Consider the following 115,343-nt stretch of genomic DNA (forward strand, 5'->3'; position numbering starts at 1 on the left):
AACAAACCTGGCGTTTAACCGGGCACACTATTACGCCCGGCTGCATCAACAACTGATGACAGGGCAAAAGTGGCTTAATTATCGTTTTTGCAGAATGTTTAAAGGATGGCGCAATATGTCAAAAAGTCGTTTTCACTAAAAACATTGTAATGGAATGGTAATAATAATTACAGCGTTGCAACGATACTTATCATTTGCAATTAAAATTATAACGAATAGCGTAGTAACTACGCACCAATGAGATCGGACTGAGAAGAATTTCTCCAGGGAGGGCTATAGGCTTATAAAGGCGTTTGACGGTATTTACTGGGACTGGTACCGCATTGTTTTTTGAAAAACTTGCTAAAAAAGAACTGATCGGCAAAGTTGAGATAAGCAGCAATCTGGGCTATGGTTAACGAGGGGTCGTTAAGGGCGACTTTAGCTTCCAGGATCACAATCTCGTCAATGAACTCGCCCGCGGTTTTGCCAGTTATTTCCTTTACAGTTTGCGAAAGGTATTTAGGGGTGATATTCAGCATGGCAGCATAAGCCTGTACGCTTCTTTCTTCCTTAAAATGCTGCGGAAGGATTTTTAGAAACCGAAAAGTCAGTTCCTCCTTTCGTGTACCCTTTACTTCCGCTATTTTTTGTTGCTTTTGATATAGCGCGCCTATCTCATAAACAAAACCGGTAAAAATGCTTAGCACAACTTCATCCTGGAATGCCAGATCATTACGATTATCCATTTTACTTTCAAGGATTTTCATAATTGATATAAGATTATCGGCCGGCTCCTGATCAATAACCAGTAACGGATTTACCTGCGATGATAAAAAATCAAACGCTTCCACATTTTTTGTGTGGATACTGGTAGCAGATAGATAAGCCGAGGTAAATATGATCGAGGTAAGCCTGCAATCTGGCGAAACATTCAGAAACTGGCGAACGGTATTGGGCGCTACCATCAGGATGTTATTCTTTTTTAAGTTGTACTCCAAAAGGTTGGCATTAATTGATAGCTCACCTTCATGAACAAGCGTTAAAAAAAAATGGTCTGACCGGAAGGGATGCAAAATAGGCACCTCAATATCCCCCGGATTAAACGACATAATATGCAGGCCTTTATACTGATTGGTAACACCAAGCGGAGCAAGCAATTGCTCCATGGTATGCATCTGTACAGGTCGGATATCTTTCGGCATAGGGCAATAATAACTATTATTTGCACGAATTATTACGCCTCGTCCGGGCATTCGTGTATATCAGCTCATTGACGGGAACGAAATCCCCTTAATTTTTCTGAACAACTCAACCGCATACAGATCGGTCATGCCCGAAACAAAGTCAAGAACGGTCTGGATCTTTGAATAATCGTCGTTGGCTTTGGTTAAAAACTGTTTAGGGATCAGTTCGATCAGTTTCTCGTGGTATTTTGAATTATTTTTTAAATAAGCAGGGACAAACTCTTCCAATAAACCACCCATTACCTTATAACCAGCAACTTCCTTTTGCACTACCGAACTATAGTTGTAGATCTTTTTTACAGAAACCTTTTCGATTGCTTTCATGGCAGACCGGAGCGGTTCTTCAATCGCATCCATCAGCGCCGAATTAAAATCACCGTTCATGATCTCTTCCTGTTTGTCATAAAACAGATTTGAACATTGATTTACCAGGGTATTTATTGCTATTGCCCTCAAATAGCCAACTTTGGCATCTGTATCATCAAACTCTTCCAGTCGCTCTTCCATCCGGGGAATAGTACACAATGGCATTAGCAATGCTTTCACTTCCTCATAGGAGAGTATTTTAAGGCGATGGGCATCTTCCAGATCAACGACATTGTAGCAAATATCGTCAGCCGCCTCAACAAGGTATACTAATGGATGCCTTTTGTAAATAAGCTCATCGTCCTCTACCCTGATCAAACCCAAATCATTGGCTATCTTTTCAAAGTCCTGCTGCTCGGAAGCGAAAAATCCATATTTCTTTCGGTAGATGATACCCTTTTTATGCCCGGCTACAGATGAACACGGGTATTTTGCAATAGAAGCGATGGTTGAATAAGTTAATGCCAAACTCCCCCGGCCTTTACCGGCAAACGGATGTGTTAATAATCTCAAAGCATTAGCGTTACCCTCAAAATGAGTGAGATCTTCCCATTGCTGCGCGGTAACAGTGTCTTTATAATCCTTACCTGCTCCTTCTGCAAAATAATGTGAAATGGCTGATTCGCCCGAATGGCCAAAGGCGGGATTACCCAAATCATGGGCTAAGCAGGCGGCAGCCACCATATTGCCGATCTCACTGATCAGCGGATATTTCTTTTCAACCTCGGGATCTTCTTTAAGCATCCTGTTAAAATGCATCCGCCCTAACGAGCGGCCCACACTGGCTACCTCCAAACTATGGGTAAGCCGGTTATGTACAAAAATGCTTCCGGGTAAAGGGAATACCTGGGTTTTGTTTTGCAACCTCCTGAAGGGTGATGAAAAAATTATCCGGTCGTAATCCCGCTGAAACTCCGATCGTGCATCGATATGGTTTGCAATATATTTATCCTCGTAACCCCAGCGTTTTGCCGATAACAGTTGATCCCAGTTCATTATAGTTTGATGTATATAGAGCGGCAAAAGTAGCCATTATGCATGAAAGAAATAATAAGTTACACCACCTCAAAATGCTGCCTCAGCTTTTCTTCTTCCAAATCAAGCAGGTCTAATTGCTGCTTTACAATATCGTCGCTGATATTTTCTTTCTTATTCAGCGTAAGCAGTAAGGCACGCTGCTGATCCATCACGTCATTCAGGATCATGCGGTAATCATGATAAAAATTATCGGCGCGTTGTTCACTGCCATCTTTTTCCCAGTCTTTCAGCAGTTCCATATCGGCACTCAACCTTAGCCTAAATGCCTTGACCATATCGTTACCGTCTAATCTGTCGGCATATTTATCTTCAAGTATTTGTAAAGCTAACTTCGATAACTTTTTCCTGACCAACTGCTTTTGCTGCTCCGGCGAAACGGTATAGTCGCGATCGGGCATATTTACAAACTTCACCAATAAGGGCAACGTAAGGCCCTGAACCACCAGGGTAAACATGATCACCACGAATGTGATAAACAAAATAAGGTTGCGTTGAGGAAAGGCAGCACCGGACGGTAAAAGTTCGGGGATACTCAAGGCAGCGGCAAGTGAAACCACACCCCGCATCCCTGCCCAACCCAGCAATAACGGCCCCTTCCAGCCCGGGCTCGGATCGGCAGTGATAATGTAACGGCTAATGAATACGGTAAATACAGAGGCACCAAAAGTACTGGCTAAACGGGCCAGTATCAGTACACAGGTTATAATGAGGCTATAGTTTATCGCCGGTTTCAGGCCTTCGGGCCCAAGCGCCTTGATAATTACCGGAAACTCTAATCCTATCAGGATAAACACAAACCCGTTTAAAACAAAAGCTACCGTTTCCCAAACATTAACTCCCTGCAACCGGCTGCGGTAACTTAATATCACGTGCCGTTGTGACGACAGGAACAACCCGCCGCTTACTACAGCCAGCACTCCCGAAAAGTGGAACTCTTCGGCCGCCATATACATGGCATACGGTGTAATAAACGTAAGGATAATATCAATATTAGCCGTAGTTGGCAGCCAGCGGTGTATGGTATAAAAAACCAAACCTACAGCCAATCCAATAACGATACCCATTACAATTACCAGTACAAAACTTAGCGTGGCTTGTCCTAATGCAAATTTGCCGGTAACAACCGCGGCAAGCGCAAACCTGAATATCACCAAGCTCGATGCATCGTTCATCAAGCTTTCGCCCTCAACAATGGCGATAAAGCGTTTAGGTATTTTAATATTTTTAAGGATATTGCTTGCTGATACGGCGTCAGGTGGTGAAATTATTCCCCCGAGCAAAAAACCCAGGGGCAGGGTAAAACCCGCTATCAGGCTGTTTGACACAACCGCGATTAAACATGACGTTAAAATAACGATCAAAAATGCAAAACTGGAGATCACCCTGCGCCATTTCCAGAAATCCTTCCAGGAAGTGTTCCAGGCCGATTCATACAACAAAGGCGGCAGAAAAATAACAAAGATCAGATCGGGCTGTATTTCGATACCTTTCAGAAAAGGAACGAAACCAAGAGGTAAACCGACTAAAACCAATAATATGGGATAAGCTATTTTGATTTTTTGCCCAAGCATTACCACAAAAAGGATAACTGTTAACAGGCAGGCACATTGAATAATAACGTGATGCAGCATGTAGCTAAAATACAATTATTCGTTGAGTAAAGCTTGCAAACTATATTATTAGGCAGTATTAAGGAAGCATGAACAAATAACCGTTTTTGCTGTTATGAAAGCATTAAATAAAAACTACCGAAGTAAAAATTGAGTTATAAAAAGATAAAATCCTAAAAAACAGCAACAAAAAATAAAAATAAAGTCATTTTATATCAAAAAAAATACAAACCTATTTCGATAGCTTCAAATATTTTAGTATTTTCGCAATCATGGCGCCGACGATAAAAAAAATATTCTTCGCATTATTTTTTTTCCAGCTTGCAATAGCTGTAGCCCCTGCTAACGCCGAATCAATTTTAACCCATTACAAAAAATCCGGCCAGGCTGCCGATTTAATTTCCCGTACCCATCAAAGGATCATCGGTCAAATTCAGCAGCAGGAGGTTCAGGATGATTCACCTGATTCAGATACTAACGAAGCTCATCATAACCGTACCATCATACGCTTTTTACCCAGCCGGGTAAATTATTCATCAGCACTAATGCCTGGTCAGCAGGCCTCACTTGCAGATGTTATATCATTAGTCGAAAAACGACAAAACCAGAATAAATCCATCAAAGGCTTTTTGCCTGCGTATTACAATTTCCTTTTCAGGCTCAGCCCGTTCTGATCCTTTTTCCGTTTCAGATGCCCTTTGCGGCAAATCCATGTTTTTATAAATCAAATTTTAACATTGGCTAACAGTACGTGATTAGCACTGCTATGCCTATAATCTATCCGGAAAAAAATGAAAAGGATCATCATTTATATACCCCTGCTGGCCATGGCCGCCGGCATATTTGTCACGGGTTGCTCAACCAAAGCCAAAACCAATAACGAAGCTGCCGCTTCCGATACGCTTCAGCTGCCTGTACTTACGTTAAATACGCAGGATACCGTTCTTCAAAAATCATACGTTGCCGATATCCAGGCACAAAAAAACATCGAGATCCGTTCGCGTGTTCGCGGCTTCCTCGAAAAAATATACATCGATGAAGGAAAGCAGGTTAAAAAAGGCCAGCTTTTATTTAAGCTTAACGACCAGGAATTTAAAGTAAACCTGTCAAAAGCTAAAGCCGCGTTAAGTAATGCCGTGGCCGCAGCCAAAGCAACCGAACTTGAGGTAGCAAGGGTTAAACTACTGGTTGACAAGAAAGTAATATCTAAGTCTGAACTGGAAGTTGCCGAATCAAAGATGAGTGCCGATCGGGCAACCATTGAAGAAGCACGCTCTATGGTACAAAGCGCCGAAGACCAACTGGCTTATACCTACATCCATGCGCCGTTTGATGGCATCATCGACAGGATCCCGCTTAAGTCGGGTAGTTTGATTGATGAAGGCACATTGCTTACCAGCCTGTCTGATATCAGCTCCATGTACGCTTATTTTAGCTTCCCTGAAAATGAATACTTACAATATATCCGCAAAAAGGAATCAGCTCCCGGCCAAACAAGTGATAAGGTTAAGCTGGTATTAGCAGATGGCCTGGACTTCCCCTACCAGGGCGAAATAGAAACGGTAGAAGCTGAAATTGAGCAAAAAACGGGCTCAATCAATTTCAGGGCAAAATTCCCTAATCCAAACAGGTTATTGAGGCATGGTGCTACCGGTAAGCTTTTCATATCTACCAAAGCCAATAACGTAGTCATGGTGCCGCAGCAGTCGGTATTTGATATCCAGGATAAAAGTTACGTATACATAGTTGATAAGGATAATAAACTGCACATGCAGGCCTTTTCGCCGCAAACCCGTTTTTCTACCTATTATATTGTAAAAGACGGCCTGAAAGCGGGCGACAGGATCTTGTACCAGGGAGCGCAGAACGTACGTGACGGCATGATCATTAAACCAAGGAAAATGGCAAAAGATTCGTTGCTGGCAATGAAATAATTATTGCCAAGGTTTCCTTTTTCCGGCCGCGTAAAACGCGCGGCGCGGGTTTATTGTACACTTACCCTAACAAACTATGTTCGAAACTTTTATAAAGCGACCAGTGCTGTCGCTTGTTATCTCATTGATAATTACCATGCTGGGTGTGCTGGCGTTGATAACGCTGCCTGTTACCCAGTTTCCTGATATTGTACCGCCATCGGTAACAGTAACGGCCAACTACACCGGTGCCAATGCCGAGGTATGTGCCAAAGCCGTAGCAACTCCGTTGGAGCGTGCCATTAACGGTGTGCCGGGGATGACCTACATGTCGACCGTTTGCAGTAACGATGGCTTAACGGTGATCCAGATCTACTTTAACGTTGGGGTTGACCCCGACCAGGCCGCGGTGAACGTTCAAAACCGCGTAGCCACCATTATTGACGAAATGCCGGAAGAAGTGATCAAAGCCGGTGTTACTACAGAAAAAGAAGTAAACAGTATGCTGATGTACCTGAACATCATGAGCCAGGACACCAGCATGGACGAAAAATTTATTTATAACTTCACCGATATCAACGTTTTACAGGAACTTAAACGAATTGATGGTGTAGGCCGTGCCGAGATCATGGGCGCTAAAGAATACTCTATGCGCGTATGGCTTAAACCCGACAGAATGATGGCCTACAAGGTATCAACCGATGAGGTGATAGATGCCATCCGTGCCCAGAACGTAGAGGCCGCGCCGGGCAAAACCGGCCAAAGCTCGGATAAAACCCCGCAAATGCTGCAATATGTATTGCGCTACCCGGGCAAATTTTTTGAGCCTAAACAATATGAAAATATTGTGATCCGCGCCGAGGAAGACGGTTCGGTATTAAGATTGAAAGAAATTGCTGATGTTGAATTCGGTTCCCTAACCTACAGTATGGTTTCCAATACTGACGGCAAGCCTTCGGCATCAATCATGATAAAACAACGCCCCGGTTCTAATGCCCGCGAGGTGATCAATAACATTAAAACCCGCATGGCCGAGCTTAAGGAAAGCTCATTTCCGGCCGGGATGACCTTCAACGTAAACTATGATGTATCGCGCTTTTTGGATGCATCAATACATGAAGTATTACGTACGCTGGTTGAGGCTTTCATCCTGGTTTTCATTGTAGTATTCATTTTCCTGCAGGATTTCCGGTCGACACTGATCCCGGCTTTGGCGGTCCCGGTAGCCCTCATCGGTTCGCTGTTTTTTATGCAGATGCTGGGGTTCTCCATCAACCTGCTCACGCTCTTCGCATTGGTGTTAGCCATCGGTATTGTGGTGGATAACGCAATTGTAGTAGTGGAAGCCGTACACGTAAAAATGACCGAAAACCACATGAACGCCATGGATGCCACCGTAAGCGCCATGCGCGAGATCAGCGGTGCTATTGTGGCTATTACGCTGGTCATGTCGGCGGTGTTTGTGCCGGTTGCCTTTATGTCGGGGCCTGTTGGGGTATTTTACCGGCAGTTTTCGCTTACGCTGGCTATTTCCATTGTGATATCGGGCGTCAATGCTTTGACGCTCACTCCTGCCCTTTGTGCTATCATGCTGAAACATAGCCCTGCTTCAAAAAAGAAAAGTTTGATGCAGCGCTTTTTTGGCGGTTTCAATAAACGGTATGATGGGTTGCAGAACAGGTATTCAACCTTCATGACCTACCTGTCGCCGCGCAAGGGAATTACTTTGCTATTATTGGCAGGCTTCTTTATCCTTACCTGGGGAACCAGCGCTATTTTGCCAACGGGCTTTATCCCAACTGAAGACCAGGGTATGCTTTACGTGAACGTAACCACCCCGGCAGGTGCTACAGTTGAGCGTACCGAACAGGTATTGAAAGAGATTGAAGCCAAAACCAAATCGATGAAATCTATCGAATCGGTTTCAACCCTTTCGGGTTACAGTTTGGTGAACGAGATTGCCGGTGCGTCGTACGGCATGGCCATGATCAACCTTAAACCATGGGATGAGCGCAGTGAATCATTGGATGATATTATTGCCGAGCTGACCGCAAAAACCAAGAATATCGGCGATGCTTCTATCCAGTTCTTCCCCCCGCCTACCGTACCGGGCTTTGGTAACGCCAGCGGTTTCGAGATAAGGGTACTTGATAAAAGCGGCCAGGGCGATTTGCAGAAAGCTGCCGATGTAACTAAAAACTTTGTAAATGCGCTTAACGCCTCACCGGAAATTGCCGGAGCTTTCACCAGCTTTGACCCTAACTTTCCGCAGTATATGATCTCTGTCGACCAGCAAACAGCGGCTCAAAAGGGCATTACGATTGATAAAGCAATGTCGACCCTGCAAACATTAATGGGGAGTTTCTATGCTTCCAATTTCATCCGTTTCGGGCAGATGTATAAGGTGATGGTACAGGCCTCGCCCGAATACAGGTCGCGCCCCGAGGATGTTTTAAACCTGCAGGTTAAGAACGATAAAGGCGAAATGGTGCCGTTCTCCACATTCATTAAAATGGAGAAGGTTTTCGGCCCCGAACAGCTCACCCGCTATAATATGTATACGTCGGCCATGGTTACCGGCGATGCAGACAAAGGCTTCAGCAGCGGCGATGCCATTAAAGCCATTGAACGTATCGCTGCCGAAAAACTGCCGAAAGGTTACGCCTTTGAATGGTCGGGCATGACGCGAGAGCAGATCCTTTCGGGTAACCAGGCTATTTACATCTTTGTGATCTGTTTGATCTTTGTTTATCTGCTGCTGGCTGCCCAATACGAAAGCTTTTTGCTGCCGCTTCCGGTTATCCTTTCATTGCCTACCGGTATTTTCGGCGCGTTCTTCTTCCTGAAGATCACCGGGCTCGAAAACAACATTTATGCCCAGGTGGCGCTGGTAATGCTTATCGGCTTGTTAGGTAAAAATGCCATCCTTATTGTTGAGTTCGCTATCCAGCGGCAAAAAGAAGGATTGAGCGTGCTAAAAGCCGCTATTGAAGGTGCAGTATCCCGTTTACGGCCAATCCTCATGACCTCGTTGGCGTTCATAGCCGGTTTGATACCGTTATGCGTGGCCAGCGGTGCGGGCGCTATGGGTAACCGCTCTATCGGTACCGCTGCTGCCGGAGGTATGCTGATGGGAACTATTTTCGGATTGATCCTTATTCCGGGTTTGTATGTCATCTTCGCTGGTTTGGCCGAACGCAATAAAAAGCAAAAACCAGCCACAGAAGTAACTCATCATGAGCTGGATATCGTTAATAATTAATCAAGATCTGCAATGCTAAAAAAAGCAATTTTCTATATACTCCATACGGCACTTTTGATGGTAATCATGGCCGGCTGTAAAAGCTACAAACCGGTCACGGGCCAGGAAGTGGCTGCTAATCTGCCATCGTCATTCAATAACAGTACTGATACGGTAACAATTGCGGCCTTACCAATAGGCCAGTTTTTTGCCGATCAGAGGCTCGTTAACCTGATTGACACAGCCCTTAAAGCAAACCCCGATTTGTTAAGCGCCCTGCAAAGGGTTGAAGCCGCGCGGGCCAATCTACGGTTCAACGCCTCAAAGCTTTTACCTACCATAAACCTGGCCGCCAACGCAGGGGTTGAAAAATATGGTGATTATACCCAAAACGGCGTAGGTAATTACGACACCAATTTTTCAAATAACATCAATAGCGATCAGCATATCCCCAATCCTGTACCTAACTATTTCCTGGGTTTTCAAAGCTCATGGGAGGTTGACCTGTGGGGTAAGCTGAACAATCAGAAAAAAGCCGCCTTTGCCCGTTTCCTGGCCAGCCAGAGCGGCTATCGCCTGGTAACAACAGCCCTCACTGCCCAAATTGCCGGGCTTTATTATCAGTTACTGGCTTACGATACCGAATTAGGCATCATCAAAAAGAATATTAAGCTACAGGAACATGCCCTGGAGATCGTTAAAATCCAAAAACTGGGTGGCCGCGCTACGGAGTTGGCTGTTCAACAATTTGAGGCCCAGTTAGCCCGCACCAAAGGATTAGAATACACTACCCGGCAGCAAATTACCGAGACTGAAAACCAGCTTCGTTTTTTAACGGGAAGTTATTCGGGCACGGTAACACGGGATACTTCTATCATGAAAACGAAACTACCGGTGGTTGTTGGCACAGGAGTTCCATCGCAAATGTTACTGAACCGCCCGGATATCCGAAGTGCGGAGCTGGAGCTTACCGCCATGAACGCGGACATTAAAGCGGCAAGGGCAAACTTTTTCCCCACTTTAACTTTAACTCCGTATGTTGGCTATAATAGCTTCAGGGCAAACTTGTTATTCGATCCCGCTTCATTTACTTATGGTATTTTAGGAGGTATCACCGCCCCTATTTTTAACCGCAAGGCTATCAAAGCAGAATATGAGCGGACTATAGCCGAGCAGAAAATAGCGGTGTACAATTATCAAAAAAGTATCCTTTCAGGTTTCCAGGAAGTAAAGAATAATTTGAGCGGGATAGAGAATTTTAACCGTGCTTTTGAATTTAAACAACAGGAGCTGCAATCGCTAAACAATGCCCTGTCTGTAGCTAACGATTTATACCTTGTTGGCCGGGCCAATTACCTTGAAATTATCACCGCGCAACGCAGCGTACTTGATGCCGAACTTGAGCTGGCCGGTATTAAACGTGACATATTTTTAAGCTCGGTTAATTTATACCAGGCTGTTGGTGGTGGTTGGAGATAAATAGATAGTTAACATTAATAGAAAAAGGGTACTTATTTAGGTACCTTTTTTGTTTCTATGGGTCATCAAAAGCGTGGAATTGTGCGATTCCCCTCTTGAGAGGTGTAGGGCGTGTTTCAGCATTTTTTCTAAACACGTAGCAAAAACACCCTTGCCGTCGCTCTTTTCCTGCGCGCCGCCTCTCTACCCACAAAATTGTTGTCGTATAATCAGCAAGGCGTTTGTTTTGCCCCTCTGGGGCAAAGGATATTTCTATTTTTCATGCTACAAACCTTTTGCACCTCTGGTGCACCTGTTTTTAAGCGCGTCTAAAGTAATACCAGTCTATTAAATTGTAAAAGTCCCCCAGAGGGGGAAAAGGTTTGTAGAATAGCATCCTATCCTTATCCGAACCCCAGAGGGGTTCAACTAACCTGATTACTAAATTGGCAACAGCTATTTGACCATTATTTTGCGGGTTAGCTTAAACTTTCAGGGAGGGAATTGAAAAATGCACCCACCCGTCACAAATCCGTTACACAAATCAAATTACATCGCAACAATATTAACCAGTAGTATAAATTGCTTAATATAGTGGTTCCGGTGTTTACAAAAGAAAACATCGGTTGACTGACTAATACTTAAACAATTAACACAAATGATCAAACTTTTAAAGCACGCATTGATCACTCCATCAATTGCTGTACTGGCGCTTAACGCGGTTGCCCAAACCGCCGCGCAACCAAAGCTTATTGAAAAGGTTACCCGCAAGGGGACCGAGCTGGTGATCCCCTATGAAAAATATGTATTACCTAACGGATTAACGGTTATTTTAGCCGAAGACCACTCCGATCCGCTTGTTCACGTTGATATCACCTATCACGTAGGCTCGGCCCGTGAGGAGATCGGTAAATCGGGCTTCGCCCACTTTTTTGAGCATATGATGTTCCAGGGATCAGATCATGTAGCCAATGGCGATCATTTTAAGATCATCACCGAAGCAGGCGGTACCCTAAACGGTTCAACTAACCGCGACCGTACCAACTATTATGAAACCGTACCCGCCAATCAACTGGAAAAAATGCTTTGGCTGGAGTCGGACAGGATGGGCTTCCTGCTCGATGCTGTCACCCAGCAAAAATTTGAGGTGCAGCGTGCAACCGTAAAAAACGAACGCGGGCAAAACTACGATAACCGCCCATACGGTTTAGTTAGCCAGTATGCTTCAAAAACACTTTATCCATACGGCCACCCCTATTCGTGGCTTACCATTGGCTATATTGAGGAGCTGAATAAAGTAGGCGTAAATGATCTTAAAAACTTTTTCCTGAGATGGTACGGCCCTAATAATGCCACGCTAACCATTGGCGGCGATCTTAACCCAAAACAAACCCTTGCCTGGGTGAGCAAATATTTTGGAGGGATCCCAAGAGGTCCTGTGGTAAAGAATATGTATTTACCTGCACCCGTATTAAAGGCCGACAGGTATGTATCCTACACGGATAATTACGCCAAGTTCCCCTTGTTGTCTGTAAGTTATCCCGGCGTAAAGATCTATGATAAAGACATGTCGCCTCTTGATGCTTTATCGGCCATCATCGGGCAGGGCCGTAACTCTATCTTTTACAAAAACTTTGTAAAAACCCGTAAGGCGGCACAGGCCACCATGAGTTCATCCAATACCGAACTGGCCGGTGAGATCAGCATGCGGGTTATACCTTTCCCGGGGCAAACTTTGGCTGATGCCAAGAAACTGGTAGACGAGTCATTAGCCGAGTTTGAGAAAAAAGGTGTAAGTGACGATGACCTGGCCCGCTTTAAAGCCACCGCCGAAGCCGATTACATCAACAGCTTATCGAGCGTAAGCGGTAAAGTATCTGAACTGGCACAGGCGCAAACTTTCACCGGTAACCCTAACCAGATCGGCCGCGAACTGGCTGCTATCCGGGCGGTAACCAAAGAGGATGTAATGCGCGTTTATAACCAGTACATTAAAGGTAAACCGGCGGTAATATTAAGCGTATTGCCTAAAGGCGGTAATCTGCAACCTGTAGCACCCGATAATTTTACTGTTGATACCACAGGCTACAAAGCCCCCGATTATGGTTATAATGGTTTAACCTATCACAAGCCTAAAGATAGTTTTGATCGTGCTGCAAAACCGGGCGTTGGCCCTAACCCGGCCATTAAAGTTCCGGCTATCTGGTCGGCCAATACATCAAATGGTATCAATATCATCGGCACGCAAAATAACGAGATCCCATCGGTATCCATGTCGATCTCTATTAAAGGCGGCGGCTTGTTTGCCATCAATGATCCATCAAAAGCAGGTTTGGCAGGTATTGTCGGCCGTATGATGAATGAAGAAACCCAGAAATACACTGCCGAAGATTTCAACTCCGAACTGGATAAACTGGGCAGCAGTATTACTTTTTATGCCAGTTTAGATCAGATTGATGCTGAGGTATCGTCGCTCACCAAAAACCTGGGCAAGACAATGTCCCTGCTCGAAGAAAGGTTATATCACCCTAAATTCACCCAGGACGCGCTCGACAGGATCAAGAAGCAAACTTTGGAAGGCTTTAAACAAGCTAAAACCCAACCTGCAGGCGTAGCCAGCACAGTTTACAGCAAAATCCTTTATGGTACCGATAACGTACGCACTTACGCTGCAGGCGGTAATGAAGAAACTGTTGCGGGTATAACGTTGCAGGATGTTCAGGACTATTACGATAAAAACTTTTCACCATCGTTAACCAAAATTGTTGTGGTAGGCGATGTTAGCGAGACATCTGCAAAAAGCGCGCTCGCTTTCCTCAATACCTGGAAGGATAAAAAGGTGACCATCCCGGCTCCTGCTGAGGGTAAAACATTTGATAAAACCACTTTATACCTGGTTGATATCCCGGGCGCGGCACAATCTGAGATCCGTATCGGGTATCTGGATAAACTAAACTATGATGCAACAGGCGATTATTATAAGCTGAATATAGCCAACTACATTTTAGGGGGCGCATTCAACAGTCACATCAATCTTAACCTGCGTGAGAAAAAAGGCTGGACATATGGTGCCCGTTCATCTTTCAGTTCGGGTAAATATGGCGGCGACTTCACCGCTTCGGCCGGCGTATTGGCTACGGCTACCGATAGCTCGGTGGTTGAGTTTATGAAGGAGATCACCAACTACCAAAAAAACGGGATTACACCCGAAGAATTGAAGTTCACCCAAACTTCTATCGGCCAGAGTGATGCCCGCCGTTATGAAACCAACGCCCAAAAAGCGGCGTTTTTATCGCGCATCCAGGAGTACGGCCTTAAACCTACTTTTGTTGACGAACAAAGCAAGATACTATCGACCATTACTCCCGCCGAGATCAATGGCCTTGCTTCAAAATACCTCAATCCCGACAACATGATCATTTTGGTTGTTGGCGATAAGGCAAGGATCTATCCGGGCCTGCAAAAACTGGGCTACCCGATTGTTGAACTTGATGCCGATGGCAAGCCAAAACAATAAATTAACATAACAACTGGCGGATAAAACCCTTATACCTTAACCGGTATAAGGGTTTTTATTTTAAAAATCAATCATTTATAATAAAGCTACAACCCTACGGGTGTTGTTTATACCATTGCTTTGCAACTGAAAAGTTACTATTCAAAACCTATTTACTAACATTGATTTAACCTAAATTGAATACATAAAGTTCAATTTTGAAAGGTTGATATGGTGCTTATGGCAACTGCCAAAGCCGGTGGTGTTAATATTTAAGTTTTAACTATTTGAGTGCAAGCAGTGCACCGGCCTTGTAATGGCACAATAATATCCCAACAGGAGCATGTGAATGCGTATTCCTGTTTCTTTTAGTTCTCCTAAATCTTTCCGGTTTTAAAATTTACGCAGCGTAAACGCATTTGCTATGCATTATCTATCTATCATAAAAAACAACATTATGAAAATTAACAACCTACTTATTGGCCTGGGTTTAGCTTTAACCCTTGCCGGATGTTCCAAAGACCTTAAAAACTCGCCTATCCCGCCCAAAACCGGCGATACTACAGCAAGCCCTCCTGCCCCGGTTCCTTATTCCATTACCGAAGGTTTTGAACAGGGCAGTAAAACCGCCTACGCAGCAGCCGATGTAACCCTAAGCACCGGAAGCTGGAATTTTAGCGATGCCCTGATAGGCAATCTCGCTGCCGACCTTAAAGATGGCAGTAAATCTGTAAGGCTGCGTACCGGGGATATCGCGATGAATTTTGATATCAAAGGCCTTACTACTTTATACATTAAACACGGTAAATATGGCAGCGATGCCACATCGACCTGGCAGTTGCTAATGTCGACCGACGGCGGGGCGAATTACACGCAGGTAGGCACTGATATTACTGAAACCAATACCACCCTGGTAACCGACTCATTTAAAGTGAGCGTTACGGGTAAAGTTAGGTTTGAGATCAAAAAAGCAGGCACAACCCGCATTAACATCGATGATATTACCTTTAAAGGTACCGGCGATCCGGGCATAACCGTTGGCATACCTGATACGGGCGGCAGCGATACTACCGGCACATCAAATTCAGCAACACCAAGGGACGTTACTGCCGGCGCAGACGCCCCGCCTGCAAGCGGCGATAATAGCAACCTGCTTTTTGGCAACCCTTCAAACGCCCTTTCAACACTGGCATCTAAGGATAACTACCTGATAGATCAGAAGTATTATGTAGAATCATACAACGCCACCAAAGGCGAACCCAACTGGGTAAGCTGGCACCTTGACGCGACCAATACCACCAACGCGACTGGTCGTTTGGATAATTTTGCAGGCTGGAGCGGGATTCCTGCCGGCTGGTACCAGGTAGAAAGCAACAGCTATTCGGGCAGCGGGTTCGACAGGGGACATAACTGTCCCTCGGCCGATCGTACCAGTTCAGCCAACGCTAATTCCTCAACCTTCCTGATGACCAATATGATACCACAGGCACCGCAAAATAACCAGCAAACCTGGGCCAATCTTGAAAATTACCTGCGCGAACAAGTGGCGGCCGGTAACGAGGTTTACATAATTATGGGCAGCTATGGTACAGGGGGAACAGGCTCAAACGGGGCTGCCAGTACCATCAATAATGGCCACGTAAATGTACCGAGTAACGTTTGGAAAGTCGCCCTGATCATCCCCAAAGGTGATGGCGACGTTGCGAGGGTTACCGCTTCAACAAGGGTTATCGCGGTAAATACCCCTAATGTTAACACCATCAACTCCGACTGGACCAAGTACATAACAACTATCAAAGATATTGAAACAGCAACCGGTTATACCCTGCTCTCAAGCCTGCCAACTGCGGTTAGGACAGCGCTTGAAGTTAAGGTAGATACCGGAGCCTCGGGAACATAAGAAATTGGTAATTGAAAAAGGAAAGCCGGGAGTATATAATATTCCCGGCCTCTTTGTTGGCTTTTTCGCGGGTGTTCAATTTTTGAAAAACGGGTGTTCAACTTTCAGAAGCCAAATATTACAACACATTGAGTATCAGCACTAAGATGTTCAAATTTCGCTATTGAACATTTCTTGATATTTATAACACATTGATTATCAATTGATAAAATTCAGGCAAAAACAAGAAGTGTTCACACTTTTAAAAATTGAACACCTGGTGTTTGTCTTGCTAAATATTTAAATCCTGTGAACTCCAAAGGTGAAATGACAAAAGAGGCCTGTCAGTCTGAGCTTGTCGAAGACTCGCGCGCAGAGTCCCGCCCACCATGCTTCGACAAGCTACCCATGAGATAATTAAATTAAGGATGCTCCCGTCAGCAGGTAAGCTTCGGGTGAAAGCGGGCAGAACAATGGTGGTCTTGAGCGCAGGAAGGGGCATAGCAAGTTTTTGCAGAAGCATTGGGAAAGCGCGAGCGTAGCGGGGCAAAATAATTGCAGCCCGTGGTTCTGCCCGTTTTGCAGGGCAAAGGCCCGCGCGACGGGCTGTGGAGTGGGTGAGCGCAAAGAAGCCTCCCTGCTGACTTGATTTTTTGGGTACTTTTGTATCAAGACAAAAGTACCTGGCCCCGCGCGGCCAAGAGCGCGACAATGCAAGTTCAATACCACTAAGCACCTTGTCTGCCGATAAAGGGATTGCTTCGTAACTCAGCAATGACGTGGAAGAGATGTCATTGCCTTCAGACTCCAGCGGATTTAAATCACTCAGGATGACCCTTACTTTATTTTGTCATGGGTATACTGATAGTATAGTGACCGGATCAATCCACTCCTTTTACATTCATTTTAAAGGTGTAAACTGCCTTTGATGCGGTTATAAATAATACATCTTTGTTTTTTCCGCCAAAACAGATGTTGGCAGTCCACGGTTCATCGATATCTATGTGGCCAATCTTTTCGCCTTTAGAGTTAACTATGGTAACTCCTTTACCGCACATATAAATATTGCCATGTTGGTCTATTGTCATACCATCGCAGCCCATAGCGATAAACAGGGTGCGGTTGGTTAATGTACCATCTTTATTGATATCGTAACGATAGGTTTTGTTATCGCCGATATCGGCTACATACAAAGTCTTACCATCCGGAGTTCCGATGATGCCGTTAGGACGCACAAACTTATCATCAACCATAACAGCCGGTGCCTTGCCTTTGGCCAGGAAGTATAATTTTTGTCCGTCAAGATCAGGTTGCTTGCGGGTCCAGTAATCACGTTGATAGTATGGATCGGTTATATAGATGCCCCCGTCCGGGCTTACCCAAACATCATTAGGGCCGTTAAATTTATGTCCCTGGTAATCTTTCAGCAAAACGGTTACTTTGCCTTTCGGGCTGATAGACCAAAGCTGATCATCAGCATCGGCACAGCTAATGAGATTCCCTTTTTTATCAAAATACATCCCGTTTGAGCGGCCCGCACTATCCAGGAAAACAGAAAGCTTGCCATCGGTATCATACTTCCAGATCTTGTTGTTGGGCTGATCTGTAAAAAACACATTGCCTTTTTTATCGACAGCCGGGCCTTCGGTAAACGAAAATTGCTTGGCAACTAATTGAGGTTTGGTATTGGGGTCGTAAAGGCTTGCATCCGTTTGGGCAAATGCCTTAACCGACAGGGCCGATATCAATAGAATAAGAGCAGGTAGTTTTTTCATCGCTTTTGGAGTGTTATAATGGTTTTGCTAAAGTAACACGTTTTTAAGACCGATTATTTTAAAGGGGTAAAATATTTGATACAAGTAGCGGTTTTGTAGGATTGAAGAGTTGACTTAACTTTCATTTACCACTATTCAAAATCTCTTTAAAAAGAACTCATTAAAAACGCTATTTTTGCACCTTTATTAAAATACCGTACATCACATGAGTATTGCATTATCCGAACAGGAGATCATTCGCCGCAAATCTTTACAGGAGCTACGTGCACTGGGAATTAACCCTTACCCTGCCGAAGCTTTTAATGTTAACGCCTGGGCACAGGATATAGCTGATAATTTTAAGGATAAACCCGAGGCCTACCAGGATGTTGTAATTGCAGGCAGGATCATGACTCGCCGCATTATGGGCAGCGCTTCGTTTGCCGAACTGCAGGATTCAACCGGCCGTGTGCAGATCTACCTAAAACGCGATGATATTTGCCCTGACGAGGATAAAACTTTATATAATACCGTATTCAAAAAACTACTGGACATTGGCGACTACGTTGGCGTAAAAGGCTATGTGTTCCTTACTCAAACAGGCGAGATCTCTGTTCACGTACGTGAGCTGGTTGTGCTTTCAAAATCTCTGAAACCGCTACCAGTTGTTAAACGTGAAGAAGACGGAACTATCCACGATGGTTTTACCGACCCTGAACTGCGTTACCGCCAGCGTTACGTGGATTTAACCGTTAACCCGGATTACAAACAGATTTTCATCAACCGCTCAAAAGTGATCAGCGCTATGCGCAGTTACTTTAACACCCAGGGATGGATGGAAGTGGAAACTCCAATCCTGCAGCCTGTTCATGGCGGTGCGGCGGCCCGTCCGTTTGCAACGCACCATAACACGCTGGATATGCCCTTGTTTTTACGTATTGCCAACGAGCTTTACTTAAAAAGACTTATCGTTGCCGGTTTTGACGGTGTTTATGAGTTTGGCAAAATGTTCCGTAATGAGGGCATGGACCGCACCCACAACCCGGAGTTTACCGCCATGGAAATTTATGTAGCCTATAAAGACTATATATGGATGATGGCCATGGTTGAGGAATGCCTGGAAACTGTTGCCAAAGCAGTTCACGGAATCCCGGTTGTACAGGTTGGCAGCAATGAAATTAACTTTGCAGGCCCATACGAAAAGCTATCGATGTATGATTCGATCCTTAAATATACTGGTATTGATGTATCGGCAATGGACGAAGCAGGCTTGCGCGAAGTTTGTAACGAACTAAAAATAGAAATAAACCCAAGCATGGGCAAAGGCAAACTGATCGACGAGATTTTCAGCGCTAAAGTTGAGCATCACCTGATCCAGCCTACTTATATTACCGACTATCCTATCGAAATGACGCCGCTTGCCAAAAAGCACCGTACTAAAGAAGGTTTGGTTGAGCGTTTTGAGTTATTCGTGAATGGCAAAGAGATAGCAAATGCTTACTCGGAGCTGAATGACCCTATCGACCAGCGTGAGCGTTTGGAAGAGCAGCTGATCCTGGCCGGTCGTGGTGATGACGAAGCTATGGCCATGGATGACGATTTTCTACGCGCGCTTGAATACGGTATGCCGCCAACATCTGGTTTAGGTATCGGTATCGACAGGCTGGTGATGCTGATGACGAATCAGAGCACCATCCAGGAAGTATTGTTCTTCCCGCAAATGCGTCCTGAGAAAAAAGCCAAGGTCGCCACTGCGGAGGACTTTATAAACATAGGTGTATCTGCTGAATGGGTTCCTGTATTGAATAAAATGGGCTTTAATACGGTTGAAGAATTAAAAACAGCTAACCCCAACAAGGTATTTAACGATCTTGGCGGGATGCGTAAAAAACTAAAACTGGATATAACCATGCCAACCAAAGAAGAGGTAATGGCTTGGTTTAAGTAAAACCTTGATTTATGGGATTTTAGGATTACCCTGATATTTAATAATGGCCTGCTTCGTGCAGGCCATTTTAGTTTATGATCTATCAAGAAATCTTTTAATCAAGAAAATCAGGGTTCTCGATAAGAAAATCAACGCAATCAGCGTAATCCCTCCATTCAGCGGTTATAATTTCTTAACAAAAGCTTAAAAAAAATAATACTTTCATTTAAAAAGAGTTAGCTATTATTGTAATAAACATATATTACAAATATCATGACCAACTCAATATTAGAGATCACCGAAAACGAATACCTGATCAAACTTAACAGGAGCAATTTTAACCTGTCGTTCATCAGGAGTTTATTGAAACTTGTTGAAGTGGCCAATCCGTCTGAAGAATCTGAATATTCATCATACACAGACAGCTACGTTCAGCCTTATCAAAACCATTCAGCAACGCCTGATTATTTCAGCGCCATTGAAGAAAAATAAAAGGGACGCGGTTTTCGCGTCCCTTTTATTTTTACCCCTTTTTCTATCTGTTCTTTTTCTTAGAACTGACGATATCCACCTCTTACTACTTGCTTATCCATTTGGGCTAATTGGCCTTTCATCATTTTAATTTGTTCGGTAAGCAATTTGTTCTTATCATCTTTTGAAGCTTCCGACAAATACATTTGTGCTTCGCGCTTGTTACGTTTTGCCATTGAGATACCGGCCAGGCTCAACTTCGCCAAAGCTATATTGTGCGACATTTTCATACCCAGCGACAGAGCTTTCTTAAAATATTTCTCTGATTTCATTGGCGCCTTGCGTGATTCGATCAAACCGATCAGCAAGTTGTAGTAACCATGCTGGTTTTTGTGCAGCTGTTTTTCGTAATCGGTAATTTTCAACAACCATACTTCCGACTTTTCAGAATTTTCCTTACGTAAAAAATACTGGGCGATGATCATATTCTCGTTAAAGAAGAAGCTAAGCAGTATAATACCGCCCATTAACAGAACAAAAATACCCCATCCCCAAAAACCGAATGCACAAAGGGCAACTGCCGCACCCATCACTACACAAGCAATAACTAACCGAACAATATTTGACATAATTTGTGATACTAATATTAGCGCAAATATCTGTTTATTTGTACGCTAAACCAACTTCTATATAAATATTTATGGCGATTGCATTACCACCATCATGGCTTGAGGTTTTACAGCAGGAATTTGACAAACCTTACATGATAAAACTCAAACAATTTTTAAAAGAAGAGCAGCAATCAGGGCAAGTTGTTTATCCTAAAAACGGCGAAATCTTCAACGCTTTCAATACTACGCCTTTTGATGATGTTAAAGTAGTTATATTAGGGCAGGACCCGTATCATGGCGCTCACCAGGCCCATGGTCTTTCCTTTTCAGTACAAAAGGGCATTGCTATTCCCCGATCATTGATAAACATTTACAAAGAGTTGCAAAACGATATTCCCGGATTTAAAATCCCCGCACATGGCAACCTCGAAGAATGGGCTAAACAAGGTGTATTGTTACTGAACGCTACATTAACCGTTAGGGCAGGCAATGCAGGTTCGCATCAAAAAAGAGGATGGGAAGAATTTACCGATGAGGTAATCAAAACCATTTCCGATAAAAAAGAAGGCATCGTGTTTATACTGTGGGGAGCCTTTGCCCAATCAAAAGCGGTTTTGATTGATGAGAAAAAACATTTCATTATTCGCTCTCCCCACCCCTCGCCTTTCTCAGCCGATCGCGGTTTTTTTGGCAGCAAACCATTTTCAAAAACTAACGAGATCCTGAAAAAAGAAGGTAAAAAAGAGATTGACTGGCAAATACATTAGGGGAAAGAATCAAGACGGCAAGAGTCAAGAAATCAAGATTTAAAAAAGTCTGAAACTAAAAAGAGTCAAGAAATGAAAGATATTTAATCCTTCTTCTTGACTCTTGATTCTTATAGTCTTGACTCTTATCTAATACTCCAGCGGCACTATAGGCTCTTTTTTACTGGTAGACATGATCATCATGGTTTGGAATGTTTTAACCACAGTAATGCGGCTGATCTTTTCCATGATGAGTTGCTCGTATGATTTGATGTCGCGTACGTATACCTTTAACAGAAAATCACACTGCCCGGTGACGTGATGACACTCAGTTACTTCTTTAATATTCTTGATCTCATCCAAAAAAGTTTGAATGGTATTTTTTTGATGAAAATCAAGGGAGATCTGGATAAAGGTTTTGATTCCTAATCCTAACTTCTCTTCATCTACCAGTGCATGATAACTTTTTATGTATTCGGCGTTCTCAAGTTTACGCACGCGTTCAAGAGTAGGTGCTGGCGAAAGCCCTATCTCGTTAGACAACTGGAGGTTGGTTATCCTTCCGTTTTCCTGTAAAATCTTGAGTATTTGTAGGTCTATTTTATCTAATTCGGCGGCCATAGTTGTATGCAAATATAGTATTTTCCTTGCTTCGCAAAATTTAATTTTTCGTTAAAGTACTTCAACGAAAACATATTTCCTAACGTTTATTTTTTTAGATTAGTCTAAATTTTTTATTAGATTTGTTTAAATGAACACTTTAGCCGAGGAAAACTACTTGAAATCCATCTATCATCTCTCTGTAAATGATGGAAATGCAAGTACAAATCAAATCGCATCCTCGCTAAATACCAAAGCGTCTTCGGTTACCGACATGCTAAAAAAACTTGCTGAGAAAGCGCTCATCAATTACACCCCTTACCAGGGAGTAAGCCTTACCCCTTCCGGCGAGAAAATAGCGATAAGCATTATCCGCAAACACCGGCTGTGGGAGTACTTTCTTGTAGAGAAACTCAATTTTAAATGGGACCAGGTTCATGACCTTGCCGAAGAGATGGAACATATCTCGTCTGAAGAGTTAATTGACCGCCTTGACAAGTTTATGGGTTATCCAAAACATGACCCACACGGCGACCCTATACCTGACTGTAACGGCCGTTTTAACACGCACGAGTTAAAACCGGTTTCGGCAGTAACAGTTAATCAAAGCGGTATAATTTCAGGCGTCCGCGACCATAGTTCATCCTTTTTACAATACCTCGATAAAAAACAGCTTACCATCGGCTGCAAAATAATGATCACTGATATTATTGAATATGACCATTCGGTAGTGGTACAAACCGGCAATAAAGAAGTGCATATCAGCCGCGAAGTAGCCAACAACTTGCTTATAGCCCTATGAACAATACACACAACGAATCTTTAGGCAATGTACACGGATCAGTAACCACCGAAAACAAAAACGGCTGGCGTAAGCTAATGGCTTTCCTGGGCCCGGCTTACCTGGTGAGCGTAGGCTATATGGATCCGGGAAACTGGGCAACGGATATTGCTGGCGGCAGCGCTTTTGGATACAAGCTGATCTGGGTGTTGTTTGTATCAAACATGATTGCCCTCCTGCTGCAATCACTGGCAGCCCGGTTGGGGATAGTGCGCGGGCTTGATCTTGCACAGGCTTCTAAAAATGCCTATCCTCGTTTTGTAAACTTTTGCCTGTATATACTGGCACAAATAGCCATTATAGCCTGTGACCTGGCCGAAATTATCGGCATGGCCATTGGTTTAAAACTACTGTTTCATCTTCCATTAATCTGGGGGGTATCGCTTACCATTACCGATACCGTGCTAATGCTCTACCTCATGAATAAGGGTATGCGCAAACTCGAAGGTTTTATTATTTCGATGATCTTTATAGTCGGGCTCTCTTTTTTGGTCGAAATGTTTATCGTTAGACCCGATGTAATAGAGGTAGCAAAAGGTTTCATTCCCGGCAACCTGTTTAAAGGTGATAAAATAAGCCAGCAAATGCTTTATATAGCTATAGGCATTATTGGCGCTACGGTAATGCCACACAACCTGTATCTGCATTCATCGCTGGTGCAAACCCGTCAAATAACACGTACCGAAGAAGGATTCAGGGCGGCGATTAAGTTTAATCTTTTTGATACGGTTATAGCCCTTAATCTTGCTTTTTTTGTAAATGCGGCTATTTTGATATTAGCAGCAAGCGCCTTTTTCAGAAACGGCTATTTTGAAGTAGCGGAGATTCAGGATGCATTCAAGCTGCTGGAGCATATTTTCGGTGCAATTGCGCCTACTTTATTTGCCATAGCGCTCATTGCCTCGGGGCAAAGCTCAACCATTACCGGTACGCTTGCCGGGCAAATCATTATGGAAGGGCACATTAACCTGCGGATAGAGCCCTGGTTACGCCGCCTGCTTACCCGTGTATTGGCTATTGTACCGGCAGTGTTCACCATACTTTTTTATGGCGAGGAAGGTTTAGGAAAACTCCTTATCTTAAGCCAGGTTGTATTAAGCCTTCAGTTGGGTTTTGCGGTAATCCCCCTCATCCATTTCACCTCCGACAGGAAAAGAATGGGCAAGTTTACTATCAATTTCCAAACAAGGGCATTGGCCTGGGCAAGCGCCGTGTTAATCGTTGCCTTAAACGCCAAACTGGTATACGAACAAATTGGTGATTGGGTAAATAGCACATCGTCACCAGTTTGGATCTATGCTATTGTGGTTCCGATTGTTATCGGCATAGCGATATTACTGATCTATGTGTTTATACGGCCATTATTATTTAAACATCACGACAGACCTGCTATTGTACCGCATGGTATAGCCAATGCCATTACCGAACTCGATGCGATAACTTACAGTCACATTGCCATAACTATAGATTTTTCAAAGAATGATACTGATTGCCTGCGCCATGCTATTATGCAGGGAGGTAAAAAGGCCGATTATACATTGATACACGTTGTTGAAACTGCCGGTGCGCGTTACTATGGCGGCCAGGTGCTGGATAATGAAACCCAAATTGATTTTAACAACCTTGACAAATACGTTTGCGCTTTAAAAAACCTTGGCTACAATGCCCAGGGACAAATTGGTTACGGCAACCCGGCCAGTGCTATTGCCGAAATTGTGAAAGACGAGAAAATTGATTTCATTGTCATGGGCTCGCACGGACACAAAGCTTTGAAAGATCTCATATTTGGCACCACTGTAAATTCTGTAAGGCACAAGGTTAACGTGCCTGTACTGGTGGTAAAGCCACAGTCAAACTAATTTTGTAAGTTTACGGCTGAATAATTATGAGCCAGGATAACATCTATATAAAAAATAAAAAAGCCTACTTTGAGTATCACATACTTGATAAATATGTAGCAGGCATACAGTTGCTCGGTACCGAAATCAAGTCGATAAGGCAGGGTAAGGCTAACATTAATGACGCTTTTTGTACATTCATTAATAACCAGTTATATGTACGCAACCTGCATATCTCTGAATATTCATTCGGCTCGTTCTATAACCATGAGGCCAAGCGCGACCGCATCCTGCTGTTAAATAAAAAAGAGCTAAAAAAACTCCAGACCCGTGGCGAAGAACGGGGGTTGACCATAGTCCCCCTGGCGTTATTTATCAGCGAACGGGGATTTGCCAAACTTGAAATTGGCCTTGCACAAGGCAAAAAGACATATGATAAACGCGAAACCATGAAGGAGCGCGATACTAAAATTGAATTGGACAGGGTGATGAAAAGGTAAATTAATTTCGGAATTGGGATTTTAGATTTCGGATTTACTTTTAAATTCTTCCCTTCTCAAGTCCGAAATCAAAAATTCGAAATCCCAAATCCCTACCAGGCTTTATCCCCTACCAATGGTACAAACCTAAAGGTGTCCAGCACAATCTTTTCATAATCGTTATCTCCCACTTTTAGTATTGTAACCATTTTTTGGGTTTCCTCATCACCAACCGGGATAACCAGGATACCGCCTATTTTTAATTGCTTTAACAGCACGTCGGGTACGGTAGGTGCTCCGGCGGTAACAATGATCTTATCATAAGGTGCGTGTTCGGCTATCCCAACAGAGCCATCTCCCAGGAAAAAACGGGCATTGTAGCCCATTTCATTGGGCAGCACATATTTGGTGCGGTGATAGAGCTTTTCCTGACGTTCAATAGTGTAAACATTCGCTCCAAGTTCAAGCAGGATACAGGTTTGATACCCCGAGCCTGTGCCTATTTCAAGAACTTTATCCCCTTTACGGATATGCAGTAATTCGGTTTGATAGGCCACAGTATAGGGTTGCGATATCGTTTGCCCTTCGCCTATCGGGAACGCAATATCCCTGTAAGCCTGGTTCCAGAAAGTTTCATCAAAAAAACAATGACGTTTTACCTTACCAATAGCCTCTAAAACGTGTTCGTCGCCAATTCCCTTCTTTCTCAAAACATCCACCAGCCTTTTACGGGCCCCCTGTTCGCGGTAATTATCAGTATACTTGTAAGCCATTTTCAAAGGCAAAGTTAATACGAATTTTCACAGCATTTGGGGCTTATATATGATTTAAGCGGGTTTTAATGCCTGGAGCTGTTTATGTGCTTCATTCATAAAAATTTAAAATTTATTTTTTAAACAGCATGATCCTAAAACAAGGAAGACCGGGTTAATTAACCCGGTCTTCCTTGTTTTATATAGTAAAGAGTTATACCTCTCTGCTATTATCCCACTTTTCCAAATAGTCAGCCACACGCCGCACAAACGAGCCACCTAAGGCACCATCTACAACACGGTGATCATAAGATAATGAAAGGAACATCATGTGGCGTATGGCAATCATATCGCCTTCTTTTGTTTCAATTACAGCCGGCTTTTTCTTAATAGCCCCAACAGCCAAAATAGCTACCTGCGGCTGATTAATTATCGGGGTACCCATTACGTTGCCAAATGAGCCAACATTGGTGATAGTAAATGTACCCTCCTTTACGTCATCGGGCAGTAACTTGCCGTTACGCGCACGGTTTGCCAAATCATTAACGGCCTTAGTTAGACCAACAAGGTTTAGCTCATCAGCTTTCTTTATTACCGGCACAATAAGGTTGCCGTTTGGTAAAGCCGTAGCCATACTGATATTGATCGCGGCTTTTTTAATGATTTGCGTGCCGTTAACCGAAACATTGATCATCGGGAAATCCTTAATGGCTTTCGCCACCGCTTCAATAAATATAGGTGTAAAGGTTATTTTTTCGCCTTCGCGCTTTTCAAAGCTATTTTTTACTTTTTCGCGCCATAATACCAGGTTGGTTACATCAGCCTCAACAAACGAGGTAACATGAGGCGATGTTTGCTTGCTCATTACCATGTGGTCGGCAATCAAACGGCGCATCCTGTCCATTTCTATGATCTCATCGGCACCAGATACCGAAGCGGCAGCAGGCTGTTGTTCAACAGGTGCAGCTTTTGGCGCCTCTGTCTTTGCAGGCCCGGCAGCAGGGGCCACAGGTTGAGGTGCTGGTTCGGAAGTCCGCACAGGCGCTTTTTCTGCTTCTTTAACCGGACGCACTTCTTCCGCAGGCTGAACATTAACCGGCTCAAACGACGGTTTAGCGTGTTGAGCAACAGTTGAGGTTTTTGCCTGCAAATAATTTAGCAGGTCATCTTTGGTTAGGCGGCCTTCAGAACCGGTTCCGGGAATACTATCAAGTTCATTAATACTGATACCTTCCTGCGCGGCGATATTTCTCACCAATGGCGAATAAAATCGCGCCTCAGATTTAAATGAAGGGACAGCAGGCGAACTTTTTTTCTCAAGCTGATCAATACCAGGGATATTGGATAAATTTTCGGGCTCAGGAGCTTTTACAGTTTCGGTAAACGGAACGGTTTCGTGATAAGTTGAGTTTGCTATTTTCGGTTCTTCGGGAGGTTGTGGCGCAACCTCTTCAGACTGGGCAACTATCGGTGCAGTTTCAGGCTCATCAGTTTCAATTATAGCTATAACCGCGCCTACCTGTACAACATCATTTTCTTTATACAGTTGTTCAACTAACTTACCTGCTACAGGCGAAGGTACATCAGAATCGACTTTATCGGTAGCGATTTCCATTACCGCGTCATCGGCATTTACCTTATCACCCGGATTTTTAACCCATTTGATAACGGTTGCCTCAGCAACGCTCTCCCCCATTTTTGGCAATAACAGCTGGTATCTGGCCATACAGTAGAATATAGTTTAACCCCAAAATTATGTATTTAAATCTTTACTTTTTAATTTCAGTAAGCAAAGTATTCAACATTGACAGCGTCATCACAGCACTTCGCTCAATATTTTGCCTGCGTTTACTGCCAAATGTATATTTCTTTATGATTGATTTCTCCTTTGCGGCAACTGCAATCCACACAGTACCAACGGGTTTATCCTCTGTGCCGCCGCCCGGACCAGCTACACCGGTAATAGCGACAGCCAAATCCGACTTGAAATTTAACAGTGCGCCTTCTACCATTTCCGTTACCGTTTCTTCACTAACGGCTCCATGTTGCCACAAAGTTTCGTTCTTTACTCCTAAAATACTCTCCTTTAACTCATATGAGTAGGATACAGCGCCTCCTAAAAACACCTGTGATGAACCAGGATGCTGGGTAAACAAATGGGACAGATAGCCTCCGGTACAGCTCTCGGCTACTGATAAAGTGAGGCCGTTTGCTTCCATCCTGTCAAGTATGGCCTTTTCAAGCGGGATGTCCTGATCAATAACAAACGGTGAACCTATGCGTTCAATTAAACGGGAGGCAAATGCATCCACCTCTTTTTGCAAAGCAGTTTCATCATTGCCAAAAGCGCTTAAGCGTAAACGCACCTGGCCTAACTTGGGCAGATAGGCCAGTTTAATATGTGATGGCAAATCATCTTCGATATCCGCAATGCGTTCGGCCAAAAATGATTCACCTTCGCCAACGGTAAGCAGTGTTTTATGTATAATTGACGGAAGGTTGAAGGTAGCCTTAATTTTAGGCAATACCTGCTCTTCCATCATATACATCATTTCAAAGGGAACACCCGGCATAGACATATAGATGACACCGTTGTGGTTAAACCACATACCCGGGGCAGTGCCATTTTCATTCAATACAACCTCGCAATTAGCCGGAACAAGCGCCTGCTGTTTGTTGATCTCCAATAACGGGCGGTTATATTTGGCAAAAATGCGTTCTACATTAGCAAATGCATCCTCGTTTTCAACAAGTTCAACCCTAAAGTATTCAGCTAATGTTTTTTTAGTGATATCATCTTTGGTAGGGCCAAGTCCACCGGTAATAAAAATGATACTGGCCCGGCTTGCTGCTTCGGCTAATGCCTTCAGGATATGTTCTTTATCGTCGCTTATTGATGAGATCTGCTTTACCCTTATCCCTATCTTGTTAAGTTCGGTAGCCATCCAGGCCGAATTGGTATCAACAATTTGTCCGATAAGTATCTCGTCGCCGATGGTAATTATTTCTGCCAGCATTATTATATTAATAAAAAGATGATTGTGGATTGTAATCGCTTTTCTTGCTTAGTTTCAAATCCTGCAAAATGGAAGCTTTAACCTTTAAAGTTACGTTATACATTTTGTATACACCGAAAGGAATCCATTGAAAGGCCAAATCCCAGCAATGCAAATCGCGGTATATTGAAAACGAGGTAGCACTTGCAAATTTCGCCGCCTTGATATCATACGTAGTAGAATATTGGATCTTCCACTTTTGCGTAAGGTTCACATCGCCCGAGATCTGGAGTGTATTACTGGTTGTTTTGTTGTTTAAGTAGTTTTGATAGCTAAAACTGTAATTGAGCGAGATATTCCACGGCACGTTAAAGTCAACGTATGCATTCGGATCGCTATTTACCAGGGCCAGTCTCTGAGCTTGGGTGGGATTCATGGTTGCGATAGTATTCAGGGCGGCATTTCCCGGAGTTGCTTTAGTTGAATTCAAACTCCCACCCATAGAGATGTTTAAACCTGATAAAGTTGGGAATTTGCCGTCCTGCCAGGCATACCTGTTTATATAACGGCTTGTTCTTACAATCTGATTATTAGAGATTGAATCGCTTACCTTGGTTACGTATGGGCTAAACACTCCCGAAAAACTGATACTTAATTTTTGATTGAAAATAGCGGTATGCCCCGAAAATGAAATATCAGAAAGTTTCATTGAGTCGGCTGCAAAATTATAAAAGGTGGAGAACGACAAACCTTGTAAAATCATGATTTTTCGGTCGGTGCCGGATGTGTCCGTGCTTTTAGCTTTTACCTTAGCTTCTATCGTGTTATCTACCGAAAAGTTTAAACCCGCCTGCTTACCTGCTGAGGGGCCGCCGTAAACTCCGTTCTGGAAAATAGAATATTTTTGATAGGTATACGGATAAGGAACAGTGGCTGTACTAACAGCTGTTTTGTAATAGCCAAAGCTTGGGTCGCTGAAGTCGGGACGATAGCTAAAACTTATTGACGGAGTTGCCACGTGCCTAATTGCTTTCAGGTTACCATGTTTAAAGTTTATGGTACCGTACAATTTAGTTGATATACCTGTACTGATGCTATACTCCCCGGCACGCTTAAACCCAGGTATAGTATCAATAATTAACTGATTTGAACCGGCAATGCTTCCCCTTTCAAATCTTTCATTAATGCTTTGAAAATACCAGCGTTCGGTATAGTTAACACTGTTATTAAACTGAAAGTACTTTAATACGTTTAAGCCCAAACTAACCGGGATGGTATGCTGAAAACCATTTTGTAACCGTTTTGATAAAGTTTCGCCTTTAAATAATTGGGACTCGGGTATATCGTTAAGCTTGTTGGTACCTACTAAATTATAGCTCACGGTAATTTTCTGATACCATTTTTGTTCGCCAACCCTGTTTTTAGAGTCGAATGGGTTTATCGACGACATACCGAAGGCAATAGTGGGCAACTCGATATTCACCGTTTTACGGGCTATATCCTGGCTATGCGAAATGCCTACACTTAAGTTAAACGGTGTACCTGCCCAGGTTTTACCATAAGCGATACTTGAGCGTAAACTACTTTGAGCAATGGAGTTAACATTATAGTTACTTGCCGATGGCGTGTTCCTAAAAAAACCGGAAGTACCTGCATCAACCGAAGCACTGAAAGTTGAACCGGGATTAGCATTGGCATCCTGCACGTGCGACCAATAAATATGCGCGTCTTTAGTGGCCGGGTCGCCCTCAAGGCCATAGTTATGCGAGCCGAAGCTTAGCGTAACGTTGCCTGTATATTTATAACGTTTAAGATATCGCGCCGTGCTGCTTAGTTCATACGAGCCTTTTGAGTAGATAGACCCGGTTGTAGTCAAATCTACATAATCACTTATGCCAATATAGTATCCAAGCCCTTTTAAATAGAAACCCAGGGTGTTGTCCTCACCAAAAGTTGGCAAAATAACACCTGATGTCCTGGTGTCCGGCTTAGGGAAAAAACCAAAAGGAATGGCAAGCGGTAAGGGGACCCCTTCAATCTCCAGGTAGGCGGGCCCGGATATAATGCGTTTCTTTTCGCCGATGCCACGTGTAATCACTATACCAAAGTGTGTATCTGGGTAAGGCAAATCGCAGGTACTGAAAATAACGTTACGGTATGCAACCTCATCGTCATTGAGTTTTTTTGCCTGCCCGCCCGAAATAAAGTTGCCTTCCTGCTCGGATGCAGGATTATATATCTTTACTTTTTTTGTTTGATAATTAAAAATCAGCGAATCGGATGCTACGGGCTTATCCGTTTTTTGCTTCATAATAGGCCTGCGGACATATTGGTGTGTACGCGGGTCAATGCTTCCCCGTGCAAATATGAGGTGGTTTTTATCATCAACCCTGATATAGTCTGCGTCAAGCTCAAAATCTTCATAGGTTACACGGGCCTTGCCGTAAAAATAGGTAACCTGGTGCTCCCGGTCTGAGTGGGTCGAGTCCTCGGCAGTTGCCTTTACTTCTGATTGCAGACCGCCTTTATTCTTTTTAGTGGTATCATTTGCAGGTAAAGAATTTACCGGCTTACCGTTTCTCAACGGCGTTATTGAGCCGGATTGTTTACCTTTAAGAAGTTTCTTATCACGAAGCGAATCAAGTTTGATAATAGTATCAGTTAAAGGCCTCCTGCCATGGCTGTTATTTAAAACAGTGCCGGCATTAGCAGCAAGTCCGTTTACTATTAATATAATTGCAAGCAGAAAAAAAAAGGTTATGAATTTCAAAATTGATTATGAATAGTATTTTTGCAGATATAGTTAACAGCGTTCAAAAATAATGAAAAATAAGGCATTGAAAAGATTGATTTATAGTTTGTGGGTGTTGCTGGTTCTCCTTTCATTTTTTCCCTTTAAATCATACAGTTCTATTTTAACCAATAGTCGTCCTCGTCAAACAGACACTGTTGTCAACAGTACCGGTTTTAAGATTAAAACCATTATTATCGACCCCGGGCATGGTGGTAAACCATCAGCCTCTACAGGTCATTATTCACACGGTGCATCGGGCTCTTATTCGTCAGAAAGGAATGTAACGCTGGCTATCGGCTTTAAATTGCAAGCCGCTATAGAAAAAGAATTAAGCGGTGTTAAAGCTGTAATGACCCGTACTACCGAAGATGATGTTTCGTTTGAACGCAGGGCTGAAATAGCCAATGAAAACAAAGGGCAGCTCTTCATTTCCCTGCATTGCAATTCGCTATCCGACAGAACAATTCGCGAAAAAGTTGGCACCAAACGTCATAAAGCGGTATACCGTACCGTTAGGGTTCCGGACAGGTCGGGCAAAGGCGTACTGATTTTAGTTTATGGTTTACACCGTACCCGCGAAGAGGAAAACGCCATTCAAAAAAACCAGGTTGGCGAAGAGACCGAACTCGACGGCGGCGCACTGGACCCGAACGACCCCATGACCATTATTTTAACAAACGAGTACAAAAGAAAGTTCAGGCAGCAGAGTATCAAGCTGGCTACTTTAATTAACGGCGAATTTGTTGATACCGATGGAAGGCGTAGCGAAGGGATCAGGGAGCAGGGCATTTACGTACTTTGCCACAGCGCAATGCCATCAGTATTGGTTGAAACCGGCTATATCAATAACCCCGACGATGAAAAGTACCTTAATTCAGAAGAAGGACAAAATGAGATTGTAGCTTCAATTATCCGTGCATTAACAACCTATAAAAAAGAGATGGAACAGATTTCGCAATAATTATAAAAGCCAAACTGTTACCTTCCTTGTAAATAAAACGTACATCATAAAACATATAAGCCTGGTTGCAGGTTTATAGCCTTAAACACGATTAACGCATAAACTCTACTTAATGAAAATCTCTAACGAAACCAAAATTGGTGCACTTACGGCAATAGCAATTACCATACTCATATTAGGTTACAGTTATTTACGCGGTAATGATGTTTTTTCAGGATCAAATAAATACTATGCTATTTATAACAGCGTTGAAGGTTTAACCGTTTCAAAACCAGTATTGGTAAACGGTTACCAGATAGGCCGCATCTCTAAAATGAAGCTTCAGCCAGACGGGCGTACCGTGGTTGAATTTAAAATTGAGCCAGATGTGGTTGTGCCTAAAAACACCCTCGCCAAGCTTGAAAGTACCGATCTGCTGGGCAGTAAAGCCATTGTTTTTGAGTTAGGTAACAGCAATGTGCCCGCCGAAGACCAGGATACACTTAAAGCCGATATCCAGGGCAGCCTTGCGGAAAGCCTGCAGCCCATACAAAAAAAGGCAGAGATGCTGATGTCTAAACTCGATTCGTCACTGAGCGCTGTTAACAAGATCCTGAATCCTAACTTTCAGAAAAACATCGACCGCAGCTTCATGAGCATTGCCAACTCATTGCAAACACTCGAAGGTACTACCAAAAAAATAGACCACCTGGTAGGTTCACAAACCGGCCATATCGATGCCATACTTACCAATGCCGAGGAGGTATCAGGCAGCTTAAAGACAAGCACAGCCCACCTAAACGGGATGACAGCGAACTTTGAAAAAGTAAGTAACGACGTTGCTGCCGCTAACCTAAAACAAACACTTGATAATGCAAACAAGGCTATGGCCGATTTGCAGGCAACTATTGCCAAAATCAACGCAGGCCAAGGTTCTTTGGGCCTTTTGCTTAATGATGATAAAATGTACAAAAACCTTACAGATGCATCAAACAACCTCAATAACCTGTTTATTGATTTGAAGGCACATCCAAAACGTTATGTAAGCTTCTCGGTTTTTGGCGGTAAAAAGGATTAAGGAAAGGCCGAAAGCGGAACGCATAAAGCCTAAAGCTATATGTGGAGTTAATCAATAAACTTTAGATAATTTAGAAGCTTTCAGCCTTCGGCTTTAAGCTTTCAGCTCGCTACTCTATAAAAAAGGTTTTCCCCTCAATTGCAAGTTCAGTTGAGGGGAAATTTATTTTAGCCTCATCCAATAACTCGTTCAGTGTTTTATAGCGGGCGGAAAAATGGCCTATGAGCAGTTTTTTAGCCTTGGTTTTCAGGGCTATCTCTCCGGCTTGTAATGCTGTGGTGTGATGGGTTATAACTGCCCTGTCAAGCATATCATTTAAAAAAGTAGCCTCGTGATAAAGCAATGTGGCGTTGGCGATTTGGCCAAAATAGTTTTCATTATACATCGTATCGGAGCAGTAGGCATAGGTTTTAGGCTCTGCCGAATCAATGGTTAGCTCCTCATTTTTGTAAACTTTGCCTTTTTCATCAGTATAATCCCCCCCTTTTTTCAATACCGAATAATAGGCAACCGGGATGTCGAGACTTTCTATTTTCTCCTTAATAAGTTTACGAAGTCTTTTCTTTTCCTTAAACAAAAAGCCGGTACAGGCAATGCGGTGATCAAGCGGTATCGTTTCAACTACAACATCACTATTATTGATCACCACTTCACTTTGTTGGGCATTGGTAAATGTATATTCAACAGGGAATTGCAGTTCGGTATCTGAATATCTTAATTGCAGATCAATTATTTCTTTCAACTGCACAGGGCATACCAGTTTAAGCGCCTTTTTACGACCGTTAAGGTGCATGGATGATAATAAACCAACCAGGCCTAAATAATGATCGCCGTGAAGATGACTTATAAAAATATGATCAATGCGACTGGCTTTGATATCAAAACGGAGCATTTGTTGCTGAGTGCCTTCGCCGCAGTCTATTAAATACAGGCGCTCATTGATATTGAGCACCTGTGAAGTAGGATTTCTGTTAAAGATGGGGGTTGCGGAGCTGCTGCCAAGTATTGTTACCTCAAATTTCATAATAGGTAAACAATCAAATGGTTTATCTTGCTTCCTTTTTTAATTCCTTTTCAATCTCTTCCATAAAAATAAGATCGACGCCCTCTTCGGCGGTTGGGACAATGGTTAATACATTATCCAATTGTGATATGGTTATTAAACGCGCAACTGCGTCATTTAAACCCGCCAAAATAAATGAACCCGTAGCATTTTTACACAAGCGGTGACCAACCAACAAACTGCTTAAGCCTGATGAATCGGCATATTTCACCTGCGACAAGTCGAGAATGATGTTGCGCTGCCCCTCTGTATTGATCAAAATCAGTTCTGATTTTAACTGAGGCGTTACTATTGAATTTAATTTTGATTCATTAAGTTTCAATAATATATATTTCTCATGTTTATCTACAGTAAATTTCATTCTTATTAAATTTAATAAGCTAAGATAAATATTTTATGGATATTTTAAAATTACATAACGCTCAACGCGTTATTAATTGCTGTTTCAACGCGGGCTAATACGTTCCCTTCGGCAGGCTTAACAAATGGCTCGCCGATAATCTTTTCGTAAAGCTCTATATAACGCTCAGATATCGAATTAACAATCTCTTCGGTCATAACCGGCACAACTTGCCCTTCTTTACCCTGGAAGCCATTTTCGATAAGCCATTTGCGTACAAACTCTTTAGAAAGCTGTTTCTGCGGCTCACCTTTTTGCTGACGTTCCTCGTACCCTTCTTTATAAAAATATCTTGAAGAATCAGGCGTGTGGATCTCGTCGATCAGGTAAATCTGACCATCAACTTTACCAAACTCATATTTGGTATCTACCAATATTAAGCCTTGTTTCGCTGCAATCTCAGTACCACGTTTAAATAGCGCCTGGGTATAGGCCTCAAGCTTTACATAATCTTCTTCCGATACAATGCCTCTTGACAGGATCTCCTCGCGTGAAATATCTTCGTCATGCCCTACTGATGCTTTAGTGGTAGGCGTAATGATAGGTTGAGGCAGTATGTCATTCTCTTTTAAGCCTTCAGGCAAAGCCACTCCACATACATGATGCCTGCCTGCAGCGTACTCGCGGGCAGCATGACCGGCCAGGTAACCACGGATCACCATCTCTACCTTAAACGGCTCGCAAATACGACCAATGGTAACACTTGGGTCCGGAACAGAAATAACCCAGTTCGGAACAATATCGGCTGTAGCCTTTAAAAAACGGGCTGCTATTTGGTTAAGCACCTGTCCTTTAAACGGAATAGCTTCAGGTAATACAACATCAAAGGCCGAAATCCGGTCGGTAACAACCATGGCCAGGTATTTATTATCTATCGTATAAACATCGCGTACTTTCCCTTTGTAAAAAGCCGTTTGCCCCGGAAAGCTGAAATGTGTTTCTTTTATTGAGTTCATTGTTTTTAGTTCATGGTTGATAGTCCATAGTTCATAGCCGATTTGCATTATTACCATGAACCATCAACTATGAGCTATGAACTAAACTTAATTACTGTATATCCCCGTAAGCTTCTAATATCTTACGTACTAATTTATGCCTTACTACGTCTTCGCCGCTCAAGTATACTATCTCGATACCTTTGATATCGGTCAGGATCCTTAAAGCAGTGTGCAGGCCGGATTGTTGTTTTTTTGGCAAATCAATCTGTGTTACGTCGCCGGTTACAATAAATTTAGCTGATGGCCCCATACGTGTCAGGAACATCTTAAGCTGCATATCGGTGGCATTCTGGGCTTCGTCCAAAATAACAAAACAGTTGTCAAGGGTACGGCCGCGCATAAAGGCCAGCGGTGCAATCTCAATGGTGCGGTTCTCCAGGTAAACCTTCAGTTTTTCGGCCGGGATCATATCATCAAGCGCATCATATAAAGGCCTCAGGTATGGGTCGATCTTTTCTTTAAGGTCGCCCGGTAAAAAACCAAGGTTCTCCCCTGCTTCAACCGCCGGGCGGGTTAGTATAATGCGTTTAATCTCTTTGTTTTTAAGTGCCCTTACGGCCAATGCCACCGCAGTATACGTTTTACCGGTACCCGCAGGCCCGATTGCAAAAAGGATATCGCTTTTGTTAATACTATCAACCATGCGGCGCTGATTGGTGGTACGCGCCTTAACCATTACGCCGTTAGGCCCAAACACAATCACTTCGCCACTCGCAAATTTATCGGCAGTAACAGGTTCAGATGTAGCTGCATTATTAACCTTCGAACCAAGGATCCGCTCGAGATCAGTTATGTTGAGATTTTCAAATTTCTCAACGTGATTTATCAGATGGGAAAATTTTTCCTGGAAAATATTCAGTTCGTTATCATCGCCCAAAACCTTCACTTCACTGCCGCGAGCAACTATTTTAAGCTTGGGGTATTGTTTCTTAATGATCTCAAAATGATCATTATTAGGCCCCCACAGTACTGCAGGGTTTACGTTTTCAATTGATAGCTTAAGTTCGTTCAATACTAATTTGATTTTTTAGTTACGGATTTTTATGAATTAAAAATTGAATATTTGTAGCTTCAAATGCTACTACAAGATTAGCAATAAATATTTATAAAATTAATGGCAATTATAACATTAACTACTGATTTAGGCGATAAAGATATTTACCAGGCTGCGTTAAAAGGCAGTATCTACAAATTGTTGCCTACAGTAAATATTGTTGATATTACCAACAGTGTTGCGGCCTTTAATGTACAGCAGGCCGCTTTTATACTTAAAAACAGCTTTCATTATTTCCCGGAAGATACCGTACACCTTATCGGTATTGATACCGTTTATAATGACCATACCAAATACCTCGCTGTCCGCTACAAAAAGCACTACTTTGTGGGGGCTGATAACGGTATTTTTTCGCTGATGTTTGACCAGGAGCCCGAAGAGATAGTTGAGATCAACATTATGCAGGATCTTAAATTCCTTCACTTCCCACTGGCCGATATCTTTGTTAAAACGGCCTGCCATTTAGCCAAAGGCGGCAAACTGGATGAAATAGGCCTGCCGGTGAGCGATATTGAAAACAAAATGAATTTGCAGCCTGTTATTGAAAAAAACATGATCAAAGGTGTTGTAATTTATATCGATTCATTTCAGAATGTGATAACCAATATAACTAAGGAGTTTTTTAACAGTGTGCAGCAAGGCAGGCGTTTTGTGCTCAATTTTAAGCGCAACGAAACCATAAACCATTTAAGCTGGCATTATAATGAAGTACCCGTTGGCGAAAAACTTTGTTTATTTGGTATCAGCGACCATTTGGAAATTGCCATAAATAAAGGCAATGCAAGTGGCCTTCTAGGCCTGAACCTGAATGATAAGGTGATTATTGAATTTCAATAAGGCAATTTATATAAATGAAAAAAAAAGTACTGCTTTTTTTATTTTGCTTGATAACAACCGGTTGGGCATCGGCCCAAAGCCCTGTTAACTCCGATTCGGTAGCTTACCAGCTTCAGCGTAAAAAAATAAATAATATGCTGGCTGCCCGTAAACAAAAATTCGGGCAATATGAACAAAGCCTGGGTCAGCATACCGGCATTTTCGGCTTTCAAACCAAAGGTGATGTCCGACGTTCGGCCGGCATCCTGATGGATATCGCCAAAACAGACGATGCTATTTTTAAAGAGCTCAAGATCCTGCTTGAATATCGTGATTTTCAGCAACGGCAGATCCAAAGTCACAGCAAGGAGGCAGAAACTACAGCTGCCGGTTATATACAGGTAATTAACAGGTTAAGGCAACAAAATGCGCGTCTTAAACAACAGTTAAACAATTCAGAAGAACACTTCAAAACCCGGCAAAACATATTTGTATTAGTGATACTTTTCATGATTGCGTCAATTTTATTTCTGCTTGTTAAAAAGAACCGTGTTAAAGCGTAAATTCGCGGCTTATAACATTCAAACGCATACATGGCAAGAGGACGACTGAACAGTGGCAGCAAGGCCGAAGCAGAATTACCTAAAGCAAAAATAAACCGGAGCAGCCTGCGCAACGTAGCTAAACTGCTCACTTACTTAAAACCTTACCGGGTTAAATTCATAGCCGGATTAGTTTTCCTGTTTTTGTCAAGCCTGGTAGGCCTGGCATTCCCCGCCATTCTGGGCGCATTGATTGATGCAGCACAAGGCATTTATAAATACAAGTACCTGCCGCATGGCTTAAATGCCATTGCCATCATGGGTTTTATTATATTATTTGCACAGGCTTTTGTGTCGTTTTTCAGGGTGGTTTGGTTTGTGCAGGTGGCCGAAAAATCTTTAGCCGACATCAGGCGTGATACCTATTTTAAGCTCATTACCCTACCCATGAACTTTTTTGCCAACCGCAGGGTTGGTGAATTGAACAGCCGTATCTCTGCCGATCTTTCCCAAATCCAGGATACATTGACCACCACTTTTGCCGAAATGATCCGCCAGTTGGTGATCATGATAGGCAGCACTACCTTACTGGCAATAGTGTCTATCAAACTTACACTTGCGCTATTAGCTATATTGCCATTCCTGGTTGCATTCGCTGTATTCTTCGGAAGGTATATCCGTAAGCTATCTCGCGAGGCTCAGGACAAATTAGCCGAATCAAATACCATAGTTGAAGAAACGCTGCAAGGTATTGCTAATGTAAAGGCATTTGTTAACGAGGCCTACGAAGCTAATCGGTACGACAAGATTTTACGCAAAGTGGTGAACATCGCCGTTCGCGGTGCAAAGTTCAGGGGAACCTTTGCTTCGTTTATCGTATTTTGCTTGTTTGGCACATTTGTAGGCGTAATTTGGTATGGCTCGGTGCTGGTAGCTAAACATGAAATATATGTAGGCGACCTAACTACTTTTATCATGTACTCGATATTTGTAGGCGCCGCCATGGGTAGCTTTCCTGATCTGTATGCCAATCTGCAAAAAGCGGTTGGCGCAAGTGAGCGTGTACTTGAGATCCTTCACGAACAGGGTGAAGATATTTCCATTATTGAAAGTAAAAACGGCATTAAACAGCCTATTAAAGGTGATCTTGCTTTTGATAATGTATTGTTCGCATATCCCTCTCGCCCTGAAATCACCGTATTAAAAGGTATTTCTTTTAATGCTGATGCAGGGCAGCGTGTTGCTATTGTTGGGCCAAGCGGTTCGGGAAAATCAACCATGGCTTCATTAATCCTGCAGTTTTATCACCCACAAAACGGCAACATCTTATTTGATGGCAAGCCAGCAGATAACTATTCTCTTACCGATATCCGTAACCAGGTGGCCATTGTTCCGCAGGATGTATTGTTGTTTGGGGGCACCATTATGGAAAACATTGCCTATGGTTGTTTAAATGCCTCAAAAGAAGATATCATCCAGGCTGCCAAACGCGCTAACGCCCATCAATTTATATCTTCCTTCCCAGAAGGCTATGAAACCGTTGTTGGTGAGCGTGGTGTTAAACTTTCAGGCGGACAAAGGCAACGGATTGCCATTGCGAGGGCATTGCTAAAAAACCCTTCGATATTGATACTTGACGAAGCCACATCATCGTTAGACTCTGAGTCGGAACGCCTTGTACAGGAGGCGCTTGAGGAATTAATGAAAGATCGTACGTCGATCATCATAGCTCACCGTCTGTCAACTATTCGCGAAGCAGATAAGATCATCGTACTTGAAAAAGGCCATATAGTAGAAAGCGGTAGCCACGTCGAACTCATTGGCAATGAACAAGGTCTTTATAAATACTTAAGCCAGCTTCAGTTTGAAAGCAACCAGGCTTAGTAACACTCCTTAAAACTTATTGGTTTCTAACTAAACTTATAAAGCATTAATACGTTTACACTCGCAATAAAGCGGGTGTAAACCGTTATATTCACAAACTGAAGATTACTTACAACGTAATATAATTATCGATACCCGCTTTAGCACAGGTATCACTTATAAAAATGAAACTAACTATACACGGGGCGGCCCGGCAGGTAACCGGGAGCATGCATTTGCTCGAGGTTGGACAATATAAAATTTTAGTGGATTGCGGACTTGATTATGAAAAGGACCGCAGTATCATATCTAACGAAAACTTTCCTTTTCGGCCCGAAGACATTGACTTGGTAGTACTTACCCACGCTCATATCGACCATTCGGGCAACCTGCCTACCCTGATCCGCTTAGGTTTTGAGGGGCAGATCTTATGCACCCCTCCCACGGCAGACCTGACTGAATTATTGCTGCTCGATTCTGTAAACATATTCATGCGCAAAGCGGCAAGCAAGGGCGGTCATCATAAACGCGGCAGAGGCAAATTTAACACCCACGCACAGCCCCTATACATGCAAAAGCATGTTATGGACACAGTAGAGCGCTTCGTTACCATAGGATTCAACAAACCGTTTAAGATCACCGGCGATATCGAGCTAACTTTCGTACCTGTTGGTCACCTGTTAGGCGCGGCAGCAGCGGTGTTTAAAGTAAATGATAAAGGTGAGGAAAAATCAATAGCTTTTACCGGTGATATAGGCAGGAAAAATTATCCGGTTTTAAATGATCCGCAACCGTTGCCTCCTGTTGATTTCCTGGTATCCGAAGCTACTTACGGCGGGCGCTATCATAGCAAGGACAAAACCGTTGAGCAAACCCTGATAGAGGTTATTGAAAAAGCGTGTATTAAAGAGCAGGGCCGTTTAATTATTCCGGCGTTCAGCATCGGCCGCACACAATCCTTAGTTTACTCTTTAAACAAGATCTTCAGCACTGGTTTACTGCCGCCGGTTAAAGTTTTTGTTGATAGTCCGATGGCTACCCAGGCTACCGAAGTATTCAGGAAATTCCATAGCCATGTAAACCAGGAGGCCCAGGAGTTTTACCAAAAACGTGGCGATGAATTTGAGTTTGATAACCTCACCTATGTAGAGACATTGAAGGATAGCAGACAGATTTCCAATTACTGGGAACCCTGTATCATCATCTCATCCGCAGGAATGCTTGAGGGCGGCCGCATCCAGGACCATCTTTTTTACAACATCCAAAACTATTACGCCACCATTCTTTTCATAGGTTACTGCGCCAAAGGCACGTTAGGCCATCGTTTATTGAGGGGAGATTCTATAGTACACATCAAAGATCGTGAATTAGCTGTTTATGCAACTATTAAACAAACCGATGTCCTCAGCGCCCACGGTGACCATGACGACCTTATGAATACGGTAAAAGCCATTGATAAGGAAAAATTAAAACACGTATTCCTGGTACATGGCGAAGGTGAAAGCATGCAACTATTAGCCGATGATCTTGAGAAAGAGGGTTATGGCGTTACCTTGCCGGAGAAAGGTGTTTCGTATATTATATAACACGAATACTTCCGAATTAAATCGAACTGCACGAATTCGCTTACTATACAACAAGAGGCACTGATCTTACCGATCAGTGCCTCTTGAAAAGCATTCGTGTAATTCGCCCTGATTAGAGCAAATTAGTGTTAAACGTTTTTGAAATGCTCAATGATCAGGCTTGCAAGCTCTACGCCAATCCTTTCCTGAGCTTCGTTGGTAGCAGCACCAATGTGCGGGGTCAGGGAAATTTTTGGATGGGTTAAGATCTCAGCACGAGGGGTTGGCTCATTGTCGAACACGTCAAGTGCTGCAAATGAAACCTGGCCGCTGTTTAGAGCGTCAACCAAAGCAAGTTCATCAATTAAACCACCGCGTGAGATGTTTACCAGGCCAACACCTTTTTTAGTTTTAGCCAATTCCTCAGCACCAAAAAGGGCTTTGTCGATAAATGGAGTATGTAGGGTAATGAAATCTGCAGTAGTGATGATTTCATCAAGAGTAGCTTTTTTAACAGATGCTTTAACAGTGATACCACCGCCTAAAACAAGATCCAGCTCGGGGTTAAAATCAAAAAGGTCATAAGCTAAAACATCCATGCCAACACCGATAGCTATTTTAGCTACTTCTCTGCCGATACGGCCAAAACCTACAATACCTAAAGTTTTGCCGCGAAGCTCAACGCCTTTAGCGTAAGCTTTTTTTAGGTCGTTAAATTTGGTACCGCCATCAACCGGCATTTTACGGTTGCTATCAGGCAAAAAGCGAACAGCTCCAAATAAGCTGGCGAATACCAATTCAGCAACTGATAATGAAGAAGATGCTGGCGTGTTGTAAACACCAATGCCTTTTTCTTTGGCATAATCAACATCAATATTATCAACACCTACACCACCGCGACCAATCAGTTTAAGATTAGGCGTAGCGTCAATTAATGCCTTACGTACTTTAGTTGCACTGCGCACGGTGATAGCATCATAGTTTTTCAATTTTTCAGGAAGCTCTTCCTGTGGGATATTGTTGGTATCTACAAAAAAGCCGGCATCTTCCAGCATTTTTTTTCCTATCGGGTCGATACCGTCATTAGCTAATATTTTGATCATCTTATTTGGTCATTGAGTCATCAGGTCATTGAGTCATTGCCATAAAAATGACATAATGACTCAGTGACCTAATGAAATAAATTATTTATTCTTTTCAGCAAATTCCTGCATTACGTCAATCAGCACATAGATGCTGCTTATTGGCAATGCGTTGTAAATAGAGGCGCGGAAACCACCTACGCTCCTATGGCCTTTAATACCTACTATACCGCGTTCTTCAGCAAGTTTCAGGAATGGTTTTTCCAACTCAGGGTTTTCCATTACGAAGCAAACGTTCATTTTTGAACGGTCTTCAACAGCAGCCACAGCTTTAAACAACGGGTTGCGGTCAATTTCTTCGTAAAGTACACGAGCTTTGGTAATGTTTTCCTGCTCAATTGCCGGTACACCGCCTTTTGCTTTTAACCATTTAAGGGTAAGCATTGATACGTAGATAGCAAATACCGGCGGGGTATTGTACATTGAACCGCCTTCAATTTGAGTTTGATAGTTAAACATTGCAGGGATCTTACGACCGGTTTTACCCAGCAAATCGTCCTTAACAATAACCAAAGTAACACCTGCAGGGCCCATATTTTTTTGAGCACCGGCATAGATCAAACCAAAATCGGCAACATTAACCACGCGGCTGAAAATATCTGACGACATATCGCAAACCACCGGAATTGGCGATTTAAAGAACTCCTGTAACTGCGTACCGTAAATGGTATTGTTAGAAGTAATGTGAATATAAGCAGCATCGGCCGGAATTTCGAAATCCTTAGGGATGTAAGTAAAGTTGGCCTCTTTTGATGAAGCTACAATTTGTACTTCGCCAAAATATTTGGCTTCTTTTAAAGCTTTGTTAGCCCAAACACCGGTTTCAACATAAACAGCTTTGCCGCCTTCTGGTAACAGGTTGTAAGGAGCTAAAGCAAACTGAGTGCTGGCGCCACCTTGCAGAAACAATACCGAATAACCTTCAGGAACGTTGAACAATTCTTTTACCAGGCTTACAGCTTCGTCTAAAACGGCCTCAAACTCTTTTGATCGGTGCGAAATTTCAAGCAAAGAGAGTCCAGTACCATTAAAATCAATAACTGCTTCTGAAGCTTGCTTTAAAACTTCGTGTGGTAGAATGCCAGGTCCGGCACCAAAATTATGTTTCATAATATTAACGAATTGTAGGTTCTAAATACACTATTAGGAAGTTTGTATTTTGCTGGGCCGAAGTTAATTAATTTGACAAAATATATAGACATTATTTACATTTTTTGAAAAAATATACAATTAATCAACAAACGGGCCTTTGATTGCAAATAATTAAACTAACCCTACAGGGCTGGTTTAATTATTATCATTATAATAACTTTTAGGGATGTTTGAGTTTTGAAATTGCGGCCGCCTGGTTGGCCGACGAGAACACTGAAGTGCCCGCAACAAACACATTTGCTCCGGCTTCTATCAGTTTTGCGATATTGTTAGCATCTACCCCACCGTCAATCTCAATTAACAGACCGGGATTTATTTCGGCACTTAGTGTACTGAGTTCTTTGATCTTTTTGTAGGTATTTTCAATAAAATGCTGTCCGCCGAAGCCGGGGTTAACCGACATGATCAAAACCATATCCAGATCAGCAACAATATCCTCCAATAAAAAAACAGGTGTTGCCGGATTAATAGCCACGGCGGCTTTGCAACCTAATTGCTTAATAGCCTGAATAGTGCGGTGCAAATGAGGACATGTTTCCTGGTGAACAGTAATACTATCGGCTCCGGCATCTTTAAACGCTTTCAGGTAACGATCGGGGTCAACTATCATCAGGTGAACATCGAGTGGTTTAGTTGCGTGTTTTTTTACCGCGCTAACAACCGGGAAGCCAAAAGAGATATTTGGAACAAACATGCCATCCATAATATCAACGTGGATCCAGTCGGCTTCGCTGTTATTGATCATTTCAATATCGCGTTGCAGGTTGGCAAAATCGGCCGCTAAGATAGATGGTGCTATGAGGTGATTCATATGCAAATATATAAAAGCAGGTAATCTATGGGACTGATAGTGTAATTATTTTTATGGGAGAATTGTAAAAAAGTGCCTGTCCCAAAATCGCCGTTCTCCATAAAAAAATGAAATCATGCAGACACCGTTTTTTAACTGTTCCATTTTTTGAGTGTAAAAACACGAAACGCCTTAAAAATGAAACAAACTGAAAATCAATGATTTAATATATCGCCCGAAACGACACTAATAACTGATAATCAATGAATAAAACTCTTAAGAATAAAAAATATGCGTTTCCAAAAGCACTTTATTTACCCTTGTTTTTTGGTGATTTTTGGGTTGTTTTTTTGATTTTTTCGCTCAAATCTAAAATTGACAGGAAGGTACTGACAGAACAGAGCCACCAAAAAATGCGGTTAATTTAGTTAAAGCCGAAAACTTTAACCATGCTTACCACGGTTATGCTGCGCTAAACCCGCGGCTATTATGCAGCTATTTTAAAATCTAAACCCAATAGATATATAAGGCAACGATCCTTCTTTTGAAAAGCCCATTACGGCTTCAATCAGCACCAATTGCGCTGGAATAATATACAAACCGCCGCCATATCCATCGTGCCACCTGTCAGATAATTCGCCGGGGACCCATACCCTGCCTACATCATTAAAGCCGATCAAACCAAATGAGCCGGGAAGCAGGTACGATGTGAAATCCATAACCTTTAAACGTAACTCGAGGTTATTATAAGCGATTGTTTTACCGGTAAACCTATTGGTATGAAATCCCCTAAAATTTTGCGAGCCGCCAAGTTTCATCTGCTGAAAATATGCTGCATTACCTACCGTAGTACCTAATCCCGTGCGGTTAGCTATTACCAATACCGAATCCCTGTCGGGATTTAGATAGAAACTAAACTCAGATAATACCTGTCCGTAAGTATTGTGACTACCTGAACCACCGCCGCTAAAGCCGCTTACAGTAGTCGTCCATAAAACACCTTGCGTAGGTATAATTAGTCTATTCCGGGTATCAATGGTTGCATTGGCCGTTAAACCTCCGTAAACTTTAGTACCAAAAACTGCCTCGTTAGGGAACGCGGTGTTATAGTCATTCAAAAACCTTTCAGTATTGTTTGATGCCTTGCTGTTATAAAACTGCCCTGCAACGCCGGCGCTTACATGCCACGTTCCAAAGTCACGGTGCAGGGAAACGTCACCGGTAACATAATCGTAGCGGTTACGATAGTACGAGATCTTCCTGTCGTCCTTATTTTCAAAAACCGTGTTATTCCCAATTCCGAAAAAATTGCTCAGGTTGCTTGGCCCGCGCGAAAGCAGGTTGATCTTCAGGTCGTTTTCACCGATGGCTTTTTTCCAGTCGGCGGTATAGGTAAACAAAAATGATTTACGCCCCAGTGAATAATTGGTCAAAAATTCTTCGCGGAAAGCATATGGTTCCTTACGAAACCCGTGCCGCTCGTATGAGAAACCTCCAATCAGCAAAATGCCAATATCATTACTGTAATTAGCCAGGATAATAGGCTCAAACCTGTCGAACTTAAAGGCAGTTTTATCATAACTATTTACCGCCGTGTCTGTTGATGTACGGTTTTTAGCCAGCGATGAAGGAGGAAGTACATTTTTTTGATCCGAACGGTCATAAATATAGGTTTTGCCTTTATTATTTAAACTGCTGTCAACTGCAAAGGTGTCCATCCCCTCCCCACCTATCATCCGCACAGTTATGGGTGATGGCGTTGAGCCCGTCACCTTAAATAAATCATCGCCATCAAAACCATACATCCTGATCTCTTTGGTAACATCGGGTTTAAAGGTACGCTGGTAGGTAACCTTATCAACGCTGCCGTCTTTCTTTATCTTATTTATAGTAAGCGTGATGTCACCATTAGTTTCATGAGCCACAGTAAATTTGTCCGTTTTATCACTCGCTGGTACATCGACATATATGGAGATGAATTTATAATATTCGAGTGCCTGTTTTTGCAGGATGTTACGCCTCGCTATCATTTTGCTGATGATCTCAGGTCCCGAAAGTTTGTAGATGGTATCGGGCATTAAATGCACCGCTTTTTTGATCAGGGCATCGGTCAGTTTGCTTTGCACATAGGCTATCTGCTCTTTCCAGTCATCTTCGCTCAACTGGTTCAGGAAATAGCGGTCGAAATAGCGGGCATTGAAATTCCATCCATTGATATCCCTGATCTCGTCGCTGTAACCCTGAAATTTTGATTTAAGCCATTGGTGCGCTACTATCCAGGGCAACACACCCGAAGTTTTATAGTACACCTGGTCACGATCGCGTGGAACAGGTTCATAAACGGTTTCATGTTTTCCGTCGATCTTTTCCCAGCGCCATTGGTCTTCATGCCTGTCCCAATCGCCTAAAAGCATATCCAACAGGCGGGCGCGCAGCACAATCTTCTGGTCAACCCGGTTATCGTTGTCATCCTGTAGTTTACGCTGTACTTTTTCGGTGTTATCAGTTTTTTCGGCGTCGAGCGGTTCACGTTCTTCAAATAAAAAAACCTGGTTAGCAAAATCCTTTTGATACTCGCCAAAAGCAGGATCATCAGGAATATAAACAATTTTAGGGTTTGAATGCGGAACGCCTAATGCTTCGGCCAGCGGGGGTACCGTAAGCGCCGAAAAGGGATGAGCGGCCGATACCTGGTCTTGCAGAATATCTTTAGCCACCGTAGGCCTTAAATCAACAGGCAGACCTTTTTCGGGATATTTTTGAATAGTACGCAATACCCATTGCTGCCCCGTAGGATCCTGCAATCGCAATGATTTGGTTTGCTTGCCCCCGCCCCTTTGCAATATTTTAAGACCGCCTTTTTCTGTGGTAAGATGGAATACAGGCAGTGTGACAGGTGCAGCCCAAAGTTTACGGTAATTATCGCCTAAAAAAAATTGGTGGGTACCGCTTACATTATTATAAGATGGTTCGATGGCCAGTTTAATACTATCGGCATGGGTTTGAGCATATGAAATATTGCCGGCTAAGCACAAGCCTGCCGTTAAAAAAAAGGATAAAGCTTTGAACAGGTTTTTACCGCTCATGAGGTTTTGTAAGTAATGCGTCAGTAGAATAATGCATATTACAAAATAGTTTTAATTATACACAGGGAAATCACGCTAAAAATGTATGCTGGGGAGAAGCGCACAAATAAAAAATTTCCACACTAATTTTCCGAATTAATCGAATTGCACGAATTTCAAATTTGCGTTATTGAAAAATTCGTGTAATTCGATTAATTGTGGCAAACATAAAAAAGCAATTCGTGTGAAAATTTCTGATCTTAATTATTTAAAACGTGATGATTATCTCGACTGATTAATCAGGACATGCATTACCTGGTCTTTGAGCTGCCTGCTGATCGGCACCTCAAATGTGCCTATATGCAGCATATTTCCTTCTATCGATGTAATTTTATTATTGGCTACAATGTATGACTTATGGGTTTGCATGAATTTACGCGGAGGTAGCTTTTCGGCAAAGGCCCGCAGGGTACTGTGGGTTATGATCTTACGCGCCGGGGTATAAACCTCTACATAGTTTTCCATGCCTTTAATGAACAACACTTCGTCAAAAATTATCTTCTCGAGCTTACCATTGCTTTTAACAAACAGATAATCTACACTATCTGTATTGTTCCTTAAATCAAAGTAATCCTTAGCTTTAAAGGCTGCCTTCATAAAACGCTCAAAAGGTATAGGTTTAAGGAGATAGTCGAGCACATCCAGGTCGAAACCATCAGTAGCGTATTCTTTAAACGCGGTAGTAAAGATCACTTTTGGCGGGTTAGGCAGCGAACGAATAAATTCAACGCCGGTTAAATGTGGCATCTGGATATCCAGGAACAGCAGGTCTACAGGTTGCTGCGCTAACAACGCTCCTAATTCCATAGCGTCTTCACATTGTGCTTTCAGGTCAAAAAAACCGGCTTTTTTAACATAGCCTTCCAGGCCCTTACGGGCAAAGGGTTCATCGTCGGTAATAATGCAGCTAATTAACGCCATCTTTTATATATTCAATTCAAGTACTGCTGTGTAGTGATTTTCTTCGCGGCCCGCGATTAGTTTATGTTTATCCGGATAAAGCAATTGCAATCTGCGGCTTAAGTTTTCCAAACCAATACCGCTGTAATTATCGGGCGCTTTCATATTCGGCGGCACATCGTTATAAACTTTAAAAACAAATCTATCGTCAATAATGCGCCCTTCAATGGCTATTTTATATTCACCGCCTATATACTTAAAAGCGTTTTCAACCAGTGGCAGCAAAAGCAGCGGATAGATGAGCTGATCCGTTAAACTTCCTTCAAAATTAACACTCAGCCGCATTTTGCTGCTCGCCCTGATCTGCTGCAGGCGGATATAATTTTCAAGATACTCCAGCTCCTGCTTAACGGGCACTTGCTGGTGTTGGTCATAAAGCTGATAACGCAACAGGCTCGATAATAACTCGGTACTTTTTTTAGCACCCGGAACATCATCATCCATCTGGAAATAAATAGTATTCAGGGCATTAAATAAAAAATGCGGATGGTATTGGGCTTTTAGAAACTTCAGCTCAGTTTCCAACTGATCGTTGGTGAGCTTTTCCAGTTGCATCTTATTATTTACATAAGCCTTCAGCCAGGTACTGCTGCGGGCGATGCCATAATAAACAATAGCGTACAAAGTGGGGATCATATTAATATCGGCCACGTCTGCCCAGGGCATCAGCTCATCTATGCCCTGGCTTACGTGCAGGGCCATGACCATCGGAACAAATACAACGTTCACTAATATCAAATTTGCTCCCACCAATATGGCCAACTCGCGCACTACGGCCCGGTAGGATAACTGTACAGTCTGGTGCCTGTCATAGTAAGTAAAAAGCCGTTCAAAAATATAGATTGCCAAATAGCCCACCAATATTGAACAGGCCATTTCAATGCCATTAACATAAAAATCCCTTTCCCAAAAATGCTGACCAATGTCAGTATCATGTAACAGCCTTATGGTAAAATATACCAATAAGCCATACAATGCCGGAAAAATGTACTTCCTGAAAAATTTCATATCAGCAAATTACAAATTTAAGGCAGAAAGGACAGGTTCGGGTTTTGTCTCTACTATCTCCGGGATCGGCACAGTTTTGAGTTTTTCCTTTGGTTTCATACCAAATAAAAACCGGGTTAAAGCGTAAGGGCGTACTAACAAATGATAGGTAAGCACCGTTACAAAAAAGGTAATGCCTACAGTATAAATATATTTTGATAGGATGCTTTCATTTTGCGTTTGCACAATATAATAGGCAATTAATACAATAACGGTTTGGTGCAATATGTAAAACGGGTATACCGCCTGGTTTAAATAATTAAGCGCGTTATGAGGCTTATTTAAATAATGTTTGCCATAGCCAACCAGCGCCAACACCCATCCCCAGGCAATGATTGGGCGCAATGCGGTAAAAGCATAGGAGAATGCGATATTTTGAAAAGGCCAGTGAGGATGCAAAGGTTCGATGCCGTTCCAGCGCATTACCTCCCACATCATCAGGCTTAAAAAACCGATGGTTAAGGCAAAACGGCGATTGCGCTCAAGGCTGTCCATCAGTTTAGGCTGCAGGATGCAGATAAAACCTGCCAGGAGGAACAATAGCCAGTAAACAAAGTAACTGCCATCATGGATCAGGTCATTGGTTTCGGGGAGGTCCCAGCTGGTGAAGGTAAACCACAGGATTCCGGGCAGCATCAATAAATAAACCCATTTTCCCCGGGCCAAAATAGCAAGCTTTTGTTTAAAACCATTGCTTTTGGGCGAGATCATCCAGGCAAATAAAGGCGCGAAGATGAGGTCATAAAGAAACAGATAGGCAATAAACCAAAGATGGTGCCAGCTGAAATTGCCTTTGGGATATGGCTGAAAGTTAAATGTACTGGGATAAAAATCCAGGAATGAGCCTTTGTAACCATTGGCCAATCGTTCCATGTAGATCTGCGGCGGCACTATGATGAACATCCCCACCAACAGCGGAATAAAAAGACGGCGGAAACGCAAACCGATGAAATTGAGTGTAGAACGCCGCTGCATCATGTAGTAACTCACGGTACCTGAAATAAAAAAGAGCAGCGGCATGCGAAAAAGGTGCAAAAAATGATTCGATTCCATCATCAGGTTGCTGGTTTCGTGGTTTTTGATGTGCCAGCCATCCTCGGCAACAAAAGGCATTGCCGAATGAAAAAATAACACCCCCAATATGGATAAGATCCTCAGCCAATCGAGGTAGGTTTGACGTTGTGTGGTTTCCATGATTTCTTTTTTTATCAAAAGAAGTCACAACTCATCGCCCCATAAAATTACTTTGACCAATGGTAAAAAACCTTTGACCATTGGTAGAAAACAAGAACATTCCCCACGGCGGCCAGAGGCCGTTTGATAGTTGCCACCCGGCTGGAGCCGAGCGGCGTTCGGAAGATTTTTAATTCCCTCCCTTGGGAGGGGTGTGGCTGGAATGTGTAGTGGCAGGGAGGGGTTTATCCGCCATTTCAAAGGAATAGGCAAAACGATGAAACCCCTCCCTACACCCTCCCAGGGGAGGGAATCGCACAATCCTGCGCCTTTTTTAAACAATTAACTCGTCACAAAACAATCAACGGTCAGCCGCGCATAAACGGATTAAAATTCCTTGTACCAATTTCCATTCCGGCAGCCCGGCAGATGGTTTTATCGCCGAACTTGAAATTGATCTGATCCATGGCCTGGTAAAGTTTGATGCGTTCTTCATTATCCTCAAACAGGTTGATCTGGTAACTCCCTGTGCAAAGATCACTCAGCCGTACCCCTATCAACCTGATGGGCCGGTGCTGGTCCCAGGCCATTTTAAGCAGGTTCTTTACACCGGGGATCAGAATATGTTCTGCCGCGGTAAGTGCTATCTTTTGCTGTTGGGTATGGGTTTCAAAATTACCGTATCGCAACTTAATAGCCAGGCATGATGAAAGCTTGTTTTCCCGACGTAATTTGGACGATAGCTCTTCCGTCATGGATACTAAAATAGTTTCAAGTGTGCGGTGATCAGACACATTAGTATGGAAAGTATGCTCGGTGCTGATGGATTTTCTGTCGGAATGCGGAACGATTTCGCTATGATCGATACCATTGGCTTTTTCCCAAAGCGAATGCCCGTATTTACCAAAAACAGTTTCGAGGAAGCGGATATTGGTGCGCTGCAGATCACCAATTTTTTCTACGCCGTATTGATATAACTTATTGCGGGTACTTTCGCCCAGGCCGGGTATTTTACCGATGTTAAGTGGTGCCAGGAACTTCAGCTCATCTCCATGCTTTACAAACATTTGTCCGTTGGGCTTGGCCTGATTGGTGGCCATTTTAGCTATGGTTTTGCCTGATGCCATACCGAAGGATATAGGCAGGCCCGTTTCTTTGATTACCTTCTGCCTAAGCCTAGTGGCTTCATGGTAGCAATCAAAAAAGCGGTCCATCCCGGTATAATCTATATAAAACTCATCAACCGATGTTTTTTGATACAGGGGCACTGTATCGTGAATGATCTGCGTAACCTCGCGTGAGGCTTCGCCATAGCGCCCATGCGAACCGCGGATAAGAATGGCATGCGGACAAAGCTTAAGCGCTTGCTTGGTAGGCATTGCCGAATGCACACCAAAAGCCCTTGCCTCATAACTGCAGGAAGCCACAACTCCCCTTTCGGCCGAGCCTCCTATGATCACAGGCTTACCGATCAGTTCAGGATGAAACTTCCGCTCTACCGAAACGAAAAACGAATCAAGATCAATGTGTACAATATGACGTTTAGCTTCCACATAACAAAAATGCTAATATTTTTTGTATTTTGCTAATTTTATTAGCATATTTAACATGTAGAAATTGTGAAGCAAATGAGTATATATGAAGACTACCTGCTGTTATTATCGCCTCCCGACACGGTGAAGCATGAGATTGCGCGTTACAAAAAGGCATCGGCGAGGCTTATTGGCAGTTACAAAAGCATGGATTCGCCTGCTCATATCTCTATACAACACCTGGAGAGACAAAAGCCCTTTATGGCCGATAAAAGCCTGGAATTGATGGAACAGGCCCTGAATACCATGCCACCGGTATTGCTGCATATGGATGGTTTTTATCATTTTACCCACTTGCACAGCCGCATGACCATTTATGCCAACATCCGGGCAACACCCGCTACCGACGAATGGTTTAACACCTTAAAAAAGAAGCTGCGCATTAAAAAGAATCTTATCCCACATATAACGGTTGTGCGTGATATTGCCGAAAAAGATTTCGACACACTTTGGCCGCATTTTAAACATAAAAAACTGGTGGAGCCTTTTTGGATCAAAGAACTTACCATATTGAAACGCGATACACTTGACGCCTTTGCCAAATGGGATAAGTTTAAGGTTTTTGAATTTAAAAACATGACCGGCCCGGGTTACACCCGCGATGAACTGGAACTGCTTAAAGCCGGCGACCCTGATCAAATCAATTTATTCATTTAAAATTTAACAATCATGGACTATGCATTTTATCATTTTATCCTCCCGATACCTGATCATGTAGATGTTATGATCCGGAAATTAAAAAGCGAAGCAAAACGTGTTATCGGTAATTATCCCAGCATGCATGCCCGGTCGCATATCACCATAAACAATTATCCGCGCAAACCGCTTGATGTGGACGTTCAGGGCTTCTCGTTTTTGAGCCGTAAACTTAGTTTGCTGCCTCCCGTTGTTTTTGAAACAGATGGATTTGATTGCTTTAATGAGAGTAATGACTATAACAAAACCATTTTTGCCAGGCTTAAGCTCACCGAACAAAATAAATATTGGATTAAACTATTGAAGGGTATTGTTGGCGATAGCAGTACCATACCTCATATTACCATAGCAAGGGCCATAACGCCCGAACAATTTAACCTGCTTTGGCCCTATTTTCAAAAAAGGGAAATGAAGGTAAAATTTGTTGTGAACCGGCTTACTATTTTGAAAAATCTGCTGCTGGATCTTGATCAACATGCCAAAACTTATCGCGAATTTGAATTTCGGGGAGATGAAAACGTGTTAACGAAGTACGATAACCTGGCTATAGCAGGGCAAATTAAAAATTATCCATCTATAAATCAACAGATAAGCCTTTTTTAACATTTTCTTAACCATAAACGCTACCTTTTTCTATATTTGCGCCGGGGTAAGTCTTTTACGGCCAGCTCCTCTTGAACTCCCCCAGGGTGGGAACACAGCAAGGGTAGAGAGTTGAGCGGTGCGATAAAAGTAGCTTACCCTTTTTTATTTTCTTATTTTTGCCGTACCGGCAAACGTGCCCCGAACCTGCACCGGTTCACAATTTCTTTAATTTCTTAACTGTATATAAATGCTCGATATATTCATTATTGGTGGTGGCCCGATAGGTTTAGCTTGCGGACTTGCCGCTCAAAAAGCTGGTTTAAGTTTTGTAATTGTTGAAAAAGGCACACTTGTAAATTCATTATACAACTACCCTGCTACCATGACTTTCTTTTCTACATCCGAGAAGCTGGAAATTGGCGGGGTTCCCTTTGTTACCGTACATAACAAACCAACCCGCAATGATGCTTTGGAGTATTATCGCCGGGTAGCACTTTCAAATAACCTGCCTATTCACCTTTTTGAAGAGGTTACCGAAGTAAAGCCGGAAGATGGCTTTTATACCATCATCACAAAAAAGGCAACATACCAGGCTAAAAAAGTGATCCTTTCAACCGGCTTTTATGATATCGCGGTAAACCTTGATATCCCCGGTGAAAACCTGCCCAAAGTAAAACACTACTACCAGGACCCCCATTATTATACCCTGCAAAAAGTAGTTGTAGTAGGCTCGAGCAATTCGGCAATCGACGTGGCGCTTGAAACTTATCGCAAAGGCGCCGAAGTAACTTTGGTGATCCGCGGCAGCGAGGTAAGCAACCGGGTTAAATATTGGGTAAGACCGGATATTATTAACCGCATCAAAGAAGGCAGCATAAAAGCCTATTTCAATTCAAACCTCGAAGCCATCCGCGAAAATGAAGTCGATATCAAAACACCGGAAGGATTAATCACTATCCCTAATGATTTTGTAATGGCGATGACAGGCTATAAACCCAATTTTGAGTTCCTGAAAAAGCTCGGTATTATTCTTTCTGAAGATAAATTCATCCCCCAATATAACCCCGAAACCATGGAAACAAATATGCCCGGTTTATACCTTGCCGGGGTGGTTTGCGGCGGCCTTGATACCCACCTTTGGTTCATTGAAAACTCCCGCGTTCATGCTGATATGATCATCAATGATATTGTGGCTGGGAGGTGAATGGTTGACTGAGTTGATTAGGTGAATAGTTACTGCTGTAAATCTGCAAGTTATCGCAATAAACCAACTACTCACTCAATAAACTTAATCAACCACTCACCCAACATCAAATAATCACATTTTTTTCTTGTATAAATAAAATTTTATAGCCTAATTTGCAGCAAATTAAAAACACAGTAATTCAACAAAAAAATGAATACACCAAGCTTAAATAAGCCCGCCACAAGAGCAAGTTTTGCTCCGGTTGCTGCTGCCTTGGGTTCAACTGTTTTTTTAAATTGCCCTCTCCGACGAAGGACCTACATGCCACGGGTTTGAATTAATTTTTCTCCTGTCCACACAAAAAGAGTTTTTTAAACGTCTTTTTAAAAAAACCATCTAATTATTTAAGGCTTTAAAGGCCGATTAATTTCACGGTAATTATCTATTTAAATGACAATACAAGATTTTGATATTCAGGTTGCTACTGCACAGCATGTAGATTATGCCACTATGATTTGCGATGAGATGGCCGAATCGGCCAAGGCGCGCGGAACTGGTATAGCTACACGCTCGCCCGAATATGTTGCTAATAAAATGCTGGAAGGCAAAGCTGTTATAGCCCTGCATAAAGACGGTACCTGGGCCGGTTTCTGCTACATCGAAACCTGGAGCCACGGCGACTTTGTTGCCAACTCCGGCCTAATCGTTAACCCACAGTTCCGCAAGGCGGGATTGGCAAAGGCCATCAAACATCGCATTTTCCAGTTATCGCGTACCAAATACCCCGATGCAAAAATATTTGGCCTTACAACAGGCTTAGCGGTAATGAAGATCAACTCGGAGCTTGGCTACGAGCCGGTTACCTACTCAGAACTAACCCAGGACGAGAACTTTTGGGCGGGCTGCAAAAGCTGCGTCAACTTTGACATTCTGACAAGCAAAGGCCGTAAGAATTGCATGTGCACAGCCATGCTGTTCGATCCTGCCGAAAAACAGAAAGAGTACGAAGAAAAGATGCAGCGTATCACGCATAAAGCGACCTTGCTTGAGCGTATTGAGAATGCCATAAAGAAACGTATAAAACACGATGTTTAGGATTTAGGTAAAAGGCGAAAGGTTAAAGGTTAAAGGTAGCTGCAACATAATGAGAGATTACAAAAAGCTTGATGTTTGGAAAAAGGCGCATTTGCTTACAAAGCAAGTGTATGCTAATATACTGCCCATAATGCCCCGTGAAGAACAATTTGCCCTAACCAACCAGCTACGTAGATCCACCTATTCTATCCCTTTAAATATAGTTGAAGGGTGTGGTAAAAACACTGGTAAAGATTTCACTCATTATCTGGATAATGCGTTGGGGTCTGCACACGAAGTAGAATATACCGTTTATCTGATTTATGATCTGGGATTTATTCCAACTGAAATTTACGATAAAACAAACACCTCGATTAACGAAGTGAAAGCGATGTTAATTGGGTTTATAAAATTTTTGAGAAGCGATAATTAATATAAAACGTACAAGGCGAAACCTTTTAGCTTTAACCTTTCGCCTTTAACCTTAAAAAATGAAAAAAGTAGTATTAGCTTATAGCGGAGGTTTGGATACCTCATTTTGCTGTATTTATTTAACACAGGATCTTGGTTATGAGGTTCACTCGGTTATTGTAAATACCGGCGGTTTTAGCGAGGAAGAGTTAAAAGGCGTTGAGGAACGCGCTTATAAAATGGGCGTTACTTCGCATCATGTGGTTGATGAAACCGAAAACTTTTACAACACCTGCGTACGCTTTTTAATTTATGGTAACGTATTAAAAAACAATACCTATCCGCTATCTGTAAGTGCCGAGCGCGTAAGCCAGGCAACTGCTATTGCTAACTACGCTAAAGAAATTGGTGCCGAATTTGTTGCCCACGGCAGCACCGGGGCCGGTAACGACCAGGTGCGTTTTGATATGATCTTCAATATCCTTGTACCGGAAGTAAAGATCATTACCCCTATCCGCGACCTGAAACTGAGCCGCGAAGAAGAGATCGAATACCTGAAAAAACATGGTGTTGACATGAACTTCGAAAAAGCCAAATACTCCATCAACAAAGGGATCTGGGGTACATCAGTAGGTGGTAAAGAAACTTTGACCTCAAACCTTGGCCTGCCAGAAGAAGCATGGCCTACCCAGGTAACTGCATCTGAAGTAAAAGATCTTGTGCTTACTTTTGAAAAAGGCGAGTTAGTAGCCATCGGTGATGAAAAATATGATCACCCAACCAAGGCTATCCAGGCTTTACAGGCTATTGCTCAGCCTTATGGCATTGGCAGGGATATTCACGTTGGTGATACTATTATCGGTATTAAAGGTCGCGTTGGTTTTGAGGCCGCCGCTCCTATGGTGATCATCAAAGCTCACCATACTTTAGAGAAACATGTGCTAACCAAATGGCAGCTTTCATGGAAAGATCAGTTATCATCTTTCTATGGCAACTGGCTGCATGAAGGTCAGTTCCATGACCCGATCATGCGCAATATCGAAGCTTTTTTAACCGATACTCAGAAAAACGTTACAGGTAAAGTATTTGTTCAGTTACACCCATATCGCTTCCAGGTAGTAGGCATTGAATCACCATACGATCTGATGTCGAACAAGTTTGGCAGCTATGGAGAAATGAACAACGCCTGGAGCGGCGAAGACGTTAAAGGGTTCTCCAAAATATTTGGTAACCAGGTAATGATCTATCATAAAGTAAATGCCGCCCCCCAGCCCCCTGAAGGGGGAGCAAATGCTCAATAAAGAAAGAATGGCTAATCCAATCAATGAATCCAACGTTCCGGTTCCCCCTTTAGGGGGCGGAGGGGGCGTATTTTCAAAAGGTGACTGCATAAAGCATTATAACTGGGGCGATGATTGCCACGGATGGACTTTCATTGACACCGAAGCTTTATCCGTTAAGCAGGAGCTGATGCCGCCAGATACTGCCGAGCAATTGCATTACCACGAAAAAGCCACACAGGTATTTTTTATTTTAAAAGGGCGGGCTACATTTTCGATAGACGGCGAGGTTACGGTATTGAAGCCCGAACAGGGTATCGAGATCCATCCGGGTCAAAAGCACTTCATCAGCAATAACGACCGGAGCGACCTCGAGTTTATTTTATATTCATATCCATCTACAAATAATGATCGGATAAATTTAGCCCCCTAACCCCCTAAAGGGGGAATAATTGTTAAAATTATGACTGAATTTAAAGATAATAATGACGCTACTCTTGCTCCCCCTTCAGGGGGCCGGGGGGCGATACGTGCAGGTATAATTGGCGGAGCAGGGTACACCGGTGGCGAAATGCTCCGGATCCTGATCAACCATCCTACGGTGGAGATAGCTTTTGTCCACAGCAACAGCAACGCGGGTAACTATGTTTACCAGGTACATACCGACCTGTTTGGTGATACCGATCTGAAATTTGCGGCCGAATTATCTACAGATATTGATGTACTTTTCCTTTGCGTTGGCCACGGTGATGCCAAAAAGTTCCTGGAAGCAAACGCTATTCCTGATTCGGTTAAGATCATTGATTTAAGCCAGGATTTCAGGCTTAATCAAAACTCAACTTTAAACGGCAAAAGCTTTGTTTATGGCTTACCAGAATTAAATCGTGAAGCCATAAAAACAGCCTCTAATATTGCTAACCCCGGATGCTTTGCTACCTGTTTGCAATTGGGCCTGCTTCCCTTGGCTTCAAAAGGTTTGCTAAACAACGAAGTACACGTTACTGCTACAACAGGCTCTACCGGTGCGGGACAAAGTTTATCGCCGACCTCACACTTTACCTGGCGTAATGATAACCTTTCTGTTTACAAAGCATTTAGTCACCAGCATTTAAATGAGATCGGTCAGTCATTAAGGCAGTTGCAAACCGGGTTTGATAAGGCTATCAACTTTATTCCTTACCGTGGCGATTTTACCCGTGGCATTATTGCTTCAATTTATACTGAGAGCGATTTGAGCGAGGAAGAAGCATTAGCACTTTACCAAAGCTACTACGATGGGCATCCTTTTACGCATGTAACCAATCGCAACATTGATTTAAAGCAAATTGTAAACACTAATAAATGCTTTATCCAGGTAAAAAAACACGACAACAAAATATTCATTATCAGCATAATGGATAACTTACTTAAGGGCGCTTCCGGCCAGGCAGTACAGAACATGAACTTATTGTTCGGGCTGGACGAACGCGCAGGCTTACGACTTAAGGGAATAGCGTTTTAGCCCCCCTGCCCCCTAAAGGGGGAGTAATTGTTTAATATTAATTTTAATTGCCTTTGAGGCTTCAATAATATGAATCTGTTCGACGTATATCCTATAAATCCGATCAACATAGTAAGAGGACAAGGAAGTTTAGTGTACGATAATCACGATACTGAATACCTTGATATGTATGGTGGTCATGCCGTTATTTCTATCGGTCATACCCATCCGCATTATGTTAAAAGATTAGAAGATCAATTACACAAGCTTGGCTTTTACTCTAACTCTATCGAGATTCCTATTCAAAAAGAGTTAGCGCAAAAATTAGGTAAGGTTTCGGGTAAAGAAGATTACCAATTATTCCTGTGTAACTCCGGTGCTGAAGCTAACGAGAATGCTTTAAAACTGGCTTCTTTTTATAATGGTAAAAAGAAAGTTATTGCTTTCAGCAAATCATTTCATGGCCGTACTTCTTTAGCGGTTGCTGTAACCGATAACCCGAAGATTGTTGCGCCTATCAACGAAACTGATAACGTGATCTTTTTGCCTTGGGCAGATGAAGCCGCACTGGAAGAAGCTTTCAAAAACAATGAAATCTCTTCGGTAATTATCGAAGGCATCCAGGGTGTGGGTGGTATCCAGGTTGCACCTGAGGGCTTCCTGCAAAAAACCCGCTCGCTGTGCGACCAGTATAATGCCGTTTTCATTGCCGATTCCGTGCAATGCGGTTACGGTCGTACCGGAAAATTCTTCTCACATGATTTTGCCGGTGTGGATGCCGACATCTACAGCATGGCTAAAGGCATGGGTAATGGTTTCCCTGTTGGTGGTATTATCATATCGCCTAAAATACAGCCGGCTTATGGCATGTTGGGTACTACATTTGGTGGTAACCACTTAGCTTGTGCGGCAGGTTTAGCTGTACTTGAAACCATTGAGCAGGACAACCTATTACAAAATGCGGCTGAAATTGGCGGCTACTTAATAAAGGAGCTTAACAAGCTGGAACAGGTTAAGGAGGTTCGTGGTCGTGGTTTAATGATCGGCATTGAATTGCCTGAGGAATTGGCCCATGCGCGTAAAGAATTGCTGAACAAGCACCATATATTTACCGGGGAAGCTAAACCAAACGTGATCAGGCTGTTACCCGCCTTGAATTTAACTAAGGCCCATGCTGATAGGTTCCTGGAAGCCTTTGTTAATGTATTGAATCAATAAGACGCCCCCTCTAAATCTCCCCTTTAGGGGAGATTTAAAAAAATAGATAACAGAAAACACACTAATTAATTGTAAAGTTCATGAAACTATTTTCTTCTGTTAATGATGTTGCCGATGTTAACGCACTTGTAAAAGAGGCATTGGCGCTTAAGCAGGATCCTTTTGCTCATCAGCAGCTTGGCAAAAATAAAACGCTGGCCCTGGTGTTTTTAAACCCAAGCCTGCGTACGCGTATGAGTACACAGAAAGCTGCCCTTAACCTGGGCATGAATGTAATGGTGCTCAATATCGATAAAGAAGGCTGGGCACTTGAACTGCGCGACGGCGTGATCATGGACGGCACTACTGTTGAGCATATCCGTGAAGCTGCAGGCGTTATGGGACAATACGCTGATATTATCGGTGTGCGTTCGTTCCCCGGCTTAAGGAACCGCGAGGAAGATTATAGTGAGATGATTTTTAACAAGTTTGTTGAGTTTTGCAAAGTGCCGGTTGTTAGTCTGGAATCAGCAACCCGCCACCCGCTGCAAAGTTTGGCCGACTTGATCACTATTGAAGAACTGAAAACAACAGCGCGTCCTAAAGTGGTTTTAACCTGGGCGCCGCATATCAAACCTTTGCCGCAGGCTGTTCCTAACTCATTCTCGGAGTGGATGTGCAAGGCGGATGTCGACTTCGCTATCGTGCAGCCTAAAGGATATGAGCTTTGTACCGATTTTACCCAGGGTGCAAACATCAGCTATAATCAGGATGAAGCTTTGGCCGATGCAGATTTTATCTACGTAAAAAACTGGTCGGCTTACGAGCCTTACGGTAACATATTAGGCAAGCATGAAGAATGGATGCTTACTAACAAAAAGCTGGAGCAAACCAATAATGCCAAAGTAATGCATTGTTTACCGGTACGCCGTAACTTGGAGCTCTCTGACGAAATATTAGACGGGCCAAACTCAATTGTGGTACATGAAGCCGGCAACCGTGTTTGGGCCGCGCAAGCTGTGCTCAAACAGATGCTGGAAAGTTTGTAGCTATAACTGGCCATGAATAAAATATACGATATCTTACTTGGTAACACCAAAATCGGAACAACTGCATTTGAAAATGCGGATCCTCCAATGGGTGTTGTACTTGGTAAGATATCGTTTGCAGATGAAAGGTTTGACTATTCCTTTTTTAAAGATTACTGTATAAAGAATAATGTAGGCTTCCAGGAGGACATTGATCTTAAACTTATCGCCACCGTTAATATTCCTGATTTACATGTCTTTGATTTAGCGGGTCTGGAGATTAAAGGATTGGCTGCAACGATTTCAGGCATGGACGATGACGAGTATTTAATCTCAGTAGAAGGAATCCCCTATCCATTTTATGAAGATGAGTTTGACCATCATTATAAATCATATTTTCAAAGGCCTGGCAATCATTAACTAAATTTTCTCAAGATGTATACGCCAAAACATTTTCAGTTAACGAATGAGCAGGAAGCAATCAGCTTTATGCAGCGCTATAGCTTTGCAACGATTATAACAGCTACTGATAATGTTCCATTCGCTACTCATCTGCCCTTCCTGGTAAGTAAACGTGATGATAAAATCGTTTTATCGTCTCATTTCGCCAAGGCAAATCCACAGGCTACGGAGATCATCGGGAAAGATGTGTTAGTGATATTTACCGAACCACATGCCTATATCTCACCCAAACATTACGAAAAGGAAACCAACGTACCTACCTGGAATTATATCGCTGTACATGCCTACGGCAGACCAACAATTTTATCAGAGGGAGAGCAAACTGCCGGTTTATTAGTGCAGATGATCAGTAACTACGAGGCTGACTATCTAACTCAATGGAATAACCTCCCTGATGAATATAAGCAACGAATGATGAAAGGGATTGTAGCTTTTGAGATCATCGTTGATGATTTGCAGGGCAAACAAAAGCTTAGTCAAAACCGGAGCGAAACGGAGCGGGAAAATATCATAAACGAATTAAGTAATAGTGGCGATACGGTTGAAGCTGAGATTGGCAAATATATGTCGCGCCTTAAATAAGTTAACTACCGCGGGTTTAGCGCAGCGTAACCCGTGGGGCATATCGGTTAAGTTTCCAACTTAACCGATGAAGTTGAAAACTTCAAATATCGTTTACCACGGGTTACGCTGCGCTAAACCCGCGGCAGATTACAGAATGTCTGAATCTCATTCTTCTATCTTTTTGGATGCGCTGTTGATCATTGCATTTAACGTTAATCCCTGTACAATTACCGAAAATATCACAATAAAATAACTTCCCGACAGGATCAGATGCCTATAAGGGGTATTAGGAAGTGATAAAGCCAACGCGATAGAAATACCGCCACGCAATCCCGCCCAGGTCATAATATTGATATTACTGTAGTTTACCTTGAGGGTACGTCGTAAAAAGGTAAGCGGCAGCATGATACTCAACCAGCGGGCTACTAAAACCGTAACGATAGAGACGCTTCCTGTTACCCAGTAATTATTTACAAAAGGCAGGTTAACCAATTGCAGGCCTATCATCACAAATAAAATAGTGTTCAGGATCTCATCAACCAGTTTCCAGAATTTCTCTAACGCCTCGTGCGACTTTTCTTTATTGTCCTGATTAATGGATTGACCGCCGGCAAATAACCCGGCAATAACAACCGATAGCGGAAGCGAGAACCCAAGCAATACGGCCAAAACTGATAGCGCCATTACCAAAGCGAGCGAGATCAATACGATAGTCTGAAAATCCTTAACCGAGCGCATCAACCGGTGAGCGACATAACCTAAAATGACGCCGGCCACTATCCCACCAATAATTTCTTTAACAATAAGCACTACAACCTTAGCCAGTTCAATTTTCTCTTCCCCCACCCGCGCCACCTCCAGGATGATCACAAACAGGATCAGCCCAATTCCGTCATTAAAGAGGGATTCGCCCGAAATAATGGTTTCAAGATTGGCAGGTAACTTTGAATTACGGATAATGGCTGCAACCGCCACCGGATCTGTAGGCGAAATCAAAGCCCCGAATAACAGGCAATAGATCAGCGGCATATGGATATGAAAAAATGGGGCTACATAAAACAACAGGCATCCAAACACCGCCGTCGAAATGATAACCCCCAATGTGCTCAGCACAAATACAGGTCGCATTTCTCTCTTCAACTTCCGGCCATCCAGGTTAAATGAGCTTGAAAAAAGCAGGAAACCAAGCAGCACATTCAATACCGCTTTTGAAAAGTTGATATTTTTGGCAAGTGTACCCAGGTAATCCGCTATCGACGAATCAATCTTATCTACAATAAGTATGGTGATAGAAGTAATGGTTGCCAGTAGCACAATGCCAATAGTGCCCGGCAGCTTAATAAAGCGGGCGTTAAGGTACGAAAATATCGCGCTGACAATAACCAGCAAAGCTATTACAACAAACAGATCCATAAATACTTACAGGTAAGGATTTAAAAGGATTATTGTTTGTTTTTATCTCGATTCGGGGTCCGTCATTCGGGTTTCGGTATCAAAATAGCGTACGATGAGTCGGTTGTCGCTGTTTTTGGTGAAATAGTTGATGGCCCAGCTAAAAAATATGATGCCCTTATTGGTAAAGCCTGCAAGCGACATGATGTGTACAAATCCCCATACCAGCCAGGCAAAAAATCCCTGGAAATGAATTTTCCCCAAGTCGGCCACGGCTTTATTTCGGCCTATGGTTGCAAGCGAACCTTTATCCCTGTATTTAAAGGGCACCAACGGCTTACGGTCGAACATTCGGTAAACGTTCTCACCCAGATTTTGTCCCTGCTGGATAGCTACCGGTGCAACACCTGGATGCCCGTTTGGATACTCCTCGGTGATCATAGCGGCAACATCACCTATGGCGTAAATATTTTCGTAGCCTTTTACCTTATTAAATTCATCAACCAGGATTCGGTTACCCCGCGCTATATTATCGGCAGAAATACCTTCAGGAAATTCCCCCTTTACTCCTGCCGCCCAAAGTACATTACGGGTTAACAGTGATGTGCCGTTATCTATCTTTAGTTCATAGCCATTATAGCTTTCCACGTGTGCGCTGTTATAAATGGTTACGTCCATATCCTGCAAAAACTTTTTGGCCTTGGCCCTCGCCCCCGGCGAAAACGCGGCCAGCAGCTCCGCTTTACCTTCAACAAGGTAAACACTCATGCTATGTTTACGTAAGCCATGGTAATCCTTCATTAATATCAACTCGCGCATTTCGGCAAGGGCACCGGATAGTTCCACACCGGTTGGGCCCCCTCCTACAACCACAAAGGTCATTAGCGCCGCTTTTTCTTCCGGGTCTTTAGATACGAGCGACATTTCGAGGTTTTGGAGGATCAGGCTCCTTAAATTTAAGGCCTCCGGGATATTCTTCATCGGCATAGCAAAATGCTCTATCTCTTTATTACCAAAAAAGTTGGTATTGGAGCCGGTAGCTATAGCAAGGTAATCGTAATAAATGGTACCGATATCAGTATCAAGCGTATTAGTTTCGGGATTGATCTTCTGCACCTCTGCAAGCGCGAAGCGAAAATTCTTTTGCCTGGTGAAGATCCTGCGCAATGGAAAGCCAATTGAATCGGCAGCTATGGAGCCCCCCGCCACCTGGTACAACAAAGGCTGAAACGTGTGATAGTTATGCTTATCAATCATCAATACATCAACGGGCGCATCTTTTAGTTTTTTGGCTAAATGGATCCCGCCAAATCCTCCTCCTATAATTGCCACCCGCGGCCTGGTATTCTTTTTTTGCTCCATAGATAGTTATAAGCAAGGATAATGCCTTAAAGTTTTCCAATATTACTAATTCTTTCATAATCAAATTGTAAACTTAAACTGCAAGTCCCATTATTCATTTTTAAATCAATTTTTGAAAAAACACGCTATATTTTCGTAATTTTAACAGTTTTCCGCTTAAAAAAGTGGAAATTTGGCACTAAAAGAGTTATATTAACAGCTGGAATGAATAAAATTGATACAGATCATATCAAAACGGGTAAATTACCATCAAATAAGAGCCTTTATATAATCAAAATAGGTGGAAACGTTATTGATAACTCTGAAAACCTATATCATTTTTTAAAGGACTTTGAAGCGCTCGACGGCCTGAAGATCCTGGTACACGGAGGTGGAAAAGTGGCCACACAAATGGCCGAAGATTTAGGTATTGAATCAAAAATGGTTGATGGCAGGCGCATCACTGATATTGAAACGCTGAGAGTGGTCACCATGGTTTACGGAGGCCTCATCAATAAAAATATTGTAGCCCAGTTGCAGCGTTTTGGCAACAACGCCATAGGCCTCACCGGTGCCGATGGCAACTTTATTAAAGCGGTTAAACGGCCGGTAAAAACTATTGACTATGGTTTTGTGGGCGATATTGTTGAAGACTCTATCAACCCCGAAAATATAAGCCGGTTGATGGAAGCAGGCTTTACCCCCGTTTTCTGTGCTATAACGCATGATGGCGAAGGGCAGCTGCTAAATACCAATGCAGATACCATTGCTTCGGCACTGGCGGTATCGTTATCGGGATTATATGAAACCACCCTCATATATTGCTTTGAAAAAAAGGGCGTGCTAAAGGATATTAATGACGAAGAATCGCTGATTAGGGAAATTAACCCGCAGCACTACGAGGAACTAAAAGTGGAAAGGATAATACACAGTGGTATGCTACCTAAACTTGACAACGCTTTTACCGCAATTGCTTGTGGTGTAAAGGCAGTAATTATTGGCAAATCAGATGATTTGGGCCAATTGAAAGATAACAAACCATTTGGAACACGTTTAACAAAAAGCGCATGAACGCACAACAGCACATTTCAATATTAGGCTCCGGTAACATAGGGCTGTCATTAGCCAAAGGTTTAGTTAAAAAGGGTATTTGCAAACCCCAGCAAATATCATTAACCCGTCGTAACGTAGCTGCGCTGGCCCAATATGCCGAGCAGGGGTACCATGTGTCAGACAATAACCTGCGTGCCGTGCGCAAAGCCGATATTATTGTGCTGGCCGTACTGCCGCAACAACTCAATAAACTGTTAGATGAGATCAAACCTTCGTTAAAGCCGGATAAGCAATTATTGATCTCAGTTATCTCGGGCGTTAGCTGTGCCGATATCCGCCAGCACCTTGACCTCAATGTACAGGTGATCAGGGCAATGCCGAACACCGCGATTGCGATAGGCCACTCCATGACCTGTATCGCTACAGATAACGGCACCAATAAAAATATCAACATGACCAAATCATTGTTTGATACGGTTGGTGTAACTATCCAGATCAATGAAGAATTGATGACCTCAGCCACAGCTCTTTGTGCCTGTGGTATCGCTTTCTTTTTAAGGTCGATCCGCGCTGCTTCACAAGGCGGAACGGAGATTGGCTTTCACGCGCATGACGCTTTAAAGATGGCAGCCCAAACCGCTAAAGGTGCGGCCGACCTGCTATTACAACTGGCATCGCACCCTGAACAGGAAATAGATAAGGTAACTTCGCCAAGCGGCTGTACCATTGCCGGCTTAAATGAAATGGAGCACCACGGTTTCAGCTCGGCCATGATCAAGGGCATTCGTTTATCTGCCGAAAAAGCAGGTGATTTGTATAAAAAGGATAGTTAATTAAGCGAAAAGCTTAAGGCCGAAGGCTCAAAGCTTTTAATCATTATATTTCAATCGTTTTGATAGCGTATATCAAAATGAGTTATTTTTAAAAAAGCAGTTCAGATACAAGCTATTTACATTCAACCAATTAATAAATAGCTACAACAATTGGTATGGTTATGGTATTTGACTGTCGATCTTTCAATATAAAATGTTAACAGTAGAAAAAATTGGCGGTACATCCATGACCGCTTTGGGTGATGTGATCAAAAACATTATCCTGTTTGAACGCAGCGGGGAACAACTTTACAACCGCATATTTGTAGTATCGGCATTTTCAGGGGTAACCAACCTCCTGCTCGAAAACAAAAAGACAGGCGCGCCGGGCGTATATCACAAGCTTGCCAATTATAAGGACTTCCATACGCCGTTAAAACAATTAATTACGCGTTTAAAGCAGATCAATAAAACTTATGAAGGCCTTGGTTTGAACATAGCCGAAGCCGATAGGTACATTGAAACAAGGATCAACGATGCACAAACCTATCTGGAGAACCTGGCTAATATTCTGGCATCAGGGTATGTAGGTAAAGAAGGTATTTTACAGGCCGCGAGAGAGATCCTGGCCTCAATAGGTGAAAGCCACTCGGCTTTTAACTTTACCAATATCCTGCAAAATATAGGTATCAATGCTACTTTGGTGGACCTGAGCGGTTTTCATGACCACCGTGCATTAACCATTGATCAACGCATTAAGAAAGACCTTGCCCATATTGATTTTTCGAAAACCATTACCGTTGTCACCGGCTACGCCAAGGGCACGGAAGGTATTATGCGCGAGTTCGACCGCGGCTATTCGGAAGTTACCTTCAGTAAAATTGCTGTGGCAGTACAACCACAGGAAGCCATCATCCACAAAGAATACCACCTTTGCACTGCCGACCCTCAATTGGTTGGCGTTGAAAATTGTTTCCCGGTGGGTAATACCAACTATGATGTTGCCGATCAGCTGGCCGATGTGGGCATGGAAGCTATCCACCCAAAAGCGTCAAAACCGTTGGAAATAAATGATATCGACCTGCGGATCAAAAACACCTTTCAACCGGAACACCCGGGTACACTGATCACCCGCGAATATATTTGCGATAAAAAGCGTGTTGAGGTTATCACCGGCACCGATAAGGTGATCATGATCGATATTTATGACCCATCAATGGTTGGTAATGTAGGTACCGATTTTCATATCATGCAGTTGTTTTACAAGTTTGGCGTTAGCTATAGCTTCAAGGCCACCAGCGCTAACAGCATTTCTATAGTGATATGGGAGAAGGACTACAATAAAAAACTGATTGGCGAACTGGAAGACAATTACGAAAAAGTTGCTGTTGAAAAAATGGCGATGGTTTGCCTGATAGGTTCCAACATGGATCAGCCTGGCTTACTGGCCAAATCCGCAACAGCACTGGCCCAAAAAGGGATCAATATCAAAAGCTGTGGCTTTGCACTAAGAATGGTCAATATCCAGTTTTTGATAGCCCGCGAAGATTTCGATGAGGCGATCCGCGCTTTGAACAAGGCGATGTGCTAAGGGAGGCAAAAGGCGAAAGGTAAAAGGATAAAGGTTTTTTGTTTTCTGCTTAACCTAATGCCTTTCACCTTTCACCTCAATTGTAACTTTACAGTAACTAATTTCTTTTAACCATAAGTTTTCAGCATATTTAGGTTTGACATCTTTCCTGTATGCGTAAACTTTTACTGTCAGCCTGCCTGTTATTAGCTATTGGGGTTCATGTATCTGCTCAAAAAAAAGCTAAAAAACCTTTAGATCATACTGTGTTTGATGGATGGCAAAGTATAACAGGCCAACGCATCAGCAATGATGGTAAATGGATAGGTTACGTCATAAAGCCGCAACAGGGCGATGCCGAACTGATTATAAAAGACGCCAGGAACGCTACTTTGGTAAAAATTCCGAGAGCTGACACAATTAAGATAAGCAGCGATTCAAAATTTGCTGTATGCCTTATCCGTCCGTTTTATAAGGATACCAGGCAGGCCAAAATAAAGAAGAAAAAACAATCGGATTTCCCTAAAGATACTTTAGGTATAATTACTTTAGGATCATCATCCGTAAGGAAAGTCCCGGCCATCCGTTCATTTAAAATAGCCGAAGATGCAGCTGTTATAGCCTACCTGGCAACGGCCGATACGCTTAAAAAACCAGCACCAGGCGATACCTCAAAAAAAGCTGTGGCTGCAACTGTTGCCCCGCCTACGCTTGAAGGTGCAGACCTAACTGTTAAAAAATTAAAAACCGGCATCGCACGAACTTTTAAATATGTGACCGAATACCAGGTCAGCAAAAACGGCAAATGGGTAACGTTTGCTGTTACAGCCCCGATAAAACAAAAAGAGACTGTATCCGGTCTGTATCTATTTGATTTGGAAAAAAACTCGGTCAAACGGCTAAGCACCGGCAGGGGTAATTACCATAACATCAGTATTGATGATGCCGGGCGCCAGGTAGCTTTTACTGCCGAGAAAAATCCGGAAAAGGCATTGGTAAAACCATTTAAGCTTTATTACTACAACACTGCAAAAGATAGCGCGGAAGTTATTGCCGCTGTCGGATCTGCAGGCATACCCAATAACTGGGCGGTAAGCGGCGATGGCAAAGTAAGCTTTAGCAAAAGCGGCAATAGCCTTTTCTTTGGCACTGCACCTATCCCCAAACCTGCCGATACCACCCTTGCTGATTTTGAGGTAGCCAAGCTGGATATCTGGAACTACAAAGATGATTACCTGCAGCCCCAGCAGCTCAAAAACCTGCAAACCGAGTTGAAGCGTAGCTATCTTGCAGTGATAAAACCTGAAGAAACGAATGCCAAAATTATTCAATTAGGTAGCAAGGCCATTCCCGAAATATTAACTGCCGAAAATAAAGATGCCCGCTATGTTTTAGGGCTTACAGATACCGGCGCCCGTGTATCGGCCCAGTGGGAAGGCAGTACCAGGCAACAAGCCATTTTAATTGATACCCGGAGCGGCAATCACAGGTTTATTAATGCCTCTTTGGGCCGTTATTATATCTCTCCGCAGGGCAATTATGTACTATGGTTTGATGCTAAAGATCAGGCATGGTACCGCTATACTATTGCTACAGGGCAAAAAATAAACCTGAGCAAAGCAACCGGCACTAAAATGGGCGACGAACTGAACGATGTGCCCGGCTATCCTTCAGCTTACGGCGTGGCAGGCTGGGCGGCTGGCGACAAGGCCGTATTTATTTACGACAGGTATGATATCTGGCGTTTTGACCCGGCAACGGGCGACGCGTTTAACTTCACCAAAGGCATCGGGCGCAAAAACAAACTGATCATGAGGTATGATCAAACCGATCCGGAGCAAAAATTCATCCCCCTGAAAGAGCCGATGTGGCTGTTAACTCAAAACGAAGAAACCAGGCAATGGGGATATTTCAGGAAGTTTCCCGAGACTAACAATCTGCCCGAAAAAGTGACCATGGCCCCAATGAGTTATGATAACCTGCTGAAAGCTAAAAATGCCGATGCTTACATCTACACCAAGGCAAGCTATAAACAGTCGCCTGATTTGTACTTTTCATCTGATCTGAAAAAAGAGCTTAAGCTAAGCAATATCAACCCGCAGCAAAGTGAATATAACTGGGGCACTGCCGAACTTGTGAGGTGGATGACACCTAAAGGCTATCAGTCGCAAGGGATCCTGTATAAGCCTGAAGACTTTGACCCGGCCAAAAAGTACCCGATGATAGTTTATTTTTATGAGAGACTTTCTGACGGGCTTTTTAACTATATAGCACCTGCTCCTACCCCTTCCCGCCTGCCTATCTCATTTTTTGTGAGCAACGGTTATCTTGTGTTCGCACCTGACATCAGCTATCAAACCGGCCATCCGGGGGCATCTGCGGTCGAGTTTGTAAATTCAGGTGTTGAGGCTTTAAAGAAAAACACATGGGTTGATGCTGCACATATTGGCTTACAGGGCCAGAGCTGGGGTGGTTACCAGGTGGCTTACCTCATTACCCAAACCAATATGTATGCCGCAGCCTGGGCAGGCGCCCCGGTAGCTAACATGACTTCGGCCTATGGAGGGATCCGTTGGGAATCGGGCCTGAACAGGCAATTTCAGTACGAAAAATCACAAAGCCGCATTGGCGCCACGCTTTGGGAAAAGCCCGAGCTGTATATCGAAAACTCGCCCTTGTTCCAGTTGCCCAAAGTAAAAACACCGGTAACGATCATGAGCAATGACGCCGACGGCGCTGTGCCATGGTACCAGGGGATTGAAATGTTTACAGCTTTACGCCGTTTAGGTAAACCTGTTTGGTTACTGCAATACAATGGCGAGGCTCATAACCTGGTACTGCGCCAAAACCGCAAAGATATTACTATACGTGAGCAGCAATTCTTCGATCACTTTTTAAAAGGCGCGCCAATGCCGGTTTGGATGGATAAGGGAGTACCTGCGGTTGATAAAGGGAAAGACTGGGGCCTGGAGCTGGAAAAATAAAAGTTTATATAGAAATTAATTTCACATAAAGTAACAGCATGAATAATCTATAGCTCCTTCAAAAAGCCCAGCAGCGCAATGGTCACACCGGCCAATACCGCCATCATTTTACGCATATTGAAACGGTGATCAGCACTCGATTCAAAAAGGATGGTAGTGGAGATATGCAGGAAGATGCCGATAACAACGCCCATGATCCTGTTAAAATAATGCTGCAGGTTACCGATGTTTCCGCTGCTTAACGCATCGCTGAAAAAATAACCTGCCGGTGCCATTACCGCGAATACCGCCACAAAAAGTATGGTTTTGTTTTTGCCTTGTTTGTTTGTGAGCAACACTGTAGCCAGTGCGAAGGCCGCCGGGATATGGTGCAAGGCAATCCCGTAAACTAATTGGTCCTGGTTGCCCTGGGCAAGCGGCATTCCCTCCAAAAAAGCATGCAGGCAAAGGCTTGCCATGATACCAATCGGGAAAACTGCCAGATCATGCGGGTGTTTGTGCATGTGGCCATGCTCAATCCCGTCAGAAAATTGTTCAAGCACAATCTGGAACAGGAAGCCGACCAAGATGAATACGCCAACATAGTTATCATTACCATGATAGGCATCAGGAATCAGGTGCAAAACGGTAATACCAAACAGGTAAGCTCCACTAAACGACAGTACCAGCTTCAGTGTTTTGTGGTTATCGCCCTTAAATAAAAATACAGAAGTACCGCCAAAAAAGGCAGCAAAAAAAAGCAGCAGAATTTTCCAATATCCCATTAAAAGGCAGGTTGTAATTTTTTAAACAATAATGAAAACAGCCATCCAACAAAGGTCCCATATAAAGCGCCGCACAATACATCTACCGGGAAATGCACCCCCACGTATACCTGTGCAAAGCAAATGCTGCCTGCCCAAGGTATCGCCCAAAGCCATACCCACCTCCATTTTCTGAAAAACACAAAGCTAAGGAATATCGCCATGGCAAAATGATCGGTGGCGTGGGTTGATGGAAAACTGTACCCGCTACCACAAGGCACACGGCTGATGTCGGTTGCAGATACAACCGGATCACGGCAAGGGCGAAGCCGCTGAATATTGTGCTTGATAATAACCCCGCTGGTGAAATCAGCAATGCCCGCCGATGCCGCCAGCAGCATTATAATAATAGCGCCTGTTTTTTTATATCGCCATAAACAAAAAATAATGATGAAAATATACAGCGGGATCCAGAATTTGGGGTTACGCAACAAGGGCATGATCCAGTCGAAAAAAGAATTGGACAGGTCATGATTAATGAAATAAAATAAATGCCGGTCGAGGTTTAAAAGATAGTCGGGCATTGTTTTTTACTATAGGTGTTTGTTTGCTGTAATTTCCAAAGTTATCAAATAGCTTAAAAAATCCTTTAAATTTTAATACTTAGCAGCAGCATTATCCCGTTAAGCATAAAATAATGCGCAGGGATGACAATTGAAACCACTCTGCATCGTACTAAAAAACAATAAATTAGCCGTAACCTTATATGCAAGCGTTTGCGTAAATCCTTAAAACAATATCATTTGTAGCTTATATTTTTTACTTTTACCACACCAAAAACTTCGCATTTTGACATTAATAAAATCTATTTCAGGAATACGCGGCACCATAGGCGGTGCTGTTGGCGATGGTTTAACACCGCTTGATATTGTAAAATTCACTTCGGCCTACGGATCATGGGCTGTAAAAAAATCAGGGATTAAAAAGATTGTAGTAGGCCGTGATGCCCGTTTATCGGGTACTATGGTAAACAATCTTGTTATTGGCACACTGCAGGGTTTGGGGATTGATGTTATTGATCTTGGTTTATCAACTACGCCGACTGTTGAGGTTGCCGTTACCGGCGAGCAGGCAGCGGGTGGTATCATCCTTACCGCAAGCCATAACCCAAAACAATGGAACGCCCTTAAATTGCTCAATGCAAACGGGGAGTTCATCAGTGATGCCGATGGCAAAGAAGTGCTAACAATTGCCGAATACAGCGACTTTAATTATGCTGATGTAAACGATCTGGGTAAAGTTACTCATGATGATACCTGGCTTCAAAAACACATCGACCTTGTACTGGCCTTGCCGCTGGTTGATGTTGAGGCTATAAAGAAAGCCAACTTTAAAGTGGTAATAGATTGTGTTAACTCAACAGGCGGTATTTTTGTACCGGCCTTGCTGAAAGCTTTAGGCGTTGAAACCGTTCACGAACTGTATTGTGAGCCGGATGGCAATTTCCCGCATAATCCTGAGCCGCTTCCCGAAAACCTGATAGCTTTATCAAAAGAGGTTGTGGGTAAACGTGCCGATTTGGGTATTGCTGTTGATCCGGATGTGGACCGCCTTTGCTTTGTTTGCGAAGATGGTAACATGTTTGGCGAAGAATATACGCTGGTTGCCGTAGCCGACTATGTTTTGAAAAACAATGTGGGCAACACGGTATCTAACCTGTCATCAACCCGTGCGCTGCGCGACGTAACTGAAAAAGTAGGCGGCGAATACCATGCGGCTGCGGTTGGGGAGGTTAACGTGGTTAACAAAATGAAAGAAGTTAACGCTGTTATTGGCGGCGAAGGTAATGGCGGGGTTATCTACCCTGAGTTACATTACGGTCGTGACGCTTTAGTTGGTATCGCGTTGTTTTTAACTCATCTGGCTAAATATGGTAAGTCGGTTTCAAGTTTGCGTGCGTCATATCCGGGTTATTTTATTTCAAAAAACAAGATCACGTTAACGCCCGAAATGGACATAGACGCCCTTTTGGCGAAAGTTGAAGAAAAATACATCAAGCAGCCCCACTCAACAATTGATGGCCTGAAAATAGAATTTGATAAAGAATGGGTACATTTGCGGAGGTCAAACACCGAGCCCATTATCAGGATCTACTCTGAAGGCAATTCTGAAACCGTGGCAAACGGTTTGGCCAATAAGATCATCATCGATATTAAGGAGATCTTACAACTGAAAGGTTAATTTTACCGGTATTAAAAATAGCAGGCAACCGGCGGTAAATACCGTTGGTTGCCTGCTTATATATAATTACCGGGCATGTGTTTTGATTTACTGATCCATTAATTTATAAATTTTAAAAAAATGCGCGTTTATTTTGATAATGCCGCCACTACACCGCTTGATCCTGATGTAATGAAGGAGATGTATAAGGTGATGGAAAGCCAGTTTGGTAATCCGTCGTCAATACATGCCCACGGCAGGGAAGCCCGTACTTTAATTGAGCGTTCGCGGAAAACGATTGCCGGTTTACTGCACACCTCGCCCGCCGAAATCTTTTTTACATCAAGCGGTACGGAGGCCGATAATACGGCTATCAGGTGCGGGATCATTGATCACAAAATCACCCATGCTATCACCAGCCCTACCGAGCATCACGCAGTGCTCCACACGCTGGAAGCAATGGAAAAATCGGGCATTATTAAATTGAGCCTGGTAAACATAAACAGCAAGGGCGTTATTGATTATGATCATCTGGAAACATTATTGAAAGAAAATGAACGCAGTTTTGTTTCATTAATGCATGCCAATAACGAAATAGGCACCCTATCAGACATGGAACGTATTGGTGACCTGTGCGAAACATACAATGCCATTTATCATTGTGATACTGTGCAAACCATGGGCCATTACCAGCATGACCTGAGCAAGCTTAAAGCTCACTTTGTGGTATGTGCCGGTCATAAATTGCATGGCCCTAAGGGAGTGGGTTTCCTGCATATCAATCATAAAATCAAAATAAAACCATTTATTTACGGTGGCGCCCAGGAACGCAACATGCGCGGCGGTACCGAAAATATTTATGGTATAGCTGGTTTGGCCAAAGCGCTTGAACTTGCTTACGACGAAATGGAACAGCACCAAAACCACATTCAGGGCTTAAAATCATACATGATGGAGCAACTGGTTGCTAACGTACCCGGTGTAAGCTTTAACGGCGAAACCGACCCCGAAAAAAGTTTATATACAGTATTGAACGTGGCTTTCCCCGAGATGGAAATGAGCGATATGCTGCTGTTTAATCTTGATATTGCCGGTATTTCTGCTTCGGGCGGCAGTGCCTGCAGTTCGGGCAGCGATATTGGTTCTCACGTGTTAACTGCTATCGGGGCCAGCTCTTCAAGGCCATCGGTTAGGTTCTCGTTCTCAAAGTATAATACAAAAGAAGAAGTTGATTTTGTAGTAGCTAAAGTTCGCGAGCTTTGTGCTGTGAATGTGTAAACTTTGAAAGTACTGATATTATAAACGCCTTAAGGACTCTGTTCTTAGGGCGTTTATATTAAAAGACGTCATTGCGAGGTACGAAGCAATCCCCAACTGTACAGGGTCGCTTCGAAAATCAGTTAGTTATTCTTTTGTTAAATCTTCATACAGATCTTTCCATTCAGGATTCAATTGATTTATAAGATCAACTTTCATCTGTCTATTTCCACCTTTTAGGGCCTTTTCAGCAGCAATAGCCTCTTCGATATGGGAATAGAAAATATAATACACCAATTTATTACAGTTGTATTTAGCAGTAAAGCTTTGGGGATAAGTTTTGTTCTTGTGATCCCAGATCCTGCCGATGATATCTGATGTAACCCCCGTATATAATACTGAATGCGTTTTATTTGTGACGATGTAAGTACATCCGCCGCGTTGCATAACCATTTTATAAATATATTCTTTAATCTTTTGCTAACGCGAAAAAAGTATAATTTCTCTGCCAATTAGGGATTGCTTCGTGCCTCGCAATGACGTGGTGGAGAATGGCTTTGATAGTTTTTTTGTAAATTGGGATTACTTCGTGCCTTATAATGTCGTGATTACAAGGTGTTGATTATCAAATATATTTTTTACACATCATTGCGAGTAACAGATGTCTTTTGAAGAATCTCTAATCTACAACTCCTTCCTTAACCTTGCCACCGGGATGTTCATTTGTTCGCGGTATTTGGCTACGGTACGGCGGGCTATGTTGTAGCCGGCATCTTTAAGAATCTCGGTCAATTTTTCATCAGCAAGCGGATGACGCTTATCTTCTTTGCCGATATGCTCTTCCAAAATCTTTTTAACCTCTTTATTGGATACTTCCTCGCCGCTCTCGGTTTGGATGGCTTCAGAGAAGAAAGATTTCAGCAGGAAGGTACCAAACTCGGTTTGTACATACTTGGAGTTGGCTACACGGGATACCGTTGAAATATCCATGCCAATCCTGTCGGCAATGTCTTTCAGGATCATCGGCTTCAGATTTTTATCATCACCGGTAAGGAAAAACTCATACTGGTACTGCATAATGGCATTCATGGTTTTGAGCAGCGTTTGCTGGCGCTGTTTAATGGCATCAATAAACCATTTGGCCGAATCAAGCTTTTGCTTTACAAATTGCACTGCTTCCTTCAGTTTTTTATCCTTTTGGGAAGCCTTGTCATAATGCTGAAACATTTCCTGGTATGAGCGGCTTACTCTAAGTTCGGGGGCGTTTTTTGAATTGAGGGTAAGGATGAGCACACCATCATTGTTAGTGATATGAAAATCAGGGATCACCTGCATTTGCTTGGTGTTGATTTCGTTTGAATCGCCGGGTTTGGGATTGAGTTTCAAGATCTCATTGACCACCGCACGCAACTCAACGGAGTTCATATTCAATGATTTTTCAAGCTTATCGTAATGTTTGCGGGTAAACTCATCCAAATAATGTTCAACAACCTGTATCGCTTTTTTGATGATAGGGTCGTTTGCATCTTTTTTGCGAAGCTGGATCAGCAGGCATTCCTGTAAGCTGCGCGCGCCCACACCGGGAGGGTCAAAGCCCTGGATCACCCTGAGCATCTCTTCTACTTCGTCATCCTCAGCCAATACATTTTGTGAAAATGCAAGGTCGTCGGTTAGCGACATGATGGGGCGGCGCAGATAGCCGTCGTCATCAAGGCTGCCTATGATCTGCTTGCCGATCATGAAATCTTTATCACTCAAAGGAAGCAGGTCTAACTGGGCTTGCAGGCTTTCAAAAAATGAGCTTTGCACAGCAATGGGGATCTCTTTACGCTCATCCTCATCGTCACCATTTTGATCATAGCGCGATCCGTAATCATTTACGTTGTCTTCCTGCAGATAGTCGTCAATATTAAATTCATCCATCTCGCCCTTTTCCTCGTCATTGTTATAATTATCTTCGTCGGGGTCGCGGTCAGGATATTGTTCTTCGGGTTCGTTTAGGTTGGTAAGGCTCAGATCTTCAAGTGCGGGGTTTTCTTCCAGTTCTTCTTTTATCCGGGTATCAAGCGAAACAGTAGGCACCTGCAGCAATTTTATAAATTGTATTTGCTGGGGCGAAAGTTTTTGTAAAAGTTTTTGTTGAAGGTTCTGTTTAAGCATAATTAAGATGTAGCCAAAAATACATCAAATTAATATTAACTAAAAATTACTTGAGGTATCTGCTTTAAAGTTGTTAAATGTTTTAGGCATGCCAATTGTTTTAGCGCTATCAAAAAAACTATATGAATTGATAGTTTATGTAATATTATTAACTTTAAGTAACCAAACTTTAATTTATGGCAATAGTAAAAGAGTTCAAAGAATTTGCAATGCGGGGCAACGTGGTTGACCTTGCTGTAGGTGTTATCATTGGCGCTGCTTTTGGTAAAATTGTTACCTCGCTGGTTGCAGATATTATTATGCCGCCTATTGGCATGGCAACCGGGGGTATTGATTTTAAAGATTTAAAGTATGTACTTAAGCCAGCTGTTGATAAAACACCCGAAACCGCAATTAATTACGGTTTATTTATCAATAATGTAATTGATTTTTTGATCGTTGCTTTTTGTATCTTTTTAATTGTTAAGGGTATCAACTCATTGAAGAAAAAAGAAGAAGCAGCCCCTGCAGCACCACCTGAACCAACTAAAGAAGAAGTTTTACTTACAGAAATCCGCGATTTACTGGCTAAGAAAGCTTAAGTAATTTAGTTCGTAGTTGATGGTTCATAGTTCATGGATCATGGTTCATAGTCGCTGGACCATGGATCATAGTTCATGGTTTTTGTGCTATATGGCTATGTATGAACCATCAACTATTTCTTAACTATCAATCATGGTTACCAAATTTTATGGTTCGCGGTTTTTCTTAATAGCTATGAACCATCGACACTAAAAACTTTTCGGCAGCTTAGGATCAGTTAAAATGATATAGTCGGCCATGCCGACTAATTTGCTCCAGTCGGGCTTGTCAAAACTATCATCCATATAGGTTGCTATGTTAAGCACACGTAATTTGGGTGCGTATTTTTTAAGCTGAGCTACCGCGCCCAGTTTTTCTTCACTGTGAAAGCCGCCGTTAAGCTGCAATACTTTAAAACCGGAATGGTTTTTCAGGAATTTCGCTATCGACCAGCCCATCGTAGCATCCCAAAGGTTTTGCGATTGGTAAATCTGCATGCCCGGCATTGAGGCATGACCTCCCATTATTTTAGCAAATTTATCATAATAAGCTCCGGTAGCGGTATCAATTGGCAGTGGTGCAAGATAGCTTTTAGCCTGGGCATCAAGCTGCTTTAAAGCGTCAAGTCCACCGCGTGTAACCATGTTAGTATAGCGGGTTGGGGCGTTGGCTGCTATTACCGGCAGATGATTGGATTTGGCAAGTTCAATAAGCGGTTTGTAATCCTTATAATTTGGCCAGGTACGCGCATCTGTTACCAGATTTCTTTCGCGAATAAGCCCCGCGAGATATTCATTCAGCACCAGCTGACAGTCAGTTTGAAACATCTCCATGGAAAGCGCTGTTTTCTGCGGATATTTTTCCGAAAGCTTTTTGAACAAGCTAAATTCCAGGTAGTGCGCTGTTGAATCATTATGCTCTTCGCCAAAGAAAATCACGTCGGCATTGGCCATATCATTAACAATATCGTCGGGCGTGATAGTCTTTTGCGCGGATGTGCTGTAAATTTTATAATGTGTTGCAGGTAGCTCCTGCGCTATGGTAACGGCCGATAGAAATATGAATATTACGGAAAGGATTAATTTCATTTGTTAGGATAAGCTGTTGAATTTACACTTTGTTAAGTTAATGATTCGGACCTGTTTATTCAGCTTTTTTTAATAAATGCACACTTCGCGAGTGCACATTGTTGCAAAATCTGAATCTGTAACAAATAATTAATGTTAAATTTAACTTTTTATTTAATTTGATTTGGAATGATAGCTTGCCGCTGTTATTTAGTTCAGATAATGAACAGGATTTCGAATTTAATTATTGCGCGTACAATTAGTTTTCCGAAAAAAGAGCCGCTGATTTACAGCCGCCGGGCGGCGGTACACATGTTATTATAAATAAGAAAAATAGTGTTTGAATTATTAAATAAAATAACTACATTTGCGCTCTTGTTTTAAAAAGACGAATAGAATAAAATATAGCCATGAAAAGAACGTTTCAGCCTTCTCAAAGAAAAAGAAGAAATAAACACGGTTTCCGTGAACGCATGTCAACTGCTAACGGTAGGAGAGTATTAGCAGCCAGAAGAGCTAAAGGCAGAAAAAGGTTAACTGTTTCTGACGAAGGCAGGCACAAAGCATAATTGAGGTTGCCCTACCCTATTTATAAGGGTTTGGAACCGCTTATCTGCTTTATCCTTCGGTTCAAAAATGGCAACTATGTATACTTTTAAAAAAGAAGAACGGTTATGTAACAAGAGGCTTATTGACAAGCTTTTTCATAACGGTTCTTCTTTTTTATGTTATCCCTTCCGGGTATCCTGGCTTGTCAATCCCGAGCCACAGCCCTATCCTGCGCAAATTCTTTTTTCCGTTCCTAAAAAGCGTTATAAGCACGCTGTCGACCGTAATTTGGTAAAACGACTGATGCGCGAAGCGTACAGGCTCCACAAACAGCAGCATCTTTATGATATTTTGCAGCAAGCGGATAAAAAGATCATTGTTTCGGTAGGCTATGTAGGCAAAGAAATTGAACCATACCTTTTCATCGAAAAAAAAATGCTGAGGATGCTTGCCCAGCTTTCCGGTGAGTTAACTGCTGCAATACCCGTCACAGCTAATTAACATGAATGGGCTTATGGATACAATCGCCAGGTTTTTAAAAGCATTAGTTGGGAGAGTTTTCATCATCCTGATCAAATTTTACCAATATTTTATATCGCCGCTTTCGGCTGCATCATGCCGGTATACACCCACCTGCTCGCAGTACGGTGTTGAAGCTATCAGGAAGTATGGTGCTTTTAAAGGTGGTTGGTTAACCATAAAGCGCATTGCCAGCTGTAATCCCTGGGGTGGCCATGGGCATGATCCGGTACCATAAATTTATAATATGAGCCTCATACTTCAAATAGAAACAGCAACAACATCCTGCTCGGTAGCACTTGCCCGCGATGGCAAGGTTTTGGGCTTTAAGCAAATAAATATCCGTAATATCCATGCTGAAGTTATTACTTTATATATCGATGATTTGCTGAATAACTCGGGATTAACTTATAACGAGCTTGATGCTATTGCTGTAAGCAGCGGTCCGGGGTCATACACCGGTTTACGGATAGGTGTATCTACCGCCAAAGGATTGTGCTTCGCCCTTGATAAGCCTTTGATAGCAATTGAAACGCTTGAGGCTATGGCTTATGGCGTTATTAACAGCCTGGGGGATGCTGCTGATGGTAATATGCTGTTATGCCCGATGATAGATGCCCGCCGGATGGAGGTTTACACAGCATTATTTGATGCTGCCGGCAACAGAGTGCGTGAAACAGCTGCTGATATTATAGAAGAAAACAGCTTTGCCAACTATTTGAAAGATCATCAAATCCTGTTTTTTGGTGATGGTGCCGAAAAATGCAAAGGTGTTTTAAGTGCAAGCCCGAATGCCTTGTTTTTGGATGATTTTGTAAACTCGGCAACATATCTTACCCAAAAAGCATCTCAAAAATTTGCTGATGGCGCATTTGAAGATGTAGCTTATTACGAGCCTTACTACCTTAAGGATTTTATAGCCGGGAAAAAAGCGCTTTAATTATTGGTTTTAAAAATACGGCCAAACAAGCGGCCCAAAAACCCTTTTTCGCCCATGGGGATATAGCTGGAATTCATGGGATGTTCAATTACCCGTCCAAATTTCAATGAAAAGCCCAGGAAAATATCCGCCCCGCTATAGTTGCCTACCCTATTTATTTGATTGGTATTATTCAAAGCGGCCAGAGTAAGGCGGCCTGTATTTAGTAAGCGTTCGGAACCTATAAAAAATTCGACATTAGGGGATTTTACCATAATTTGTGCGCCGAGATTAAATAATTTATAATCGTCATAAGTGGCCGTTAAGGTAGCTATCAGGTTGTTTTTCTGTACCGAGTTAACCATTGCTCCGGTGAAACCGGAAAAGAACATTTCTTTTTGGGCTACAACTGTTGGGAAATATCTGTATGTTTTTTCATCATCAAGCCAATAGCTTTTGGATACGCTCAATTCGGCTTTGGCATTGGTTTTTGTGTTAAATGAAGTAACCATTCCGTTGCCCCTGACCAATTCATATACAGCGTTATATATATTCTCATCACGATGCTGGGATGTAATATCTGTTATATTTGTTGTGTTATTAAAATCAGTAATGGTTGAGCGCTTGTTCCAGTGAATAAAGCCAAGATCTTTTATATTACCTTGTATCAGGATCCCATCCTCTGTTCGGTAAGTTGCACCCATTGATATCGCCGCACCTGGGTTGCGAAACGTTGGTAAAAAGTCACGCCCATCCAGTCTGCCGGGCACATAGCTCCTGTAATACCGTCCCCTCATATAAACGTCGGCATTGTCATTGTCAGGATTTGCCGGGTCCCGGTTAATCTGCAGGCTCGACTCCTCCACATCTATTTTGTTATATTGAACACCAGACAGGTAGCTCAGCTTAAAGCCTAAGGAGAGTTGTTTATTAACCTGCTCCCGGTAGATATAACTTAACTGGTCATACATCTGCATCCTATAATGGTTGTTGAATATATTATCATAATTATCACGCGCAAAATTTGACGGTCCATCAAGAAAAGCTATAGACTCATCGGTGACCAGGCCTTTACCTTCTACTTTGGTTTGGGCCGAAAAGCCCATTTCAACATTGCCGTTTAAACTGGTGAAAAGTTTAACCATTACCGCATATGCATTGGCGTTTACATTGAAATGATTTAAAGCATTTTGACCGATGCGCAGTGATGAGGTATTATAATAAGAAGGGCTTGCAAATGCGCGGCTTTTTAGCGGCCGTTGTATATCGCCGGTTATATAGAAATTAGCATTAAAATTCGGGATTAAAAAATTGAAAGCTATTTCCCGGCTCGAATCGGGGATAAAGGCTCTTTGTGAAGGGTTTTCAAATGAATCATAAAGGGTGCCGGTGTTATATTGCGAAAACTGTTGAGCCGATACACATAAAGAAGAAAAGATTAAAAAAAGAATAATAAAGATCTTGTTCATATTATAGCTCACATACCTTTACTCTGAGACTATCTGAAAGATAACACAAAGTGATACAGGTAAATTTATTACAAATTTCTGATTGTATTGTTTTACGAAATTGATTGGGTATTGTTTGTAACACACAATAAATTTATTTTTTCACAGTACTTGTATCCGGCATATTCAGGCGCATACAAAAATTGGTATAAAAGTTTTTGTCGGATGCGGTGAGCTGGAAGGCAGCACCATAATAATTTTTCCAACCGGGGTCGCTGTTTTCAAAAGCATCGTAAAAGGGCCTTTTTAAATCGCGCTTTAATACAGGCTGCATGTTTTTAAAGTTAATAAAAAAGGCCACATTGCTCCTTTCGGCCAGCAAATTATCAAACTGGGTATACTGATCGGTTTTGCCTATGAATTTGCGGTTGAAGTAGGTGTCGTTATAACTTTCTAACTCGGATACCGACGTGGCAAGTATGAGATAATTATCAATGATCATAAAGTAAGGTTTCCGAAAAATGCTGAATGCATCACCCAATAAAAAGAAAGGCAGTTTTTCATAATTAAACTGGCCAACTTTATCAGTAACCATATTACTGATGTTCATCATCACCGGAAAAAGCTTTGAACCATCTTTAACAGAAATGATGGCAAATTTTTCAAAGTACCGCGTGGTAACTATCGCGAACTCGTTACCGAGCAGCTTTTCAAACTCAGGTTTTACAAACAGCCCTGCTTCTGATTTTACCTTGTTCAAAAGTTCATTCTTTTCCCTGCCCACTCCCGCTTTATCATGCCATTGTGAAAGGTCGGCCTCAAACTTTTTAGGATCTGAAACGGCGAAGCTTGTGCTGTAGGCAGTTGTAGCCGGGAAAATATCTTTTAAATGATTCTCGACAGGTTGCTGGGCCGAAAAAATGTTTAAATAACTGGTTGCATTATTTCGTTTAGTGGTGAACCCGTTAAACATCAAAGCATCGCTTTTATAATTTAAGTTTAATGCCGCATAGGCCGGCAGCATTCTAAAGCCCTTAAAAAGATCGGTAGTTTTATTAAGGAACAGCTGATCAAAAAACGGGTTAAGCTGGTTGTAATTAATATAAAGATTGGCAAGTGAATTGGCGTTTTGCTGCTCAGGCAACGGTACAAAGCCATTATGGCCTTTATCCTGCTGGTAGATGGCGCTATGATCAACCAAATCTTTTGAAAAACTGCCCGAAAATATATTGTCGCCGGTTTTAATGAGGTAAAAATGTTTGTTGAGCGGCTTGACGTATATATTATAACCCTGGCTTGCCGCTATTTGCATAGGTGCTATTTGTAAAGCGCTTTTGGCATTGCCTGTTAAATGATTAAACATGGTTGCCGAAAAAGCTTTTGATGCCGAAGTGGTTACGAGCAAGTCTATATTATCATTATTTGCAGGATGAAGGGAAACGAAAATATTTTGCCCTGTAAAAAATTGATCAAGCTGTGAAGAGGCAATAAGCAACTTGCGTAAGGTGTCAAGTTCATGTAATTTGCCGGGGCCAACAAAAGTGCTCAAGAGCTGGTTGCCGGCAAAAATATCATAAAATCCCTTTTCATTACCAAACTCAAATACCGCCACCGCATTATCAGGAATAGCGCGCATAACCTGCCCGGTACGCACTCCCGGCGGACTTAAATTTTTAAAATATAACACCGTTACCAGCACGGTAGCTATAATCAAAAATATAGTGGTTACTATCAGTCGTTTCATAGCAGGGGGCGTGCAGCAAATATAGAATTTTACCCCACGGCGTTAAAGTAATACTTTCAATTGGTTAACTTAGCTTTTTATATCGCATGAACAAACAAATAATTATTACCGCTTCGTTTTTAGGTATGCTGGCCGTTATCACCGGCGCTTTTGGAGCCCACGGTTTAAAAGCGTTGCTTGCCCCCGCCCAGCTTGAGGTTTGGCATACTGCTGTACAATACAACTTCTATCATGTATTTGCTTTGCTTTTTTTAGCAGTTTTTGCGCGGGAAAAGAGCGGGGGCTTAATATCAGCAGCTTACTATCTGTTCACTTTCGGCATTATATTTTTTTCAGGCTCGCTGTACCTGTTATCATGTCGCGATCTGCTTGGCTGGAACTGGCTTATAGCCATGGGGCCAATTACACCCATTGGTGGTTTGTTGTTCATTTTGGGCTGGCTGATGCTGGCATTAGCTGCTATCCGCAACAAATAATAAACAATGTTAGAGTTTGCAGAAATTGAACATACCGACCGTGAAACACTCTTTGCCGAAGTGATTTTGCCATTGGCTATTTCAAAAAACTACACCTACCGGGTTCCTTATGAGCAAAATGATGCTATTGCTATTGGCAAAAGAGTGGTGGTGCAGTTCGGCAAAAGCAAGCTTTATACAGCCATCGTTAAAGAGATAGGGAAACTGGCGCCCGAAAAGTACGAAGCAAAATATATCATCGAGATCCTGGATGACCGCCCGGTTGTAACTCCTAAGCAGCTCGAATTTTGGCAGTGGCTGGCAGATTACTATATGTGCAACATAGGCGAAGTTATGAACGCCGCGCTGCCATCGGCATTGAAGCTGGCCAGCGAAACCCGCATCATGCTTAACCGGGAATATGAGATAGATAAAGCCACGCTTCACGATAAAGAGTTTTTAATTGTTGAAGCCCTCGAAATTCAACCGGAGCTTACCATAAGCGATATTACCAAGCTTTTGGGACAGAAAACTGTAATGCCGATATTGAAGCTGATGTTTGAAAAAAACATCATCAACATATCCGAAGAAGTAAACGAACGTTATAAGCCCCGCAAACGCACTTTTATTACACTTAACCCGGTTTATAATAACCAGGATAATCTGCGGGAGCTATTCCCGATATTGGAAAAGCGCGCGCCTAAACAGGCCGATGCCCTATTAGCTTACATCAAGCTTTCCCGTCATCAAAAAAACATCACCAAAAACGAACTTATTGAAGAGAGCGGTGCAGGTGAATCAAGCATTAAATCGCTCATTGAAAAAGAGATCTTCTTTTCGGAAGACAGGAACGTTAGCCGCCTGCATTTTGAGGAAGAAGGAGAAGAAGGCAACAACTTTGAATTGAGCGAACAGCAAACGGAGGTACTTCAAAGTATCCGCGGGCAGTTTAAAGAAAAAGATGTAACGCTGTTGCATGGCGTAACCTCATCAGGCAAAACACAATTATATGTAAGGCTGATAGAAGAGATTGTACGCAGCGGCAGACAGGTACTTTACCTTTTGCCTGAAATAGCCCTAACAACACATATTATTGAAAGGTTGCGGATGTATTTTGGTGCTGATATCGGCGTTTATCATTCGCGTTTTAATGACAATGAGCGGGTTGAGGTTTGGCAGAAAGTTTTAAGCGGAGAGTATAAGATTGTGCTCGGCGCGCGGTCATCCGTGTTTTTACCTTTTGCCGATCTGGGATTGATCATCGTTGATGAAGAACACGAAACATCATATAAGCAATTTGATCCGACGCCGCGCTACAACGCACGCGACACCTCGATTTTTTTGGCTAACATGCACCAGGGTAAAGTGCTTTTGGGTTCGGCCACGCCATCCTTTGAAAGCTACTATAACGCCCGCACTCACAAATACGGTTTTGCAGAGCTCACCGAACGCTTTGGCGGCGTTGAGCTGCCCGATGTGCAGGTGGTGAGCATCGCTCACGAAACCAAACAAAAAACTATCCAGTCGCACTTTACCAGCGTACTGATGGAAGGCATCAAGCAGGCGCTTGAAAATAAAGAGCAGGTGATTTTATTCCAAAACCGCCGCGGATATGCCCCCATCCTGATGTGCAAAGTATGTGCTTATACTCCAAAATGTATCAACTGCGATGTAAGCCTTACTTATCATAAAAGCAGCGGCAAACTGCATTGCCACTACTGCGGTTACAAGGAAGATACGCCATCCATATGCCCCGCCTGCGGATCTACCCATTTAGAATATAAAGGCTTCGGTACCGAAAAAATCGAAGACGAACTGAGCGTTTTATTGCCCGAAGCCCGGATTGCCCGGATGGACCTTGATACTACGCGATCACGGAATTCCCTGCAAACTATCCTCAACGATCTGGAAGAGAAAAGGATAGATATATTGGTTGGCACCCAGATGGTGGCCAAAGGGCTTGATTTTTCAGATGTGACACTTATTGGTATTATTAATGCTGATAGCCTGCTGAAATTCCCTGACTATAGGGCAAATGAGCGTGGTTATCAACTACTTGCACAGGTAAGCGGCAGGGCCGGCCGCCGGGGTAAGCAAGGCAAAGTAGTAGTGCAAACCTATGATATTTATCACCGGGTGTTGAAGCAGGTGATTGATAACAACTACGCCGATCTTTATTTTACCGAGATGGAAGAGCGGAAAAGCTTTAAATACCCCCCCTTCTACCGGATCATTAACCTCGATATCAAGCATAAAAATCCCGATGTGCTCCATAACCAGGCAGAGTACCTTGGCGCACGGCTCCGGGAGCATTTTGGCGAGCGCGTGATTGGCCCGGAGCAGCCGCTCATTAGCAGGATCCGCAATTATTACATTAAAAGCATTATGCTCAAATTTGAGAAGGATGGGATCTCTATCATAAAAGCAAAAACTGTTTTAAGGGATGTGATCACTCAGTATTATACAACCAAACTTAGCACGGGCAGTATTGTACAGCCCGACGTTGATCCGTATTGATACAATCTTGAGTCGTGCCGGGCGGGAATTTTCTGATTAACAAATTCTGTATCTTAGTTAAATGCATATTGAACGCTTTACGCCCGGCGAATTACTAAAGCCTTTTATACGGCAATACGTTTTTATCGAGACTGCAAATGATCTGGTTAATCGTATTTTGCCCGATACATCACTGGTAATGGCGTTCAGGTACGGTGGCAAGATCAGCGATATTACCGAGGCACATAGCGGTAAACTTCCCTCTTCTTTGATCACCGGCTTAAAAAAATCGCCCAGGCTAATTAATTACGCATCAGGCACAGGCAATATGTTGGTTTTATTTAAAGCAGCCGGCGCGACAGCGTTTTTCAAAAATCCGCTTCATGAATTGTTTGAAACAACTCTGCCGCTTGATAACTTTATTGACCGGTGTAAATTAGCGTTAATTGAAGAACAACTGGCAGAAGCTGCCAATAATCAGCAACGGGTAATCATCACCGAACAATTTCTGCTTAAACATATTGAAAGCCACAAACAGGACCAGTTGATCATATCTGCCCTGCAAAAGATCCACTTATCAAAAGGCATGATCAAAATTAAGGACCTTGCCGATACTCATTATATAAGCCAGGATGCATTTGAAAAACGCTTCAGGCGAGTGGTTGGTACTTCGCCAAAGCAGTTTTCCAATATTATTAAGATCAGGTCGATAGTTGATAGTAAACCTAAAAACGGTTCGCTCAGCCAGGTAGCTTTAGAAGCCGGGTACTTTGATCAGCCGCATTTCAATAAGGAATTTAAACTGTTTACAGGGTTACCCCCTACCGATTTCTTTAAAAATACCGCAAGCCTGGTAAATCAATGATTTTTTACAAGTATTGAGCTTCCATTATCCCGATTTTTGAAGAAAAACAAGGATAATCATGAAACAGATATTTATAGATCAATTTATTGTTCCCGCAACAGCTCAACATGAATTTAAAGAACGCATGAAAGTCAACAGGGATTTTATTAAAAAACTTGAGGGCTTTATTGAAGACAGGGCTTTTGAACGTTATGATGAGCAAGGCAACCTCATTTGCATTACAACTGCCATTTGGCAAAACGAACATGTTTTGCAAAAGGCTAAAGAAGCAGTGCGGCAGCTATATCAGCAACAGGGCTTTGATATGAAGGCGATGTTGCAAAGGCTAAAGGTAAGCATGGAAAGGAACACTTACCGGGAGATTGCCGATTAGAAACCAGCAACATATAATCAACACATAAAACGTTTTATATTGAATTAAAAGAACAGGCAAATATTACCCGGCCTAATTTTGCCGGGTAAGCCCGTTTTGTAATTTAATTTCTGATAGATTTGTGTTACGATTATAGTGTTTTATGACAATAACCAACTCCGATTTTAAAATAGATGTAACCTCCGAAATTGGCACACTCCGCACTTTGCTTATTCATAGTCCGGATAGCGGTTTGGGCAAAGTTGTGCCTTCAAAGGCGCAGGACTGGCTTTTTGAAGATATAATTCACCTGGATACGGTACGCAGGAATGAATATGATTACTACGTAAAGCTGTTGCTCTATTTTCTTGACCCGGATAAAATAAAAGGCAAGCTGCATCAAATTGATGATGAAAGTACGCACCGTTCGTTTTTTAAACCCGATAATGCAGGCTTCCATTCATCAGATAAGGTTATCGAGATCCAAACCCTGTTGGCCGATATTTTACAGCAGCCGGATATCCGTAAAAAACTTGTAGCTTCTGTATGCGCGGTTGAAAGCTGCAATTACCGTTTACAACAGCAGCTTACCGATACCGACCCGATTGAGCTGGCCAAGATCTTTATTTCGGGCTCGTTAACAACTGAAGAAATGATCTTTGCCCCTATCCCCAACCTTATTTTTTCGAGGGATCTGGGTATAGCAGTGAATAATCATATGCTGCTCAACAAGCCGGCAAAGAAAGCCCGTTTCCGCGAAACTTTGCTGATGCGTTACATATTTTTCAATCATCCGCTGTTTGAGGCTTATCGCGATAATATTTTGGAGATTCCTGAAACCGCGCAGCATTTTTTACGCCCGGGCGAAGACGCGGAAGGCCGCACAACTTTAGAAGGCGGCGATGTGATGATGGTTAGTCCTGATCATTTAGTGATTGGCTGCAGCGAGCGGACATCTGTCAGCGGGGCTAATGAAGCTATCAGGCTGTTGTTTGAGCACGATGTAGTGAAGAAGGTAACCATCGTAAAAATCCCAAACAAGCGTGATTATATGCATATAGATACTGTATTCACACAGGTAAAACGCGATACCTGGGTGTTGCTCCGCTCGCTTGCGGTGGCCGAAGCCCCCATTGAAGAACGGGAGCCGATATCATGGTTTGCCGATAAAAAACAAAAAGAACGGGCGGAAATTGTACAGTTTGAAAAAGATGAAAAACCAAGGCTATTTGGTTGTATTGAGGACCTGCTTTCCGACATCAGCGAGAACGATCTCAAAAGCGGTGTAAAAACAAAATTTATTTACTCGGGCAACAACACCTTTCCCTTTGATGCCCGTGAACAATGGACAGACTCCTGCAACCTGCTTGCCCTAAAAGAAGGCGTTGTTGTTGGATATGATCGGAATGATAAAACTGTAGAGGCTTTTAAAGAAGGCGGTTTTAATGTGATCCGGGTAGCCGAACTGCTTCAAAAATTTGAGAATAATGAACTTGACCCGCAAAGTTTGACTGATACGCTGATATTAATGCCTTCAGCCGAACTTTCCCGTGCCCGCGGTGGTTTCCATTGCATGAGCATGCCGGTATTCAGGGACACTGTAATTTAATTTATCATTGAGTCATCTGTTCATTAAGTCATTGCTTTGCATGATTTAAAAAAAATGACTCAATGACTCAATGAAATAATGACAAAAATCATGAGTCAATCAACATCACATATATTAATGATCCGCCCGGTTAATTTCGGATTTAACGAAGAAACCGCTGCAAGCAATGCTTTCCAAAACCCTGATGCCGAAAAAAATGGCGTACAGGAAAGAGCCTTGAGTGAGTTTAATAGTATGGTTAACATTTTGCGCCATAATGGCGTAGATGTTAGCGTTGTAGATGACACCCCACAGCCCTATACACCCGATTCAATATTTCCTAACAACTGGGTATCTTTTCACAACGATGGCGGAATTTTCCTTTACCCCATGCAGGCCGAAAACCGCCGGCTTGAGCGCAGGGAAGATATCATAACTGACCTGGAGGATAAATTTAAAGTAGCCCATGTAATTGACCTGAGCCGTTTTGAGCACGAGCACCGCTTTCTGGAAGGCACCGGCAGCATGGTACTTGACAGGGAGAATAAAATAGCATACGCCTGTTTGTCTCCCCGAACAGATAAAGATGTGCTTAATTATTTCTGTGAGCAATCGGGTTATCAGCCCATTAGTTTTGAAGCTGTAGATGAAAAAGGCAAGGCTATTTATCATACCAATGTATTGATGTGCATCGGCAGCCGGTTCGCGGTGATCTGCCTAAACAGTATTCCTAACCCGCATGAAAGAATAACGGTTATCGAATCGTTAAAATCATCGCACAAAGAAATTATTGAAATCACTTTTGAGCAGATGAGCCAGTTTGCAGGCAATATGCTGGAGGTGCAGAACAAAGCCGGTGATACTTTGATCGTGATGTCGCAAAATGCTTTTAGCGCTTTAACTGAGGCGCAGCGTTCCGCTTTACAACAGTATGGCAAATTGGTTCATGCTGATATCAATACCATTGAAACAAACGGCGGCGGCAGCGCAAGGTGTATGATGGCAGAGGTGCATTTACCGACTATTTAACTTAGCAGCTATCGAGCGAAGGCACTGCAGAGATAAAGAATTATCATTATGACGATATGCATAAGCAGGTACTTATCCTTAAACATACGTTATTAATTAGGATTTTTTACTAACGAATAAGCCCCTTCGTCAGGGGCCTATTCGTTAAGTATCCAATTAAACAGCTATTTAAGTTTATTCTGTAATGAAATAGAGGTAAGCCTGTTTTTGCTTCATTTTTGAGCGTACGCGTTTAAAACTATCTTCAATGTCTTTACGCTCGTCTTTTTCGGTCACTTCCATAAAGGCTTCCTGGTAATAGCCTAAGGATTTATTCCAGTCCTTTTGCTTTTCATAAAATAAACCAAGCAGCTCAAAGGTGCGGGCCTTGTTCACTCCCGGTGTGGTTAAAGCCTGGGCCGAAATGGTTGAAACCAGCTTATCCATTCCCAGGAATACTACCAGGTCAAGATAATGGGTGTAATTATCCGGAAAAGATGGCTCCAGCTCCATACAGGTTTTAAAATGATAACCTGCGGTTTGGTAATCCTGGATCTTGTAATAGTAGATCATCCCTAACTGGTAATGCGCCCTTGCAAAAAATGGCTCATCTGTAATGATCTGGTTTAATATGTTTAAGCCCTTAGGTGTCTCTCCGAACGATAGTTCATCAACAGCCTGGAGGTACTTTTCTTCTATTGAATAATAATTGTCCATATAAATTTCAAATTCAGTTAGGCTTACGTTTATGTAAGGCTTAATGTTATACTAATGTGGTAAATGCAGGATCGGTTTGGATGCTTCGAAAGCACTACACCGGAGTAGAGAAGAGAATTATCGACACAAAACCCTTCTGCTGTGACACCATGGGCCACATTATTGTTGAGCAGATTGATTTATTAAACAGCATCGGTTTGTACTTTATGAATACAAACTTACAATTATTGAACGAGAAAAGCAAGAGAGGAAGTGTTCATGCACAGCCCAATACCCTGTGCATGAGGTTTATTGCCTTTATATGACTTGAAAAAGCAATGTAAAAAAAATAGCAGCCTAAAATTAAGCTGCTATTGCATTTTGTTTAACCGCCTCAATCAGGAAGTTGTTTTTTAATTCTTTTTCAGAGATCATTACGCTGAAATCATCAAACTTAACGCCATGTTCAAGCGGGTAAAGTACATAGCCGCGTTTAAGGGCATCATATGCGCCAAGTTCAAATATTTCGTCGTGCTTTTTGCCTTTTATTTTCGCACCGCTTACTAACTGGTAAGCGTCGGATATGGTTTCAAAATTATTGTTTTTCATAGTACAGGTAGCTATGCAATTACTTTGCCAATTTTTATGCAAACCAGTCGAACAGGTCGTTTTGTTTTAAAGAAGCTTTGGCCGTACCCGATAAGTCGTTAATAATCAACCCCTCACCCATTTGTATTATTCGTGTGCCATAATTAAAAGCATCCTTCAAATTATGCGTAATGAATACCGCCGTTAAATTAAAATCGCGGATTAGTGTATCAGCTGTCCGCATCACCACATCGGCCGAGCGTGGGTCGAGGGCCGCGGTAGGTTCGTCCAGCAATAAAACTTTACAACTATCCATTACACTCATCAGCAGGGTAAGCGCCTGCCGCTGCCCGCCCGATAAAGTACCCATTGGCTGGTCTATCTTATCCTGCAAACCCATGCCAAGGCCGGCTACTTTTTCCTGCACCTGTTTTTTAAAAGCGTCATTTACCCCAACGGATAAACCTTTTCTTTTTGTGCGGATAGATGCCAGCCGGAAATTATCTAATATGCTCAAATCGGGCGCAGTGCCACTCAATGGGTTTTGAAATACCCTTGCAATCCACCGGCTGCGTTTGTAATCAGGCATGTTGGTTACATCGTTACCGTCGATACTTATAGTGCCATTATCGGGCGATACGCTGCCGGCAATTAAATTAAGCATCGTGGTCTTGCCTGAGCCATTAGAACCAACTATCACCAAAAACTCACCGCTTTGTATCTCCAGCGTAATGCCATTAACCGCGTTTACCTGGTTGGCTTTACCTTTATTAAATGTTTTATGTACGTCGGTTATCGTTATCATGATGATCTTAATAAGGATAAACGCGGCAGGCTTACAATTACCAGCACAAAACCGGCGGTAACTATTTTAAGTAATTTAGGGTCGACACCAACTGAGAGTGTAAACGCCAAAACCAGCTGAAATATCACTGCCCCTGCTAATACCAATACCAAACTTAACCATACCGAGGTAAGCTTAAACCAATTAATTAATGTTTCGGCAATGATCACCGATCCTAACCCTACTATCACAATCCCAATACCCATGCTGATATCTGCAAAACCCTGGAACTGGGCCACCAGGTAGCCGCTCAAAGCCGTGAGCGCATTGGCCAGTGCCAGCCCGGTAATTTTCATCCTGTCGGTATTTACGCCTAATGAACGGATCATGGATTCACTGTTACCTGTAGCCCGCATGGCTATGCCAAAATCGGTTTTGAGCAGGTAGCCGATCAGAAAAGTGATCACGATAACAAAAATGGCAAGGATCCAGAATGTATTTTGATTAGGGTCGTTCACAACACTTACTATAGTAAATAACGAAGGCAAATTGATAAGCGGTAAATTTGAGCGGCCTAAAATAGTAAGGTTAACCGAGTAAAGCGCCGTCATAACCAGGATGCCGGCCAGCAGTGCATTGATCTTTAATTTGGTATGAATAATGCCGGTAAGCGCCCCCGCTGCTGCGCCTGCCAAAAGCACAGCAGGTAAAATAACATAGGCAGGCTGATGATTGGTCAGCAATACTGCCGTAACCACGCCACCCAGTGTATAACTGCCATCGGTTGTGATATCCGGAATATTGAAGATTTTCATGGATATATAGATCCCCAGCGCTATGGCCGAAAAGCACAGGCCCTGCAGTAAAGCGGTAAGGTAAAAATCCATTTATTTTACAGGCTCAAAATTTGGCGGAATGGTAATATTATATTTTTTAGCAGCAGCCGGGTTATATACCCTCTTTCTGATCTTTACCATTTCGGGTTGCAGGCCATCGGTTTTATGAGTTTTAAGAAATTGGGCTGCCTGCTCGCCGGCTTGGTACCCCCATTGATAAATATCAGCCCCAAAAGCAGCGACGGCTCCACGCTGTACCAAACCTGCTTCGCTTGTAAAAATCGGGATGTTTTTTTGATTACAATTTTTAAGGATAGTTTCAAAAGATGCAAAAACGGTATTGTCCGGATTGGCAAAAAAGGCGTCGATGTTTTTACTTAGCAGCGACTGCGTAACCAACTGCGCATCGGCAGATGTATTTAACGGAAGCGCAACAATATCAACGTTTAGCCCTGCAGCCAATGATTTAATACGATTTAAGGCATCGGCCGATTGCGGCTCCGACTGATTATAGATCATCCCGATAACCAGCTTTGCGCCTTTAGGCTTAAGCAGTTTGGGAATAATGCTAAACGAAGTATCAATATAATTTAACTCTTCTACTGCGCCGAAAAGGTTGGCGGGCGCTTTCCCGTTGGCATCAGTTACCTTCATGCGTTCGGCAGTTGGGGATACCATGGCAAAAACCGGGATATATTTTGTTTTTTGAAGCGCTGTTACCGTTGATAGCGTTGTACACGTTGCCAACAGGTTAACACTATCAGTAACAAAGTGGTTAACTATCTGTGTAAGCGTTGGGATATCGCCCTGGGCATTGCTGTACTCAATCTGCACGGTCTTTTTTTCTTCGCTGAAACCATTTTTGTTCAAAGCATCGGTAAAACCTTTGCGGGCCTGGGATATGGTGGCATCTTCAAAAGCGTCAACAAAACCAACTACAGGCACCTGCATTGATTTGGTTTTGGGTTTACAGGATACAAAAAAAACAAGTAATATAGTTACCGGCAGATATTTGATAAACTTCATTTTACTAAATTAACTTTTTAGCCGTAAAGCTGAAAGTACAATGGCAAAAGCCGAAAATTGTTTTACAATAAGATTATCATTATACGAAAGCTTAAAGCAGAACACACAAAGCCAAGCCGGCAAGCCGATTGTGAAAGTCGGTTAATTATATATAATAATTTACTGCATTACCTTTCCGGGTAATGAGCTAACAACTATTCAACCCTAATATGATTAAAACACAATAATTTTAAAGCAGCTCCTTAAGCCCGGCAAAATTACTGATAGTTGCTACCATGCCATCAGGCACAACGCCAAAACCATAATTTGCAAAAATAAAAGGTACACCGGCTTGTTTGGCGGCATTGTAATCGCCCATGGTATCACCTACATAAACCGGAGCTTTCAATTGGTGGTCGTTAACCACATCTTTGATATTATCGGCCTTAGGGTTTCCTTTTGTGCCAAAACACTGATGCCCAAGAAAATGGCCATGCAATTGGTTCAGATCCAAAAACAGTTCGATATAACCGTTTTGGCAATTGCTTACAATATAAAGCTTATAGTTTGCGGCAAGATATTTAAGCGTTTCTTCTAACCCGGGGTACAGCTCCCCTCCTTTGGTATGTAATATTTCCAGCTCACTTACAGCACAAAGCGATTGTACTTCTTTACGTTGCTCAATATTTAGTTCCGGGAATAATTTATCAAAAATGGCATCGTAGGTCATTCCGGTGATGGAACGCACACGTTCCTGCGTCATTTCCTCTTTAATATAATCAACCTTGCTTATAGCTGCCTGCCAAGCAAGAGCTACGTTTGCAGTGCTATCCCAAAGGGTACCATCAAGATCAAAAATTATGCTGTCGTATTTATTTTTAAGCGAATCATTCATATCGCCGGCAAAAGTAAAGGTTTTTTATTCCTGCCGGCTATCAGATTGATGTTAATTTAGGAAGTAAAGAAATATGGGGTTATTGAGCTGTAAGTACCCTTATCATATTATTAAAAGTATCAGCCACATACACCTTCCCTATTCCTACAGACAGACCATAAGGAACTGAAAAACTTGCCTTAGAACCCTCTCCATCGGCCAATCCCGAAAAACCTGTACCCGCAACCGTGGTAACCTGTCCAAAAGTATCAACAGCCCTGATAAAATGGTCCGAATCCCCTACATAAATGTTACCCTGATTGTCGGCGGTTATACTTACAGGTGCGTTAAAAGTAGCAGTATTACCAGCACCATCTGCCGAGCCTTTGATTCCGTTACCGGCCAATGTCGAAACAACGCCATCAGAAGTAATCTTCCTAATCATGTTATTGCCCAAATCTGTTACATAGAGGTTACCCGACAAACCAATTACAATACCTGTAACCTGTGAAAAACTTGCTGCAGTTCCTGTTCCATTTGCTGAGCCACTTACACCCGAACCTGCAAACGTAGTCACAACACCGGCCGGAGTTATTTTACGGATCTTATAAACATCGGCAACAAATAAATTTCCACTTCCATCTACCGCTATTCCGGTTGGCGCACTGAAGCCTGCAGCTGTGCCTGCACCATCAACCCCGTTCGCCCCTCCCCCCGCCAATGTAGTAACAGCACCTGCCGAAGTTATTTTCCTGATCACTTTACCTGTACTTTCGGCTACATATAAGTTACCGTTCCCATCCAGTGTTATATCCTGAGGATTGTTAAAACTGGCAGCGGTACCAATACCGTCAGTGTCTCCCTGCGCACCACTCCCGGCAAAAGTAGTAACTACACCAGCCGGGGTTATTTTACGGATCAGGTTATTGCCAGCATCAGCTACATAGATATTGCCTGCTGCATCTGTGATCATACCGCTGGGCCTGTTAAAAGACGCTGTCGTTCCGGTGCCATCAGCTTTGCCCGGATTTATATTGCCTGCAAATGTGCTTACTACAACCTTTAGCGCCTGGGGAGCGTTATCATTATTTTTTTTTGAGCATGCGGAAACAGCAAGTAAAACTATTAGGCATGATATGGTCACTTTAAAAAAGGCTAATTGAGTTTTTTTCATAATGTAGTTTTAGATCGATGACCTCTTAATTGGTTTTATTGTAGATAAATGTAGTGAGCCAAATGAATTAAAATCAGGAAAAGCTAACCTGATTAAACACTAATATCACAACTGAAAATTTATTCATCTTTTAAACAAGTTTACGAATATAAACTACTGTTTGTAACAGCGTAAAAAGTTTAATTTTTTTTATCGATCTTATAACGTTATATCAAATTTTCTTTCTACATTTAACTATTCATCTGTATCTATTAAAAAATGCGTAAAACTACGTACGCAAAACGGTGAAATCCCTGATTATTTTTTATAAAGCGTTGGTTATTTTTGGAGCATAATATGTTTCTGAACATCCGGAGGCATCTTTTAAAAACTTATACCTTGCTTATGAAATTATTCTACCATTTTCTTGTTTTGGTTGCGGCGTCTCTCATTTTGGTAGCTTGTGCCAATATGTTTTCCTCAACACCCGAAAAAAAAATCGATAAACCTGCGCAACGCAGCGGCATCTACTTAGGCAAAGATTCATTGTATAATTCAGAAATAAACACCCGGCTCACATTCTCGGATTCTTATTACTATGATGTTTTAAACCGGTATACAATCGGCAACCACCAGGCCTGGCACCAAATCAATAACAATTTATTTATTGCGGCAAATTACCTGGGCCTTAATCCAATCGAAAAATAATTTAGTTTAATAGTTAGTTAATTAGTTAGGAACAGTTGTAAACAGTCGCCGCAGAACGCTCCGACTGTTTTTTTATGATCAGAATTTGGGAAATGAGCCCAGGCCAAAAAATATGGCGAATAAAGGGATAGCCAGCAAAAAGTATGCTTTTGCCAATTGCCTGTCATCGGCATTCCCAACTACAAATACATTATATAGATCGGCCTTCAGTGATTTAAGTTTCGCTTTCATGATAATAGATTTTAAGTAATTATAAACAGCTTAATTTCAAACACTTATTTAATTTACATAAATTAAGCTTGTTATTATTATGACTGTAGCCGCAGGTTTTGGTTTAAATGAAAATGCCCTTAATTTTTCAATCAAGGGCATCTGTATGTATTTCAATCAATTAAATTATTCCGGCTTATCCTCGCTCATCTCCGGATGATAATGCAAGCCCGGTGTAAGCCAGTGCAAAAGCATCACTCTTGAATACCTGAAATTAAACGGCGCTAAAATTACCGCTACCCCTAAAATAATAGTTACATACAACCAGGGGTTACTGCTACCTGTTAAAACGCTGATAGCAACTGCCAGTGTAACCATCTCGGCAACGTTAAGCGCATAACTGGCAAACATTGCTACATAAAAATAACCGGGTTCACGCTCATACACCAGGCCGCAGTGTGAACAGGTTTTATACATCTCCTGTCCTTTAAATTCATACATACCGGTGATAAATAAGTCTCCCCTCCTGCAACGCGGACATTTGGCGTTTACAAAGGCAGACCAGGCGGATAATTTATATTTAGGGGTTTCCATAACGTTATGATTTATTGTTTAAGGTTTTTTTTCTGAACTCTTCGGGGGTAATGCCCTCAATTTTTTTAAAGAACTTGGTAAAATAGGAGTTATCGCTAAAATTAAGGTTAAAAGCTATTTCACTTATATTAAGTCGCGGATTAGTTAATAGCCTTTTTGCTTCAAGCAAAGTACGGTTACGGATCACCTCTCCTGCCGACAGGCCAAGCACATCTTTACATACCGCATTTAAATGATTGGGGGTGATATAAAGCAGTTCTGCATAATCTTTAGGAAGCTTTACATCGATATAATGCTGTTCAATCAGCTTCTGAAAGTTACGGATCAGTGTTTGATTATAGCCCTGTTTGCCAAAGCTATCGCCTTTGCCCTGGCAACGATTTATCAGAATGAAAAGCTGAAGCATAAGCACCCTTACCATATCGCTGCCCAAAACTGCAGGCTTTTCAACTTCAGATACAATCCTTTCAAAAAGGGCAATGATTTCGGGTAACTGGTTGGCAGGTAAGTCAACTACTTCATCCTTTGGATTGCCGTTCAAAAAGTTAAAATTGTCAAAGTAGCCTGAGCGTAATAAAAACGACTGGATAAACGAGCTTGAGAAATTGATGATATAACCGTCAGTAAAACCTTCAAAAGCCCATGAATGCACCTGCCCGGGAATCATAAAGTAAATCTGCCCCGGCCTTACCTCAAAGCTTTCAAAGTCAATGGTATGTGATCCTCCGCCATCAGTAAACAATACCAGGTGGTAAAACGAGTGGCGGTGCGGGAAGAAAAGGTTTTTATGAGCATCCAAATAAGACGCAAACCTGCTGATCAGGATGTCATCCTGTTTAATATCATCGGCAAGTGTGCAAATATCAATTGTTGGAATACTTTGTAACATGACACAAAACTACACACAATAGCTTTGCCCTTAATGGTACTATTTTTATTTTGTATGGTACTAATCAACGATTGACATTTTTTTGATAAATCACGTCCATTTTTGGATGATATCTTCCAGCCGTTCAAAAGTAAAAGGTTTACTTACAAAATCTTTCATACCGGCCTGGGTGCATTCACGCTCATTTTCGCTAAGCACGTTGGCTGTCATGGCAATAATAGGCGGAGCGCCTTTACCATGCTTTGTTAATATATGGCGGGTAGCCTGTAAACCATCCATTTCGGGCATTTGAATGTCCATAAATATCAGATCGTAGTTACACTGCTCAACCATATTTACCGCGGCCAGTCCATTTTCGGCAATGTCAATATTATAACCAACCTTTTTAAAAATCTTACTGGCTATTAACTGGTTCATTTTATTATCCTCGGCCAATAAAATGCGTAAAGGCCGGTACTGAAAAGCTTCCTTTTCATCCGGTTGCATCTCCGGTTCAATAATACCATAGGTAACATGTAAAGGCAAGGTAAAGCTAAACAATGAGCCCTGGGCTTCCTTACTTTCTACCCAGATTCTGCCGTGCATCATCTCCACAAGTTTTTTGCAAATGGATAAGCCCAGCCCCGTACCGCCATATTTGCGCAAAGCGGTAGTATTTACCTGTGAAAATGGTTTAAATAACTGTGCTAATGCCTCTTCACTTATGCCAATCCCGTCATCTTTGATGCTAAAGGTTATGTCCTGGACGTTGTTCCTGATCTCAGATGCTGTGACGCGTAAACTTACCGAGCCTTCGTCGGTAAACTTAATGGCATTTCCGATCAAATTAACCAGGATTTGCTGAAGCCTGCCCTCATCTGCTATTACATAGTTTGCTACATTAGCATCAACATCATAAGTTAAGCTTAGGGGTTTGTGAAGAGATGTAATGGCCGGTTCGGTAATCTCAATAACTGTTTTTATACAGTTACGCAAATGCGTTGAAACCGGGTGAAGGACCAGTTTATCTGCTTCGATTTTTGAAATATCAAGAATATCACTGATGATGTTAATCAATAAATTACTGCTCGATTGTAAAGTTTGAAGCAGTTCCTGTTGCTCGGGCTGTAAATTGGTGCGGGATAGCAATTGAGCGGTACCGATGATACCATTAAGTGGTGTGCGAATTTCGTGGCTCATATTGGCCAGAAAATTCGATTTGGCAAACGTGGCCGCCTCAGCCTGGTCACGTGAGGCCGAAAGTTCAATTTGAGAAGCTTGTAACTCTTCACTCTTATGAATCAGGTCGCGCTTATCGGTTTCGTGGCTTTTTTTAATAAAACCTACCAGTAGCCCAACAGTCAATATGTTTACTACAGCCGAAGTGATGAGGTCAGATTCTTTTGATGCCGTGCTATCATAAGGCTGTACTAAACCAGGAAAATGTTTTTCAATAAAGTAGCATCCTAAAAATATAGCTATCAGCGCGCCAATAAAAATATAATGATATCGTTTTTTTACAAGCAGGGTTATAAGTACAATAAAAAAGACTCCCGAAAGCGTTGTTGATCCGGAGATACCGCCATTGTAAAACCAGCCCGGAATAATTGCAAACAGCCCTAAGCAAATGTAAATGACGGTTGCATCCTCTTTATACTTAACAAACCTGCTCCTGTAAAAAGCCCAGCCCGACATCAGGATTACAAAAAGCTCGACAAGCTCAAGCTTATAACTTAAGCCTAAAAACAAATTGCAGATTAGCGAAAAAACGCTGCTGGCACAAATGAATAATGAGAGCGCATTAAACAGCTTATTCTCCAGCGACAAATCAGGCATCCCGTAGCCAATAATCCGCTTCAGTTTTTCCATTTAAAATAAAAAATTAATTAGAGAGAACTCTTTATACTCAAAAACAGGGAGTTCGGTTTAGTAAATAAACTATTTTTCAGGAAATATTTAAAACTTTAGTGTTTAAAAAAGTAAAAAACAGGATATTATTGTTTAATAATTAAAATTAAAAATCAATGTAATTATTAAGTAATCCAAAGTCAGTGATTGAAATGTTAATCAGGCAACTAAAAACAAACAGCGCAACTTTCATTTAAAAAGCGCGCTGTTATATATAGTGAAATATAAATTAATATTTAATAAACACTGGCGATATTCAGCATTTCAATAGCTTCATTATCTAATTTCAAAGCGGCTGATTCAAAAAGATCAGTAAGTTGCTCCAAACTGGTGGCACTAACAATGGGTGCTGTAATACCAGGCCTTGCAATTAACCAGGCCAGTGCAATTGCCGACTGACTGGTTTGATACTGCCCGGCAAGGTCGTCCAGGACTTTTAATATTCTGTAGCCTCTTGGGTTAAGATATTTTTTGACCATACCGGCGCGGCTGCTTCCCTTCAGGTCGGCTTCCGAACGGTATTTGCCGCTTAAAAAACCGCTGGCCAACGAAAAATAACTGATCACCCCAAGGTTTTGCTCTTTAATGAAAGGCTCGTAAGTAGTTTCATATTTTTCCCTGTCGAACAGGTTATATTCGGGCTGAAGCGTTTGATAAGCTACCAAGCCTTTTTCAATACTCGTTTTGAGCGACTCATGCAACCGTTCGACAGACATATTGGAAGTTCCTATAGCCCTCACCTTACCGTCCTGCATCAGTTGATCATAAGCACGCAGGGTTTCTTCAACCGGGGTTGAGGGGTCATCGTAATGGGTTTGATATAAATCAATATAATCAGTTTGCAAGCGCTTTAATGAAGCCTCGGCCGATTTAATAATGTAATCCTTTTTAAGCCCTTTACTGCCCGAATCCATTTCGGCGCCTACTTTAGTGGCTATAACTACTTTATCGCGTTTGCCGCTTTGCTTAAGCCAGTTACCAATTTCGGTTTCCGATTCGCCGCCTTTATTGCCCTCGACCCAGCGCGAATAAACATCAGCGGTATCGATAGTGTTAAAACCGGCATCCACAAATGCATCCAATAAAAGGCCCGTATCTTTGCCTTTAACAGTCCACCCAAACACATTTCCGCCAAAAACCAATGGCGCTGTTGATATGCCGGATGCTCCTAATTCACGATTTTTCATAATAATTTATTTAGGGTATTACAGGGATAAAGCGGCGTTAAGCGTATTTGTTTGTCAGCATAATGAAATAAAGGCTCAATCTGTAATGATGTTACAAAACGCACAAAACTTAACAAATTAGAGATTGAGAAGACATATCCTCAGCCAAAACTAAGTACATTTGCGCTTTGTTAACTTAATATAATGGCTAAAGTTTCTATCAACCTGGCAACAGGCTCATTGCAAAAAGAAGAGATCATTGTAGGTATTGATCTGGGTACCACCAACTCGCTGGTAGCATTCATTAATCCTGATAAAAACCCGCAGGTAATTAATGATGCCGGTAAAGGTGTACTGGTTCCATCTGTAGTTCATTTTGGCGATGCCGGCGATGTGCTGGTTGGTAATGAGGCAAAAGAGTTCCTGATAACCGATCCACAAAACACCATATTTTCGGTTAAACGCTTGCTGGGCCGCAGTTACCACGATATTGAAAACTACAAAGACTTTTTTAGCTATAAAGTAATTGACGATGATACTGAAAGCCTGGTTAAGATCAAAGTAGGCGATAAATTTTACACCCCTATCGAGCTATCGGCCCAGATATTGAAAGAACTTAAGGCACGCGCCGAACATGCCCTTAAAACCCCGGTTAACCGTGCTGTGATCACTGTTCCGGCATATTTTAATGATTCGCAGCGCCAGGCCACCCGTGATGCTGGTAAACTTGCGGGGCTTGATGTATTGCGGATAGTTAACGAACCTACCGCGGCAAGTTTGGCTTATGGGATAGGCCTCAACCCCGAAGAAACTAAAACTATAGCGGTTTATGACCTTGGAGGCGGTACGTTTGATGTATCCATACTGCAAATTCAAAACGGCATTTTTGAGGTATTATCTACCAATGGCGATACCTTTTTAGGTGGTGATGATTTTGACCGCATTATAGTTGATTACTGGATTGAGAAAAACCAGCTTAATAAAGCCGAAGTCCTTGCAAATAATGAGCTGGCCCAGCAACTACGCTTAAAGGCCGAAGAAGCCAAAAAAGCCTTTGCCCACCAAAGCCTGGTTAATGATAAAATAGGCGAGATCTGGTGTACGCTTGACCGCACTACTTTTGAAGAACTGATATTACCAAAAGTACAGCAAACCATCACCAGTTGCCGAAACGCACTTAAGGATGCTAAACTAACTATCGATCAGATTGATGAAGTGGTTATGGTTGGCGGCTCAACCCGTACGGCATTGGTTAAACGTATGGTTGCTGAGTTTTTTGGTCGCCCGGTGCATGATGATGTGAACCCTGATGAAGTAGTTGCTTTAGGCGCCGCCATACAGGCCGATATTTTAGCAGGCAACCGTAAAGATATTTTACTATTAGATGTTACCCCCTTATCCTTAGGTATTGAAACTATGGGCGGCCTGATGGATGTGATCATCCCCCGAAATTCTAAAGTGCCAACCAAAGGCGGCAGGCAATATACGACATCAATAGACGGACAGGTAAACATGAAAATTGCCGTTTACCAGGGTGAGCGCGATCTGATCAAAGAAAACCGTAAACTCGCCGAGTTTGATTTAAAAGGCATCCCTTCCATGCCTGCAGGTTTCCCTAAAGTTGATATTAACTTTTTATTGAATGCCGACGGCATCCTAACCATACAGGCCATCGAACTACGTTCGGGCGTAAAGCAGGAGGTTGAAGTAAAACCAACCTATGGCATTACCGACGAACAGGTGGAACAAATGCTGATGGACAGCATTACCCACGCCAAAGATGATGTAAATCAGCGGATGCTTATTGAGGCGCGCACTGAAGGCGAACAAATGGTTTATACCGTTGAACGCTTCCTGCAAAAAAATGCTGATTATGTTTCGGTTACAGAAATTGCCGATACCACCAAACTTGTTCAGAAACTGAAAGAGGCCCTCACCAGCGGCGATAAAGACCTGATACTAAAAACAATTGATGAGCTTAACGAGTTCACTCGTCCGTTTGCCGAACGCTTGATGGATCAGGCAATAAGTACAGCTATGAAGGGCAAAAGTATAGAATAGGCACAGATATTGCTCATTAAGTCAAAAATCTTAAAATTTGAAAAGGACAATTTCTGCTTTAGCCCTGTTTATTTTTATTGCCGTTGCTAATACGGCCTGTTCTACAACCCGCAAACATTTCCGCGATACGTCGGCAAGGTCATCCATGCTGGATACTTTAAAGTACGATTCGCTGATGAAAAAACTGGCCAACGGCGATAAAAGTGGTCGCTGGCCGGTAAAAACCAAAGAATATCCGCTTCCCGGAGCTATTTTACCATTTAACCGCATTGTAGCGTTTTATGGTAACCTCTATTCAAAAAACATGGGCGTGCTGGGCCAATACCCACGCAAAACCATGCTCAATAAATTAAAGGAAGAGGTAAAGAACTGGGAAAAGGCAGATACAGCTACTAACGTGGTACCGGCCTTACATTATATCTGCGTAACGGCCCAGGCCGATGCCGGTCGCAACGGCCTGCATAATCTGCGGATGCCTTTTAGCCAGATTGATACCGTGATTAGCTGGGCAAAAAGCATCAACGCACTTGTGTTTTTAGATATCCAGGTTGGCTTCAGCACAGTACAAACCGAATTGCCTTTATTAGAGAAATACATGAAGATGCCAAACGTTCATTTAGGCATCGACCCGGAATTTTCTATGAAGGAAGGCAGTGTGCCCGGCAAACGCATAGGTACCTTTGATGCCGATGATATTAACTACGTAACCGGCTACCTGGCCAAACTGGCAAAAAAGAATGACCTCCCACCTAAAATATTTGTTGTACACCGCTTTACCAAACGCATGGTAACCAACTATAAGGATATTAAATTACGTCCCGAAGTACAGGTAGTGATGGATATGGATGGCTGGGGCGGCCCGGAACTTAAAAAAGGCACTTACAAATATTTTATTTCAGAAGAGCCTGTACAGTTCACCGGCTTTAAACTTTTTTATAAAAACGACTTAAAGAACGAACCACACAGGATGCTTACGCCTAAGGAAGTGTTAAGTCTGAAGCCTGCCCCTATTTATATTCAGTACCAGTAGTGATGAACTATAAGACTTACGAAGCTTTAAAAGCTTCGTAAGTTGTAAGTTATTCAGTATTGGTAAAAGTTAACATTTTGGTTAAACTGGTTTCATATATTTAACCCATCTAAGCTTTATATATGAAACTTTTATTAAAGTATGTTTCTCTTTTTTCCTTTGTTATTTTAGGAAACTGTGCCTCTGCTTAAAACGGATTGCCCGCTGTTAACAATACATCTAACAAGCAAAACATGGACTTACAAATGGATCAACAGACGCCTCTCGCTATGTGGGACTTTTGGAGTGATCACAACAAGAGTACCAACAACCCAGCGTATACTTTCCTGGTAACGATGCGCAACGGATCTAAAAAAGAAGTTAAGTCCAGAATTTACGTAGATGCCTATGCACACAAAAGTTATCTGCTGTTTGTTGACCAGTCACTATCTAAAGCGGATACAAACAGGGAACAAGTGATATATCCGGAACAAACTATTGAAATAGCCCGAAACCTTACACCTCCATCAGCTGAAAAAAATGCCAATACTTTGGCCCCCAATTATTATGCAGGTATTGCTAAAGATAGCTGCTGGATGTTCAAGTTTATAAGCGGTCATATCAGTGCATACTCGCTTTTAAGCGAGCCTGAAGGAAAAATGTTCAATCCCAAATCCATCGTTGCCATTCAGCTTAACAATGGGCCAATTGTGCAATACAGCGAAGAAAATCTTAGGGCAATGGTTGGCGACGATCTTGATGCCATTGAAAGCATCCAATGGAAAAATTATCTTCAGGCCATAAAAAGGTATAACCGGAATAGTGGAAAAATCAACAAAAAATAATAGTGCTTTAGTATTAACACAACTATAAAAAGAAAGTCCCCGGTTTCCCGGGGATTTTCTTTTTAACTTATTTTCCTAATGCTTCCTGCTCTTTCAGGGCGGCTATATTATTGCTATTGCTAAAGTTTTCAGTCTGATTAGCAAAATCCTCAAGGATAGCTGCAATAGTATCCAGGTTTTCGGATACGCGCTGGTGCATATCGGGCAGATCTTTTTCAAGGCGTTTATCACCAAGTTCGATATTATCAACTTCTATTTTAGTTAACTTAGCAATAATAGCCTGCTGGCTGTTTTTCAAGTCTTCCAGTTCATGGACAATTTTTTCCATCAGTCCAAATTTCTTTAACTTATCCATAATGTGTGGTTTTAAGTATCACTTTACATTTTAACCACACCAATAAAAAATTGTTTCAGATTTGGATTTAACACCCATAACTATTAACTTAGTTCAACTAAATAATTAGTTATGAAAAATCTATTTATAACCCTATTCCTTATCCTACCAGTATCGCAATTATGCGCTCAGCAAGCCGCTAATGATTCGCTCCTGCTTGATTATTATCAAAACCAGCGTTTTGCCGACGCGGCAGATTACCTCAAAAAAATATATCCCGAGCCCGTTACCGACATAAAAGTATTGGCTAAACTGGCCTACACCTCCAAAATGGCCTCCCGTCTGCCCGATGCTGAAAACTATTATCAACGTATTTACGCTACGGATACCACCAGCCTAACTAACTTGTATAACATGAGCGAGATCATTAAAAGGCGCGGTAATAATAAAAAAGCGATCGTGTTTGTAAAGAAGATCCTGTTGAAAGATACCACCAACTTTGATGTGTATAAGCAACTGGCAGACCTGTCGCAAAATTTAGGCGATATAGAGGGGAGCATTGTATATCTGCAAAAAGCCAATAAGATCAATCCGCTTAATCCTGATGTGGCATATGACCTGTCGTCCTTCTTCATCAACCTTAAACTATATGGCAATGCTGAAAATATTATCGACAAAGCACTTGTTGCCGATACTGCCAATTTGCTGCTCCTGAAAGGCAAGGCCCAGGCCTCGTACGCATTAAAAAGATATCCGGTAACTATTGCTATTACTAAAAAACTGATGGATGCAGGTGAGCAGGCCGGCAGCATTGTATCCATGCTGGCCACTTCTTATTACATGACCGGCAGCTATCCGGATTGTATTAAAACTTTTAAAACATTGGAGGACGGCAATACCGGCACCGAAGCTTCATACTATTATACAGCCATGAGCTACAAAGCCCTGCACAATAACTCAAAAGCGATAACTTACTTGGATAAGGCCATTGAAGAGGCCATATCTACGGGTGTGAGCTCCTATTACAGTGAAAAAGGTGATTCGTACGACAGGCTGCACCAGCTTAAAAATGCAGTTCAAGCTTACCAGAAAAGCTTGCTTTATAAACCGGACCCTATTACCTATTATGCCCTTGCAACCCTGTATGATACCGAACTTAAAAATAAAGCAACAGCTATTAAGTACTATAAAAAGTACCTGGCAGGCAAGCCAAAAGAGTCACAAAAAACTTATATCGCTTACTCCAAACAGCGCATTAAATCATTAGGGATTTAGCGTTGCATCAAACGGGCAACGTATTTGCCTATGATATCGAACTCAAGGTTAACCTGGCTGCCAACTTGCACATTATGCAGGTTGGTATGCTCAAATGTATATGGAATAATTGCTACAGAAAAGCTGTTGGCGTGCGAATTAACCACGGTTAGGCTGATACCGTTTACACAGATAGATCCTTTTTCTACGGTTACATTACCACTTGCTGCATCATATTCAAAAGTGTATTCCCAGCTGCCGTCAAGTTCTTTAAACGCGGTGCAAACAGCCACCTGGTCAACATGGCCCTGAACAATGTGGCCATCGAGCCGGGCATTCATTTGCATGCAGCGTTCCAGGTTTACCGGGTCGCCAACTTTGAGCTGGGAAAGATTGGTTTTATTTAAGGTTTCCTCAATCGCGGTTACCACGTGCAAGCCATCGGCTAAAGCCACCACAGTAAGGCATACACCATTGTGCGCTACCGATTGATCGATCTTGAGCTCGTGCGATATAGCCGATTCTACTGTAATATTAAGGTTGCCTTTTTCCTGCTGCAGATCGGTGATCTTCCCTAAAGTTTCTATAATTCCTGTAAACATATGCTTCCCGGCCCGTTGAAAGGGGCTATTTTGATTGGCTCAAAGCTAAAATATTTTGCACTATGGTTTGTCAGCAGTAAATGAAATTATTTGAAACTTGAGAACAGGTCTTTACGCTTATTGCGAAGATCTTTGCCACCCTCCAATACCGATTTCAGATTGGCCAGATAAAATGTCCAGCCAAGTTGGCATTGCACATAAAGGTTTTTTTCGGGGTCTGCTTCCTCGGGGATGTTTTCCTGCACCAGTTCAACAATAACAACGCCCAGTTTAGCAGTGATAGATACACTCACTATACTACCGCCTGTAAAAGTAAATTTTATGAAATCGGCACCGTTGGCTTCCAGCACCTGCCCGTTTTCGGAAATGGTATCATCAAACCCATGCCAATGCCAGGTATAAGTATCCTCTTTTTTTATAAACTCCTGCGGTTCGCGCTGGCGGCCTGCTATGGCAAAAAAATCAGCCTTACGCAAAAACCAGGTTTCCAGGCCTTCGGGAGTAGCCCAGGCTTCATACATACTGCGTACGTCCGTATCAACATCAGCAGTTACTTTAAATTTGCTCCATCTGTTGTCTGCCATAATAATTGTATATCGGTTTGGGGCGTTTGTATCAAAAATAACAATTATAATTAAGCCTTTCATTAACTTGCCTTTAAATCTTAAACATGCCAAAGCAAAGCGCAGGGATCTTATTATACCGTAAAGCAGCTCATGGTTTGCAGGTATTTCTTGTACATCCGGGCGGGCCGTTCTTTAAAAACAAAGATGAAGGCTCGTGGTCGGTACCCAAAGGTGAATATCTTCCCGATGAAGATCCCCTCATGGCGGCAAAGCGTGAATTTCAGGAAGAAACCGGGCATGAAATAACCGGGGATTTTATTGCGTTGAACGCTATCAAACAAAAAGGGGGTAAAACGGTACTGGCCTGGGCTGTTGAAGGCAGTATTGATCCGGGAAATATCAAAAGCAATACATTTGAAATAGAATGGCCGCCTCGCTCAGGAAAAAAACAAACTTTTGATGAAATTGATCGTGCCGAATGGTTTGATATGGCGACAGCAAAAATAAAGATCAACCCTGCTCAGGCAGCTTTGATAGATGAACTGGCCGCGATCAACAATTATTAAATCTGCTTCCTGTTCTTGATCCAGTTGCTTGAGTTAGCTACCTCCACCGGGGCTGCAATTGAAACCCTTTTTTTGCTCAAGAGCTGTTCCATTACTATTGCTGCTACTATAGCTTCATCCTCGCGACTTTCGCGCAGCACCTCGGGCGAAAAATATTTTTTTACAAAATGGGTATCAAAATTACCAGAGGTAAAAGCTTCGTGCTGCATTACAAAACGGCCGAAACCGAGGGTGGTAGTAATACCGGTGATCTGATATTCATCTATAGCCCTTATCATCCGCTCAATTGCTTCAGCGCGGGTATCCGCAAAGGTTATCAGCTTGGCTATCATCGGGTCGTAATAAATGGGAATCTCCATGCCTTGCTCAAACCCATCGTCTACCCGTACACCGGGCCCTTTGGGCGTTATATAAGTTTGCAGCGTACCAATATCTGGCAGGAAATTATTAGCCGGATCTTCGGCATAAACACGCAGTTCGACGGCATGACCATGAATTTTCAGATCTTCCTGTTTAAAACTGATAGCCCCGCCCCTTGCAATTTTAATTTGCTCCTTTACAAGGTCAATACCGGTTATCAGTTCCGTAACAGGGTGCTCAACCTGTAAACGGGTATTCATTTCCAGGAAATAAAAATTCAAACCTTCATCCATGATAAACTCAACCGTACCCGCTCCTGTATAATTTACAGACCGGGCTACATCAACCGCACAACGCCCCATCTTTTCCCTGATTTCAGGCGTTAATATTGCCGATGGAGCTTCTTCAACTACTTTTTGATGGCGGCGCTGTACCGAGCAGTCACGCTCAAACAGGTGCACGATATTACCATGCGTATCGCCAAGTACCTGGATCTCGATGTGTTTGGGGGATGATACATAGCGCTCAATGAAAACAGAGCCGTCGCCAAAAGCTGATGTAGCTTCAGATACCGCTAACTGCATCTGCTCTTCAAAGTCTGCCGGGCTTTCAACAATGCGCATCCCTTTACCCCCGCCCCCCGCAGCCGCTTTGATCAATATTGGAAAACCTACCTCAATAGCCCGTTTCTTAGCTTCGTTAACATCAGTAATGGCTTCCTCCGTTCCGGGGACCATCGGGATATTATACCTGAGTGCCGCAGCTTTGGCCGATAACTTGTTACCCATTACTTCCATGGCCTCGGGAGAAGGGCCAATAAGAATAAGTCCCGAATCCTTAACCAGCCTGGCAAAACCGGCATTTTCGCTCAAAAAACCATATCCCGGGTGGATACCTTCGGCCCCGGTTTGCTTACATGCAGCTATGATCTTTTCTCCAATAAGATAGGATTGACTGGATGGAGCTTCCCCGATATTTACAGCCTCATCGGCATAGCGCACGTGCAGGGCGTCCCGATCAGCATGTGAGTAAACCGCAACGGTTTTAATACCCATTTCGCGCGCCGAGCGCATAATTCGTAAAGCTATTTCACCACGGTTGGCAACCAGTATTTTCTGCATAAAACAAATGTAATTGATTTACACAAAAAGATACTACATACCCAATGCTTATAAAACGATTGAAATATTATTTGGGTGCCCACCTGTAGGTTTTACGGGAGCACTTATAACAGATATATTTTTTAAAGGGTAAACCCAACAATAAAAATTTGGCAAGGCTGCTCCGTTTGATACGGCTCAACCGGCTTTTGCAATTCCGGCAAAATAAATCGCTGGAATTTGTTGAGACATTAGCTTGCTCCTGTGGCTTAATCCGAAACTCAGCAGTCATTTATTAATTATGATAATATTAAAGGTTACAATAATCAGTCCCCGGTTTCATAAATCAACATTGCAAATTTGATCATAAATCAACCAGCAATTCCTAAATAAAACCAACGAATCTTTATCGTGTATAAAGATCGTTACCAAGCATGAATTTTTCATGAATACAGTTTGAAGCTATCTGTCAAAAAGGATAAATATTCAATAGTTAAATACAAAATCCTTAACCTAATTTTTACTTGCAGGTAAACACAGCTGATAATAACCCCTATAAAACAAAAATGCCCCTGGGATCACCAAAGGCATTTAATTATACTAATACGCTTGTTAATTATGGCTTAGTTGGCGCAGGGTTGCCCGGGGCAGGACCAGCAGGCGGCGGACCAGGCTGACCACCCGGACCTTTTCCGTCAGGTACCATAACCTCAGGATGAGCTGTACCACGGTGACAGGTATTGCAGTTAACACCACTTTGCATAATCATGCCTAAAGAATCCTTTTTGGCATGAAAATACTTCTGATTAATTTTGTTCATCATTTTATACATATCGCGCGCCATTGCTTTTTCAGGCTTGGCATCGCTTGCCCAATCCATCTTTTTAGTTTCTTCATTACGGGCATGGCAAAAGTTGCAATGTACACCTAATGAATGTTCCCAATCTTCCATAACCTTGTGCAGGTTCTCGCCCGAAATGTTTTTTGGCAAAACCTTAAGATTTTTAAAACCTTCGTCCTGTGGTTTAATGTTGGTCATGGCGCCAAACACTACTATGGATAGCAGACCGAGTGTAACTAATAATTTTTTGTTAACAGGCATAATTGTCATGTTTAAGTCATCTAAATTAAATCATTGGTTTTAATGTTGCAACATTTTTAAGCAAATGATTGAATTATTCACGGTAACTTCATTATTACAGAAGCATGTTTCCCGATAGTTAACCTGGCCGGACTACGCATTGCTGCCGACATTGTTAAGAAACTAAGTATTTTAGGAATAACTCAAGGTTCCTCCACGAGTTTAAGTTTGCTCACAAAATTGCTTGTCGTTTAAACAGCAAGTCGTCGTGTTTCGCCCCTCTGGGGGCAAAGGGCATTCTATAACTTTACGAGCTACAAGCCTTTTGCACCTTTGGTGCATCTGTCCTTGGGCAATTAATACATGTTTAATAAATTGTAAAATCCCCCAGAGGGGGAACAGGTTTGTAGAAATTGATTAAAGCAGAGAAAGGGAACACTAAATTACTTTTGCATTACCATTACACCATTCATGAGCAGGGTGCTACCGCCATCGGCAACAATGTTATATACTCTTTGTACACCGCCCGCGTGTTCTGTTTTTTGCAGTACGGTGAAAGTTTCATATTTGCCGGTTAGCTCGTTCAGGCAAAGTACTTCCTGGCCGGTAGCTACCTCTCCTATTTTTATATTGCCCTGTTTGGTTAACATAGGGTGATTAGGTGTTGCCTGTAACACTTTACTATTCAGTTTTACCTGCCTGCCTTCGGCCGTGTTTTTTGTTTGGGCCGATACCAGTACCAGTTGCGTTAAAGCGTAGTTTTTGGCCTCATGTATGGTAAGCTCTTTTACTTTTACAGCTGCACTTTTTTTAGTCAACGGATCAACCGTTATTACCTCATCGCCACTTTTCACAGCTTTCAACATTTTTTTATCGCCATTGGCCATGGTAACCAGTTCTTCGCCAGGAAAACAGATATCATTGCCATAGGTAGCTGCCTCTTCCTTCAGATCCTTACCCGCGTTAAGTGCCTTATATTGTTGAAAGCTAACTTCCTTTGACAGCACGTACGACAGCTTCAGGATAAAGTTCTGCTCCACTTTGTTGATATTATCAATATCCTGAAAATACTGCTCCCAAACTTTAGCATCGGCAGTAAAATCGGGCACGAGGGCTTTGTAAAGCTTGCCTTTTTCGTTGGTATAAAACACCATCAGACCTATTTCCTGCATACCTTCTTTGGCAACCAGTTTATACAGGTCGATACGTTTTTTCAAGCCGTCGGCCCCGGTTATAAAATAAGGCTTACGGTTTTCATAACGGTCAAGTACGTAGGTATTTTCAAATTTAACGTAGGTGTCATTATCCAAATTAGCAATCGCGAATGATTGCGCCTTTTTATACTCATCCATAGTAAGCGGACGAGGGTTTACAGTTTGCGCCTGGGCAAAATACAATGAAGAGCTTAGTAATAGTGTTAATGTTAGTTTGTGCATTTTAGAAAAGATTCAAGATATCAGGATTCAAGAGCCAAGAAGTTTGCTGTAATTTTCAGAGCCGGGAGCAAGAAACTTTTCTTCTTGTCTCCTGACTCTTGATTTCATGCTTCTTAAAACTCAGGACAATTGTTTAAACGCATCGGCAAAGGCTTCCATTTCGTCCATGCGGCCAATGCTTACGCGGCACCAGTCTTTGCCGTTAAATTGCCAGTTACGAATGCCTACGCCGCGCTTTATCATTTCGCCGACAAATTTTTTGCCGTCCATTTTAAGCGGGAACATCACAAAGTTTGCCGACGAGGGGATGTATTCATATCCTTCTTTTTTAAGCACC

The 115,343-nt window shown here is 42.5% G+C and carries 103 protein-coding genes and 1 other RNA gene (1 of these 104 cut by a window edge); 54 read left to right on the forward strand and 50 right to left on the reverse strand.

What is annotated here, in order from left to right:
* Nucleotides 1–281: 281 nt before the first annotated feature.
* From FHW88_RS18155 to FHW88_RS18165, 3 genes are read right to left on the reverse strand one after another with little or no spacing between them, the layout of a single operon-like run.
* Nucleotides 282–1,184, reverse strand: coding sequence for a helix-turn-helix domain-containing protein (locus FHW88_RS18155; protein WP_175489984.1), 903 nt, complete (start codon nucleotides 1,182–1,184; stop codon nucleotides 282–284).
* A gap of 60 nt (nucleotides 1,185–1,244) precedes the next feature.
* A complete protein-coding gene (locus FHW88_RS18160; RefSeq protein ID WP_176627413.1) occupies nucleotides 1,245–2,588 on the reverse strand; it encodes a deoxyguanosinetriphosphate triphosphohydrolase in 1,344 nt (447 codons plus the stop codon).
* 59 nt (nucleotides 2,589–2,647) lie between these two features.
* On the reverse strand, nucleotides 2,648–4,261 hold the full coding sequence (locus FHW88_RS18165; RefSeq protein ID WP_176627414.1) for a Na+/H+ antiporter: 1,614 nt from the start codon (nucleotides 4,259–4,261) through the stop codon (nucleotides 2,648–2,650).
* A gap of 251 nt (nucleotides 4,262–4,512) precedes the next feature.
* Between FHW88_RS18165 and FHW88_RS18170 the strand changes: the two genes are divergently transcribed.
* The 6 genes from FHW88_RS18170 to FHW88_RS18195 all read left to right on the forward strand — a co-directional run bounded on the left by FHW88_RS18170 (nucleotide 4,513) and on the right by FHW88_RS18195 (nucleotide 16,248).
* On the forward strand, nucleotides 4,513–4,914 hold the full coding sequence (locus FHW88_RS18170; protein ID WP_090527185.1) for a hypothetical protein: 402 nt from the start codon (nucleotides 4,513–4,515) through the stop codon (nucleotides 4,912–4,914).
* A 117-nt stretch (nucleotides 4,915–5,031) separates the two neighbouring features.
* Nucleotides 5,032–6,174 (forward strand): efflux RND transporter periplasmic adaptor subunit, encoded by a 1,143-nt coding sequence (locus FHW88_RS18175; RefSeq protein ID WP_176627415.1) that lies wholly within the window; start codon nucleotides 5,032–5,034, stop codon nucleotides 6,172–6,174.
* Between the two features lie 76 nt (nucleotides 6,175–6,250).
* Nucleotides 6,251–9,415, forward strand: a complete 3,165-nt coding sequence (locus tag FHW88_RS18180; protein ID WP_176627416.1) for an efflux RND transporter permease subunit — start codon at nucleotides 6,251–6,253, stop codon at nucleotides 9,413–9,415.
* A gap of 12 nt (nucleotides 9,416–9,427) precedes the next feature.
* Nucleotides 9,428–10,873 carry a TolC family protein gene (locus tag FHW88_RS30195; RefSeq protein ID WP_255485368.1) on the forward strand — a complete coding sequence of 482 codons (1,446 nt, stop codon included), beginning with the start codon at nucleotides 9,428–9,430 and terminating at the stop codon, nucleotides 10,871–10,873.
* A gap of 637 nt (nucleotides 10,874–11,510) precedes the next feature.
* Nucleotides 11,511–14,369 carry a M16 family metallopeptidase gene (locus tag FHW88_RS18190; RefSeq protein ID WP_176627417.1) on the forward strand — a complete coding sequence of 953 codons (2,859 nt, stop codon included), beginning with the start codon at nucleotides 11,511–11,513 and terminating at the stop codon, nucleotides 14,367–14,369.
* A gap of 436 nt (nucleotides 14,370–14,805) precedes the next feature.
* On the forward strand, nucleotides 14,806–16,248 hold the full coding sequence (locus FHW88_RS18195) for a DNA/RNA non-specific endonuclease (RefSeq protein WP_176627418.1): 1,443 nt from the start codon (nucleotides 14,806–14,808) through the stop codon (nucleotides 16,246–16,248).
* An 860-nt stretch (nucleotides 16,249–17,108) separates the two neighbouring features.
* On the opposite strand, the gene FHW88_RS18200 is transcribed toward FHW88_RS18195, so the two are convergent.
* On the reverse strand, nucleotides 17,109–18,002 hold the full coding sequence (locus FHW88_RS18200; RefSeq protein WP_176627419.1) for an SMP-30/gluconolactonase/LRE family protein: 894 nt from the start codon (nucleotides 18,000–18,002) through the stop codon (nucleotides 17,109–17,111).
* Nucleotides 18,003–18,207: 205 nt separating this feature from the next.
* On the opposite strand from FHW88_RS18200, the gene lysS reads away from it, so the two are divergent.
* Nucleotides 18,208–19,929 (forward strand): lysine--tRNA ligase, encoded by a 1,722-nt coding sequence (lysS, locus tag FHW88_RS18205; protein WP_176627420.1) that lies wholly within the window; start codon nucleotides 18,208–18,210, stop codon nucleotides 19,927–19,929.
* 252 nt (nucleotides 19,930–20,181) lie between these two features.
* A complete protein-coding gene (locus tag FHW88_RS18210) occupies nucleotides 20,182–20,400 on the forward strand; it encodes a hypothetical protein (RefSeq protein WP_090527160.1) in 219 nt (72 codons plus the stop codon).
* A 59-nt stretch (nucleotides 20,401–20,459) separates the two neighbouring features.
* Here the strand turns inward: FHW88_RS18210 and FHW88_RS18215 are convergent, their stop codons facing one another.
* Nucleotides 20,460–21,008 carry a hypothetical protein gene (locus FHW88_RS18215; RefSeq protein ID WP_091162705.1) on the reverse strand — a complete coding sequence of 183 codons (549 nt, stop codon included), beginning with the start codon at nucleotides 21,006–21,008 and terminating at the stop codon, nucleotides 20,460–20,462.
* A 71-nt stretch (nucleotides 21,009–21,079) separates the two neighbouring features.
* Between FHW88_RS18215 and ung the strand changes: the two genes are divergently transcribed.
* Nucleotides 21,080–21,757 (forward strand): uracil-DNA glycosylase, encoded by a 678-nt coding sequence (gene ung / locus FHW88_RS18220; RefSeq protein ID WP_090527151.1) that lies wholly within the window; start codon nucleotides 21,080–21,082, stop codon nucleotides 21,755–21,757.
* A gap of 129 nt (nucleotides 21,758–21,886) precedes the next feature.
* Here the strand turns inward: ung and FHW88_RS18225 are convergent, their stop codons facing one another.
* The gene (locus tag FHW88_RS18225; RefSeq protein WP_022832833.1) at nucleotides 21,887–22,357 is read right to left on the reverse strand and encodes an Lrp/AsnC family transcriptional regulator; all 471 of its coding nucleotides are present in this window, start codon (nucleotides 22,355–22,357) and stop codon (nucleotides 21,887–21,889) included.
* Nucleotides 22,358–22,487: 130 nt separating this feature from the next.
* On the opposite strand from FHW88_RS18225, the gene FHW88_RS18230 reads away from it, so the two are divergent.
* Genes FHW88_RS18230 through smpB form a run of 3 tightly spaced genes read left to right on the forward strand, consistent with a single transcriptional unit; the run spans nucleotide 22,488 to nucleotide 25,515 of the window.
* Nucleotides 22,488–23,138: a metal-dependent transcriptional regulator gene (locus FHW88_RS18230; protein ID WP_176627421.1), complete on the forward strand. Its 651-nt coding sequence runs from the start codon at nucleotides 22,488–22,490 to the stop codon at nucleotides 23,136–23,138.
* On the forward strand, nucleotides 23,135–25,036 hold the full coding sequence (locus FHW88_RS18235; RefSeq protein ID WP_090527147.1) for an Nramp family divalent metal transporter: 1,902 nt from the start codon (nucleotides 23,135–23,137) through the stop codon (nucleotides 25,034–25,036). The genes FHW88_RS18230 and FHW88_RS18235 overlap by 4 nt, the downstream gene beginning before the upstream one ends.
* A 26-nt stretch (nucleotides 25,037–25,062) precedes the next feature.
* On the forward strand, nucleotides 25,063–25,515 hold the full coding sequence (smpB, locus tag FHW88_RS18240) for an SsrA-binding protein SmpB (protein WP_090527145.1): 453 nt from the start codon (nucleotides 25,063–25,065) through the stop codon (nucleotides 25,513–25,515).
* 92 nt (nucleotides 25,516–25,607) lie between these two features.
* Here the strand turns inward: smpB and FHW88_RS18245 are convergent, their stop codons facing one another.
* From FHW88_RS18245 to FHW88_RS18260, 4 genes are all read right to left on the reverse strand, one after another.
* Nucleotides 25,608–26,267, reverse strand: coding sequence for a protein-L-isoaspartate(D-aspartate) O-methyltransferase (locus FHW88_RS18245; protein ID WP_176627422.1), 660 nt, complete (start codon nucleotides 26,265–26,267; stop codon nucleotides 25,608–25,610).
* A 193-nt stretch (nucleotides 26,268–26,460) separates the two neighbouring features.
* The gene (locus tag FHW88_RS18250) at nucleotides 26,461–27,972 is read right to left on the reverse strand and encodes a dihydrolipoamide acetyltransferase family protein (protein ID WP_176627423.1); all 1,512 of its coding nucleotides are present in this window, start codon (nucleotides 27,970–27,972) and stop codon (nucleotides 26,461–26,463) included.
* A 43-nt stretch (nucleotides 27,973–28,015) separates the two neighbouring features.
* Complete coding sequence (locus tag FHW88_RS18255; protein ID WP_176627424.1) at nucleotides 28,016–29,263, reverse strand: competence/damage-inducible protein A; 1,248 nt, start codon at nucleotides 29,261–29,263, stop codon at nucleotides 28,016–28,018.
* Nucleotides 29,264–29,270: 7 nt separating this feature from the next.
* Nucleotides 29,271–32,012 (reverse strand): putative LPS assembly protein LptD, encoded by a 2,742-nt coding sequence (locus FHW88_RS18260; RefSeq protein WP_090527137.1) that lies wholly within the window; start codon nucleotides 32,010–32,012, stop codon nucleotides 29,271–29,273.
* Nucleotides 32,013–32,064: 52 nt separating this feature from the next.
* Here FHW88_RS18260 and FHW88_RS18265 point away from each other — a divergent pair, with 52 nt between their 5' ends.
* Together FHW88_RS18265 and FHW88_RS18270 are read left to right on the forward strand one after the other, a co-directional pair.
* A complete protein-coding gene (locus FHW88_RS18265; RefSeq protein WP_090527135.1) occupies nucleotides 32,065–32,997 on the forward strand; it encodes an N-acetylmuramoyl-L-alanine amidase in 933 nt (310 codons plus the stop codon).
* Nucleotides 32,998–33,109: 112 nt separating this feature from the next.
* Entirely contained in the window at nucleotides 33,110–34,054 is a 945-nt protein-coding gene (locus FHW88_RS18270) for an MlaD family protein (RefSeq protein WP_176627425.1), read from the forward strand.
* 109 nt (nucleotides 34,055–34,163) lie between these two features.
* On the opposite strand, the gene FHW88_RS18275 is transcribed toward FHW88_RS18270, so the two are convergent.
* From FHW88_RS18275 to FHW88_RS18290, 4 genes are all read right to left on the reverse strand, one after another.
* Nucleotides 34,164–35,078: a ribonuclease Z gene (locus FHW88_RS18275; protein WP_176627426.1), complete on the reverse strand. Its 915-nt coding sequence runs from the start codon at nucleotides 35,076–35,078 to the stop codon at nucleotides 34,164–34,166.
* Nucleotides 35,079–35,100: 22 nt separating this feature from the next.
* The gene (locus FHW88_RS18280; RefSeq protein WP_090527130.1) at nucleotides 35,101–35,478 is read right to left on the reverse strand and encodes an STAS domain-containing protein; all 378 of its coding nucleotides are present in this window, start codon (nucleotides 35,476–35,478) and stop codon (nucleotides 35,101–35,103) included.
* A gap of 50 nt (nucleotides 35,479–35,528) precedes the next feature.
* Nucleotides 35,529–36,473 carry a phosphoribosylaminoimidazolesuccinocarboxamide synthase gene (locus FHW88_RS18285; RefSeq protein ID WP_176627427.1) on the reverse strand — a complete coding sequence of 315 codons (945 nt, stop codon included), beginning with the start codon at nucleotides 36,471–36,473 and terminating at the stop codon, nucleotides 35,529–35,531.
* Between the two features lie 91 nt (nucleotides 36,474–36,564).
* Nucleotides 36,565–37,527: a PhoH family protein gene (locus FHW88_RS18290; protein WP_090527126.1), complete on the reverse strand. Its 963-nt coding sequence runs from the start codon at nucleotides 37,525–37,527 to the stop codon at nucleotides 36,565–36,567.
* A 102-nt stretch (nucleotides 37,528–37,629) separates the two neighbouring features.
* Here FHW88_RS18290 and FHW88_RS18295 point away from each other — a divergent pair, with 102 nt between their 5' ends.
* The 4 genes from FHW88_RS18295 to FHW88_RS18310 all read left to right on the forward strand — a co-directional run bounded on the left by FHW88_RS18295 (nucleotide 37,630) and on the right by FHW88_RS18310 (nucleotide 42,376).
* Complete coding sequence (locus tag FHW88_RS18295; RefSeq protein ID WP_090527124.1) at nucleotides 37,630–38,406, forward strand: S-adenosyl-l-methionine hydroxide adenosyltransferase family protein; 777 nt, start codon at nucleotides 37,630–37,632, stop codon at nucleotides 38,404–38,406.
* Nucleotides 38,407–38,420: 14 nt separating this feature from the next.
* On the forward strand, nucleotides 38,421–38,948 hold the full coding sequence (locus FHW88_RS18300) for a hypothetical protein (RefSeq protein ID WP_254780094.1): 528 nt from the start codon (nucleotides 38,421–38,423) through the stop codon (nucleotides 38,946–38,948).
* A 30-nt stretch (nucleotides 38,949–38,978) separates the two neighbouring features.
* Nucleotides 38,979–40,811 (forward strand): ABC transporter ATP-binding protein, encoded by a 1,833-nt coding sequence (locus FHW88_RS18305; protein ID WP_176627428.1) that lies wholly within the window; start codon nucleotides 38,979–38,981, stop codon nucleotides 40,809–40,811.
* 164 nt (nucleotides 40,812–40,975) lie between these two features.
* The gene (locus tag FHW88_RS18310) at nucleotides 40,976–42,376 is read left to right on the forward strand and encodes an MBL fold metallo-hydrolase (RefSeq protein ID WP_176627429.1); all 1,401 of its coding nucleotides are present in this window, start codon (nucleotides 40,976–40,978) and stop codon (nucleotides 42,374–42,376) included.
* A gap of 128 nt (nucleotides 42,377–42,504) precedes the next feature.
* Here the strand turns inward: FHW88_RS18310 and FHW88_RS18315 are convergent, their stop codons facing one another.
* From FHW88_RS18315 to dinB, 8 genes are all read right to left on the reverse strand, one after another.
* Entirely contained in the window at nucleotides 42,505–43,458 is a 954-nt protein-coding gene (locus FHW88_RS18315; protein ID WP_175489981.1) for a D-2-hydroxyacid dehydrogenase, read from the reverse strand.
* An 81-nt stretch (nucleotides 43,459–43,539) separates the two neighbouring features.
* On the reverse strand, nucleotides 43,540–44,607 hold the full coding sequence (serC, locus tag FHW88_RS18320) for a 3-phosphoserine/phosphohydroxythreonine transaminase (protein ID WP_176627430.1): 1,068 nt from the start codon (nucleotides 44,605–44,607) through the stop codon (nucleotides 43,540–43,542).
* Nucleotides 44,608–44,809: 202 nt separating this feature from the next.
* The gene (gene rpe / locus FHW88_RS18325) at nucleotides 44,810–45,460 is read right to left on the reverse strand and encodes a ribulose-phosphate 3-epimerase (RefSeq protein WP_176627431.1); all 651 of its coding nucleotides are present in this window, start codon (nucleotides 45,458–45,460) and stop codon (nucleotides 44,810–44,812) included.
* A 479-nt stretch (nucleotides 45,461–45,939) separates the two neighbouring features.
* Nucleotides 45,940–48,525, reverse strand: coding sequence for a hypothetical protein (locus FHW88_RS18330; protein ID WP_255485369.1), 2,586 nt, complete (start codon nucleotides 48,523–48,525; stop codon nucleotides 45,940–45,942).
* Nucleotides 48,526–48,786: 261 nt separating this feature from the next.
* Entirely contained in the window at nucleotides 48,787–49,485 is a 699-nt protein-coding gene (locus FHW88_RS18335; RefSeq protein WP_176627432.1) for a LytR/AlgR family response regulator transcription factor, read from the reverse strand.
* A 3-nt stretch (nucleotides 49,486–49,488) separates the two neighbouring features.
* The gene (locus FHW88_RS18340) at nucleotides 49,489–50,532 is read right to left on the reverse strand and encodes a sensor histidine kinase (RefSeq protein WP_176627433.1); all 1,044 of its coding nucleotides are present in this window, start codon (nucleotides 50,530–50,532) and stop codon (nucleotides 49,489–49,491) included.
* Nucleotides 50,533–50,541: 9 nt separating this feature from the next.
* Nucleotides 50,542–51,765 (reverse strand): acyltransferase family protein, encoded by a 1,224-nt coding sequence (locus FHW88_RS18345; RefSeq protein ID WP_176627434.1) that lies wholly within the window; start codon nucleotides 51,763–51,765, stop codon nucleotides 50,542–50,544.
* Between the two features lie 347 nt (nucleotides 51,766–52,112).
* Nucleotides 52,113–53,297: a DNA polymerase IV gene (gene dinB, locus FHW88_RS18350; protein WP_176627435.1), complete on the reverse strand. Its 1,185-nt coding sequence runs from the start codon at nucleotides 53,295–53,297 to the stop codon at nucleotides 52,113–52,115.
* Between the two features lie 75 nt (nucleotides 53,298–53,372).
* On the opposite strand from dinB, the gene FHW88_RS18355 reads away from it, so the two are divergent.
* From FHW88_RS18355 to FHW88_RS18415, 13 genes are all read left to right on the forward strand, one after another.
* The gene (locus FHW88_RS18355; protein WP_176627436.1) at nucleotides 53,373–53,993 is read left to right on the forward strand and encodes a 2'-5' RNA ligase family protein; all 621 of its coding nucleotides are present in this window, start codon (nucleotides 53,373–53,375) and stop codon (nucleotides 53,991–53,993) included.
* Between the two features lie 12 nt (nucleotides 53,994–54,005).
* Complete coding sequence (locus FHW88_RS18360) at nucleotides 54,006–54,635, forward strand: hypothetical protein (protein WP_176627437.1); 630 nt, start codon at nucleotides 54,006–54,008, stop codon at nucleotides 54,633–54,635.
* Nucleotides 54,636–54,679: 44 nt separating this feature from the next.
* Nucleotides 54,680–54,778, forward strand: an RNA gene (ffs, locus tag FHW88_RS18365) — signal recognition particle sRNA small type.
* Nucleotides 54,779–54,864: 86 nt separating this feature from the next.
* A complete protein-coding gene (locus FHW88_RS18370) occupies nucleotides 54,865–55,821 on the forward strand; it encodes a YpdA family putative bacillithiol disulfide reductase (protein WP_176627438.1) in 957 nt (318 codons plus the stop codon).
* A 432-nt stretch (nucleotides 55,822–56,253) separates the two neighbouring features.
* Nucleotides 56,254–56,898: a GNAT family N-acetyltransferase gene (locus tag FHW88_RS18375; RefSeq protein ID WP_112571573.1), complete on the forward strand. Its 645-nt coding sequence runs from the start codon at nucleotides 56,254–56,256 to the stop codon at nucleotides 56,896–56,898.
* A gap of 49 nt (nucleotides 56,899–56,947) precedes the next feature.
* Nucleotides 56,948–57,310: a four helix bundle protein gene (locus FHW88_RS18380; RefSeq protein WP_176627439.1), complete on the forward strand. Its 363-nt coding sequence runs from the start codon at nucleotides 56,948–56,950 to the stop codon at nucleotides 57,308–57,310.
* Nucleotides 57,311–57,368: 58 nt separating this feature from the next.
* Nucleotides 57,369–58,589 (forward strand): argininosuccinate synthase, encoded by a 1,221-nt coding sequence (gene argG / locus FHW88_RS18385; RefSeq protein WP_176627440.1) that lies wholly within the window; start codon nucleotides 57,369–57,371, stop codon nucleotides 58,587–58,589.
* Between the two features lie 7 nt (nucleotides 58,590–58,596).
* Nucleotides 58,597–59,001: a cupin domain-containing protein gene (locus tag FHW88_RS18390; protein WP_090527651.1), complete on the forward strand. Its 405-nt coding sequence runs from the start codon at nucleotides 58,597–58,599 to the stop codon at nucleotides 58,999–59,001.
* Between the two features lie 138 nt (nucleotides 59,002–59,139).
* The gene (argC, locus tag FHW88_RS18395) at nucleotides 59,140–60,069 is read left to right on the forward strand and encodes an N-acetyl-gamma-glutamyl-phosphate reductase (RefSeq protein ID WP_410505691.1); all 930 of its coding nucleotides are present in this window, start codon (nucleotides 59,140–59,142) and stop codon (nucleotides 60,067–60,069) included.
* A 69-nt stretch (nucleotides 60,070–60,138) separates the two neighbouring features.
* Entirely contained in the window at nucleotides 60,139–61,266 is a 1,128-nt protein-coding gene (locus FHW88_RS18400) for an aspartate aminotransferase family protein (protein WP_176627442.1), read from the forward strand.
* A gap of 80 nt (nucleotides 61,267–61,346) precedes the next feature.
* A complete protein-coding gene (locus tag FHW88_RS18405; protein ID WP_176627443.1) occupies nucleotides 61,347–62,294 on the forward strand; it encodes an N-acetylornithine carbamoyltransferase in 948 nt (315 codons plus the stop codon).
* 12 nt (nucleotides 62,295–62,306) lie between these two features.
* Nucleotides 62,307–62,693, forward strand: a complete 387-nt coding sequence (locus tag FHW88_RS18410; RefSeq protein ID WP_176627444.1) for a hypothetical protein — start codon at nucleotides 62,307–62,309, stop codon at nucleotides 62,691–62,693.
* Nucleotides 62,694–62,708: 15 nt separating this feature from the next.
* A complete protein-coding gene (locus FHW88_RS18415; protein WP_176627445.1) occupies nucleotides 62,709–63,317 on the forward strand; it encodes an FMN-binding negative transcriptional regulator in 609 nt (202 codons plus the stop codon).
* A gap of 147 nt (nucleotides 63,318–63,464) precedes the next feature.
* Here FHW88_RS18415 and FHW88_RS18420 read toward each other — a convergent pair whose 3' ends face one another.
* Both FHW88_RS18420 and FHW88_RS18425 read right to left on the reverse strand, forming a co-directional pair.
* Nucleotides 63,465–64,712 (reverse strand): cation:proton antiporter, encoded by a 1,248-nt coding sequence (locus tag FHW88_RS18420; protein WP_176627446.1) that lies wholly within the window; start codon nucleotides 64,710–64,712, stop codon nucleotides 63,465–63,467.
* A gap of 42 nt (nucleotides 64,713–64,754) precedes the next feature.
* The gene (locus tag FHW88_RS18425) at nucleotides 64,755–66,053 is read right to left on the reverse strand and encodes an NAD(P)/FAD-dependent oxidoreductase (RefSeq protein WP_176627447.1); all 1,299 of its coding nucleotides are present in this window, start codon (nucleotides 66,051–66,053) and stop codon (nucleotides 64,755–64,757) included.
* A gap of 204 nt (nucleotides 66,054–66,257) precedes the next feature.
* On the opposite strand from FHW88_RS18425, the gene argB reads away from it, so the two are divergent.
* The 4 genes from argB (at nucleotide 66,258) to FHW88_RS18445 (ending at nucleotide 72,451) form a co-directional block, all read left to right on the forward strand.
* On the forward strand, nucleotides 66,258–67,103 hold the full coding sequence (argB, locus tag FHW88_RS18430) for an acetylglutamate kinase (protein ID WP_176627448.1): 846 nt from the start codon (nucleotides 66,258–66,260) through the stop codon (nucleotides 67,101–67,103).
* Complete coding sequence (proC, locus tag FHW88_RS18435) at nucleotides 67,100–67,918, forward strand: pyrroline-5-carboxylate reductase (RefSeq protein ID WP_090527080.1); 819 nt, start codon at nucleotides 67,100–67,102, stop codon at nucleotides 67,916–67,918. Before argB ends, proC begins: the two co-directional genes overlap by 4 nt.
* 193 nt (nucleotides 67,919–68,111) lie before the next feature.
* Nucleotides 68,112–69,488: an aspartate kinase gene (locus tag FHW88_RS18440; protein ID WP_176627449.1), complete on the forward strand. Its 1,377-nt coding sequence runs from the start codon at nucleotides 68,112–68,114 to the stop codon at nucleotides 69,486–69,488.
* 152 nt (nucleotides 69,489–69,640) lie between these two features.
* Nucleotides 69,641–72,451 (forward strand): prolyl oligopeptidase family serine peptidase, encoded by a 2,811-nt coding sequence (locus tag FHW88_RS18445; RefSeq protein ID WP_176627450.1) that lies wholly within the window; start codon nucleotides 69,641–69,643, stop codon nucleotides 72,449–72,451.
* Nucleotides 72,452–72,498: 47 nt separating this feature from the next.
* On the opposite strand, the gene FHW88_RS18450 is transcribed toward FHW88_RS18445, so the two are convergent.
* Nucleotides 72,499–73,215, reverse strand: coding sequence for a ZIP family metal transporter (locus FHW88_RS18450; RefSeq protein WP_176627451.1), 717 nt, complete (start codon nucleotides 73,213–73,215; stop codon nucleotides 72,499–72,501).
* On the reverse strand, nucleotides 73,215–73,778 hold the full coding sequence (locus tag FHW88_RS18455) for a phosphatase PAP2 family protein (RefSeq protein ID WP_176627452.1): 564 nt from the start codon (nucleotides 73,776–73,778) through the stop codon (nucleotides 73,215–73,217). The genes FHW88_RS18450 and FHW88_RS18455 overlap by 1 nt, the downstream gene beginning before the upstream one ends.
* A gap of 265 nt (nucleotides 73,779–74,043) precedes the next feature.
* On the opposite strand from FHW88_RS18455, the gene glmM reads away from it, so the two are divergent.
* Together glmM and FHW88_RS18465 are read left to right on the forward strand one after the other, a co-directional pair.
* Nucleotides 74,044–75,435 carry a phosphoglucosamine mutase gene (gene glmM, locus FHW88_RS18460; protein WP_176627453.1) on the forward strand — a complete coding sequence of 464 codons (1,392 nt, stop codon included), beginning with the start codon at nucleotides 74,044–74,046 and terminating at the stop codon, nucleotides 75,433–75,435.
* 120 nt (nucleotides 75,436–75,555) lie between these two features.
* Entirely contained in the window at nucleotides 75,556–76,692 is a 1,137-nt protein-coding gene (locus FHW88_RS18465) for a cysteine desulfurase family protein (RefSeq protein WP_176627454.1), read from the forward strand.
* A gap of 126 nt (nucleotides 76,693–76,818) precedes the next feature.
* Here the strand turns inward: FHW88_RS18465 and FHW88_RS18470 are convergent, their stop codons facing one another.
* Both FHW88_RS18470 and rpoN read right to left on the reverse strand, forming a co-directional pair.
* Nucleotides 76,819–77,118 (reverse strand): GIY-YIG nuclease family protein, encoded by a 300-nt coding sequence (locus FHW88_RS18470; protein ID WP_176627455.1) that lies wholly within the window; start codon nucleotides 77,116–77,118, stop codon nucleotides 76,819–76,821.
* A gap of 237 nt (nucleotides 77,119–77,355) precedes the next feature.
* Nucleotides 77,356–78,831: an RNA polymerase factor sigma-54 gene (rpoN, locus tag FHW88_RS18475; RefSeq protein WP_090527066.1), complete on the reverse strand. Its 1,476-nt coding sequence runs from the start codon at nucleotides 78,829–78,831 to the stop codon at nucleotides 77,356–77,358.
* Nucleotides 78,832–79,007: 176 nt separating this feature from the next.
* Between rpoN and mscL the strand changes: the two genes are divergently transcribed.
* Nucleotides 79,008–79,412 carry a large-conductance mechanosensitive channel protein MscL gene (gene mscL / locus FHW88_RS18480; RefSeq protein WP_090527064.1) on the forward strand — a complete coding sequence of 135 codons (405 nt, stop codon included), beginning with the start codon at nucleotides 79,008–79,010 and terminating at the stop codon, nucleotides 79,410–79,412.
* Between the two features lie 189 nt (nucleotides 79,413–79,601).
* Here mscL and FHW88_RS18485 read toward each other — a convergent pair whose 3' ends face one another.
* Nucleotides 79,602–80,480, reverse strand: a complete 879-nt coding sequence (locus tag FHW88_RS18485; protein WP_176627456.1) for a ChaN family lipoprotein — start codon at nucleotides 80,478–80,480, stop codon at nucleotides 79,602–79,604.
* Nucleotides 80,481–80,869: 389 nt separating this feature from the next.
* Here FHW88_RS18485 and rpmH point away from each other — a divergent pair, with 389 nt between their 5' ends.
* The 4 genes from rpmH to tsaB all read left to right on the forward strand — a co-directional run bounded on the left by rpmH (nucleotide 80,870) and on the right by tsaB (nucleotide 82,467).
* Nucleotides 80,870–81,028, forward strand: a complete 159-nt coding sequence (rpmH, locus tag FHW88_RS18490) for a 50S ribosomal protein L34 (protein WP_083878950.1) — start codon at nucleotides 80,870–80,872, stop codon at nucleotides 81,026–81,028.
* 76 nt (nucleotides 81,029–81,104) lie between these two features.
* On the forward strand, nucleotides 81,105–81,509 hold the full coding sequence (locus FHW88_RS18495; RefSeq protein ID WP_090527060.1) for a ribonuclease P protein component: 405 nt from the start codon (nucleotides 81,105–81,107) through the stop codon (nucleotides 81,507–81,509).
* Nucleotides 81,510–81,522: 13 nt separating this feature from the next.
* The gene (gene yidD / locus FHW88_RS18500; protein ID WP_176627457.1) at nucleotides 81,523–81,765 is read left to right on the forward strand and encodes a membrane protein insertion efficiency factor YidD; all 243 of its coding nucleotides are present in this window, start codon (nucleotides 81,523–81,525) and stop codon (nucleotides 81,763–81,765) included.
* A gap of 9 nt (nucleotides 81,766–81,774) precedes the next feature.
* Nucleotides 81,775–82,467 carry a tRNA (adenosine(37)-N6)-threonylcarbamoyltransferase complex dimerization subunit type 1 TsaB gene (tsaB, locus tag FHW88_RS18505; RefSeq protein ID WP_176627458.1) on the forward strand — a complete coding sequence of 231 codons (693 nt, stop codon included), beginning with the start codon at nucleotides 81,775–81,777 and terminating at the stop codon, nucleotides 82,465–82,467.
* Here tsaB and FHW88_RS18510 read toward each other — a convergent pair.
* Nucleotides 82,464–83,915: a DUF5723 family protein gene (locus tag FHW88_RS18510; RefSeq protein ID WP_176627459.1), complete on the reverse strand. Its 1,452-nt coding sequence runs from the start codon at nucleotides 83,913–83,915 to the stop codon at nucleotides 82,464–82,466. The two genes, tsaB and FHW88_RS18510, sit on opposite strands and share 4 nt — an antisense overlap.
* Nucleotides 83,916–84,048: 133 nt before the next feature.
* Entirely contained in the window at nucleotides 84,049–85,638 is a 1,590-nt protein-coding gene (locus FHW88_RS18515) for a hypothetical protein (RefSeq protein WP_176627460.1), read from the reverse strand.
* Nucleotides 85,639–85,724: 86 nt separating this feature from the next.
* Between FHW88_RS18515 and FHW88_RS18520 the strand changes: the two genes are divergently transcribed.
* The 6 genes from FHW88_RS18520 (at nucleotide 85,725) to ctlX (ending at nucleotide 92,423) form a co-directional block, all read left to right on the forward strand.
* Complete coding sequence (locus tag FHW88_RS18520) at nucleotides 85,725–86,114, forward strand: DUF423 domain-containing protein (RefSeq protein ID WP_090527050.1); 390 nt, start codon at nucleotides 85,725–85,727, stop codon at nucleotides 86,112–86,114.
* 6 nt (nucleotides 86,115–86,120) lie between these two features.
* Nucleotides 86,121–88,610, forward strand: coding sequence for a primosomal protein N' (priA, locus tag FHW88_RS18525; protein WP_176627461.1), 2,490 nt, complete (start codon nucleotides 86,121–86,123; stop codon nucleotides 88,608–88,610).
* 61 nt (nucleotides 88,611–88,671) lie between these two features.
* Nucleotides 88,672–89,454, forward strand: a complete 783-nt coding sequence (locus FHW88_RS18530) for a helix-turn-helix transcriptional regulator (RefSeq protein WP_176627462.1) — start codon at nucleotides 88,672–88,674, stop codon at nucleotides 89,452–89,454.
* Between the two features lie 58 nt (nucleotides 89,455–89,512).
* A complete protein-coding gene (locus FHW88_RS18535; RefSeq protein WP_176627463.1) occupies nucleotides 89,513–89,827 on the forward strand; it encodes an antibiotic biosynthesis monooxygenase in 315 nt (104 codons plus the stop codon).
* 142 nt (nucleotides 89,828–89,969) lie between these two features.
* The gene (locus tag FHW88_RS18540) at nucleotides 89,970–91,415 is read left to right on the forward strand and encodes an arginine deiminase family protein (protein WP_176627464.1); all 1,446 of its coding nucleotides are present in this window, start codon (nucleotides 89,970–89,972) and stop codon (nucleotides 91,413–91,415) included.
* A 90-nt stretch (nucleotides 91,416–91,505) separates the two neighbouring features.
* Nucleotides 91,506–92,423 (forward strand): citrulline utilization hydrolase CtlX, encoded by a 918-nt coding sequence (gene ctlX / locus FHW88_RS18545; RefSeq protein WP_090527648.1) that lies wholly within the window; start codon nucleotides 91,506–91,508, stop codon nucleotides 92,421–92,423.
* Between the two features lie 174 nt (nucleotides 92,424–92,597).
* On the opposite strand, the gene FHW88_RS18550 is transcribed toward ctlX, so the two are convergent.
* From FHW88_RS18550 to FHW88_RS18580, 7 genes are all read right to left on the reverse strand, one after another.
* Complete coding sequence (locus FHW88_RS18550; protein WP_090527040.1) at nucleotides 92,598–93,119, reverse strand: tetratricopeptide repeat protein; 522 nt, start codon at nucleotides 93,117–93,119, stop codon at nucleotides 92,598–92,600.
* A gap of 342 nt (nucleotides 93,120–93,461) precedes the next feature.
* The gene (locus tag FHW88_RS18555; protein WP_091162656.1) at nucleotides 93,462–93,707 is read right to left on the reverse strand and encodes a hypothetical protein; all 246 of its coding nucleotides are present in this window, start codon (nucleotides 93,705–93,707) and stop codon (nucleotides 93,462–93,464) included.
* Nucleotides 93,708–93,741: 34 nt separating this feature from the next.
* Nucleotides 93,742–94,491, reverse strand: a complete 750-nt coding sequence (locus tag FHW88_RS18560) for an ABC transporter ATP-binding protein (protein WP_176627465.1) — start codon at nucleotides 94,489–94,491, stop codon at nucleotides 93,742–93,744.
* Nucleotides 94,488–95,357 (reverse strand): ABC transporter permease, encoded by an 870-nt coding sequence (locus tag FHW88_RS18565; RefSeq protein ID WP_176627466.1) that lies wholly within the window; start codon nucleotides 95,355–95,357, stop codon nucleotides 94,488–94,490. The genes FHW88_RS18560 and FHW88_RS18565 overlap by 4 nt, the downstream gene beginning before the upstream one ends.
* A complete protein-coding gene (locus FHW88_RS18570) occupies nucleotides 95,358–96,332 on the reverse strand; it encodes an ABC transporter substrate-binding protein (protein ID WP_176627467.1) in 975 nt (324 codons plus the stop codon).
* Between the two features lie 229 nt (nucleotides 96,333–96,561).
* Nucleotides 96,562–97,206 (reverse strand): HAD family hydrolase, encoded by a 645-nt coding sequence (locus FHW88_RS18575; RefSeq protein ID WP_176627468.1) that lies wholly within the window; start codon nucleotides 97,204–97,206, stop codon nucleotides 96,562–96,564.
* 79 nt (nucleotides 97,207–97,285) lie between these two features.
* Entirely contained in the window at nucleotides 97,286–98,359 is a 1,074-nt protein-coding gene (locus tag FHW88_RS18580; RefSeq protein WP_176627469.1) for an NHL repeat-containing protein, read from the reverse strand.
* A gap of 384 nt (nucleotides 98,360–98,743) precedes the next feature.
* Here FHW88_RS18580 and FHW88_RS18585 point away from each other — a divergent pair, with 384 nt between their 5' ends.
* Nucleotides 98,744–99,046 carry a hypothetical protein gene (locus tag FHW88_RS18585; RefSeq protein WP_176627470.1) on the forward strand — a complete coding sequence of 101 codons (303 nt, stop codon included), beginning with the start codon at nucleotides 98,744–98,746 and terminating at the stop codon, nucleotides 99,044–99,046.
* A 78-nt stretch (nucleotides 99,047–99,124) separates the two neighbouring features.
* Here the strand turns inward: FHW88_RS18585 and FHW88_RS18590 are convergent, their stop codons facing one another.
* The 5 genes from FHW88_RS18590 to FHW88_RS18610 form a co-directional block, all read right to left on the reverse strand.
* Complete coding sequence (locus FHW88_RS18590; RefSeq protein WP_167516102.1) at nucleotides 99,125–99,277, reverse strand: hypothetical protein; 153 nt, start codon at nucleotides 99,275–99,277, stop codon at nucleotides 99,125–99,127.
* 165 nt (nucleotides 99,278–99,442) lie between these two features.
* On the reverse strand, nucleotides 99,443–99,850 hold the full coding sequence (locus FHW88_RS18595; RefSeq protein WP_090527025.1) for a DUF983 domain-containing protein: 408 nt from the start codon (nucleotides 99,848–99,850) through the stop codon (nucleotides 99,443–99,445).
* A gap of 4 nt (nucleotides 99,851–99,854) precedes the next feature.
* Nucleotides 99,855–100,739, reverse strand: coding sequence for a helix-turn-helix domain-containing protein (locus tag FHW88_RS18600; RefSeq protein ID WP_090527023.1), 885 nt, complete (start codon nucleotides 100,737–100,739; stop codon nucleotides 99,855–99,857).
* Nucleotides 100,740–100,829: 90 nt separating this feature from the next.
* Entirely contained in the window at nucleotides 100,830–102,587 is a 1,758-nt protein-coding gene (locus FHW88_RS18605; RefSeq protein ID WP_176627471.1) for an ATP-binding protein, read from the reverse strand.
* 275 nt (nucleotides 102,588–102,862) lie between these two features.
* Nucleotides 102,863–103,813 carry an aldo/keto reductase gene (locus FHW88_RS18610; protein WP_176627472.1) on the reverse strand — a complete coding sequence of 317 codons (951 nt, stop codon included), beginning with the start codon at nucleotides 103,811–103,813 and terminating at the stop codon, nucleotides 102,863–102,865.
* A 183-nt stretch (nucleotides 103,814–103,996) separates the two neighbouring features.
* Here FHW88_RS18610 and hscA point away from each other — a divergent pair, with 183 nt between their 5' ends.
* From hscA to FHW88_RS18625, 3 genes are all read left to right on the forward strand, one after another.
* Nucleotides 103,997–105,853, forward strand: a complete 1,857-nt coding sequence (hscA, locus tag FHW88_RS18615; RefSeq protein WP_176627473.1) for a Fe-S protein assembly chaperone HscA — start codon at nucleotides 103,997–103,999, stop codon at nucleotides 105,851–105,853.
* Between the two features lie 37 nt (nucleotides 105,854–105,890).
* Complete coding sequence (locus FHW88_RS18620) at nucleotides 105,891–106,883, forward strand: hypothetical protein (protein ID WP_090527015.1); 993 nt, start codon at nucleotides 105,891–105,893, stop codon at nucleotides 106,881–106,883.
* 233 nt (nucleotides 106,884–107,116) lie between these two features.
* Nucleotides 107,117–107,707, forward strand: coding sequence for a hypothetical protein (locus FHW88_RS18625; protein WP_176627474.1), 591 nt, complete (start codon nucleotides 107,117–107,119; stop codon nucleotides 107,705–107,707).
* A gap of 67 nt (nucleotides 107,708–107,774) precedes the next feature.
* Here the strand turns inward: FHW88_RS18625 and FHW88_RS18630 are convergent, their stop codons facing one another.
* Nucleotides 107,775–108,062 carry a hypothetical protein gene (locus FHW88_RS18630; RefSeq protein ID WP_090527010.1) on the reverse strand — a complete coding sequence of 96 codons (288 nt, stop codon included), beginning with the start codon at nucleotides 108,060–108,062 and terminating at the stop codon, nucleotides 107,775–107,777.
* A 111-nt stretch (nucleotides 108,063–108,173) separates the two neighbouring features.
* On the opposite strand from FHW88_RS18630, the gene FHW88_RS18635 reads away from it, so the two are divergent.
* Nucleotides 108,174–109,316, forward strand: coding sequence for a tetratricopeptide repeat protein (locus FHW88_RS18635; RefSeq protein WP_176627475.1), 1,143 nt, complete (start codon nucleotides 108,174–108,176; stop codon nucleotides 109,314–109,316).
* Here FHW88_RS18635 and FHW88_RS18640 read toward each other — a convergent pair.
* The gene (locus FHW88_RS18640) at nucleotides 109,313–109,897 is read right to left on the reverse strand and encodes a riboflavin synthase (protein WP_176627476.1); all 585 of its coding nucleotides are present in this window, start codon (nucleotides 109,895–109,897) and stop codon (nucleotides 109,313–109,315) included. The genes FHW88_RS18635 and FHW88_RS18640 overlap by 4 nt on opposite strands.
* Before the next feature lie 86 nt (nucleotides 109,898–109,983).
* Nucleotides 109,984–110,481: an SRPBCC domain-containing protein gene (locus FHW88_RS18645; protein WP_175489979.1), complete on the reverse strand. Its 498-nt coding sequence runs from the start codon at nucleotides 110,479–110,481 to the stop codon at nucleotides 109,984–109,986.
* An 86-nt stretch (nucleotides 110,482–110,567) separates the two neighbouring features.
* Here FHW88_RS18645 and FHW88_RS18650 point away from each other — a divergent pair, with 86 nt between their 5' ends.
* Nucleotides 110,568–111,029: an NUDIX domain-containing protein gene (locus tag FHW88_RS18650; protein ID WP_176627477.1), complete on the forward strand. Its 462-nt coding sequence runs from the start codon at nucleotides 110,568–110,570 to the stop codon at nucleotides 111,027–111,029.
* Here FHW88_RS18650 and accC read toward each other — a convergent pair.
* The 4 genes from accC to FHW88_RS18670 form a co-directional block, all read right to left on the reverse strand.
* A complete protein-coding gene (gene accC / locus FHW88_RS18655) occupies nucleotides 111,026–112,510 on the reverse strand; it encodes an acetyl-CoA carboxylase biotin carboxylase subunit (RefSeq protein WP_090527002.1) in 1,485 nt (494 codons plus the stop codon). The genes FHW88_RS18650 and accC overlap by 4 nt on opposite strands.
* A 595-nt stretch (nucleotides 112,511–113,105) precedes the next feature.
* Nucleotides 113,106–113,591 carry a c-type cytochrome gene (locus FHW88_RS18660; protein ID WP_090527645.1) on the reverse strand — a complete coding sequence of 162 codons (486 nt, stop codon included), beginning with the start codon at nucleotides 113,589–113,591 and terminating at the stop codon, nucleotides 113,106–113,108.
* A gap of 422 nt (nucleotides 113,592–114,013) precedes the next feature.
* The gene (locus FHW88_RS18665) at nucleotides 114,014–115,006 is read right to left on the reverse strand and encodes a Hint domain-containing protein (RefSeq protein ID WP_139159967.1); all 993 of its coding nucleotides are present in this window, start codon (nucleotides 115,004–115,006) and stop codon (nucleotides 114,014–114,016) included.
* Between the two features lie 120 nt (nucleotides 115,007–115,126).
* Nucleotides 115,127–115,343 carry the 3' end of a pyridoxal phosphate-dependent aminotransferase gene (locus FHW88_RS18670; protein ID WP_176627478.1) on the reverse strand. The gene runs 953 nt beyond the window's last position, so only the last 217 of its 1,170 coding nucleotides appear in the window; the start codon falls outside the window, past its right edge — the gene reads right to left on this strand; the stop codon is at nucleotides 115,127–115,129.

This window comes from Mucilaginibacter sp. SG538B (assembly GCF_013376065.1).
GTDB classification, from domain to species: domain Bacteria; phylum Bacteroidota; class Bacteroidia; order Sphingobacteriales; family Sphingobacteriaceae; genus Mucilaginibacter; species Mucilaginibacter rubeus.

Excerpts from the sequence above, each read along its gene's own strand:
- FHW88_RS18155 (WP_175489984.1), bottom strand. The coding sequence starts at position 1,184 with ATGCCGAAAGATATCCGACCTGTACAGATGCATACCATGGAGCAATTG.
- FHW88_RS18160 (WP_176627413.1), bottom strand. The coding sequence starts at position 2,588 with ATGAACTGGGATCAACTGTTATCGGCAAAACGCTGGGGTTACGAGGAT.
- FHW88_RS18165 (WP_176627414.1), bottom strand. The coding sequence starts at position 4,261 with ATGCTGCATCACGTTATTATTCAATGTGCCTGCCTGTTAACAGTTATC.
- FHW88_RS18170 (WP_090527185.1), top strand. The coding sequence starts at position 4,513 with ATGGCGCCGACGATAAAAAAAATATTCTTCGCATTATTTTTTTTCCAG.
- FHW88_RS18175 (WP_176627415.1), top strand. The coding sequence starts at position 5,032 with ATGAAAAGGATCATCATTTATATACCCCTGCTGGCCATGGCCGCCGGC.
- FHW88_RS18180 (WP_176627416.1), top strand. The coding sequence starts at position 6,251 with ATGTTCGAAACTTTTATAAAGCGACCAGTGCTGTCGCTTGTTATCTCA.
- FHW88_RS30195 (WP_255485368.1), top strand. The coding sequence starts at position 9,428 with ATGCTAAAAAAAGCAATTTTCTATATACTCCATACGGCACTTTTGATG.
- FHW88_RS18190 (WP_176627417.1), top strand. The coding sequence starts at position 11,511 with ATGATCAAACTTTTAAAGCACGCATTGATCACTCCATCAATTGCTGTA.
- FHW88_RS18195 (WP_176627418.1), top strand. The coding sequence starts at position 14,806 with ATGAAAATTAACAACCTACTTATTGGCCTGGGTTTAGCTTTAACCCTT.
- FHW88_RS18200 (WP_176627419.1), bottom strand. The coding sequence starts at position 18,002 with ATGAAAAAACTACCTGCTCTTATTCTATTGATATCGGCCCTGTCGGTT.
- lysS (WP_176627420.1), top strand. The coding sequence starts at position 18,208 with ATGAGTATTGCATTATCCGAACAGGAGATCATTCGCCGCAAATCTTTA.
- FHW88_RS18210 (WP_090527160.1), top strand. The coding sequence starts at position 20,182 with ATGACCAACTCAATATTAGAGATCACCGAAAACGAATACCTGATCAAA.
- FHW88_RS18215 (WP_091162705.1), bottom strand. The coding sequence starts at position 21,008 with ATGTCAAATATTGTTCGGTTAGTTATTGCTTGTGTAGTGATGGGTGCG.
- ung (WP_090527151.1), top strand. The coding sequence starts at position 21,080 with ATGGCGATTGCATTACCACCATCATGGCTTGAGGTTTTACAGCAGGAA.
- FHW88_RS18225 (WP_022832833.1), bottom strand. The coding sequence starts at position 22,357 with ATGGCCGCCGAATTAGATAAAATAGACCTACAAATACTCAAGATTTTA.
- FHW88_RS18230 (WP_176627421.1), top strand. The coding sequence starts at position 22,488 with ATGAACACTTTAGCCGAGGAAAACTACTTGAAATCCATCTATCATCTC.
- FHW88_RS18235 (WP_090527147.1), top strand. The coding sequence starts at position 23,135 with ATGAACAATACACACAACGAATCTTTAGGCAATGTACACGGATCAGTA.
- smpB (WP_090527145.1), top strand. The coding sequence starts at position 25,063 with ATGAGCCAGGATAACATCTATATAAAAAATAAAAAAGCCTACTTTGAG.
- FHW88_RS18245 (WP_176627422.1), bottom strand. The coding sequence starts at position 26,267 with ATGGCTTACAAGTATACTGATAATTACCGCGAACAGGGGGCCCGTAAA.
- FHW88_RS18250 (WP_176627423.1), bottom strand. The coding sequence starts at position 27,972 with ATGGCCAGATACCAGCTGTTATTGCCAAAAATGGGGGAGAGCGTTGCT.
- FHW88_RS18255 (WP_176627424.1), bottom strand. The coding sequence starts at position 29,263 with ATGCTGGCAGAAATAATTACCATCGGCGACGAGATACTTATCGGACAA.
- FHW88_RS18265 (WP_090527135.1), top strand. The coding sequence starts at position 32,065 with ATGAAAAATAAGGCATTGAAAAGATTGATTTATAGTTTGTGGGTGTTG.
- FHW88_RS18270 (WP_176627425.1), top strand. The coding sequence starts at position 33,110 with ATGAAAATCTCTAACGAAACCAAAATTGGTGCACTTACGGCAATAGCA.
- FHW88_RS18275 (WP_176627426.1), bottom strand. The coding sequence starts at position 35,078 with ATGAAATTTGAGGTAACAATACTTGGCAGCAGCTCCGCAACCCCCATC.
- FHW88_RS18280 (WP_090527130.1), bottom strand. The coding sequence starts at position 35,478 with ATGAAATTTACTGTAGATAAACATGAGAAATATATATTATTGAAACTT.
- FHW88_RS18285 (WP_176627427.1), bottom strand. The coding sequence starts at position 36,473 with ATGAACTCAATAAAAGAAACACATTTCAGCTTTCCGGGGCAAACGGCT.
- FHW88_RS18295 (WP_090527124.1), top strand. The coding sequence starts at position 37,630 with ATGGCAATTATAACATTAACTACTGATTTAGGCGATAAAGATATTTAC.
- FHW88_RS18300 (WP_254780094.1), top strand. The coding sequence starts at position 38,421 with ATGAAAAAAAAAGTACTGCTTTTTTTATTTTGCTTGATAACAACCGGT.
- FHW88_RS18305 (WP_176627428.1), top strand. The coding sequence starts at position 38,979 with ATGGCAAGAGGACGACTGAACAGTGGCAGCAAGGCCGAAGCAGAATTA.
- FHW88_RS18310 (WP_176627429.1), top strand. The coding sequence starts at position 40,976 with ATGAAACTAACTATACACGGGGCGGCCCGGCAGGTAACCGGGAGCATG.
- FHW88_RS18315 (WP_175489981.1), bottom strand. The coding sequence starts at position 43,458 with ATGATCAAAATATTAGCTAATGACGGTATCGACCCGATAGGAAAAAAA.
- serC (WP_176627430.1), bottom strand. The coding sequence starts at position 44,607 with ATGAAACATAATTTTGGTGCCGGACCTGGCATTCTACCACACGAAGTT.
- rpe (WP_176627431.1), bottom strand. The coding sequence starts at position 45,460 with ATGAATCACCTCATAGCACCATCTATCTTAGCGGCCGATTTTGCCAAC.
- FHW88_RS18330 (WP_255485369.1), bottom strand. The coding sequence starts at position 48,525 with ATGAGCGGTAAAAACCTGTTCAAAGCTTTATCCTTTTTTTTAACGGCA.
- FHW88_RS18335 (WP_176627432.1), bottom strand. The coding sequence starts at position 49,485 with ATGGCGTTAATTAGCTGCATTATTACCGACGATGAACCCTTTGCCCGT.
- FHW88_RS18340 (WP_176627433.1), bottom strand. The coding sequence starts at position 50,532 with ATGAAATTTTTCAGGAAGTACATTTTTCCGGCATTGTATGGCTTATTG.
- FHW88_RS18345 (WP_176627434.1), bottom strand. The coding sequence starts at position 51,765 with ATGGAAACCACACAACGTCAAACCTACCTCGATTGGCTGAGGATCTTA.
- FHW88_RS18355 (WP_176627436.1), top strand. The coding sequence starts at position 53,373 with ATGAGTATATATGAAGACTACCTGCTGTTATTATCGCCTCCCGACACG.
- FHW88_RS18360 (WP_176627437.1), top strand. The coding sequence starts at position 54,006 with ATGGACTATGCATTTTATCATTTTATCCTCCCGATACCTGATCATGTA.
- FHW88_RS18370 (WP_176627438.1), top strand. The coding sequence starts at position 54,865 with ATGCTCGATATATTCATTATTGGTGGTGGCCCGATAGGTTTAGCTTGC.
- FHW88_RS18375 (WP_112571573.1), top strand. The coding sequence starts at position 56,254 with ATGACAATACAAGATTTTGATATTCAGGTTGCTACTGCACAGCATGTA.
- FHW88_RS18380 (WP_176627439.1), top strand. The coding sequence starts at position 56,948 with ATGAGAGATTACAAAAAGCTTGATGTTTGGAAAAAGGCGCATTTGCTT.
- argG (WP_176627440.1), top strand. The coding sequence starts at position 57,369 with ATGAAAAAAGTAGTATTAGCTTATAGCGGAGGTTTGGATACCTCATTT.
- FHW88_RS18390 (WP_090527651.1), top strand. The coding sequence starts at position 58,597 with ATGGCTAATCCAATCAATGAATCCAACGTTCCGGTTCCCCCTTTAGGG.
- argC (WP_410505691.1), top strand. The coding sequence starts at position 59,140 with ATGCTCCGGATCCTGATCAACCATCCTACGGTGGAGATAGCTTTTGTC.
- FHW88_RS18400 (WP_176627442.1), top strand. The coding sequence starts at position 60,139 with ATGAATCTGTTCGACGTATATCCTATAAATCCGATCAACATAGTAAGA.
- FHW88_RS18405 (WP_176627443.1), top strand. The coding sequence starts at position 61,347 with ATGAAACTATTTTCTTCTGTTAATGATGTTGCCGATGTTAACGCACTT.
- FHW88_RS18410 (WP_176627444.1), top strand. The coding sequence starts at position 62,307 with ATGAATAAAATATACGATATCTTACTTGGTAACACCAAAATCGGAACA.
- FHW88_RS18415 (WP_176627445.1), top strand. The coding sequence starts at position 62,709 with ATGTATACGCCAAAACATTTTCAGTTAACGAATGAGCAGGAAGCAATC.
- FHW88_RS18420 (WP_176627446.1), bottom strand. The coding sequence starts at position 64,712 with ATGGATCTGTTTGTTGTAATAGCTTTGCTGGTTATTGTCAGCGCGATA.
- FHW88_RS18425 (WP_176627447.1), bottom strand. The coding sequence starts at position 66,053 with ATGGAGCAAAAAAAGAATACCAGGCCGCGGGTGGCAATTATAGGAGGA.
- argB (WP_176627448.1), top strand. The coding sequence starts at position 66,258 with ATGAATAAAATTGATACAGATCATATCAAAACGGGTAAATTACCATCA.
- proC (WP_090527080.1), top strand. The coding sequence starts at position 67,100 with ATGAACGCACAACAGCACATTTCAATATTAGGCTCCGGTAACATAGGG.
- FHW88_RS18440 (WP_176627449.1), top strand. The coding sequence starts at position 68,112 with ATGTTAACAGTAGAAAAAATTGGCGGTACATCCATGACCGCTTTGGGT.
- FHW88_RS18445 (WP_176627450.1), top strand. The coding sequence starts at position 69,641 with ATGCGTAAACTTTTACTGTCAGCCTGCCTGTTATTAGCTATTGGGGTT.
- FHW88_RS18450 (WP_176627451.1), bottom strand. The coding sequence starts at position 73,215 with ATGGGATATTGGAAAATTCTGCTGCTTTTTTTTGCTGCCTTTTTTGGC.
- FHW88_RS18455 (WP_176627452.1), bottom strand. The coding sequence starts at position 73,778 with ATGCCCGACTATCTTTTAAACCTCGACCGGCATTTATTTTATTTCATT.
- FHW88_RS18465 (WP_176627454.1), top strand. The coding sequence starts at position 75,556 with ATGCGCGTTTATTTTGATAATGCCGCCACTACACCGCTTGATCCTGAT.
- FHW88_RS18470 (WP_176627455.1), bottom strand. The coding sequence starts at position 77,118 with ATGCAACGCGGCGGATGTACTTACATCGTCACAAATAAAACGCATTCA.
- rpoN (WP_090527066.1), bottom strand. The coding sequence starts at position 78,831 with ATGCTTAAACAGAACCTTCAACAAAAACTTTTACAAAAACTTTCGCCC.
- mscL (WP_090527064.1), top strand. The coding sequence starts at position 79,008 with ATGGCAATAGTAAAAGAGTTCAAAGAATTTGCAATGCGGGGCAACGTG.
- FHW88_RS18485 (WP_176627456.1), bottom strand. The coding sequence starts at position 80,480 with ATGAAATTAATCCTTTCCGTAATATTCATATTTCTATCGGCCGTTACC.
- rpmH (WP_083878950.1), top strand. The coding sequence starts at position 80,870 with ATGAAAAGAACGTTTCAGCCTTCTCAAAGAAAAAGAAGAAATAAACAC.
- FHW88_RS18495 (WP_090527060.1), top strand. The coding sequence starts at position 81,105 with ATGTATACTTTTAAAAAAGAAGAACGGTTATGTAACAAGAGGCTTATT.
- yidD (WP_176627457.1), top strand. The coding sequence starts at position 81,523 with ATGGATACAATCGCCAGGTTTTTAAAAGCATTAGTTGGGAGAGTTTTC.
- tsaB (WP_176627458.1), top strand. The coding sequence starts at position 81,775 with ATGAGCCTCATACTTCAAATAGAAACAGCAACAACATCCTGCTCGGTA.
- FHW88_RS18510 (WP_176627459.1), bottom strand. The coding sequence starts at position 83,915 with ATGAACAAGATCTTTATTATTCTTTTTTTAATCTTTTCTTCTTTATGT.
- FHW88_RS18515 (WP_176627460.1), bottom strand. The coding sequence starts at position 85,638 with ATGAAACGACTGATAGTAACCACTATATTTTTGATTATAGCTACCGTG.
- FHW88_RS18520 (WP_090527050.1), top strand. The coding sequence starts at position 85,725 with ATGAACAAACAAATAATTATTACCGCTTCGTTTTTAGGTATGCTGGCC.
- priA (WP_176627461.1), top strand. The coding sequence starts at position 86,121 with ATGTTAGAGTTTGCAGAAATTGAACATACCGACCGTGAAACACTCTTT.
- FHW88_RS18530 (WP_176627462.1), top strand. The coding sequence starts at position 88,672 with ATGCATATTGAACGCTTTACGCCCGGCGAATTACTAAAGCCTTTTATA.
- FHW88_RS18535 (WP_176627463.1), top strand. The coding sequence starts at position 89,513 with ATGAAACAGATATTTATAGATCAATTTATTGTTCCCGCAACAGCTCAA.
- FHW88_RS18540 (WP_176627464.1), top strand. The coding sequence starts at position 89,970 with ATGACAATAACCAACTCCGATTTTAAAATAGATGTAACCTCCGAAATT.
- ctlX (WP_090527648.1), top strand. The coding sequence starts at position 91,506 with ATGAGTCAATCAACATCACATATATTAATGATCCGCCCGGTTAATTTC.
- FHW88_RS18550 (WP_090527040.1), bottom strand. The coding sequence starts at position 93,119 with ATGGACAATTATTATTCAATAGAAGAAAAGTACCTCCAGGCTGTTGAT.
- FHW88_RS18555 (WP_091162656.1), bottom strand. The coding sequence starts at position 93,707 with ATGAAAAACAATAATTTTGAAACCATATCCGACGCTTACCAGTTAGTA.
- FHW88_RS18560 (WP_176627465.1), bottom strand. The coding sequence starts at position 94,491 with ATGATAACGATAACCGACGTACATAAAACATTTAATAAAGGTAAAGCC.
- FHW88_RS18565 (WP_176627466.1), bottom strand. The coding sequence starts at position 95,357 with ATGGATTTTTACCTTACCGCTTTACTGCAGGGCCTGTGCTTTTCGGCC.
- FHW88_RS18570 (WP_176627467.1), bottom strand. The coding sequence starts at position 96,332 with ATGAAGTTTATCAAATATCTGCCGGTAACTATATTACTTGTTTTTTTT.
- FHW88_RS18575 (WP_176627468.1), bottom strand. The coding sequence starts at position 97,206 with ATGAATGATTCGCTTAAAAATAAATACGACAGCATAATTTTTGATCTT.
- FHW88_RS18580 (WP_176627469.1), bottom strand. The coding sequence starts at position 98,359 with ATGAAAAAAACTCAATTAGCCTTTTTTAAAGTGACCATATCATGCCTA.
- FHW88_RS18585 (WP_176627470.1), top strand. The coding sequence starts at position 98,744 with ATGAAATTATTCTACCATTTTCTTGTTTTGGTTGCGGCGTCTCTCATT.
- FHW88_RS18590 (WP_167516102.1), bottom strand. The coding sequence starts at position 99,277 with ATGAAAGCGAAACTTAAATCACTGAAGGCCGATCTATATAATGTATTT.
- FHW88_RS18595 (WP_090527025.1), bottom strand. The coding sequence starts at position 99,850 with ATGGAAACCCCTAAATATAAATTATCCGCCTGGTCTGCCTTTGTAAAC.
- FHW88_RS18600 (WP_090527023.1), bottom strand. The coding sequence starts at position 100,739 with ATGTTACAAAGTATTCCAACAATTGATATTTGCACACTTGCCGATGAT.
- FHW88_RS18605 (WP_176627471.1), bottom strand. The coding sequence starts at position 102,587 with ATGGAAAAACTGAAGCGGATTATTGGCTACGGGATGCCTGATTTGTCG.
- FHW88_RS18610 (WP_176627472.1), bottom strand. The coding sequence starts at position 103,813 with ATGAAAAATCGTGAATTAGGAGCATCCGGCATATCAACAGCGCCATTG.
- hscA (WP_176627473.1), top strand. The coding sequence starts at position 103,997 with ATGGCTAAAGTTTCTATCAACCTGGCAACAGGCTCATTGCAAAAAGAA.
- FHW88_RS18625 (WP_176627474.1), top strand. The coding sequence starts at position 107,117 with ATGGACTTACAAATGGATCAACAGACGCCTCTCGCTATGTGGGACTTT.
- FHW88_RS18630 (WP_090527010.1), bottom strand. The coding sequence starts at position 108,062 with ATGGATAAGTTAAAGAAATTTGGACTGATGGAAAAAATTGTCCATGAA.
- FHW88_RS18635 (WP_176627475.1), top strand. The coding sequence starts at position 108,174 with ATGAAAAATCTATTTATAACCCTATTCCTTATCCTACCAGTATCGCAA.
- FHW88_RS18640 (WP_176627476.1), bottom strand. The coding sequence starts at position 109,897 with ATGTTTACAGGAATTATAGAAACTTTAGGGAAGATCACCGATCTGCAG.
- FHW88_RS18645 (WP_175489979.1), bottom strand. The coding sequence starts at position 110,481 with ATGGCAGACAACAGATGGAGCAAATTTAAAGTAACTGCTGATGTTGAT.
- FHW88_RS18650 (WP_176627477.1), top strand. The coding sequence starts at position 110,568 with ATGCCAAAGCAAAGCGCAGGGATCTTATTATACCGTAAAGCAGCTCAT.
- accC (WP_090527002.1), bottom strand. The coding sequence starts at position 112,510 with ATGCAGAAAATACTGGTTGCCAACCGTGGTGAAATAGCTTTACGAATT.
- FHW88_RS18660 (WP_090527645.1), bottom strand. The coding sequence starts at position 113,591 with ATGCCTGTTAACAAAAAATTATTAGTTACACTCGGTCTGCTATCCATA.
- FHW88_RS18665 (WP_139159967.1), bottom strand. The coding sequence starts at position 115,006 with ATGCACAAACTAACATTAACACTATTACTAAGCTCTTCATTGTATTTT.